Origin of the sequence: Bacillus sp. ISL-35, from assembly GCF_018613355.1 — a bacterium.
In the GTDB taxonomy this organism is placed as follows: domain Bacteria; phylum Bacillota; class Bacilli; order Bacillales; family Cytobacillaceae; genus Mesobacillus.
Genome location: NZ_JAGGQK010000002.1, coordinates 109,175 through 224,517 on the forward strand (window position 1 = coordinate 109,175; position 115,343 = coordinate 224,517).

104 protein-coding genes and 2 pseudogenes (1 of these 106 cut by a window edge) are annotated in these 115,343 nt (G+C 44.6%); 78 read left to right on the forward strand and 28 right to left on the reverse strand.

What is annotated here, in order from left to right; translation table 11 throughout:
* Positions 1 to 240: 240 nt before the first annotated feature.
* A complete protein-coding gene (locus tag J7E38_RS03800; RefSeq protein WP_214704983.1) occupies positions 241 to 1,524 on the forward strand; it encodes a M48 family metallopeptidase in 1,284 nt (427 codons plus the stop codon).
* A 102-nt stretch (positions 1,525 to 1,626) separates the two neighbouring features.
* On the opposite strand, the gene J7E38_RS03805 is transcribed toward J7E38_RS03800, so the two are convergent.
* Positions 1,627 to 1,863, reverse strand: coding sequence for an IDEAL domain-containing protein (locus tag J7E38_RS03805; protein ID WP_214704982.1), 237 nt, complete (start codon positions 1,861 to 1,863; stop codon positions 1,627 to 1,629).
* A 191-nt stretch (positions 1,864 to 2,054) separates the two neighbouring features.
* Between J7E38_RS03805 and J7E38_RS03810 the strand changes: the two genes are divergently transcribed.
* Positions 2,055 to 2,633, forward strand: coding sequence for a competence protein ComK (locus J7E38_RS03810; RefSeq protein WP_214704981.1), 579 nt, complete (start codon positions 2,055 to 2,057; stop codon positions 2,631 to 2,633).
* Positions 2,634 to 2,657: 24 nt separating this feature from the next.
* Here the strand turns inward: J7E38_RS03810 and J7E38_RS03815 are convergent, their stop codons facing one another.
* Complete coding sequence (locus J7E38_RS03815; protein WP_214704980.1) at positions 2,658 to 3,050, reverse strand: YhjD family protein; 393 nt, start codon at positions 3,048 to 3,050, stop codon at positions 2,658 to 2,660.
* A 244-nt stretch (positions 3,051 to 3,294) separates the two neighbouring features.
* On the opposite strand from J7E38_RS03815, the gene J7E38_RS03820 reads away from it, so the two are divergent.
* The 5 genes from J7E38_RS03820 to J7E38_RS03840 all read left to right on the forward strand — a co-directional run bounded on the left by J7E38_RS03820 (position 3,295) and on the right by J7E38_RS03840 (position 11,829).
* The gene (locus tag J7E38_RS03820) at positions 3,295 to 5,277 is read left to right on the forward strand and encodes a S9 family peptidase (protein ID WP_214704979.1); all 1,983 of its coding nucleotides are present in this window, start codon (positions 3,295 to 3,297) and stop codon (positions 5,275 to 5,277) included.
* Positions 5,278 to 6,250: 973 nt separating this feature from the next.
* On the forward strand, positions 6,251 to 7,189 hold the full coding sequence (locus J7E38_RS03825) for an LCP family protein (RefSeq protein WP_214704978.1): 939 nt from the start codon (positions 6,251 to 6,253) through the stop codon (positions 7,187 to 7,189).
* Positions 7,190 to 7,294: 105 nt separating this feature from the next.
* On the forward strand, positions 7,295 to 7,903 hold the full coding sequence (locus J7E38_RS03830) for a TVP38/TMEM64 family protein (protein WP_214704977.1): 609 nt from the start codon (positions 7,295 to 7,297) through the stop codon (positions 7,901 to 7,903).
* Positions 7,904 to 7,943: 40 nt separating this feature from the next.
* The gene (lepB, locus tag J7E38_RS03835; protein WP_214704976.1) at positions 7,944 to 8,498 is read left to right on the forward strand and encodes a signal peptidase I; all 555 of its coding nucleotides are present in this window, start codon (positions 7,944 to 7,946) and stop codon (positions 8,496 to 8,498) included.
* Between the two features lie 100 nt (positions 8,499 to 8,598).
* Positions 8,599 to 11,829 carry a winged helix-turn-helix domain-containing protein gene (locus J7E38_RS03840; protein ID WP_214704975.1) on the forward strand — a complete coding sequence of 1,077 codons (3,231 nt, stop codon included), beginning with the start codon at positions 8,599 to 8,601 and terminating at the stop codon, positions 11,827 to 11,829.
* Between the two features lie 21 nt (positions 11,830 to 11,850).
* On the opposite strand, the gene J7E38_RS03845 is transcribed toward J7E38_RS03840, so the two are convergent.
* Both J7E38_RS03845 and J7E38_RS03850 read right to left on the reverse strand, forming a co-directional pair.
* On the reverse strand, positions 11,851 to 12,168 hold the full coding sequence (locus tag J7E38_RS03845) for a hypothetical protein (RefSeq protein ID WP_214704974.1): 318 nt from the start codon (positions 12,166 to 12,168) through the stop codon (positions 11,851 to 11,853).
* A gap of 98 nt (positions 12,169 to 12,266) precedes the next feature.
* The gene (locus tag J7E38_RS03850) at positions 12,267 to 12,524 is read right to left on the reverse strand and encodes a DUF3949 domain-containing protein (RefSeq protein ID WP_214704973.1); all 258 of its coding nucleotides are present in this window, start codon (positions 12,522 to 12,524) and stop codon (positions 12,267 to 12,269) included.
* A gap of 159 nt (positions 12,525 to 12,683) precedes the next feature.
* Between J7E38_RS03850 and J7E38_RS03855 the strand changes: the two genes are divergently transcribed.
* The 12 genes and pseudogenes from J7E38_RS03855 to J7E38_RS03910 all read left to right on the forward strand — a co-directional run bounded on the left by J7E38_RS03855 (position 12,684) and on the right by J7E38_RS03910 (position 22,963).
* Positions 12,684 to 13,928 carry a substrate-binding domain-containing protein gene (locus J7E38_RS03855; protein ID WP_214704972.1) on the forward strand — a complete coding sequence of 415 codons (1,245 nt, stop codon included), beginning with the start codon at positions 12,684 to 12,686 and terminating at the stop codon, positions 13,926 to 13,928.
* 238 nt (positions 13,929 to 14,166) lie between these two features.
* A complete protein-coding gene (locus J7E38_RS03860; RefSeq protein ID WP_214704971.1) occupies positions 14,167 to 14,940 on the forward strand; it encodes an ABC transporter ATP-binding protein in 774 nt (257 codons plus the stop codon).
* A complete protein-coding gene (locus J7E38_RS03865) occupies positions 14,918 to 15,625 on the forward strand; it encodes an ABC transporter ATP-binding protein (RefSeq protein WP_214704970.1) in 708 nt (235 codons plus the stop codon). The genes J7E38_RS03860 and J7E38_RS03865 overlap by 23 nt, the downstream gene beginning before the upstream one ends.
* Before the next feature lie 17 nt (positions 15,626 to 15,642).
* Positions 15,643 to 16,502 (forward strand): annotated as a pseudogene (locus J7E38_RS03870) (branched-chain amino acid ABC transporter permease).
* A 16-nt stretch (positions 16,503 to 16,518) separates the two neighbouring features.
* Positions 16,519 to 17,520 carry a branched-chain amino acid ABC transporter permease gene (locus J7E38_RS03875; RefSeq protein ID WP_251030209.1) on the forward strand — a complete coding sequence of 334 codons (1,002 nt, stop codon included), beginning with the start codon at positions 16,519 to 16,521 and terminating at the stop codon, positions 17,518 to 17,520.
* On the forward strand, positions 17,520 to 17,699 hold the full coding sequence (locus J7E38_RS03880) for a hypothetical protein (RefSeq protein ID WP_214704966.1): 180 nt from the start codon (positions 17,520 to 17,522) through the stop codon (positions 17,697 to 17,699). The genes J7E38_RS03875 and J7E38_RS03880 overlap by 1 nt, the downstream gene beginning before the upstream one ends.
* Positions 17,700 to 17,744: 45 nt before the next feature.
* Positions 17,745 to 18,761, forward strand: a complete 1,017-nt coding sequence (locus J7E38_RS03885; RefSeq protein WP_214704965.1) for a 3-oxoacyl-ACP synthase — start codon at positions 17,745 to 17,747, stop codon at positions 18,759 to 18,761.
* A complete protein-coding gene (phaZ, locus tag J7E38_RS03890) occupies positions 18,762 to 19,664 on the forward strand; it encodes an intracellular short-chain-length polyhydroxyalkanoate depolymerase (protein WP_214704964.1) in 903 nt (300 codons plus the stop codon). It abuts the gene before it with no gap.
* 12 nt (positions 19,665 to 19,676) lie between these two features.
* Positions 19,677 to 20,417 (forward strand): 3-oxoacyl-ACP reductase FabG, encoded by a 741-nt coding sequence (fabG, locus tag J7E38_RS03895; RefSeq protein WP_214704963.1) that lies wholly within the window; start codon positions 19,677 to 19,679, stop codon positions 20,415 to 20,417.
* Positions 20,417 to 20,653 carry a hypothetical protein gene (locus J7E38_RS03900; RefSeq protein WP_214704962.1) on the forward strand — a complete coding sequence of 79 codons (237 nt, stop codon included), beginning with the start codon at positions 20,417 to 20,419 and terminating at the stop codon, positions 20,651 to 20,653. Before fabG ends, J7E38_RS03900 begins: the two co-directional genes overlap by 1 nt.
* A 349-nt stretch (positions 20,654 to 21,002) precedes the next feature.
* A complete protein-coding gene (locus tag J7E38_RS03905; protein WP_214704961.1) occupies positions 21,003 to 21,335 on the forward strand; it encodes a hypothetical protein in 333 nt (110 codons plus the stop codon).
* Positions 21,336 to 21,451: 116 nt separating this feature from the next.
* Positions 21,452 to 22,963, forward strand: coding sequence for a class I adenylate-forming enzyme family protein (locus tag J7E38_RS03910; protein ID WP_214704960.1), 1,512 nt, complete (start codon positions 21,452 to 21,454; stop codon positions 22,961 to 22,963).
* A gap of 107 nt (positions 22,964 to 23,070) precedes the next feature.
* Here the strand turns inward: J7E38_RS03910 and J7E38_RS03915 are convergent, their stop codons facing one another.
* Positions 23,071 to 24,225 (reverse strand): MFS transporter, encoded by a 1,155-nt coding sequence (locus J7E38_RS03915; RefSeq protein ID WP_214704959.1) that lies wholly within the window; start codon positions 24,223 to 24,225, stop codon positions 23,071 to 23,073.
* Between the two features lie 348 nt (positions 24,226 to 24,573).
* On the opposite strand from J7E38_RS03915, the gene addB reads away from it, so the two are divergent.
* From addB to J7E38_RS03930, 3 genes are all read left to right on the forward strand, one after another.
* A complete protein-coding gene (gene addB, locus J7E38_RS03920) occupies positions 24,574 to 28,149 on the forward strand; it encodes a helicase-exonuclease AddAB subunit AddB (protein WP_214704958.1) in 3,576 nt (1,191 codons plus the stop codon).
* A 1-nt stretch (position 28,150) separates the two neighbouring features.
* A complete protein-coding gene (gene addA, locus J7E38_RS03925; protein ID WP_215038220.1) occupies positions 28,151 to 31,933 on the forward strand; it encodes a helicase-exonuclease AddAB subunit AddA in 3,783 nt (1,260 codons plus the stop codon).
* Between the two features lie 141 nt (positions 31,934 to 32,074).
* Entirely contained in the window at positions 32,075 to 32,383 is a 309-nt protein-coding gene (locus J7E38_RS03930) for an HNH endonuclease (RefSeq protein WP_214704956.1), read from the forward strand.
* On the opposite strand, the gene J7E38_RS03935 is transcribed toward J7E38_RS03930, so the two are convergent.
* The 6 genes from J7E38_RS03935 to J7E38_RS03960 all read right to left on the reverse strand — a co-directional run bounded on the left by J7E38_RS03935 (position 32,380) and on the right by J7E38_RS03960 (position 34,473).
* On the reverse strand, positions 32,380 to 32,598 hold the full coding sequence (locus J7E38_RS03935; RefSeq protein ID WP_023615349.1) for a spore germination protein: 219 nt from the start codon (positions 32,596 to 32,598) through the stop codon (positions 32,380 to 32,382). The genes J7E38_RS03930 and J7E38_RS03935 overlap by 4 nt on opposite strands.
* Positions 32,599 to 32,759: 161 nt before the next feature.
* Positions 32,760 to 33,143: a spore germination protein GerPE gene (locus tag J7E38_RS03940; protein ID WP_214704955.1), complete on the reverse strand. Its 384-nt coding sequence runs from the start codon at positions 33,141 to 33,143 to the stop codon at positions 32,760 to 32,762.
* A gap of 5 nt (positions 33,144 to 33,148) precedes the next feature.
* Positions 33,149 to 33,328 carry a spore gernimation protein GerPD gene (locus J7E38_RS03945; protein WP_214704954.1) on the reverse strand — a complete coding sequence of 60 codons (180 nt, stop codon included), beginning with the start codon at positions 33,326 to 33,328 and terminating at the stop codon, positions 33,149 to 33,151.
* Positions 33,328 to 33,942 (reverse strand): spore germination protein GerPC, encoded by a 615-nt coding sequence (gerPC, locus tag J7E38_RS03950; RefSeq protein ID WP_214704953.1) that lies wholly within the window; start codon positions 33,940 to 33,942, stop codon positions 33,328 to 33,330. Before gerPC ends, J7E38_RS03945 begins: the two co-directional genes overlap by 1 nt.
* Positions 33,943 to 33,976: 34 nt before the next feature.
* Positions 33,977 to 34,237, reverse strand: a complete 261-nt coding sequence (locus J7E38_RS03955) for a spore germination protein GerPB (protein ID WP_214704952.1) — start codon at positions 34,235 to 34,237, stop codon at positions 33,977 to 33,979.
* Between the two features lie 14 nt (positions 34,238 to 34,251).
* Positions 34,252 to 34,473: a spore germination protein gene (locus J7E38_RS03960; RefSeq protein ID WP_214704951.1), complete on the reverse strand. Its 222-nt coding sequence runs from the start codon at positions 34,471 to 34,473 to the stop codon at positions 34,252 to 34,254.
* A 208-nt stretch (positions 34,474 to 34,681) separates the two neighbouring features.
* On the opposite strand from J7E38_RS03960, the gene J7E38_RS03965 reads away from it, so the two are divergent.
* The 7 genes from J7E38_RS03965 to J7E38_RS03995 all read left to right on the forward strand — a co-directional run bounded on the left by J7E38_RS03965 (position 34,682) and on the right by J7E38_RS03995 (position 44,486).
* Positions 34,682 to 36,274 carry a long-chain-fatty-acid--CoA ligase gene (locus tag J7E38_RS03965; protein ID WP_214704950.1) on the forward strand — a complete coding sequence of 531 codons (1,593 nt, stop codon included), beginning with the start codon at positions 34,682 to 34,684 and terminating at the stop codon, positions 36,272 to 36,274.
* Between the two features lie 184 nt (positions 36,275 to 36,458).
* Positions 36,459 to 37,640 (forward strand): DUF418 domain-containing protein, encoded by a 1,182-nt coding sequence (locus J7E38_RS03970; protein ID WP_214704949.1) that lies wholly within the window; start codon positions 36,459 to 36,461, stop codon positions 37,638 to 37,640.
* Entirely contained in the window at positions 37,640 to 38,185 is a 546-nt protein-coding gene (locus J7E38_RS03975; RefSeq protein ID WP_214704948.1) for a DNA topology modulation protein, read from the forward strand. Before J7E38_RS03970 ends, J7E38_RS03975 begins: the two co-directional genes overlap by 1 nt.
* Positions 38,166 to 39,074, forward strand: a complete 909-nt coding sequence (locus J7E38_RS03980) for a fumarylacetoacetate hydrolase family protein (RefSeq protein ID WP_214704947.1) — start codon at positions 38,166 to 38,168, stop codon at positions 39,072 to 39,074. Before J7E38_RS03975 ends, J7E38_RS03980 begins: the two co-directional genes overlap by 20 nt.
* A 195-nt stretch (positions 39,075 to 39,269) precedes the next feature.
* Positions 39,270 to 41,846 carry a YhgE/Pip family protein gene (locus J7E38_RS03985; RefSeq protein ID WP_214704946.1) on the forward strand — a complete coding sequence of 859 codons (2,577 nt, stop codon included), beginning with the start codon at positions 39,270 to 39,272 and terminating at the stop codon, positions 41,844 to 41,846.
* 124 nt (positions 41,847 to 41,970) lie between these two features.
* On the forward strand, positions 41,971 to 42,324 hold the full coding sequence (locus J7E38_RS03990; RefSeq protein ID WP_214704945.1) for a YisL family protein: 354 nt from the start codon (positions 41,971 to 41,973) through the stop codon (positions 42,322 to 42,324).
* Positions 42,325 to 42,452: 128 nt separating this feature from the next.
* Entirely contained in the window at positions 42,453 to 44,486 is a 2,034-nt protein-coding gene (locus J7E38_RS03995) for a putative bifunctional diguanylate cyclase/phosphodiesterase (RefSeq protein ID WP_214704944.1), read from the forward strand.
* A 128-nt stretch (positions 44,487 to 44,614) separates the two neighbouring features.
* Here the strand turns inward: J7E38_RS03995 and J7E38_RS04000 are convergent, their stop codons facing one another.
* Positions 44,615 to 45,175, reverse strand: a complete 561-nt coding sequence (locus J7E38_RS04000; RefSeq protein ID WP_214704943.1) for a DUF2777 domain-containing protein — start codon at positions 45,173 to 45,175, stop codon at positions 44,615 to 44,617.
* Between the two features lie 194 nt (positions 45,176 to 45,369).
* On the opposite strand from J7E38_RS04000, the gene asnB reads away from it, so the two are divergent.
* Entirely contained in the window at positions 45,370 to 47,217 is a 1,848-nt protein-coding gene (asnB, locus tag J7E38_RS04005) for an asparagine synthase (glutamine-hydrolyzing) (protein ID WP_214704942.1), read from the forward strand.
* A gap of 318 nt (positions 47,218 to 47,535) precedes the next feature.
* Here asnB and J7E38_RS04010 read toward each other — a convergent pair whose 3' ends face one another.
* A complete protein-coding gene (locus tag J7E38_RS04010; protein WP_214704941.1) occupies positions 47,536 to 48,879 on the reverse strand; it encodes an MATE family efflux transporter in 1,344 nt (447 codons plus the stop codon).
* Between the two features lie 299 nt (positions 48,880 to 49,178).
* Entirely contained in the window at positions 49,179 to 50,936 is a 1,758-nt protein-coding gene (locus J7E38_RS04015) for an alpha-glycosidase (RefSeq protein WP_214704940.1), read from the reverse strand.
* Positions 50,937 to 51,223: 287 nt separating this feature from the next.
* Between J7E38_RS04015 and J7E38_RS04020 the strand changes: the two genes are divergently transcribed.
* The 6 genes from J7E38_RS04020 to J7E38_RS04045 all read left to right on the forward strand — a co-directional run bounded on the left by J7E38_RS04020 (position 51,224) and on the right by J7E38_RS04045 (position 57,790).
* Positions 51,224 to 52,501 (forward strand): sugar ABC transporter substrate-binding protein, encoded by a 1,278-nt coding sequence (locus J7E38_RS04020; RefSeq protein WP_214704939.1) that lies wholly within the window; start codon positions 51,224 to 51,226, stop codon positions 52,499 to 52,501.
* Positions 52,502 to 52,695: 194 nt separating this feature from the next.
* Positions 52,696 to 52,860, forward strand: a complete 165-nt coding sequence (locus tag J7E38_RS04025; protein ID WP_214704938.1) for a hypothetical protein — start codon at positions 52,696 to 52,698, stop codon at positions 52,858 to 52,860.
* A gap of 59 nt (positions 52,861 to 52,919) precedes the next feature.
* The gene (locus J7E38_RS04030) at positions 52,920 to 54,203 is read left to right on the forward strand and encodes a carbohydrate ABC transporter permease (RefSeq protein WP_214704937.1); all 1,284 of its coding nucleotides are present in this window, start codon (positions 52,920 to 52,922) and stop codon (positions 54,201 to 54,203) included.
* A 1-nt stretch (position 54,204) separates the two neighbouring features.
* Positions 54,205 to 55,047 carry a sugar ABC transporter permease gene (locus tag J7E38_RS04035; protein ID WP_214704936.1) on the forward strand — a complete coding sequence of 281 codons (843 nt, stop codon included), beginning with the start codon at positions 54,205 to 54,207 and terminating at the stop codon, positions 55,045 to 55,047.
* A gap of 71 nt (positions 55,048 to 55,118) precedes the next feature.
* Positions 55,119 to 56,651, forward strand: coding sequence for an alpha-amylase family glycosyl hydrolase (locus tag J7E38_RS04040; RefSeq protein WP_214704935.1), 1,533 nt, complete (start codon positions 55,119 to 55,121; stop codon positions 56,649 to 56,651).
* 104 nt (positions 56,652 to 56,755) lie between these two features.
* On the forward strand, positions 56,756 to 57,790 hold the full coding sequence (locus J7E38_RS04045) for a LacI family DNA-binding transcriptional regulator (RefSeq protein WP_214704934.1): 1,035 nt from the start codon (positions 56,756 to 56,758) through the stop codon (positions 57,788 to 57,790).
* Positions 57,791 to 57,828: 38 nt separating this feature from the next.
* On the opposite strand, the gene J7E38_RS04050 is transcribed toward J7E38_RS04045, so the two are convergent.
* Positions 57,829 to 58,695, reverse strand: a complete 867-nt coding sequence (locus J7E38_RS04050) for an SDR family oxidoreductase (protein WP_214704933.1) — start codon at positions 58,693 to 58,695, stop codon at positions 57,829 to 57,831.
* 188 nt (positions 58,696 to 58,883) lie between these two features.
* Between J7E38_RS04050 and J7E38_RS04055 the strand changes: the two genes are divergently transcribed.
* Positions 58,884 to 59,063, forward strand: a complete 180-nt coding sequence (locus J7E38_RS04055; protein WP_214704932.1) for a hypothetical protein — start codon at positions 58,884 to 58,886, stop codon at positions 59,061 to 59,063.
* A 63-nt stretch (positions 59,064 to 59,126) separates the two neighbouring features.
* Here J7E38_RS04055 and J7E38_RS04060 read toward each other — a convergent pair whose 3' ends face one another.
* Both J7E38_RS04060 and J7E38_RS04065 read right to left on the reverse strand, forming a co-directional pair.
* Positions 59,127 to 60,779 (reverse strand): CoA-disulfide reductase, encoded by a 1,653-nt coding sequence (locus J7E38_RS04060; RefSeq protein ID WP_214704931.1) that lies wholly within the window; start codon positions 60,777 to 60,779, stop codon positions 59,127 to 59,129.
* Between the two features lie 346 nt (positions 60,780 to 61,125).
* Positions 61,126 to 61,617, reverse strand: coding sequence for a YajQ family cyclic di-GMP-binding protein (locus tag J7E38_RS04065; protein ID WP_214704930.1), 492 nt, complete (start codon positions 61,615 to 61,617; stop codon positions 61,126 to 61,128).
* Between the two features lie 153 nt (positions 61,618 to 61,770).
* Between J7E38_RS04065 and J7E38_RS04070 the strand changes: the two genes are divergently transcribed.
* Positions 61,771 to 62,634, forward strand: a complete 864-nt coding sequence (locus J7E38_RS04070) for a CvfB family protein (RefSeq protein ID WP_214704929.1) — start codon at positions 61,771 to 61,773, stop codon at positions 62,632 to 62,634.
* Positions 62,635 to 62,654: 20 nt separating this feature from the next.
* On the opposite strand, the gene J7E38_RS04075 is transcribed toward J7E38_RS04070, so the two are convergent.
* Positions 62,655 to 62,786: a DUF3941 domain-containing protein gene (locus J7E38_RS04075; RefSeq protein ID WP_125478228.1), complete on the reverse strand. Its 132-nt coding sequence runs from the start codon at positions 62,784 to 62,786 to the stop codon at positions 62,655 to 62,657.
* A gap of 63 nt (positions 62,787 to 62,849) precedes the next feature.
* A complete protein-coding gene (locus J7E38_RS04080) occupies positions 62,850 to 63,710 on the reverse strand; it encodes a DegV family protein (RefSeq protein ID WP_214704928.1) in 861 nt (286 codons plus the stop codon).
* A 129-nt stretch (positions 63,711 to 63,839) separates the two neighbouring features.
* On the opposite strand from J7E38_RS04080, the gene J7E38_RS04085 reads away from it, so the two are divergent.
* Positions 63,840 to 64,682: a YitT family protein gene (locus J7E38_RS04085; RefSeq protein ID WP_214704927.1), complete on the forward strand. Its 843-nt coding sequence runs from the start codon at positions 63,840 to 63,842 to the stop codon at positions 64,680 to 64,682.
* Between the two features lie 21 nt (positions 64,683 to 64,703).
* Complete coding sequence (locus J7E38_RS04090) at positions 64,704 to 65,492, forward strand: BsuPI-related putative proteinase inhibitor (protein ID WP_214704926.1); 789 nt, start codon at positions 64,704 to 64,706, stop codon at positions 65,490 to 65,492.
* Positions 65,493 to 65,532: 40 nt separating this feature from the next.
* On the opposite strand, the gene J7E38_RS04095 is transcribed toward J7E38_RS04090, so the two are convergent.
* From J7E38_RS04095 to J7E38_RS04105, 3 genes are all read right to left on the reverse strand, one after another.
* Complete coding sequence (locus J7E38_RS04095; RefSeq protein WP_214704925.1) at positions 65,533 to 65,724, reverse strand: DUF3813 domain-containing protein; 192 nt, start codon at positions 65,722 to 65,724, stop codon at positions 65,533 to 65,535.
* Positions 65,725 to 65,877 carry a hypothetical protein gene (locus J7E38_RS04100; protein ID WP_198528153.1) on the reverse strand — a complete coding sequence of 51 codons (153 nt, stop codon included), beginning with the start codon at positions 65,875 to 65,877 and terminating at the stop codon, positions 65,725 to 65,727. It lies immediately after the preceding gene.
* A 659-nt stretch (positions 65,878 to 66,536) separates the two neighbouring features.
* Positions 66,537 to 67,355: a Cof-type HAD-IIB family hydrolase gene (locus J7E38_RS04105; protein WP_214704924.1), complete on the reverse strand. Its 819-nt coding sequence runs from the start codon at positions 67,353 to 67,355 to the stop codon at positions 66,537 to 66,539.
* A 214-nt stretch (positions 67,356 to 67,569) separates the two neighbouring features.
* On the opposite strand from J7E38_RS04105, the gene yjfP reads away from it, so the two are divergent.
* The 3 genes from yjfP to J7E38_RS04120 all read left to right on the forward strand — a co-directional run bounded on the left by yjfP (position 67,570) and on the right by J7E38_RS04120 (position 70,032).
* Positions 67,570 to 68,337, forward strand: coding sequence for an esterase (gene yjfP / locus J7E38_RS04110; protein ID WP_214704923.1), 768 nt, complete (start codon positions 67,570 to 67,572; stop codon positions 68,335 to 68,337).
* A gap of 76 nt (positions 68,338 to 68,413) precedes the next feature.
* On the forward strand, positions 68,414 to 68,725 hold the full coding sequence (locus J7E38_RS04115; RefSeq protein ID WP_214704922.1) for a metal-sulfur cluster assembly factor: 312 nt from the start codon (positions 68,414 to 68,416) through the stop codon (positions 68,723 to 68,725).
* 182 nt (positions 68,726 to 68,907) lie between these two features.
* A complete protein-coding gene (locus J7E38_RS04120; RefSeq protein ID WP_214704921.1) occupies positions 68,908 to 70,032 on the forward strand; it encodes a TIGR04053 family radical SAM/SPASM domain-containing protein in 1,125 nt (374 codons plus the stop codon).
* An 88-nt stretch (positions 70,033 to 70,120) separates the two neighbouring features.
* On the opposite strand, the gene J7E38_RS04125 is transcribed toward J7E38_RS04120, so the two are convergent.
* On the reverse strand, positions 70,121 to 70,819 hold the full coding sequence (locus J7E38_RS04125; protein ID WP_215038186.1) for a Crp/Fnr family transcriptional regulator: 699 nt from the start codon (positions 70,817 to 70,819) through the stop codon (positions 70,121 to 70,123).
* 331 nt (positions 70,820 to 71,150) lie between these two features.
* Here J7E38_RS04125 and J7E38_RS04130 point away from each other — a divergent pair.
* The 3 genes and pseudogenes from J7E38_RS04130 (at position 71,151) to cls (ending at position 75,766) form a co-directional block, all read left to right on the forward strand.
* Positions 71,151 to 72,650 (forward strand): annotated as a pseudogene (locus tag J7E38_RS04130) (nitrate/nitrite transporter).
* 437 nt (positions 72,651 to 73,087) lie between these two features.
* The gene (gene moaA, locus J7E38_RS04135) at positions 73,088 to 74,104 is read left to right on the forward strand and encodes a GTP 3',8-cyclase MoaA (protein WP_214704918.1); all 1,017 of its coding nucleotides are present in this window, start codon (positions 73,088 to 73,090) and stop codon (positions 74,102 to 74,104) included.
* A gap of 150 nt (positions 74,105 to 74,254) precedes the next feature.
* A complete protein-coding gene (cls, locus tag J7E38_RS04140; RefSeq protein ID WP_214704917.1) occupies positions 74,255 to 75,766 on the forward strand; it encodes a cardiolipin synthase in 1,512 nt (503 codons plus the stop codon).
* Between the two features lie 54 nt (positions 75,767 to 75,820).
* Here cls and ric read toward each other — a convergent pair whose 3' ends face one another.
* Entirely contained in the window at positions 75,821 to 76,519 is a 699-nt protein-coding gene (gene ric / locus J7E38_RS04145; protein WP_214704916.1) for an iron-sulfur cluster repair di-iron protein, read from the reverse strand.
* Between the two features lie 223 nt (positions 76,520 to 76,742).
* On the opposite strand from ric, the gene J7E38_RS04150 reads away from it, so the two are divergent.
* The 4 genes from J7E38_RS04150 (at position 76,743) to J7E38_RS04165 (ending at position 79,991) form a co-directional block, all read left to right on the forward strand.
* Positions 76,743 to 78,008, forward strand: coding sequence for a molybdopterin molybdotransferase MoeA (locus tag J7E38_RS04150; RefSeq protein ID WP_214704915.1), 1,266 nt, complete (start codon positions 76,743 to 76,745; stop codon positions 78,006 to 78,008).
* Complete coding sequence (gene mobB, locus J7E38_RS04155; RefSeq protein ID WP_214704914.1) at positions 78,002 to 78,520, forward strand: molybdopterin-guanine dinucleotide biosynthesis protein B; 519 nt, start codon at positions 78,002 to 78,004, stop codon at positions 78,518 to 78,520. The genes J7E38_RS04150 and mobB overlap by 7 nt, the downstream gene beginning before the upstream one ends.
* A 143-nt stretch (positions 78,521 to 78,663) precedes the next feature.
* Positions 78,664 to 79,086, forward strand: coding sequence for a respiratory nitrate reductase subunit gamma (locus J7E38_RS04160; protein ID WP_214704913.1), 423 nt, complete (start codon positions 78,664 to 78,666; stop codon positions 79,084 to 79,086).
* 188 nt (positions 79,087 to 79,274) lie between these two features.
* Positions 79,275 to 79,991 (forward strand): YwiC-like family protein, encoded by a 717-nt coding sequence (locus J7E38_RS04165; protein WP_214704912.1) that lies wholly within the window; start codon positions 79,275 to 79,277, stop codon positions 79,989 to 79,991.
* A 36-nt stretch (positions 79,992 to 80,027) separates the two neighbouring features.
* Here the strand turns inward: J7E38_RS04165 and J7E38_RS04170 are convergent, their stop codons facing one another.
* On the reverse strand, positions 80,028 to 80,720 hold the full coding sequence (locus J7E38_RS04170) for a Crp/Fnr family transcriptional regulator (protein WP_214704911.1): 693 nt from the start codon (positions 80,718 to 80,720) through the stop codon (positions 80,028 to 80,030).
* 221 nt (positions 80,721 to 80,941) lie between these two features.
* Here J7E38_RS04170 and argC point away from each other — a divergent pair, with 221 nt between their 5' ends.
* The 7 genes from argC (at position 80,942) to argF (ending at position 90,363) form a co-directional block, all read left to right on the forward strand.
* The gene (gene argC, locus J7E38_RS04175; RefSeq protein ID WP_214704910.1) at positions 80,942 to 81,976 is read left to right on the forward strand and encodes an N-acetyl-gamma-glutamyl-phosphate reductase; all 1,035 of its coding nucleotides are present in this window, start codon (positions 80,942 to 80,944) and stop codon (positions 81,974 to 81,976) included.
* 11 nt (positions 81,977 to 81,987) lie between these two features.
* Positions 81,988 to 83,223, forward strand: a complete 1,236-nt coding sequence (gene argJ / locus J7E38_RS04180; RefSeq protein ID WP_214704909.1) for a bifunctional ornithine acetyltransferase/N-acetylglutamate synthase — start codon at positions 81,988 to 81,990, stop codon at positions 83,221 to 83,223.
* Between the two features lie 13 nt (positions 83,224 to 83,236).
* Complete coding sequence (gene argB / locus J7E38_RS04185; protein WP_214704908.1) at positions 83,237 to 84,010, forward strand: acetylglutamate kinase; 774 nt, start codon at positions 83,237 to 83,239, stop codon at positions 84,008 to 84,010.
* Positions 84,007 to 85,161: an acetylornithine transaminase gene (locus J7E38_RS04190; RefSeq protein WP_214704907.1), complete on the forward strand. Its 1,155-nt coding sequence runs from the start codon at positions 84,007 to 84,009 to the stop codon at positions 85,159 to 85,161. The genes argB and J7E38_RS04190 overlap by 4 nt, the downstream gene beginning before the upstream one ends.
* A 75-nt stretch (positions 85,162 to 85,236) precedes the next feature.
* The gene (locus J7E38_RS04195) at positions 85,237 to 86,316 is read left to right on the forward strand and encodes a carbamoyl phosphate synthase small subunit (RefSeq protein ID WP_214704906.1); all 1,080 of its coding nucleotides are present in this window, start codon (positions 85,237 to 85,239) and stop codon (positions 86,314 to 86,316) included.
* Entirely contained in the window at positions 86,309 to 89,410 is a 3,102-nt protein-coding gene (locus tag J7E38_RS04200; protein WP_214704905.1) for a carbamoyl-phosphate synthase (glutamine-hydrolyzing) large subunit, read from the forward strand. Before J7E38_RS04195 ends, J7E38_RS04200 begins: the two co-directional genes overlap by 8 nt.
* Positions 89,407 to 90,363, forward strand: a complete 957-nt coding sequence (argF, locus tag J7E38_RS04205; protein WP_214704904.1) for an ornithine carbamoyltransferase — start codon at positions 89,407 to 89,409, stop codon at positions 90,361 to 90,363. The genes J7E38_RS04200 and argF overlap by 4 nt, the downstream gene beginning before the upstream one ends.
* A 50-nt stretch (positions 90,364 to 90,413) precedes the next feature.
* Here argF and J7E38_RS04210 read toward each other — a convergent pair whose 3' ends face one another.
* A complete protein-coding gene (locus J7E38_RS04210; protein WP_214704903.1) occupies positions 90,414 to 91,226 on the reverse strand; it encodes an undecaprenyl-diphosphate phosphatase in 813 nt (270 codons plus the stop codon).
* A gap of 150 nt (positions 91,227 to 91,376) precedes the next feature.
* On the opposite strand from J7E38_RS04210, the gene J7E38_RS04215 reads away from it, so the two are divergent.
* Both J7E38_RS04215 and clpB read left to right on the forward strand, forming a co-directional pair.
* Positions 91,377 to 91,559, forward strand: a complete 183-nt coding sequence (locus tag J7E38_RS04215; RefSeq protein ID WP_079508079.1) for a YjzC family protein — start codon at positions 91,377 to 91,379, stop codon at positions 91,557 to 91,559.
* Between the two features lie 95 nt (positions 91,560 to 91,654).
* The gene (gene clpB / locus J7E38_RS04220) at positions 91,655 to 94,255 is read left to right on the forward strand and encodes an ATP-dependent chaperone ClpB (protein WP_215038188.1); all 2,601 of its coding nucleotides are present in this window, start codon (positions 91,655 to 91,657) and stop codon (positions 94,253 to 94,255) included.
* Positions 94,256 to 94,297: 42 nt separating this feature from the next.
* Here clpB and J7E38_RS04225 read toward each other — a convergent pair whose 3' ends face one another.
* Positions 94,298 to 94,486: a YjzD family protein gene (locus tag J7E38_RS04225; protein ID WP_214704902.1), complete on the reverse strand. Its 189-nt coding sequence runs from the start codon at positions 94,484 to 94,486 to the stop codon at positions 94,298 to 94,300.
* A 295-nt stretch (positions 94,487 to 94,781) separates the two neighbouring features.
* Between J7E38_RS04225 and J7E38_RS04230 the strand changes: the two genes are divergently transcribed.
* The 4 genes from J7E38_RS04230 to J7E38_RS04245 all read left to right on the forward strand — a co-directional run bounded on the left by J7E38_RS04230 (position 94,782) and on the right by J7E38_RS04245 (position 97,724).
* Positions 94,782 to 95,522 carry a hypothetical protein gene (locus J7E38_RS04230; protein WP_214704901.1) on the forward strand — a complete coding sequence of 247 codons (741 nt, stop codon included), beginning with the start codon at positions 94,782 to 94,784 and terminating at the stop codon, positions 95,520 to 95,522.
* 67 nt (positions 95,523 to 95,589) lie between these two features.
* Positions 95,590 to 96,417, forward strand: coding sequence for an NAD-dependent epimerase/dehydratase family protein (locus tag J7E38_RS04235; RefSeq protein WP_214704900.1), 828 nt, complete (start codon positions 95,590 to 95,592; stop codon positions 96,415 to 96,417).
* 142 nt (positions 96,418 to 96,559) lie between these two features.
* Positions 96,560 to 97,510 (forward strand): BMP family ABC transporter substrate-binding protein, encoded by a 951-nt coding sequence (locus J7E38_RS04240; protein ID WP_214704899.1) that lies wholly within the window; start codon positions 96,560 to 96,562, stop codon positions 97,508 to 97,510.
* 25 nt (positions 97,511 to 97,535) lie between these two features.
* Positions 97,536 to 97,724, forward strand: a complete 189-nt coding sequence (locus J7E38_RS04245; RefSeq protein WP_214704898.1) for a ComZ family protein — start codon at positions 97,536 to 97,538, stop codon at positions 97,722 to 97,724.
* Between the two features lie 25 nt (positions 97,725 to 97,749).
* Here J7E38_RS04245 and J7E38_RS04250 read toward each other — a convergent pair whose 3' ends face one another.
* Positions 97,750 to 98,061, reverse strand: a complete 312-nt coding sequence (locus J7E38_RS04250) for a hypothetical protein (protein WP_214704897.1) — start codon at positions 98,059 to 98,061, stop codon at positions 97,750 to 97,752.
* A gap of 261 nt (positions 98,062 to 98,322) precedes the next feature.
* On the opposite strand from J7E38_RS04250, the gene J7E38_RS04255 reads away from it, so the two are divergent.
* From J7E38_RS04255 to J7E38_RS04320, 15 genes are all read left to right on the forward strand, one after another.
* A complete protein-coding gene (locus J7E38_RS04255; RefSeq protein WP_214704896.1) occupies positions 98,323 to 99,255 on the forward strand; it encodes a beta-ketoacyl-ACP synthase III in 933 nt (310 codons plus the stop codon).
* A gap of 53 nt (positions 99,256 to 99,308) precedes the next feature.
* The gene (gene fabF, locus J7E38_RS04260) at positions 99,309 to 100,550 is read left to right on the forward strand and encodes a beta-ketoacyl-ACP synthase II (protein ID WP_214705019.1); all 1,242 of its coding nucleotides are present in this window, start codon (positions 99,309 to 99,311) and stop codon (positions 100,548 to 100,550) included.
* Between the two features lie 427 nt (positions 100,551 to 100,977).
* Positions 100,978 to 101,961: an ABC transporter ATP-binding protein gene (locus J7E38_RS04265; RefSeq protein ID WP_214704895.1), complete on the forward strand. Its 984-nt coding sequence runs from the start codon at positions 100,978 to 100,980 to the stop codon at positions 101,959 to 101,961.
* Positions 101,958 to 102,980: an ABC transporter ATP-binding protein gene (locus J7E38_RS04270; RefSeq protein ID WP_214704894.1), complete on the forward strand. Its 1,023-nt coding sequence runs from the start codon at positions 101,958 to 101,960 to the stop codon at positions 102,978 to 102,980. The genes J7E38_RS04265 and J7E38_RS04270 overlap by 4 nt, the downstream gene beginning before the upstream one ends.
* 86 nt (positions 102,981 to 103,066) lie before the next feature.
* Positions 103,067 to 104,719, forward strand: coding sequence for a peptide-binding protein (locus tag J7E38_RS04275; protein WP_214704893.1), 1,653 nt, complete (start codon positions 103,067 to 103,069; stop codon positions 104,717 to 104,719).
* Between the two features lie 243 nt (positions 104,720 to 104,962).
* Positions 104,963 to 105,913, forward strand: coding sequence for an ABC transporter permease (locus tag J7E38_RS04280; protein WP_144474548.1), 951 nt, complete (start codon positions 104,963 to 104,965; stop codon positions 105,911 to 105,913).
* 53 nt (positions 105,914 to 105,966) lie between these two features.
* Positions 105,967 to 106,836: an oligopeptide ABC transporter permease gene (gene opp4C / locus J7E38_RS04285; protein WP_251030215.1), complete on the forward strand. Its 870-nt coding sequence runs from the start codon at positions 105,967 to 105,969 to the stop codon at positions 106,834 to 106,836.
* A 301-nt stretch (positions 106,837 to 107,137) separates the two neighbouring features.
* Entirely contained in the window at positions 107,138 to 107,788 is a 651-nt protein-coding gene (locus tag J7E38_RS04290) for a DUF2268 domain-containing putative Zn-dependent protease (protein WP_214704891.1), read from the forward strand.
* Between the two features lie 178 nt (positions 107,789 to 107,966).
* Positions 107,967 to 108,989 carry an ABC transporter ATP-binding protein gene (locus J7E38_RS04295; RefSeq protein ID WP_214704890.1) on the forward strand — a complete coding sequence of 341 codons (1,023 nt, stop codon included), beginning with the start codon at positions 107,967 to 107,969 and terminating at the stop codon, positions 108,987 to 108,989.
* Positions 108,989 to 109,975 (forward strand): ABC transporter ATP-binding protein, encoded by a 987-nt coding sequence (locus tag J7E38_RS04300; RefSeq protein ID WP_214704889.1) that lies wholly within the window; start codon positions 108,989 to 108,991, stop codon positions 109,973 to 109,975. The genes J7E38_RS04295 and J7E38_RS04300 overlap by 1 nt, the downstream gene beginning before the upstream one ends.
* Before the next feature lie 44 nt (positions 109,976 to 110,019).
* Complete coding sequence (gene opp4A, locus J7E38_RS04305) at positions 110,020 to 111,741, forward strand: oligopeptide ABC transporter substrate-binding protein (RefSeq protein WP_214704888.1); 1,722 nt, start codon at positions 110,020 to 110,022, stop codon at positions 111,739 to 111,741.
* A 37-nt stretch (positions 111,742 to 111,778) separates the two neighbouring features.
* On the forward strand, positions 111,779 to 112,744 hold the full coding sequence (gene opp4B, locus J7E38_RS04310; RefSeq protein ID WP_214704887.1) for an oligopeptide ABC transporter permease: 966 nt from the start codon (positions 111,779 to 111,781) through the stop codon (positions 112,742 to 112,744).
* Between the two features lie 11 nt (positions 112,745 to 112,755).
* A complete protein-coding gene (opp4C, locus tag J7E38_RS04315) occupies positions 112,756 to 113,664 on the forward strand; it encodes an oligopeptide ABC transporter permease (RefSeq protein WP_144474554.1) in 909 nt (302 codons plus the stop codon).
* Positions 113,665 to 114,492: 828 nt separating this feature from the next.
* On the forward strand, positions 114,493 to 114,708 hold the full coding sequence (locus J7E38_RS24425; protein WP_251030200.1) for a YuzI family membrane protein: 216 nt from the start codon (positions 114,493 to 114,495) through the stop codon (positions 114,706 to 114,708).
* An 81-nt stretch (positions 114,709 to 114,789) separates the two neighbouring features.
* Positions 114,790 to 115,343 carry the 5' portion of a YjbA family protein gene (locus tag J7E38_RS04320; protein WP_214704886.1) on the forward strand. It continues 193 nt past the right edge of the window, so 554 of the gene's 747 nt are visible here — the first part of the coding sequence; the start codon lies at positions 114,790 to 114,792; the stop codon falls past the right edge of the window.

Sequence of the window (115,343 nt, forward strand, 5' to 3'; positions counted from 1 at the left end):
GAAAGATACCCTTATGCAAGCCAATACAACTCTATAAGGGCATCATTCAGGTGAAAAGATACCCTTATGCGAGGCAACCCACCTCCATAAGGGCACCATTCAAGGGGAAAGAAGCGAATTGGAGGTTACGCCTGCATAAACTTTCTTGCCAATTGTCCCTGTATTCAATAACTTGTTCTATTTTTAGGACAAAGGATTAAAATAGTTATAGACATGGTTGTAGGTAAAGGGGGAGAAGCTATGGCGAGAAAGATGGGTTTTTATGGTGTGATCGCCTATGTGCTCTATGGTTTTGCGGTGTACTGGTATTTATTTTACTTTGCAGATAGTAATCTTCCATTTGAGTTTGAGGGGTCGAGGGCTGACCCGGCAACATTCCTGAACGGGAGAGAACTTATGCTGAGCGAGGAATTCTCGAAGGTCAGGAATTTATTGTTCTTCCTGTCTACGCCCTTTGAGTGGCTGTTTTACTTTTTGATTCTGCTGCTCGGGCTCTCTAAAGCTTTTAAGAAATGGGGAGAAGAGACGTCGAAGAATAAGATTGGCCAGACTGCGATCTATTTAATCTGGCTTTCATTCTTTGCCTATCTGGCGACTTTTCCTCTAAGTTACATCAGTTACACCCTTTCCAAGACTTATAATATATCCACACAGTCCTTTGCCTCCTGGATGAAGGACGAATTGATCGATTTCTGGGTCAATTATGCCATGATGTTTGTGATTGTCATTGTCCTGTACTGGCTGATGAACAAGTTCAAGCGGTTTTGGTGGCTGTTTGCCTGGCTGGTTTCCGTGCCGTTCACTTTGTTTATCATGTTCTTGCAGCCTGTTGTGATCGACCCGCTTTACAATGATTTTTCCCCGCTGAAAAATAAAGAGCTGGAGACAAAAATCCTTGATCTTGCCGGGCAGGCGAAAATCCCTGCTGAGCATGTATTCGAAGTGGATATGGCAGAAAAGACGAATTCCCTTAATGCCTATGTGACGGGAATCGGGTCCAATTCAAGAATTGTTCTCTGGGATACGACATTGAATAAATTGAATGATGATCAAATCTTGTTCATAATGGCCCATGAAATGGCCCATTACGTGGAAAAACATATATACATCGGGATTGCCGGATACCTGTTGATGTCCTTGTTCGGTCTCTACTTTGTCTCGAGATTGATGAATTGGGCAATTGATCGATGGGGCAAGGAATTCAAACTGGAGCATCCTGGTGACTTGAGGTCACTGCCATTGTTCCTGATGTTCCTATCAATGATCATGTTTGCCGCAAGCCCTGTCTCCAACCTTGTGTCACGCTACCAGGAAACTCGTGCAGACCGTTATGCGATTGAAATGACGGAAAACACCGATGCGGCGATTTCTGCTTTCCAGGAACTGACGAAGGCCGGACTCAGTCAGGTTGATCCGCCTTGGCTGGTAAAAATCTTCCGCTACGGCCATCCAACCATGCTGGAGAGAATTTCGAGACTTGAGGAGTATGAAATCCAGAAGAGGAATGAACTGGAAGATGAATAGTGGGACCCTCTAGCCGAGGGTTTCTTTTTTTCGTTTAAAAGGAGTAAAGGCATTTTTATTTCAAGATAATAAAAAACCCCCGATATAGGGGATTTCACTCATTTATGTTCCAAATTGTTTGTTCAGATCCTTCAACTCTTCCGTCAAAGTCAAAAACAGGATTTTGTCACGGTCATCTATCGCTTTGTCGATTCTGGTCATCAATTTTTCTCTTTTGGTATTCAGCTGAATTTCTGAGATTAACATGTCAACATACAGGTCCAGAACAAATGATTCCTTGGCTTTGATGCGTTTCATCACACTGGCCTTCATCGTTTCAGAATACGATTTCTCTTTCATTGACCTCACCTCTTAGACCTTTTTTATATTATATGGAGGATTGAAAAGATAATCAACTAAATTTTTATAATTTTTAGAAAATTTTTATCAGGATATTATTTGTGGCTAAAAACGGAACTTTATTTGTTTTTAAAGAAAATTTTAGCAATTATGTTAAAATAGGGTGTAAGGTATTTTTAGGAGGTGAAGGAATGACAGGGAACTCAAGGAATTTAGTAGATGAATATGAAATAAACCCTTTTACGATGATTATTCTACCTGAAGAATACGGCAGCAGGATTTACTCGAGGGTCATTGAGCTGGAGGAGGAGTATGTTTCCCCTTTCAGGCCGATAGATATTATCAAAAAAAGCTGCAGATATTTTGGAAGCAGTTATGAAGGCAGGAAAGAAGGAACAAAACAGCTTACCGGGATCACCCATAAAACCCCGATCATTATCGACCCTATAAGCTCCATCTATTTCATGCCGACAAGCTCACCAACAAAGCCGGACTGCATTTGGGTATCGCATGAGCATGTGTTGTTCCATAAGAAAGTGGATGCCCAAAGTACACAAGTTACCTTCAGGAACAAGAAGACCATGATTCTGCCGGTATCCCATCATTCATTCGAAAATCAGCTGCTTCGGACATCCATGCTGCGCACTAAATTCATGCAGCGGATGAAAGAAACTGAACGGAAAGCACTGTACCTTCTGCATGGACCTAAATTCAATGACTCGCAAGGCTATCCACATGTTAATCTGGTCAGCGAGGTATATAAAGACTAAAAAAGCTAAAGGGAATCCGGTTGTTCAGCCGGATTCTTTTTCAATTGTTCCCAAATTCGGGTCAAATCGTTTGAAAAGGTAGTGGATCATCAATTCCTGAACTTTGTTGCGGATGCGGGGATTGAAGTAATTATGGTGTTCTTCGTATCCTTTGTAAATGAAGAGAAACATGGTGAAGGCATCATCCCGTTTTACTTCCTCAACCTTCAGCTGATTCTTTTTAAGGTAGGCTTTCACTTGTGCGAGCTCTTTCTGTACGGCTTTCATTGTTTCTTCGATTAGCTCCAAATAAGGCTTCTTTAATTTAAATGGACTATTTTCAACGACAGAAAGATCCCGATTGAGCACGACCAGCACCATCGGCAAATAGATGGCCTGTTCCATCATATCGCGGTCTTTTTCAGGAATCCTTGTCATTTTGCTCTGCCCCTTCGATATATAATAAGAACATCTGTTCGTAATTATCGTAATGGATTTTGAACAGGATTTCAAGAGGATAAAAAATTTTTCTTGTAGTAACATCTTTTCCAAAATGACAATAAACTTACAGAGTTGCTGATTCAGCAGCTAAAAAGTTTCGTTCTGAAGCAGGAAATATATTTCTGTTAACGAAATAATAATGTAGTAGCATCAATTTTACATTGGAAGGATGACTAGCAGGATGGAAAAAAGATTGATCAAGGCAGAAGATTTATTTGAGTTGAAATCCGTTACAGACCCCCAGTTTTCACCGGATGGTAAAAAGTGTGTGTTTGTGCAGACTGAGATGTTGGAGAAGAAGAATGATTATGCCTCCAATCTATACATAACTGATATAGAAAATGGCGGGGAGCCGAAACAATGGACCTATGGGGAAAACCGCAGTCAATCACCACGTTGGTCACCGGACGGGACGAAGCTCGCATTCGTGTCGAACCGCAGCGGGAAGAATCAAATTTTTGTCCTGGATGCAGCTGGCGGAGAGGCAAAGCAGGTGACCGATTTCAAGAATGGTGCCAGTGGCCCAGTGTGGTCTCCAGACGGTAAAAAAATTGCTTGTTCCGTCTCTTTAAAACCAGACGAGGATTTGTTGGAGAAAGCAGACGAGAAGAAGGATGACAAGAAGCTCGAGCCGTTCGTGGCTGAGGAAATGAAATATAAATCAGATGCTGCAGGCTTCTGGGATGGCAAGTACAGACAGATTGTGATCGTGAATGTTGAAGATGGAGCGGCAGAGCTGGCTGTAAAAGGAGAGGCAGATTACCATCTGCAGTGTTGGTCTCCTGATGGCAAAAGCTTTGTTATATCGGCAGATGAGTCTCCGCAACGGGATTTTTCATTCAAAAGTGACCTATTTCTGATGGACATCAAGTCAGGAGATAAAACAAAGATTACGAATGGCAAAGGATACTTTGGCAATGCAGTTTTTTCTCCAGATGGAAAATACATTGGCTATACAGGGCATGAAAGGGAATTTGAGAATGCAACATTAAGCCAGTTATATATTCGGGACATGGAGACTGGCAATGTGCAATGCATCACGGAAAACATGGATATTCTTGTCGGTGACGCTGTTGCGGCGGATTTCCAACAGGGAGCCCACAGCCCGGGATTGATCTGGGGTGAAGACAGTGAAAGCCTTTATTTCCTGGCGACCGACCAGGGCAACACTGTCTTATATTTTGCTAACCTGAATGGAGAAGTGTATCCTGCTCTGCTTGATCAGCAGCATGTATATGGTTATACACTGGACCGGAAAAATCAGAGAATTGTTGCCGCAATCAGCAACCCGGTGATTCCAGGGGAACTGTTCCAATTGGAAGTAACCACTGGTGAAAAGAAGCAGCTGACCTCAATGAACGAAAAATTCCTGGATTCTATTACTTTATCTCAGCCAGAACAGATTTCGTTCCAGGCCAGTGATGGTACGCCGCTCCACGGATGGATCATGAAGCCGGCTGGGTATGAAGAGGGTAAAAAATATCCGCTGATCCTTGAAGTTCACGGCGGCCCGCACGCGATGTATGGAAACTCTTATTTTAACGAGTTCCAGGTCCTTGCGGCAGAAGGATATGGAGTTCTTTATATCAATCCTCGCGGCAGCCACGGCTATGGGCAGCAGTTCGTCAATGCCGTGCGTGGGGATTACGGCGGAGGAGATTACCAGGACGTCATGGATGCCGTCGATTATGCGCTGGAAAACTACGAATTCATTGACAGTGATCGATTGGGAGTGACCGGCGGCAGCTATGGCGGATTCATGACCAACTGGATCGTCGGCCATACAGACAGATTCAAGGCAGCCGTCACCCAGCGCTCGATTTCAAACTGGATCAGCTTCTATGGTGTAAGTGATATCGGCTACTATTTTACCGAGTGGCAGATTCAATCGGACCTCAGTAATCTGGAGACACTGTGGAAGCATTCACCGCTCGCCTATGTGGATAAAGTCAATACACCGCTATTGATTCTTCACAGCGAAAAGGACTACCGCTGCCCGATTGAACAAGCAGAACAGCTTTTCATCGCCTTGAAAAGGCAGGGAAAGGAAACGAAGTTCATCCGCTTCCCTGAATCAAACCACGAGCTATCAAGAAGCGGAAAGCCGAATCTGCGATTAAGTCGCCTGCAGTCCATCGTCGACTGGTTTAATGAATATCTTTAAATAAGGTGCAAGTAGACTAACTAAGTTTACGTTAACTAAGAAAAGAGAGGGAATAAGTCGTATTGACTTATTTTCTCTTTTTTTTGGAAACTATTAGATTATTTGACTAGATAAGTAATATTTAGTAATTTACTAATATTGGAATTTAAAGGAGCGAAGTATCGCAAAACACTGACTAACTTGCATTGTCATTTGGATTGGATAATCTCCAAGTGGAAATATGAAAGAAGATGATTTTCGGATGCATTTTTCAAAAACAAAGGGGGTGGTTTGATTGGAAATAGTAAACCTAGATAAAAATTTTAAAAAATATGTAATGCATATACCATCTGAAAATGAAATATCGAATTTCATGGTGCTAGTTCTTTTTGATAAAAGGCTTATATGGAGTAGTGGCATCTGTTGGTTCTATAGTTATCATGCAAAAATTAGCATATGGGATGTTAGGTATAAGATCTCCGTTATTTTTTATTCTTTCGTTTTTAGGATATGGTATAGTCTTATATTTCTTTTTTAGAGATCAGATTAAAAAGGTTTATGCAGAAAAAAGTAAGAAAAACAAGAAGAAGCGAGGGTCCAAGGTAGTATCAGGTACTGTTTCAACATTTTCATTTCTAGGTTACTTATTGGCGACAATGAGCTTACGTTTTGTTTCTGATAACACTGTAGCTATTGTTTTAATCAGTGGTTATATTATGATTTCATACATTATGATGTACCACATGTTCGAATTACATCGGTATTATTTAATTAGGAGGTTGAAGAAAAATATACAATAAAGTGAGATATAAAATAAATGATAAAGAATCATCTTCACCGTTAGTGTTCTGCTCAAAAAAATTTTAAACCCGCGGCAAACCCATGCCGCGGATTTTTTTTGAAAATTTCACCAGAAAAGTTTAAGGTTATAGTGAAAGAAGGAAAATACTATAAATGACGTTTTTCAATAACTATAATCGGAAGGAACTTTCATATGAGATCTGATAGACACCAGCATAAGAAAAAAAGAAAAAGAATCAGGTGGTCCAGCGTTTTTTTGCTGTTGTTCCTCCTGGCGGGGGCCATGTTGCTCTACTCCTATATGCAGTACCGCTCTGGAGTGAATGATTCGGAAGAGGCTGCGAATCAAAATAAGCAGGAATACCATTTTAATGGCGAGCGTGACCGGAACGGACTGACAAATATTCTGTTGATCGGCAGTGATGCCAGAGGAAAGGAAGCTTCGCGTTCGGATACAATCATGATTGCCAGTTATAATCCGGATACAGAATCTTATAAATTGACCTCGATTATGAGGGACACATATGTGGAAATTCCAGGGCATGGGATGAATAAAATCAATGCGGCCTTTGCGCTTGGCGGGCCGGAATTATTGAGACAGACAATCAAGGACAATTTTGATGTCAGCCTCCAATATTATTCGATCGTTGATTTCGAAGGATTTGTCCGCCTGATTGATGAAGCATTTCCTGAAGGTGTTGAAGTCAATGTGGAAAAGGAAATGTCAAAGGGAATAGGGGTAACCTTGGAGCCTGGTGTGCAAAGGCTGGATGGAAAACATCTGCTTGGATATGTCCGCTTCCGACAGGATGCAGTCGGGGACTTTGGCCGAGTCGAACGTCAGCAAAGTGTCATAAAAGAGGTCGGCAAGGAGTTTGCCAGCATCCAGACGTTGCCAAAGCTGCCTAAACTCGTAGGAGTAGTCACTCCTTTCGTCAATACCAATATGGATACCGGTGATATCTTGTTCATGGGAAAAGGCCTGATTTCAAAAGACAACAGGAATATTGAAACAATGAGAATCCCGGTTGAAGGGTCATTTGAGGATCAGAGGGTGAGCGGTGCCGGAGCCGTGCTGGCGATTGATTTAGAAGCCAACAGACAGGCCCTGGAGGAATTTTTAGCTAAATAACTGTGGGTTTCTGATTAGAGGTGTACAATCGTCTCTATGAGGTAAATAGAAAATAAGGATTAAGATGCATGCCGACCAGAAGGTTGTTTGGACAAGGAGATTTCAATGGACGTTGAATGGATGAAAGAGTGGTTTACAATTGAAAAAGTTATGGAGCTGCTCAGCGAGTACCGTTCCTTTGGGCCGATTCCGGGGATTTTGCTGCCGATGCTTGAAGCATTTTTGCCATTCCTGCCGTTGTTTTTATTTGTCATGGCGAATGCGAATGCATTTGGACTGTGGTTTGGGTTTCTTTTTTCCTGGACTGGTGCGGTACTCGGGGCGTTGCTCGTATTTTGGATTTTTCGCCGATATGGCCAGGGAAGACTTCTCAGGTTTTTACAGCGGCACCAAAAAGTCCAGAAAGGGATGGATTGGATTGAACGCCATGGTTTCGGACCGATTTTCCTGATGCTGTGTTTTCCTTTTACTCCTTCTGCCCTCGTCAATATTGTCGCCGGGCTTTCAAGAATCAGCATGCCCCAGTATATGCTTGCTGTCATCACGGGAAAAATGGTGATGATTTTTACCATCAGCTTCGTTGGCTATGATATTCGCGCTTTAATCACCAATCCGGCACGGACTGCCCTCGTTCTGGTGGTAATTGCCATCCTTTGGTATATCGGCAAAAGAATCGAAGTAAAAATGAATATGAGTGTTCCGAAAAAACGATGAATGAAAACAGGATCAGGTTGACAGGTGGTGGATGCAGAGGATGAGAGAAGCAATGAAAAGAGAAGGTACAGAGTGGATCAAGGCTTTTTCGCTTGGAATCATCTTATTTGTCTTCATAAGAATCTTCTTTTTTTCCAATTACGTGGTTGAAGGGGAGTCGATGCTCCCGACCTTGGAGGATGGAAACAAAGTCGTTGTCAACAAGTTGGGATATGAGACGGAGGATCTTGACCGGTTTGATGTGATCGTCTTCCATGCGAATGAAGACGAAGACTTTGTGAAGCGGGTGATCGGGCTGCCGGGAGACCGGATTGAGTATCGAAAGGACCGGTTATTCATCAATGGAAAGAAAGTGGATGAACCATTTCTGAAGCAGTATCGTGACCAATCACCAGGAGGTTATTTGACCGGTGATTTTACCCTAGAGGATTTGACCGGAGTTGAAACGGTGCCGGAAGGGAAATTATTTGTACTTGGTGATAATCGGCTCGGCAGCTGGGACAGCAGACAATTTGGATTCATTTCGGAAAAGCAGGTGGTGGGCAAGGTAAATCTTCGCTACTGGCCGCTTGAAGAAATGGATATAAAGTTTTGAGATTTGCTTCTATGGGAAAAGACTCGTCAAATTTCGAGTCTTTTTTTATTTTCCGTATGCTAGACTAGCATCATTATAATAAAAACAGGGCGGAGATTATATGCAGGGAACATTGCCATTGATCAAAACAAAGCTGATTGTCCCCAGTTTGCAGGAACAATGGATCAGGCGAGCGGATTTTTCGAAAAAAATGAAAGCGATTACCGAAAAGCGGCTGACCATCATCCAGGCAGGGGCGGGTTATGGGAAGAGTACTGCTCTCGCGATGCATGTCAGGGACCAAAACGAGCAATGCTGCTGGTATACAATCACTTCTTCCGATGACGATATTCTCCCGTTTTTATCCTATTTGACAGCCTCGATCCAAACCTTGTTCCCGGACTTTGGCCTTGAATTAACAGCCTATATGAAAAAGATGGACCGCTATATAAGGGAAGAGGAATTAAGCATGCTCTCTTCGCTTTTCATCAACGAAACCTTGCAAATACCTGCTCCAATTATCGTCATCCTGGATGACTTCCACGCAATAGAACATTCCTACCATATCAATGTCTGGATGGAAAAGCTGCTTGAGCATATGCCAGACCATCTTCATCTCGTCATTTCGACGAGGACGAAACCGGGATGGAAGGTTCTTGCCAAAATGAAGGCAAGGAATGAGCTGAATGAGATTTCGAAAAGCGATTTGATTTTTGGCAAGGAGGAAATCGAATTACTTCTTTCGGATTATTATCAAATGACAATCAGTGATGAACAAATTGACCAGTTGTACAAAATTACTGAAGGCTGGGTCATTGCGGTCGGGATGATAGCCCAGCAGCTGCCTCATCTTCATAGTCTCGATGACCTTTTAACAGAGCCTGCAAAGTCGCTGGAGGATTTGTTTCAATACCTGGTTCATGAAGTATTCTCGAAACAGCCTCCGATGATCCAGCAGTTCCTGGAGCAGACCTGCATTTTCGAGGAAATCAGCTCTGAAGTCTGTGATCACATCCTTGGCATGAATAGTTCAGTCCAGATGCTGCAGCAGTTGGCCGCGAAAAACCTGTTCATTCATCAGGTTGGCGAGAACCAGTTTCGATATCATTCCCTATTCCGTGAGTTTCTCGAGAATCGGCTGCTCACAAACCGGCCAGAGCATTATCAGTATTTAATTTTGAACAGCGGACGTTATTTTGAAAAGAACGGACAGTGGGAAGAAGCCTTATACTGCTACGAAAAGGCCGGCCAATATGATGCAGCAGCAGCGATCATGGATGAACAGGGGTTGGAACTGCTTGAGAGGGGTAAACTCGAGAACCTGCAGGAGCGGCTGGCAAAAATTCCAATGGAAAATAAAAACCGCTATTGTTCCCTCTTATTCCTGGAAGGTGAGGTATATCGCTACCGGTCCATGTATCAGCAGGCGGAAAGATGCTATGAAAAAGCGATCCAGACAGCCGTGAGTACCGGTGATGTGGAGTGGGAGAGCAGGGCGCTTGAAGGAAAAGCAAAAATATATCTTGATACCATTCAGCCTCTGAAGGCGGAACGCATTTTGGCCAGGGCAATCGAACTCAGGGAAACAGCAAGGCTTGAAGACGCAGCGAAGGAAACGGGAAGGCTGTACAGGCTTCTTGCCGAAAACCTGATCAATTCCGGGCAGGCAGTGAAAGCTGAAAAATGGATTGAACGGGCGAGGTCTATGGGGGTGCAGATTGAAGACGGGAACCTGGAGGCTCGTCTGTACCTTAGGACCGGCCGATTCGCTGAGACCCGGAGGATTTTAACGGATTTAAAAGGAGTGGATAAGCTCCATCTGCCTCAATCCCATCGGGAAACAGATTTGCTGCTGGCATTGATTGAAGCTTTTACAGGGAATGGCATGCAGGCGAAGATTCTGTCCCAGTCAGGCATTGAACATGGAATCAACAGCAAAGCGCCATTTGTGGAGGCGTGCGGATGGATCAGGATGGGGCATGCCGTTCAGCTGATTGATCAATACGACCTGGAGCTAGCCGAAAAGTGCTATGAAACTGCACTCGATATTATGGGCCGTCTGAGCATTGAAAGAGGAAAGGCTGAACCGCTGATGGGCCTTTGCATCCTTTATGGGTCAAGAAGGGAATATGAGCGTTCTGCCGAGGCTGGGAGAAAGGCGCTTCTGGAAACGGAACAGGTGAAGGATGTTTGGCTTTCTGCCTTGATCACACTTTGCATGGCCATATCGGCCATTTACAATGACAGGTTCAAGGAGGCGGCTGAGTTCCTGAGAAAAACAGAGGAATTGTTCAATCAGTGCGGTGATGAGTATGGCAAAATGCTGCTGTCATTCTGGGATTCAGTTCTATATTTCAATTTAGGCGATGAAAAAGGCTTCAAAACGGCATTCACCAGCTTTTTAAAACGGATGAAGACCGGTGCATATGAATTTTTCCTCAAAAAGAAGACGACATTTGGCCCACGTGACTTGCAGATCCTCTCCCCGATGCTGATTCATGCAATGAAGCTGTCAATCGTTCCGGCATATACGGAGAAGCTTATGGAGGATTTAAAAATTCCGCGCTTGAATGCCCATCCTGGCTATACATTAAGGGTCCAGACTCTGGGGCAATTCCGTCTCTGGCTTGGGGATAGGGAAGTGGAGGACCGGAGCTGGCAAAGAGGGAAGGCGAAAGAGCTTTTCCAGCTTTTCCTGACAAAGAGGAATCAGTTCCTGATGAAGGAAGATATCTTTCAGATTCTGTGGCCAGCATATGAGGATAAGAATGCAGATAGGGATTTCAAAGTCGCGTTGAATGCTTTGAACAATGTCCTTGAACCTGCACGTAAGGCAAGGGCGGCGCCGTTTTTCATCATCAGGGATGGGACTGGTTATGGCATCAATCCCCATGCAGCGCTAGAGCTGGATTCACGCCTTTTCGAAGAATGGGCAGAAACCGGTCTTGAAGAGAAGAACACGGAAAAATCAATAGAGGAACTAGAGCGCGCATTGCATTTATATAATGGGGATTATCTCCCGGAACGGAGGTATGAAGACTGGTGCATCAATGAGCGGGAAAGGCTGCTGGTCTATTTTTTGCGCAGTGCCGAGAAACTGGCACAGCTGAATGTAAGGCGGGAAAATTATGACTCTGCCATCCACTGGTGCCAAAAAATCCTCCGCAAGGATCGAACATGGGAGGAAGCGTACAGACTTTTGATGTTTTGCTATTATCGAAAAAACAATCGCCCTCAGGCAATCCGCTGGTATAGGAAGTGCTGCGAGGTGCTGGAGGAAGAGCTGGGTGTCACTCCCCTAGAACCGACCAGGCATATGTATGACATGATCATTGAGGGAACGAATGCGTGACCTCATAAGCAGAGGTTCTGATTATACAACTGTTAGGACCCTGTCAAAATAACTTTTCAGCATCAGCCATCTAGCAGGATAGGTTATGGCAAAGTCATTGATTGACTGATCTGAATACATCAGCAGGCAATCAATCTGCCTTTTGTGGAACTGCAAGTCATAGAGCAGGGCATGGGGGATTGTATAATGTTCATACAGCTGAAATGGATTCAGTTTTACCGGCTCTACTCTTTCTTTTTGAATAAAATCAGCCAGGGCATTTTGCTGGATTTCAAAGCTCTCATCCCTGGTACATCCATTTATATGAATCTGTTCATTAATCAAATAGATAGCTTCCATAAAAAATCCCCTCCGTATTTTTAGGCATTTAGTCCAATTATCGCCATAAAAATAGGAGGGGATACTTTTTTATTTGAAACTTCCAATAGATAAATCTTTTATCGGTGCCTGATTTTATAAATGATTCCCGCGATAATATTGGCCGGCAGAAACAACGGATTCGACTGCAGGTTCAGGTGCAGGACTTCTTCCTGGACAGGCATTTCCTCATACATTTCACTCTGGGTTTGCTTTCTCCTTTTCTTTGAATCTTCCATACTTTTTATGTACCTATATTGAATCGGTGTCATGATGCCTGTTGTGATGAGCAATGGCAGACCGAAAAGGATGATAAGAAACCAGAATATAGAATCCATTGAAGTTGTCCCCCTTTAAGTATGTATATTCTTATACGGAAAAATCTCTGGATAGTTTCATATTTTTCAAATCTGCTGTAACTCATTTGTAACTGCAATTTTTTAAGATGATGTCAAAGCTTGCGGCTTTGATGCACCACTTTTAAAGGGGGAGAGGAAATGAAAGCGGGTAAACGGAATTTTGCTTTATCTTTTATGCTGATCTTGGTCCTGTTGTTTACGAGTGCCTGTAGCGGATCGGGAACGGAGAAGTCAAGTGGAACAGATGGAAAAGAAGGGAAGGATGAACCGAAAAACACGGAACCGATCAAAATCGGTGTTCTGGCTTCGCAAACAGGAGGGCTTGAGGCTTATGGCAAGCAGACACTCCGCGGGTTCGAGCTTGGTCTGGAATATGCTACTGACGGAACCAATGAAGTAGCCGGCCGTAAAATTCAATTCATTGTCGAAGATACAGAAACCAAACCAGAGGTAGCTGTCCAGAAAGCGACAAAGCTGCTTGAAGAGGATGAAGTGGATTTCCTTGTCGGTTCATCAAGCTCTGGTGACACACTAGCAGTCCTGCCGTTGGCTGAGGAATATGAAAAGATCATGATTGTAGAACCTGCAGTGGCAGACAGCATTACCGGTTCCGAATTCAATGAATATATTTTCCGTACAGCGCGGAACTCTTCACAGGATGCTGTAGCGGGTGCTGCGGCAATTGCCAAGAAAGGCGTGAAAATCGCCACTCTGGCACCGGATTATTCATTTGGCCGTGATGGCGTCTCGGCTTTCAAGGAAGCAGCAGAAAAACTGGGCGCTGAAATCATCCATGAAGAATATGCAGATCCGGCTGCAACGGACTTTACATCGAACATCCAGAAAATCATCGACCAGAAGCCGGATTACTTATTCGTCGTCTGGGCTGGCGCCAACTCACCGTGGAACCAGATTGCTGACATGAAGGTTCAGGAAAAAGGCATCAAAATTTCCACCGGTGCTCCTGATATCGCTGCCCTTTCAACTATGGAACCACTGATTGGCATGGAAGGCTTCACTGTTTATTATCATGATCTTCCGCAAAATGACATCAATAAATGGCTCGTGGACGAACATAAAAAACGCTTTAATGGCGAACTGCCTGATCTGTTCACTCCAGGAGGCATGACAGCTGCGATGGCAATCGTAGAAGCGTTGAAGAAAACCGAAGGCGACGCGGACTCCAAGAAACTGATCAAAACCATGGAAGGCATGAGTTTTGACACTCCGAAGGGCAAGATGACATTCCGTGAAGAGGACCATCAGGCACTCCAGGCATTATACGCCATCAAGCTGGAGAAAAAGGATGGAGTCAACTATCCAGTTCCAGTCCTGATCCGTGAACTGTCACCGGAAGAAACAGCTCCTCCGGTACGGAACTAATCAGAAAAGCGGAAGCCCCTTGGTCAGCCCCGACAAGCGCTGGAGGGCCGACCGGTGAAGTCGCTTTTTGACTTCATTGGGCGGACCGAAGCGTCTCGAGGGGCTAGGCGCTGGAGCTGGCCAATTCTTGAAGTGAATTTTACACTTTCGATTTTAAAAGTAACATAATGAACTTCGGTAAATCAGCCGGAGTTCATTATGCTTTTACTCCAATATTCTAAGGGTGGTGAACGAAAGCATGGCGGCAATTCTGGAAACAAAAGATCTTAGCATAACATTTGGCGGCCATACCGCGGTGGACTCTGTCAGCATCTCGGTACCCCCTAACCATTTCAAATCGATCATCGGGCCAAACGGCGCGGGAAAGACGACTTTCTTTAACCTGTTGAGCGGCCAGCTCACTCCGACCGAAGGACAGGTCTTCTTTAAGGGCAGTGAGATTACCAGGCTGTCACCGACCAAAAGGACGAGGGCCGGAATCGGGCGCTCCTTCCAGATCACCAATGTCTTTCCAAACCTGACGGTGATGGAAAATGTCCGGCTTGCGGTCCAATCGCATGAGGGAATCCGCTATCAAATGCTTAAACACTTCCGATCCTATCATAAATTCGAGGAGCAGGCAGAGGAGTGGCTAAAGCTTGTGCTGTTGGATGACAGGAAGGATGCACTTGCGAGGAATCTTGCCCATGGGGAAAAAAGAAAGCTTGAGATCGCGATGCTGCTTGCTTTGAACACAGAAGTGCTCTTGCTTGATGAACCTACAGCGGGAATGTCACTTGAAGAGGTGCCGGCCATTCTTGACGTCATCCGTAAAATCAAACAACGGGGCGACAGGACGATTATATTGATCGAGCACAAGATGGATATGATCATGGATCTCTCTGATACGATCATGGTGTTGTTCAACGGCGCCTTGCTTGCTGACGGAACTCCTGAAGAAATCATGAAAAATGAGACAGTCCAGTCTGCATATTTGGGAGGGTTGCATAGTGAGCACGCTGCTAAAGCTTGATCAAATACAAACATTCATCGGCCAGTACCATATCCTTCAAGGAGTATCTTTTGAGGTACCGAAGGGGGAAGTGACAGTACTTCTTGGCCGTAATGGCGCCGGGAAGACAACGACTCTCAGGACCATCATGGGATTGAATCCGGCTGCCAAAGGATCTGTTTTATTTAAAGGTGAGGAAATCAAGAGCCTGCCAACCTACTCAATCGCCAATAAAGGGATCGGATATGTGCCGGAAGACCAGGGGATTTTTGCTGACCTGACCGTCGAAGAGAACATCAAGGTGGCAGTCAAGAAAGAAAATGATGAGACCAGGCAGCGTCTTGACTGGATACTGGATCTGTTCCCTGACTTGAAAAAGTTTTGGAACAAGCCAGGCGGACTGCTGAGCGGAGGGCAAAAACAAATGCTGTCGATCGCTAGGGCCTATGTCAATGACAATGAATTGCTGCTGATTGATGAGCCAAGCAAGGGCCTTGCCCCCATTGTCGTTGAGAAGGTCATGGAATCGATCCAGCAAATGAAAGAAAAAACGACCATCATCCTCGTGGAGCAGAATTTCATGATGGCCAGCACGATCGGAGACAGCTTCTACATCATTGATGATGGCAGGACGGTTTCGAACGGCTCGATGAATGTTCTGCGGGAGGATGAAGAAATGAGAAGGAAGTATCTCGGGATTGCCTGAGAAAGGGGGAAGCAAGTGTGGACGTTTTGATTAACCTGAGCCTTAACGGCCTTGCCACAGGAATGCTGATCTTCCTTCTGGCAGCCGGTCTCACTTTGATTTTTGGCCTGATGGATGTGCTTAACTTTGCCCACGGCGGCTTGTTTGCCTGGGGAGCCTACAGCGGGATTTGGATTTATACCTCGACCGGCAGCTTTTTTGCCGGGATCATCGGTGCCATCCTTACGGGCATGATTCTTGGAATCGTTACGGAGCGGTGGATCATCAAGCCGGTATATGGCAATCACGTACAGCAAATTTTGATCACGCTCGGTTTGATGCTTGTTTTATCCGAAATGTTAAAAGTCGTCTGGGGACCGAACCAGATTTCAGCAGCCACGCCTGATTATCTGTCTGGCAGCTGGGAGTTTGGCGGAATTATCATCATCAAATACCGTGTTTTCATCATTGCCGTCGGGTTCGCTGTTTTCCTTGCCGTCCAATATTTGCTGAAAAAGACAAAGATTGGTCTCGTTGTCGTGCGGGTGTCATGAACAAAGAAATGGTCCAATCGCTGGGAATCAACATTCAGAAGGTCTTTATGTTTGTATTTATGATCGGGGCAGGCATGGCGTCACTCGGCGGAATGCTGCTCGGTCCCTATTCTGGCGTGATTTATGCCGATATGGGCATGGAGTTTGCCATCCTCGCGTTCATCGTTGTCGTCATCGGCGGCATGGGCAGCTTTACTGGCTCGGTGATGGCGGCGATTTTAGTCGGACTGTCGGGTTCTTTCATGGCCTATTATGTACCGGATCTGGCACTGGCTGCGAACATGCTGCTGATGGCAGTCGTGCTGATTTTCAGGCCTCAGGGCTTGTTCGGGGCAAAGGGGTGAAGCGGAAATGACAAAAATGTTTTCAAATCGCATGAACATATTCTATTTACTGGCTGCCGTGTTTTTGGCTGTTCTCCCTTTTGTCTATGACTCAAGGAGCATGCTCATCCTGCTCTCCCAGGTTTTCATTTTTGCCGTGCTTGCGATGAGCTATGACATCCTGCTTGGATACACGGGCATCGTCTCCTTCGGGCATGCAATGTTTTTCGGGATCGGAGCTTACACTGTGGGTGTCTTCATGAAAAGATTCGAACCGGAAACGAGCTATTTTTTGCTGGCGGTACTGGTCACGATTTTACTGACAGCGCTTGTCAGTTATTTTGTCGGCCTGCTAACGCTGAGGCTGAAAAGCCATTTTTACGCCATGCTGACGCTGGCCTTTTCCGGGCTGTTCCTCGTGCTTGCTGAAAAATGGCGGAAAGTCACGTATGGAAATGATGGATTCACCTTCAGGGTACCGGACTTTTTAAAGGACCGGACAGATTTTTACCTGATTTGCCTTGGATCCATGGTGATTGTGTTCATTTTAATGAAAAGGTTCACGAACTCTCCGCTTGGAAAAGTGCTTCAGGCAATCCGGGAAAATGAGCAGAGAACAGAGTCACTGGGATACAGCGTCCTGCAGTATAAGGTCATTGCAAGTGTGGTGTCCGGAGTGATTGCAGGGATTGCAGGAATTTTGTATGCCGTCTCCCTCAGGTTTGTCAATACGAGTGTATTCACGATGGATATCACTCTCGACGCCTTGCTGATGACAATCATCGGCGGAGTCGGAACGCTGGTAGGTGCCATCATAGGAGCCGGGATCATCGAATTCTCCCACCACTGGCTGACAGAGCTGGCAAAGGTTCACTGGATCTTTGAAAGATGGATCATTTTCTTTGGAATCATTTATATTCTGGCCGTCATGTTCTTCCCGATGGGGATTGTCGGTTCCCTAAAGAAATTGAAATTCAGCAGGAAAAAGAAAGAGCCTGCTTCCTTAAATTCGGATGCCGTCAGTCAGGGCGAGTCATGATGGAGATGCAGCAAGTCACCTCTTTTGTACTCCGCTTCCAGCTAGCAGACATTGAAATCGAGAGCGGCAGAAAATATTGGCGGGTCAAGGTCACCCATGTGCAGGATGAAAAAGAAGCCTTGTTTCAATCGATCGATGAGGCAATGGCCTATATCAAGGAAATTGTAGGAGAGTGCTAGTTTTTACAGGGAGAGAATGAGCCATTTGCAAGGAGGGCTGAAAACGTGCAAATCGGGATCGTCAGCACAGGAATCTATCTTCCGGAAACATATATAACAGGAGCGGAAATTGCCCGAGCAGCAGGAATTCCGGAAAGGGTTGTGGAAGAAAAAATGGGAATCAAGAAAAAGCCTGTTCCCGGTCCGGAAGACCATACATGTGAGATGGGAATCAGGGCTGCAAAGACGGCGATTGAAAAAGCGGGGATCGACCCGATGGAGATCGATCTGGTGATCTATATTGGTGAGGAATACAAGGAGTATCCATTATGGACTGCCGGAATCAAGCTTCAGGAAGAAATCGGCGCCCATAATGCCTGGGCATTTGATACAGCAGTGCGTTGCGGTACGACAGTCATGGCAATGAAACTTGCCAGGGGCATGATGCTGTCAGACCCTGATATCCAAACGGTTCTGCTGGCTGGCGGCTACCGGAACGGGGATTTCATCGATTACCAGAATCCGAGGACCCGGTTCATGTACAATCTCGGGGCAGGCGGCGGGGCGATTTTACTGAAAAAGGGCCATCAGGAAAACCTGCTGTTCGAAACAGAAATGATCACTGATGGGTCTTTTTCCGAGGATGTCGTCGTGGTTGCCGGGGGAACAAAAAATCCGCTTTCAGCAGAGAATCTGGAACAGGGTCATTACCAGCTTGATGTGCTTGATCCTCAGGGAATGAAAGAAAGGCTGGAGAAAAAGTCGATGGCCAACTTCCTGAAGGTCATCCGCCGGTCTGTGGAAAAAAGCGGTTTTTCAGAAAAAGATATTTCATACATTGCGATGCTGCATATGAAGCGTTCCGCGCACCAGTTTGTTTTACAGGAATTAGGACTAGGTGAATCAAATTCTATTTATCTCGAAAACTATGGACATATCGGCCAGATTGACCAGATCCTGTCGCTGGAACTGGCTGAAAAGGCAGGAAAGCTGAAGGACGGGGATATTGTAGTCCTTGTAAGTGCAGGAATAGGCTATGCATGGGGAGCAACGACTATACGCTGGGGGAAGGGTGAAGCTTGAATGGAGAGAACGGCTGTCGAATTGAAAAAGGTTGATTTGCCAAACGGCGAAAGCATTACTTATCGGGAACGGAACGGCGGCGTGAAAAACGTGCTGCTGATCCATGGAAACATGACATCGTCGAAGCATTGGGATGTGCTGATTGATCAGATGGATCCTGAGTATAAAATTTATGCGATGGACCTGAGGGGATTCGGAGGCTCGAGTTATTATAAGCCCATCATGTCGATCAAGGATTTTTCCGATGATGTAAAGCTGTTTGTCGACGAAATTGGCTTAAAGGATTTTGCACTCGTTGGCTGGTCGACCGGTGGTGCGGTAGGAATGCAGTTTGCTGCTGATTATCCTGGCTATTGCGAGAAACTTGTGCTGCTGGCATCTGCGTCAACGAGAGGCTACCCGTTCTTCGGCACAAGTCCGGAAGGCTTGCCTGATCTGGACAATCGACTTATGACGTATGAGGATGTTAAGGCGGATACTGGAAAAACGATTGCTGTCCAGACAGCCTACGACGAGCAGAATAGAGGATTTTTAAAGGCAATGTGGAATATGTTGATTTATACCGAGCGTCAGCCGGAAGCGGCACATTATGAAGAGTATGTCGATGATATGCTGACACAGCGAAATCTGGCTGAGGTCTATCATTCTCTCAACAGTTTCAATATCAGTGGTGTCGATAACGGTCTGGGGATGGGAACAGATCAGGTGAAGGATATCCAGATTCCGGTCCTTGTCCTCCGCGGCGACCGCGACCTCGTTGTCACAAGCAAGATGGCTGACGAAATTGTCGAGGACTTTGCAGGTCGTGCAAGATTTGCAGAGTTGAAAAATTGCGGCCACTCTCCACTTGTGGATGATCTGGACCAGCTGTTAAAGCATATCGAGGGATTTTTAGCAGAATAGGAAGGTGTTTTTATGAGATTGCAGGATAAAGTAGCGATCATTACCGGAGCGGCAAATGGAATTGGCCTTGCCGCAGCGAAAACTTTTGCCCGTGAAGGCGCACGGGTGGCAATGGCAGATTTTGATGAGGAAACAGGATCACAGCGCGCAGCCGAGCTTAAAGCAGAAGGCTATGATGCAGCCTTTTTCCAGGTGAACGTCGCTGATAAGGATAGCGTGGATGACATGGTAAAGGAAGTTCTCAGTCATTTTGGCAAGATTGATATTCTTGTAAATAATGCAGGGATCACAAGGGACGGAATGCTGCACAAGCTTGCTGCCGAGGATTTCCAGAAGGTTGTTGATGTCAACCTGACAGGTGTTTTCCATTGCGCCCAGGCCGTTGTCCCGGCGATGGTCCAGCAGGGATCAGGAAGAATCATCAATACATCTTCCGTTTCCGGCATATACGGCAATGTCGGCCAGACCAACTACGCAGCAACAAAAGCAGGTGTCGTCGGAATGACGAAAACCTGGGCAAAAGAGCTCGGCCGCAAAGGAATCAATGTCAATGCCGTCGCTCCAGGATTCATAGAGACCGGCATGACAGCCAAAGTACCGGATAAAGTGATCGAGCAAATGAAAATGCTCGTGCCGCTCGGCAGACTGGGCTTGCCAGAAGATATCGCAAATGCCTACCTCTTCCTGGCCTCAGATGAATCGAAATATGTGAATGGCACCACCCTCCATGTAGATGGCGGAATCATGATGTAATGCTTGAAAAAGCGCACTTGCTGCGCTTTTTTATTTTGGGGTTAGGGGCAACGGGGATTAAATCTGTTCTAACGGGGATTAAAACTAATCCAACGAGGAATAAACCTTTTTCAACGAGGAATAAAACGCCTGTAACGGGGATTAAATCTTTTTTAACCATGAAAATGCAGCCAACAGGGGAGTATGATTTACAGACCTGGATTGATTTTGAGCCACCGGATATAAATCTAAACTAACCGGAGATAAAATTAAGCCAACTGGAGATAAATCTCTTCCAACCGGAGATAAAATTAAGCCAACTGGAGATAAAATCAAGCTAGCCGGGAATAAATTCAAATCAGCCGAAAAAAATCAGTTAAAAAACTTCTCCAACCGGCAGAACGTCACCCAACCGGCATTTAAATCAATCCAATTAGTATTAAAATCAAACCAACTGCTATGAAAACATCCATAGCCCTCTAAAATGAGCCAAAATTATCTTAGGAAATTTGTTATAGTGGCTTTTACATGCACCCCACCTATAATTAATGGTTAACTTCCCTCCAAAAGTGGTAAATGGTATAAAAAAAGATTGAGGTGCTGTACATGGAAGAGCAAAAACAGAAGTATTACTTTAATATAGAAAGCGGCGAGGTGCTGGATACTCCAGCAGATCAGGAGGGCCATTTCTTCACGTTGATCGCGACAGGAGAGGAAATCAAGGACATGCGTGAGTATCTGGAAGCGAACTATAAAGCGGACTGGGCGACTTACGGGAACTCCCATCTGCACCCTTTCCAGGATCCGGATCGGGAACATGCGGAATATGACATGGCCTTGAAGGAGATTTACGCAATGGTGTACAGACTTGGCGATGCCGAGGCAAAGAATCATGTGAGAAATATGGGCATCTTATCAGAAGAAGAGTTAATTAAATAGACGAACCGAACACCATGGCCATCCAGGCTGTGGTGTTTTTTTGCATTGAATGTAACTATCCTGTAACTCCCAATCTTTAAAATAAACCCATCACGTCGAGAGAGGGAGAGATTGCGGTGAGGTGGGAGCTCGATTGGCTTGAATCAAGAGCGAGATTGACACCGGACGCTGCTGCGATTGCTGATGCCGGTACAGGTCAGGAATGGTCGTTCGGAGAAGTCAATGAACGAGCCAAGGCGATCGCGGTATGGCTGCAGGAAAAGGGTGTCAAAAAAGGATACAGGATTGCATTGCTTGCGCCGAATGGAGTAAGTTATTTCGATTTATTGTTCGCCTGTGGGAAGATTGGAGCTATATTTGTGCCGTTGAACTGGAGGCTATCTGTGGATGAATTGGCCTTTATCATACAAGACAGTGAGCCCGCGCTGCTGGCGTTCCATTCAAAATTCACAAAAGAAGTGACGATGGTCTGGGATCAAGCCGGCGAGTGCATCCAGATCGATGGTTCACACTATCAGGATTTGATTACTGGTCAGAAGCAAATCCAGCCTGTCGATCTGAATGAGGAAGACCCGCTGGCGATGATTTATACCGGGGGGACGACCGGAAAGCCAAAAGGTGCTGTTCTGTCACATCGAGCGATCATCTGGAACAGCATTTCGACCATCGCGAGCTGGAATCTGACTGAAGAGGACAAGACGATTACCTACTTGCCTTTGTTTCATACAGGCGGTCTGAATGCATTGTCGATCCCGATCCTGATGGCAGGTGGGACGGTCGTGCTGGCGGATGATTTTACTCCTGAAAAAGCGGTGGGACATTTGAACAGGCATAAGTGCACGATCGTCTTGTTTGTGCCGACGATGCACCACATGCTGGTAAAGTCAGAAGAGTTCCAGCATGCGGAATTCACGGATATGAAATTATTTTTATCCGGAGGGGCTCCGTGCCCGCTGGATATCTATGAAGCTTATAAACAGAAAGGCCTGGCCTTCAAAGAGGGATACGGCCTGACGGAGGCTGGTCCGAATAATTTTTTCATCAATCCTTCAGATGCGGATGTGAAAAGAGGTTCGGTCGGCAAACCGATGTTATTCACCTCGATCAAGGTCATCAGAGACGACGGCACCGAAGCGCCAGCAGGAGAGATCGGCGAACTGGCGATCCGGGGCAAGCATGCCTTCTCGTATTATTGGAAAAATGACAGCGCGACCGAAAATGCCTGGAAGGACGGGTGGCTTCACACCGGCGACCTTGCCAGACAGGATGAAGAAGGCTATTTCTATATCGTCGGCAGGAAAAAGGAAATGATCATCACAGGCGGAGAAAATGTCTATCCCCTTGAAATCGAGCACTGGCTGAGTTCACATCCTTCCATCCGGGAAGCAGCGGTGGTCGGTGTTCACGATGAAAAATGGGGTGAAGCAGTGACGGCATTCATTGTCCTTGAAAAAGAAGCAGTGTTAAGCGGAGATGAAGTAAAGGAATATTGCCGAAAAAAGCTGGCTGGCTATAAAGTACCGAAACAGATCCACTTTATCACCCAGATGCCTAAAACGCATGTCGGAAAAATCGACAAAAAGCAGTTAAAGGAAATGGCCAGTAAAAATCAGAAGCCAGTCAGCTGAAAAAGGCATTTTATTTTATTTGAAAGAAAGACTTTCCGAGTTAACAGCAAAGGAATCTACCGGAATAAACCACACTTTCTGCGATCAGATCACCAATCAAAAGCATTTCAGCCGGCATTCGCTGACTGGAATGCTTTTTCTTTTACAAAAACACATAAAATAATATTGAAAAGGAACAAGAGCGATAGTAACAGCATGACTCCGTGAAACGGTAAAAGAGCTGCGATTGGGGGAGCAAGGCTTGCACCGGTCAGGAGGATGAACGAATAAAGCGACAGTGCCTTTGCCCGTTGACTGCTGCCGTAGAATCCAATCAGTGTAATGACCGTAGGGATGACTAGTGAGATGGATGAAACAAAAAAGATGGAAAGAATGATCAGGGAACTGGTTGTGTGCAGGAATAGCAGGGTGAACGCGCTTGTGGAGCCAATTGCCAGCCCGAACATCAGCGTCTTTAGCGCGCCCCACCTGTCCATCAATGTTCCGGTGAAAAGTGAAAGGATAGCACCGATCAATCCTACGAGGCGGATCAGCAAAAGATCAGATGCTGGTCCGGAAAAGAAACGGCCAATCGCATCATAGAAGGCGATGATCGCAAACAGGAGCGAAAAGGTGATGGTATAACACTTCATCAGCACCGGCTCTTTTAATAATTGAAAAAAAATCGTCCCCAGCGGTTTTCGTTCGACAGGCTGTAACGGCGATTCTTTCAGCAGGAAAAACGCGAAAGTAAACAGAATTAAATAAACGGCAGCAAAGAAATAGAAGACGGCATTCCAGGAGAAACTTTCAGCCAGAAAGGCGCTGGCGACCTGGCCGAAGATGCCGGCAATCAAAAAGCCAGTGTTGATCAGGACCACAAGGATGGTTCTCTGCCGGGTGGTGAACAGATCGTATGAATAGGCAAAGGCAACGGAAGCAAAAGTAGCCAGAGTCAATCCCTGCAGAGAGCGAGTGATCCACAGACTGATGGAGCCGGCAGAAAAGCCGACAGCACATGTGGCAATAGCCGAGGCCAGCAAACCGAACACCAGGATTCTCCTTCGGCCAGTATAATCCGATACCGGACCGAACGAGAGCAGGCCACAGGCATAAAGAAAGGTGAACAGCCCGCCCGCGAGGACAACATGCGATTCAGGTATTCCAAGACTATTCGATAGCACCGAATAAACGGGGATCAGTGTATAAATATTGCTGGCGACCATGATGGCGCACAGCATCAGTAGGATGGAAGCCTTTTGAAAAAAGCTTAACGATTTCATTTTTATCACCTGCCACCTACAATATATGCAGCTGCCCAGTCCGATGAAGGTTGTTCATTTGCACCTGGGAAGTGGGAAAAATTAACGGGCTCTTTGCTTCCAAATCAGCCAGTAAAAAAGGTATAATGATATACATACAGAACAATTGTTTGGCAGACAAAAGGCGCATGGGAGAGAAGCGCCTTTTTCGATTTTAGCAGGTGGCAGATTTGCTTTTTTGAACATCGTACTCGGATAAACGAAAGTGCCTGCGGCCTTACGAATAAGAAGCAGGTACCGCGCACGTCGTGAAAACAATGAAGTTAAGCCTGGAAGATTGTTATTTTACTAGAAGAAAGGGGAAGTCAGATGTCTGTACGTTTAGTACTGGGGCGCTCGGGGAGCGGGAAAACCGAGCTGATCATGAAGGAAATGAAGGACAGGCTTGTTTCCGAACCTCAGGGGGATCCGGTTGTCTATCTTGTTCCGGAACAAATGTCTTTCCTGTCAGAATACAGATTATCCACAGACCCAGACCTTGGGGGAATGATCAGGGCGCAGGTATTCAGCTTTCCGCGCCTGGCATGGAGAGTGCTTCAGGAAACGGGAGGATTCACACGCCAGCATTTGGACAGCGTCGGGGTCAGTATGATGATCCGCAAAATCATTGAAGACAAAAAAGAGGACCTAAAAATCTTCCAGAAAGCTGCGGAGAAAAATGGTTTTATCCAGCAGATGGAACAAATGCTGATCGAGTTCAAACGCTATGCCATCAATCCGGATGAACTTGCCGGGAAAATGGCTGAAGGCTCCGGAGGAAACAAGGCATTACAAGATAAGATCCATGACCTGGAGCTCGTATATCGCGAATTCGAGGATGAATTGTTTGGTAAATATATAGATTCCGAGGATTATTTCAAGCTGCTTGCCGAGAAAATCCCGGCTTCTGACTATCTGAAAAATGCGGAAGTATATATTGACGGTTTTTACAGCTTCACACCGCTTGAACTGATGATCATTGACCAGCTGATTGCCTCCTCTAAAAGAGTGACGATTGCTCTGCCGGTTGACAGGGATTTCAAGCATGAACAGCCTGACGAACTTCATTTATTCAGGCAGACAGGTGAGACCTGCCAAACACTTTACGAAATGATCCGGTCAAAAGGCTATGTGCTTGAAGATAATGTCGTGCTGTCTGAACAGCGGCGCTGGCAGGATGAATCCCTGATGCATCTTGAAAGGGAATTCGATTCAAGGCCGGCTGTTCCGTATTCAGGCGAGACGTCGATCCATATCGCACAGGCAGCCAACAGACGTGCCGAGCTTGAAGGGGTTGCCAGAAAGATCATTGGTCTGGTACGGAATGATGGATACCACTATCGCGATATTGCTGTCTTAATGAGGGGAAGCGAATACCGAGAAGTTCTGGAAACCATTTTTGAAGACTACGGACTTCCATTCTTTATCGACCAGAAACGGAATATGCTCCACCATCCATTGATTGAGCTTGTCCGTTCAAGCCTGGAGACGGTCCTGGGGAACTGGCGGTATGAGCCGATTTTCCGGGCTGTAAAGACAGACCTGCTGTTCCCAGAGGGTGCTGACCTGAACAGGATGCGCGAACAGATGGATGTCCTGGAGAATTATGTGCTTGCATATGGGATCCAGGGAGATAAATGGACAAAAAAAGACCGCTGGAAATACCGGAGAATCCGCGGGCTCGAGTATGACAGTGTGGCCCAGACGGATGCTGAGAAGAAGACCGAACAGGAACTGAATGACCTGAAGCAGTTAATTGCTGCTCCGCTTCTGCGAATGGCACGCCGCCTGAAACGAGCGGACACAGGAAGAAAGCTTTCTGAAGCGGTCTATCTTTTCCTGGAGGAGCTGGATATTCCGGCGAAACTCGAAGCATGGAGAATATATGCCGAGCAGGAAGGAAGGCTGATCGAGGCAAGGGAGCATGAACAAGCCTGGAATGCCGTGATCAATCTCCTTGACCAGTTCGTCGAAATGCTGGGTGACAGCAAGGTAGCACCGAAGCAATTCGTTTCGGTCCTCGATACTGGTTTTGAGTCACTCAGGTTTTCGCTGATTCCTCCGGCGATTGACCAGGTACTGATTGCCGACATCGAAAAAACAAGGCTTGCTGATGTGAAGGTTGCTTTTGTCATTGGCGTGAACGAAGGAATTCTTCCTGCCAAGATGACCGAGGAAGGAATATTTGCGGATGACGACCGCGAGCTTTTGCAATCGAAAGGCCTGAAACTTGCTCCGAGCAGCCGTACAAAGCTGCTGGATGAGAGTTTTACGGCTTATAAGGCTTTTGTGACGCCTTCGGAACAGCTTTATATCAGCTATCCGATTGCCAATGAAGAGGGGAAAGCCTTGATGCCTTCTTCCTTCATCAAGCGGATTTCAGATTTGTTTCCAGGACATCAGACGCATTTCTTCCTGCCAGATCCTTCGGAATTGCCGGAAGCAGAGCAGCTTGAATATGCTGCTGGTGAAAACATTGCACTGTCCTATCTGACATCTCAGCTTCAGCTGAAGAAGCGGAATTATCCTGTCTATGATTTCTGGTGGGATGTGTACGATTATTATATGAAAAATCATCGCTGGGCAGATACAGCCCGGAAAGTTCTTTCCAGCCTGTTTTATGAAAACAGGACGAAACAGCTGCCGGAATCTGTCACGAAGGAATTGTATGGCGAAGAAATCCAGGCTAGTGTGTCCAGGATGGAACTATTCAACAGCTGTCCATTCTCACATTATGTCCAGCATGGCTTGAAGCTTCGCGACCGCCAGATATTCCGGCTTGAGGCTCCGGATATCGGCGATCTTTTCCACGCGGCACTGAAGGAAATCGCTGAGACGGTGATGGAGCAGAACCTTAGCTGGGCACAGCTTACAAGGGCACAGGCTGAAGAATTGGCAAGGGATGCTGTGCAAAAGCTTGCTCCAAAACTGCAGAATGAAATCTTGCTGAGCTCGAACAGGCATCATTATATCAGGCAAAAACTCCAGAACATCATCAGCCGCGCATCTCTCGTGTTGAGTGAGCATGCAAAAGTCAGCGGATTCTCGCCAGTCGGTCTGGAACTTGGCTTCGGCCGGCAGGGGAAACTGCCTCCGCTCGGCTTCTCACTAAAAAATGGCACGAAGATGGAGCTGATGGGCCGGATCGACCGTGTCGATAAAGCGGAGGACGACCAGGGTGTATACCTGAGAGTGATTGATTACAAATCAAGCGTGAAGGATGTCAATCTGACAGAGGTTTATTACGGTGTGGCGCTTCAGATGCTCACCTACCTGGATATCATTATCACCCATTCACCGCTGCTTGTCGGTAAACAGGCGGACCCTGCAGGTGTGCTCTATTTCCATGTGCACAACCCGATCGTCAATGCTTCGAAAATGCTGACGCTCGATGAAATTGAAGAGGAAATCCTCAAACGTTTTAAAATGAACGGATTGCTGCTCAGTGATGAAAATGTCATCCGGATGATGGACAAGGGACTCGATACGGGCAGTTCACAGATCATCTCTGCAGGTTTCAAAAAGGACGGAAGTCTGCTGAAGAGCTCGAAGGTTGCCAGCCGCGAGGATTTTGACCACTTACGGCAATTTGTGCGCCATAAGTATGTGGAGACAGGGAACAGGATTGTCAGCGGGATCGTTGATGTTGCTCCGTACAAACTCAAAGACCGGGCACCATGTACCTTCTGCTCGTTCAAGCCAGTATGCCAATTTGACCAGGCTGTTGAATCAAATGACTTCAGGAAGCTTCCTATCATTAAAAAGGAAGACCTGCTGCAGTCACTGAGAGAAGACGAAAGCCTGAAAGTCAATGATGCGCTGGCAATCGATTCTTCCAGACTTGAGGAGATCAAGAAGCTGGACATTCTGTCATCAATTGGAGAGGAGGAAGAGGACCTTGGCTAAAATGAATATACCGCCTGTACCGGAAGGGGCGACCTGGACGGAAGATCAGTGGAAGGCAATTATGGCTTCCGGACAGGATATCCTTGTCGCTGCTGCGGCTGGATCCGGAAAAACGGCTGTCCTTGTCGAGCGGATCATCAGGAAAATCACTTCGGAGAACAATCCGATTGACGTCGATGAGCTGCTCGTCGTAACATTCACGAATGCTTCTGCGGCTGAAATGCGTCACAGAATTGGTGAAGCACTTGAAAAAGCCATCGACAGCAACCCTGATTCGACACATTTGAAAAAGCAGCTAAGCCTGTTGAATCGAGCGTCGATTTCAACGCTTCATTCTTTTTGCCTTGAAGTCATCAGGAAATATTATTATCTGATCGATGTCGATCCTGGCTTCAGGATCGCGGATGAAACCGAGGGTCAGCTTTTGCGGGACGAAGTGATTGAGGATCTTTTTGAAGAAGAATACGGCAAAGCAGATAATCAGCCATTTTTCAATCTGGTGGATGCATTCACGAATGACCGCAGTGATGAAGGGTTGAAGGATATCATCGCTGACCTGTTTGATTTTGCCAGATCCAATCCTTCTCCTGATGATTATCTTGATTCCATTGTGTCCATGTACGAAGCAGCAGGCAGTACTGCAATAGAGCACCTGCCGTTCATGAAAGTGCTTATCTCAGATATCGAGCTGCAGCTCCAGGGAGCGAAACAGCTTCTTGAAAAAGCGCTCGACATCTCCAGGATGCCGGGCGGACCTGCACCAAGGGCTGTCAATTTTACAGAAGATCTTCATGTGATCGATACATTGCTGGCTGCCGGTGAACAATCCTGGGGAGAGCTGTTTGAAGCGATCCAGCTTGCCAATTTCGGCAGGGCAAAGACATGCCGAGGCGATGATTACAACAAGGATCTCGTCGATAAGGCGGCCAAGCTCCGGGACCGGGCAAAGAAAATTGTCCAGGATTTAAGAAGCGAACTCTTTTCCAGGAAGCCAGAAAGCTTCCTGAAGGATATGCAGGAAATGCAGCCGTTGATCGCGGTGCTGATCGACCTCGTGAAAGAATTCTCGCGCAGGTTTGGAGAAGTGAAGCAGGAACGTGGTCTAGTGGATTTTTCAGACCTCGAACATTACACACTAGAGATACTGACTGTAAAAAGCGATGAGGAAAGTGGTCCACTTGCATCGCCTTCCGAAGCTGCACTGGCCTACCGCAATAAATTCAAGGAAGTGCTGGTAGATGAATACCAGGACACGAATATGGTCCAGGAAGCCATTCTCCAGCTGGTGACGGCAGAAGGAGAAGCAGCCGGGAACCTGTTCATGGTTGGGGACGTTAAACAATCAATCTACAAATTCCGTCTTGCTGAGCCAAACCTTTTCCTCGGAAAATACAACAGGTTCACAGCTGAGGGTGAAGGAACTGGCTTGAAAATTGATCTCGCCAGGAATTTCAGGAGCCGAAGCGAAGTACTGGACGGCACCAATTATTTATTCAAGCAGATCATGGGCGTGAAAGTCGGTGAAATCCATTACGATGATAATGCTGAGTTGAAAAAAGGGGCTCCTTATCCGGAGGATGATTCCTTCCCAGTCGAGCTGCTGTTGATTGATAGGGGAGAAGGCGCTTCATCAGACTCTGATTCCTCAGAAGAGAATGAGGCTGCTGATAATGAATTCGACGCTGAAGACCTAGAACAATCACAGCTCGAGGCAAGACTGATGGCCAAGCATATCAAGGATATGGTAGAGGAACGCAGGGGTGTGTATAATCCAAAAACGAAAACATCCAAGCCAGTCAATTATCGCGATATTGTCATCCTTCTTCGCTCCATGACGTGGGCTCCTCAAATCATGGAGGAATTCAAGCAGCAGGGGATCCCGATTTACGCGAATCTGTCGACAGGCTATTTCCAGGCGACAGAGGTAGCGGTCATGCTTTCTTTGCTGAAAGTGATCGACAACCCTTATCAAGATATTCCGCTTGCTGCCGTACTGAGGTCACCGATTGTCGGCTTGGATGAAGAAGAACTGGCCATCATCAGGATCAGCCAAAAAAGAGGCTCGTTCTATGAGGCGTTGACGGCATTTTGCCTCCAGAAGCCGACAACGGAAAATGAAGCCCTCCATGAAAAGACGAGTCGTTTCTTTGAAGACTTGAAAAAATGGAGAACGACCGCAAGGCAAGGATCTGTTTCGGATTTGATCTGGCAATTATACAGGGAGACAAGGTTCTTTGATTTTGCAGGGGGGATGCCAGGCGGAAAACAACGCCAGGCTAATCTCAGAGCGCTTTATGATCGAGCGAGACAATATGAAGCAACGAGTTTCCGCGGGTTGTTCCGCTTTTTGCGCTTCATTGAACGGATGAGAGAGCGCGGCGATGATCTTGGCGCGGCAAGGGCATTGGGAGAACAGGAGGATGTTGTCAGGATCATGACCATCCACAGCAGCAAGGGACTGGAATTCCCAGTCGTTTTCGTCGCGGGACTTGCCCGTAATTTCAATACGATGGACTTGAAGAAATTCTACATGCTTGATAAAGAATTTGGTTTTGCCGCAAAGTACATCAATCCAGAGAAGCGAATTTCATTTCCCTCTTTGCCGCAGCTGGCGTTCAAACGCAAGCATAAGATGGAAATGCTTGCCGAAGAGATGCGCGTCCTCTATGTTGCTTTGACTCGGGCAAAAGAAAAGCTTTACCTGATTGGCTCTGTGAAGGACGCAGACAAAACGATCAGCAAGTGGCAAGACGAAGCAAGCCATCCGGACTGGCTCCTTGATGAATATTTAAGGGCATCGGCATCAGGCTATATCGACTGGATAGGGCCAGCTGTGATCCGTCATAAAGATTGTGAATCAATCAGGGGAAGCCAGGCAAGCCTGCATCCTGCACTCGACGAAGAGATTAACTGTCATCCATCCCGATGGAAAATTGAAACGATTAACGCAGAGGAAATCGTTTCATATGCCGATGAGAAAGACGAAGAGCGCGAGAGCCTGATGGATCTTGTCGCTGCTGGAAAGGCTGTAAATCAGGTTTCGGAACTGGCTGAAAAGGTCAATGAACAGCTTTCATGGAATTATCACTATAAGGAAGCGGCCAATCACCGTTCGAAACAGTCTGTAACCGAGCTGAAGCGAAACCATGAAACAAGGGATGAGGAGAGCGGAACACAGATCGTCCGCCGGTTCACGAAGCCGATCCTCAACAGGCCAAGGTTCATGCAGGAAAAAATGCTCACACCGGCAGAACGGGGAACCGCGATGCATATGGTCATGCAGCATATCGATCTTTCCAGGCCGATTACAGAAGCCAGCCTTGAATTACAGCTGGTTCAAATGGTCGAGAAGGAGCTGCTGTTCCCAGAACAGAAGGAAGCAGTCGATCGAAAATGGATTCTTGCCTTTTTTGATACCGCAATCGGTCAGCGGCTCCTTGGAGCAAACAAGGTCAGACGCGAGGTGCCATTTTATCTCTCATTGCCGGCAAAAGAGGTTTACCCTGATTGGCAGGGAGAAAATGAGCCGGTTTTTATCCAGGGGGTCATCGACTGTATTTTCGAGGATGAGAAAGGGACAGTCCTGCTCGACTTCAAGACAGATGGCATCCATGACCGCTATAAAGGCGGTTTCGAACAGGCAAAACCGATTCTGGAAGAACGGTATCGAATCCAGATCAGCCTTTATGCAAAGGCGATTCAACAAGTATGGAAAAAGCAGGTTGAAGAGAAGTATTTATACTTCTTTGATGGCGGCCATCTTCTGGAAATGGAACAGCTCTAAATGAAAGGAACCGGTTGATTGTTTACACAATCCTTACCGGTTCCTTTTTTTTGCAGCGTATGGAGTAGATACGCACCGGTTAAGAAAATCCATGAAGGGGAAATTACCAACAGGGTTAGTTGAAAGAGGAGGAATTGTTCAATGGCAAAGAAAAGCCATATCAGCACTTGTGAATTATGCGGCAGGAGTGAGGTCGAGGTCACGGTCCATCATCTGACACCAAGGGAAATGGGAGGAGTGCTCATGCCAACAGCCAGCCTATGCATTCCTTGCCACAAACAGATACATGCTTTATTCACAAATGAGGAGCTGGCCGCGGGGTTGAATAGTATTGAATTGCTCCGCTCACATCCTGAACTGCAAAAATTCCTGAAATGGATAAAAAAGCAGCCCTCTACAAGGCTGCCGAGAATTTCGAAGTCAAATGCTCGAAAACGGAAAAAGCGCTAGTTATTTCCTACAGTCGGCTGATCAATCAGGTTGGCATCCAGAACATTGCTGGCGCTAAGTCCATTATTTGTGACAATGAAACCGCCAGTGTTGAACCCACCCTGTCCAGCGACTGTTTTTGAATTACTTTTTGGCGAGATGAACAGTGTGTCGCCAAACTGTACCGTCCCGCCGCCGACATTCAAGATTTGGACTGGACCTATGATTGCTGGCATTGAAAACATCCTTTTCTGCTATTCTATTGGGCGATATACACAACAAGTTGCGGCTATGAAGCCAAATTCAGAGTCATAAAAAAATGCGCTGCCCAAAAGTCAATATACGAAGGGAGAATGGCCTAAGAGTCCATCAGCCTTGATAAAACAATATGCATGCATCATTCATTTTGTTCGGGGCGCGGCAGGAGTTGCCGGATGTGCTTGACCCTCGCTTCCATCGAAATATTGCAGCTATTCCCAAGATGCACCACTGCAGAAGAAGATACACCCAGTATATTGATACTTCTGACCTTTAAAACAGGGTTGATATTGTGCGTAGAACTAATAATGGTTTCAACATCCGGTTGAAATGTGATGGGCTCAGAAAAAATGGGGAAGGCACTAAATTCACCTTCATTATCATAAAATTCTTCCTTCTCTCTTTGAACTGCCAGGGCTCTGGAAAATGCCTGGATTTGCTGAGAGTCTCCAATCTGGAACACCGAAGAAAAGATAACGGAGTCAATCTTTATTTGATCAACGATTGCGATTCTCTTTGGCATCATCATCAAACTTCTGGCGAAAGTGGGACAAACGGCCCGATAATGAGTGACTCAGCCGGAGTATCGAATGTAGCTGCCAAATTAATGTTTTCTGCATCCCCGACCATTAACAACGAGGAGCTTGAAACACCGATGATTCTGATGTCTCCAACACAAATATCCCGGTTATAGACTTGAAAATTCATTATGCATTACCTTCCTTTACGTTATCCGGCAGATTCTTAAGGAAAAGGAACACTCCATTCTGGATCTCCTGCTTGAGAAGATCAATCACCTGTTCCGTCACCTCAGAGCCGTTTACAGTACCATTTTGATTGGAGGATCTCTCTTGTAAATGGGAGGAAACTCTGCCAGATATCTGTTTTTTGATATCTTCTTTTATAAAGGTGAAATAGGAATCATCGACATTGATTCCCAGCTTCTCTTGTGCCTCGCGATAAATGCTTTCTAAATCGGTTTCGAGATATTGGTGAAGTGCCGTTTCAATTTCGATGGTTCTTTTAAATAGCTGCTTGCCGGGATTTGGTACATTGACCGCTTTTTGATCAACGGAAAAATCATCAATTCCTTCCAAGTCAGTCGGGTTCAGGCCAATATTCAATGTCCCTTCGAGGGTTTCAACTTTCAACTGGTCGAATTTGTACTCGATATTTCCAACTTGAACCGGGGGACGTTCTTTCAATACCGCAATTTCATGCTTCATATCCAGAACCATCTTCTCCAGTTTGGCAATCTTTTTGCTCTGGTGCTCTACATATAAATGCATCTTTTTAACATATTCATAAAATTCAGCATTCAAATGAATCACCTCAATTCAAACCAGTTTTTTAATGTCATGAACGAGAAACACCTGAAGTTAAAGGGACGGCAGGTGCCTCAAGCAAGTTTTGTGTATAGGTTGGACCAGCCATTCCTGTATAGATTTGCGAGGGATGAAGAGCTTCTGGAGCCGGTTCTTTAAAGCCGCCGCTATTATACAGATTGGAAACCGGCTTGATCATTCCCGCACTGCCAATTTGCAGAACAGAAGAGTTCGTGATGCCCTCTACTTTTAAAAAATTGATATTGATTGATTGTTGTATATAAAAATTCATCCGAATCACCCGCATCATACGTTAAAATAGTTTCCTTGATCAACTCCGTCTTGATCGTAGGTATTTGTTGAGCTTTGATTATTGTAAACAGTCAACCCGTCACCGGTATTGAATGAGCCAGCTCCGGAAAAGGTTTTTGCATTGGAAACCGGGCTAATACTGTAAACATCTCCAATATGGAAGACAGCGCTGTTTCCGAGTGAGATGACCTGTGCGACACCTACAATTGCTGGCATTAAGCAACACCCTTTATTTAGATTTCTTTATTATCCTATGTGCCCAGATGAAGAATGTGATTAAAATGCCTATAAGTTTCAATAAGGAGAAAGATTCTTTTCTAAAATTTGTTATATAACAGGAGTTATCCTATATAACAGAATGAATAATATGTTAATATATTTATATATTTAGAATTTTTAATTTTATTGTATGAGGAGGCAGATTATGAACGTTCCGTTGCTGTTGAACCAGTTTCTAGATCGAGCAGTCTCGCTTTATGGAGACAAGCAAGCCATTTTTTCAGAAGACAGGGCACTTACATATTCCCAGCTGAATGACAGGGTAAATCGGCTCTCGGATGGACTGAGGAAGCTTGGTGTGGGCAAAGGTGACCGGATTGCCTATCTTGCGCCAAATTCAATTGAAATGCTTGAAGGTTTCTACGGCGTCTTCCAGGTCGGAGGTGTGATGGTGCCCTTGAACATTCGCCTGAAACCGGAGGATTATCTATTCATCCTTAACCACAGTGAATCCAAAGTGTTATTTGTCGATCAGGATTTATACCATCTAATCCAGCCGATCAAGGATCAGCTGGAAACGGTAAAGGAAATCATTGTCCACTACAAGGAAGACAGCACGGAGGAAACCGGGTACGATGATTGGCTTTTACAGCATTCTCCTGAACCGTTCAAACGCGAAGAACTGGATGAAAATGATGTCTGCAGTCTCCTCTACACAAGTGGAACGACCGGTAATCCCAAAGGAGTCATGCTTACGCACAGGAACAATTATCTGCACGCACTAAGCACGATGCATCATTTGCGGGTAAGCGACGAAGACGTCCTGCTGCATGTCCTGCCGATGTTCCATGTGAATGGCTGGGGTTCGCCATTTTATTACACAGCAAACGGCGCTTCCCAGGTCTGCTTCCGCAAAACGACCCCTGAGGCGATTTTCAGCGCATTGGAAAAGCATAAAGTCACCGTGATGCATATGGCACCGACAGTTTTGAATGCCCTGCTCCAGTATTATGAAAAAAATGTCCCGACCGTTGAACAGCAGGTGCGTGTAGTCATCGCTGGTTCCGCACCGCCGCCGGCATTCGTTACTCGTGTCGAAAAAGAACTTGGCTGGGAGTTCATCCAGGTGTACGGCATGACGGAATCTTCCCCTTTAAGTACGATTTCAACAGTCAGGTCGCACTTGAAGGAGCTGCCATTGAATGAACAATATCGGATGAAAGCGAAGGCAGGCATCTCGATGATCGGCTGTCAGGTCAAGGTTGTCAACGACCTTGGCGAAGAGGTTGCACATAATGGCAAGGAAATCGGCGAAGTAATCACGAGAAGCAATGGAGTCATGAAAGGCTACTGGAAAAATGAAGAGGCAACCATGGAAACAATCCGCAATGGCTGGCTCCATACAGGTGATATGGCGACAGTAGACGAATACGGAAATATCGACATTGTCGACCGTAAAAAAGATGTCATCATCAGTGGCGGGGAGAATATTTCGTCCATTGAGGTCGAGGGGGCTTTGTATGACCATCCGGCTGTCCTCGAAGCTGCAGTCATCGCCGTCCCGCATGAAAAATGGGGAGAGACCCCGCACGCATACGTCGTTTTACGTGAAAGTGAGCAGATTACGGAAAAGGATCTTATTGCATTTTCCAGGGAGAAACTGGCCCATTTCAAAGCCATTACTGGCGTAACTTTTGTAGAAGAACTGCCGAAGACTGCTTCCGGCAAAATCCAAAAGGTTCATTTGAGGAATGAGTATTGGGAAACGAAGGGCAAGGCCGGAAGATTTGTGAATTAATAGATTGCGGGGGATGCCGTTATGTGGTGTCTCCTTTTCTATCAAAACATATGCGCGTTATTCAATTTGTATAAAGCTCGGGCAGCGGCTTTCAAAGCTTGATCCTCCGTTCCTTTTGGCATGTTCGCTGATAGTGTGATATACATAGAATATATGTTAAACATTGGATGGAAAGAGGGGGAAAATGGAGATTAAAGGAAGGGTATCGGGGAGGATCGTTTCGATTGACCGGATGCGGGGATTTTCACTGTTGGGGATTTTTCTTGTCAACATGATTTCATTCCACTCACCGTATTTTTATATCGATCCTGAAACCTGGTGGGATAGAAATATCAATTTATTTACATACAGATTCATCGATGTGTTGATCCAGGCCAGTTTTTATCCGTTGTTTGCGATGTTGTTCGGATATGGGCTGGTAATCTTAAGAGAGCGTATCCTCGATAAAGGCCTGAAGTTCACTCCTCTTGCCTTAAGAAGGCTTTCCCTGCTGCTGCTGATTGGATGCATCCATGCTTTCTTGATCTGGGAAGGGGATATCCTTATAACCTATGCAGTCTGCGGGTTTGCCTTTCTTTTCTTTTTGGGATGGAGCGCTAAAAGATTGATGATTGCAGGTCTGGCCATCTATATTGTTCCAAATGTCCTTCTCGTGTTGATGCTCGGTGCCGCCTCGGCGGTGGAAGGAGGGGCAGAGTTTTCGATGTATGATGGACAGGCTGCAGAACAGGCAATGACCGTCTATCAAACTGGCAGCTTTGCTGAAGTGACAGAACAAAGAATGGCAGAGTGGTATAAAAATAATAATCTCATCGGTTTGCTCTTCTATTTGATCACGATTCTGCCTTTGTTCATGGTTGGGGCAGGTGCGGCCAAGATAAGACTGTTCGACCAAGTACACAGGAACAAGAAAAAAATTGGCACATATGCAGCTGTACTTGCCATCCTCGGTCTTCTGATCAAGTCAGTTCCGTACCTTTATGGAAGAACATTGATGACTGATTATGCCCAGGATATTTTTGGTGGTGCGATGCTGGCGATGGCATATGCACTGATCATTGCCCTTCTCTCCGAGAACAGGAAAATGGACAGGATCCTTTACCCGCTCGAAGCTGCCGGCAGGCTGTCAATCAGCAATTACTTATTCCAGTCCATCTTTTCAACGATGATTTTTTACAGTTACGGACTCGGTTACTATGGAGATGTTTCTATATTCACTGGAACATTGCTCGCTATTGCCATCTATGCAAGTCAATTAGCTGTCAGCAGCTGGTGGATCAAAAGGTTTTATTATGGCCCAGTCGAATGGCTGTGGCGAAGCGGTACATATCTAAAGAAGCAGCGTTTTAAAAAGGGTGCAGCCTGATGGAAAAGATCATGATCATAGGCAACGGGGGTGCGGGAAAATCAACACTCACCCGAAAGCTTGGAGTGGCTCTTGCTAAAGAGGTACACCATCTTGACGCATTGTATTGGAAACCTGGCTGGGAAATGACAGCAAGGGATGAGTGGAAGGCTATTTTAACAGAGATCATGGCAAAAGATTCGTGGATCATGGATGGAAACTATGGAAGCACAATCGAGATGAGAGCGAGGGCAGCGGACACGATCATCTTCCTCGATTATTCTACTGCAAGATGCTTCTATGGAATTTTCAAAAGGCGTGTCATGTATCATGGGAAGTCCAGGCCTGATATGAATGAAGGCTGTGAAGAAAAGCTTGATTGGACCTTCATAAAGTGGGTGGCACAATACAAGCGTAAAAAAGCACCTGGAATCATTGCATTTCTCGATGAGATGAAAACATCAGGTAAAAAAGTTTATCATTTTACAAATCCTCGGGATACAGAGCATTTCATAAACGAAACATTGATTAAAGGGGGAAGTTTAAATGAAATTCGTAACGATTAAAAATGAAAAAGGCCAATGGATCGGAATCGTAAATGATGAAGGAAGTCATGCTTTGCCACTGCAGGAAGTTTATGAAAAAATGAGTGGCCAAAAGTTCTTTCCTTCTGACATGGTTGAAGCCCTTTTGCTAGGTGACCAATTTTTTCAGGAAGCTGAAAAGACAGTCCAATGGGTGAAGGATAACAAGCTTGAAAGCGAATTTTACCTTCCGCTTTCAACTGTTGAATTGCTGGCGCCAATTCCCCGTCCGGCTAAAAATATTTTCTGTGTCGGGAAAAATTACGCGGAGCATGCAATTGAAATGGGCAGCAAGGAAGATATTCCCGAGCATGTGATGGTATTTACCAAAGCACCTACGACTGTTACCGCCCATGAACAAAAGATTTTAACCCATAGTGAATTGACGGAGCAATTGGACTATGAAGGTGAACTGGCAGTTGTCATCGGCAGGAAGGGGAAAGGGATTAAAAGGGAAGAAGCGCTGGACTACGTTTTTGGCTACACAATTATAAACGATGTTACAGCCCGTGATCTCCAGGCAAAGCATAAACAGTTTTTCATCGGCAAAAGCCTTGACACGACATGCCCGATGGGACCATGGATTGTCCATAAATCAGCAATCGCCAATCCGAATGGACTGGATATAAAGACAACCGTTAATGATGAAGTAAGACAGGACTCCAATACAGAAAACTTCATTTTCCCGGTAGAAGAAGTCATTGCCGTACTTTCACAAGGAATGACGCTTGAGCCTGGTGATATTATTGCGACCGGGACACCGGCAGGAGTAGGGAAAGGCTTTAAGCCGCCAAGGTTCCTGAAAGCAGGGGATACAGTTGAGATAACTGTTGAAGGGATTGGGACGTTAAGGAATAAAGTGACAGATTAATAGAGAAATATACTAATTCTCCTTATAAATTATAGGGAGAATTTTTTATTATTTTATTATAATTTTAAAAATATTTTTTATTTTCAGTATTCTTAGCAGGAGAATTTACCTATATATGAGAATATATTTGTGGCAGTGATTGAATACTCATTCAGTCGCTTTAATATATATATAAAATCTCATGGGGGAGTAAGAATGAATTGGTTTAGCTTGTTTTTGGCCCAAATGTCCCAGCTGGCATCTAGTAAAGGGGTACTCTATTCCGTTATAGCAGCTTTATTGGTGCCAATCGTTTATGGCGGTATACTGCTGTCTCCAGATTGGGAGCCGTATGATAATCTCTCCAATCTGCCAGTTGCTGTTGTCAATAATGACAAAGGAGCCATGTCCGGGAACGAGCCCCTTAATGTCGGGGAAGACCTTGTGGCAGACTTGAAGAAAAGCAATGACTTAGGCTGGAAGTTTGTAGATTCACAGGAAGCAGAAAAAGGGTTGGAAAGCTTTAAATATTACATGGTGATTGAAATTCCAGAAGACTTCTCTGAAAGAGTGACGACGGTCCTAGAACCTGATCCGAAAAAGTTGGAACTCAAGTATATCCAGAATGAAGGCCTGAATTTCATGGCTGCGCAGGTCACAAAAAGTGCTACTGAAAAGTTAAGGGAGAAGCTGGCGAACAAGATAACGGAAAAATATGCGAATAATATTTTCGCGAATCTTGGTGAAGTATCAGATGGATTTAAGACAGCTGCTGATGGATCTGCGCAATTGCATGATGGAACAGCTGACCTTCAAGATGGAACTGGGCTTTTATTAACTTCTCTTAATGAGAAGTCAGCTGATATTTCCAAGCTTGCGGCCGGAACTCTGGAACTCAAAAGCGGTACAGGACAATTGGCCGGCACATTAGCCGGAAAACAAGGAAGTATTTCCGAGCTGGCTAACGGTTCAAAGGAGCTCGCAGCCGGTACTGCTCAATTGGCAGGAAGCTTGAAATCTAAACAAAGCGATATTACAAAACTTGCAAACGGGTCAAAAGACCTGAAAGATGGGACTGGTCTGCTGTTAAGCTCTCTAAATGAAAAATCCTCAGACATAACCAAGCTGGCGGACGGATCAGCAGATGTAAATGCAGGGACTGGATTGCTTCTGCAAAAGCTGAAAGACGGACAGCCGGGTATCACTCAACTGGCTGCAGGAGGTAAGCAGTTAGAAGAAAAAATGCCCGAACTTAAGGCTGGTACAGAAAGGGTTTTAGCTGGACTGCAAGGGGCACAACAGGCTGTTAAGACCCAAATTGAACCAGGTGCTAGAGGTGTAGTTAATGGAGTCAATGTAGCTACAATTAAGACTGGCGAACTTAAAGAACTTTTACAGCAATTAATACAAAATCATTCAGAGTTAGAAGGTGATCCAAAGATTGTTGATATTATAACAAAAGTTGAAGAAATTAATGGGACTCTAGGACAGGTAAATGGCACCGCTCAGCTAGTGGCTGGCGCATTAAAAGAAAATAATCCTCCTGTTGACGGCTCGCTTGCCGATGGAATCAATAAAATGGTGGTTGGGCAGACATTGCTCAACTCTGGGGTAGCTGATTTAGCAGCAAAAGCCCCGGTCCTGGCTGCCGGAACTGCAAGTGTCGCGGCAGGCTGGGATGAAATGATCACTAAGGTCGGGTTGCTTCATGATGGAACATCTCAATTAGCTGCAGGAAACAAGTCCGTAAATGCAGGATGGGGAACCATTACAGCGGGAGTCAAAGAGCTTGATGGCGGTGCAGCCCTAATATCGGCAGGAAATCAAACTGTAGATAAAGGCTGGAAGGAGCTAACTGCAGGTGCATCTAAAATCAATTCAGGAGCAACTCAGGTCAGCGATGGAAATGCTACCGTAGATAAGGGATGGCGAGAGCTGACAGCTGGAGCTTCCAAGATTCATTCAGGAGTGGTCCAAGTCAGCGACGGGAATGCCAGCGTGGAAAAAGGCTGGGGAGATCTAACTGATGGAGTAACAAAACTGAATGAAGGAGCAGGGAAACTTTATTATGGCAGTGGTGAATTGGCTGCCGGATTAAAGGATGGAGCTGAGGAAACCGGTAAGATTAAAGCTAATGAAAAAAATATCGGCATGTTCGCTTCACCAGTTGAACTAATTAGTAACAAAGTCAACGGTTATTCTCTTTACAGAGATTCTACTGCGCCATATGTGATGACACTTGCATTATTCGTGGGGATTTTAATCATGTCAATGTTCATCAATTTCAACAAGCCTCAGGAACCAAATGTATCCAAGGTGAGCTGGTTCTTAGTTAAATTTTTGAATCTCGCGTCCCTTGCCGTGGTACAGGCAATCCTTCTATCCATTGTAGTCCTCGCATTCCTGGGATTGCAGGTTACAAACCCAGTTGGATTCATAATGTTCGCTATACTGGTTAGTATTGTTTTTGCGGCAATCGTTATGTTCTTTGCTTTGTTTGGTAATATCGGCCGTTTCATTTTACTGGCATTGGTTGTCATGCAGCTTTCGACAACTGGAGCAAATCTTCCAATTGATATGCTGCCAGAGAACCTACGAAATTTAAGTGCTTACCTGCCATTTACTTATTCGATTGCAGGATTTAAAGCTCTGATTTCACTAAATGATTTTTCAATGGCCTTGACGAACCTGGGTATTCTTCTTGGTTTTCTGATCCTGTTTGCTTTGATGTCTGTAACTGTCTATTTATTTAAGACAAAAGAAGAACCGCAACAAACCGATTTGGCCATGTAATGGCTGGGGGACATCCTGAATAGGGTGTCTCTTTTTTTAATGAGTTCAAAACTACCTTATACTTATGAAATTCGGATTGAATATGATATGATATTTTAGACTTTACTATTAGGAGGACGGGTACATGATACATGCCCATATGACAGCCTGGTTTTTGGCTTTGGTTTTATTCTTCGTAGCACTGGGACTACATAAAAGCGGTAAAGAAAAGGGCGCGAAAATTGTCCAGATGGTCCTTAGATTATTTTACGTGCTGATTCTATTGACTGGCTTCTGGCTTCTTTTCAGCATCAATATCAACATTATGTATGTGCTGAAAGCAGCGGTTGGCCTGTGGGTCATCTCTATGCTTGAAATGATCTTGATCCGTACAAGAAAGAACGAAAAGGCTTCTATTTTGTGGGTTCAATTCATCGTAGCAATCCTGCTTGTACTTTATTTGGGTTTCTCACTGCCACTCGGAACAGATTTGTTCTAAATACGATTTGTCGAAAAAAAGCTGTCCAGAAATGGACAGCTTTTCTATTTTTGTCATATCTTCGCCCAGTTAGTTATGGTAATTTAAGAGGTAGGGATATTGGAGAAATATAGAATATGGAGAATGCAATGGCTACGACAAAAAGCTGCGTTTACGAAAGTGACAGACAACTTAATAGCTTTATAGAGAGCAATTCATTCAAAGAGCATGCCAATCTATTAGTGCAAATTTTTTATACAGAAGCAGGGAAGCTTAAACACCTTCAGCAATTCCTTAAAAAGCAGCTTCCTGTATCTGCTGTTCTTTGTTGTGAAGCAAAAGGGAATCTTCACGATGAGCATCCATATCTTATCTCTTTTACTGCTTTCAACAAACAAGAGCTCAATCCAGGGCGCCACGACCAGCACACCATCAACACATTGACCCACTTGCTGGCAACTACGCAACAAGACATCCTTCACCTTAATGAAAGCCTTGAGGTTTCCGAACAATATTATCGGTCCCTATTTGACAATAATGGAGATTTTGTCTATTCGACAGATTTGAACGGGAATTTCACAAGTGTTAACCGGGCGTTCATGAAAACCTTCGGCTATGATGAAAGCGAACTTATTGGCAGGTCTGCGCTGAATTTTATCAATCCAGAAGACGTTCATCGTGCAAAATTGCATTTTATTCAGGCGTTAAAAGGAAAAGATCAGACCTATACCATCGAGATCCAGATCAAGAGCGGTGAGTCCCAGATTTTCCAGATGAAAAACATCCCAATCACGGTCAATGGATCGTGTGTAGGAACATATGGAATCGGCAGGAATATCACCCATCAAAAAAAGACAGAGGAAAGAATCATCCAGCTTGCCTATTATGACCAGGATACTGGTTTGCCCAACAGGATGAGATTCACGGAACAGCTGGAGGAAATGATCCACCGCGCTAAGCATAAAAAAGAACTGCTGGCGGTCCTTGTTATTGATATTGACCGCTTCAAAATCATTAATGACAGTCTTGGACATTATGCGGGTGACATTGTTTTGAAGCAGCTGGCTGACAGAATCCAGAATCAGATACCAAAAGGTGCCTATCTTGGCAGATTCAGTGGCGATAAATTCACGATGCTCCTGACAGAGGATGTCAGGATCGATCAGACGACCAGGATGGCAAGAGAATTGCAAAAGCTTATCTCAATGCCTTTATATCACCAGAATCAGGAATTTATTGTCACGGCCAGCATTGGGATCAGCTCATTTCCGGGGGATGGCCTCGATGAGCATACCCTGCTGAAAAATGCTGATATCGCGATGAACCGTTCAAAAAATCAGGGCGGGAATAAGATCACTTATTTTTCAACCGGGATGAATGACCAGGCAATGGTGCGCCTGGAGCTGGAAAGCTACTTAAGGAAAGCATTGCAAAAAAATGAATTTCATCTCTGCTACCAGCCGTTGATGGACTTGAAATCAGGGGAAATCACCTGTACAGAAGCCCTCATCCGCTGGCAGCACCCGCATCTTGGACTTGTGTCACCGGCGCAGTTTATTCCACTCGCCGAGGAGACAGGGTTGATTGAGGAGATTGGCGCCTGGGTACTGACAACAGCATGTGTTCAGACAAAGTACTGGCAGCAAAATGGATTCCCGAATCTCGGGATTTCTGTTAATGTCTCAGCCTATCAATTTCAGCAGCATGCTTTTATCGGCCAGGTGATTGAGGCTCTGAAATTTTCCGGGCTTAACCCTGGATACCTCTCTCTGGAATTGACAGAAAGCGCGATGCTGAAGGATATTGTTTACAGCATTTCCGTCATGAAGTCATTACAGGAGCTCGGTGTGAAGGTATCAATCGATGATTTTGGGACAGGTTATTCGTCATTAAGCTATTTACGCAATTTGCCGATCGATACGTTAAAAATCGACCAGTCCTTCATCAATAATCTGCATGACGATCCTTCTGATATTGCCATCGTCAAGGCAATCATCACCATGGGGCAGGGACTAGCAGTGAAGATTGTTGCTGAGGGCGTAGAAACACATGAACAGATGAACATCTTGAGAGACCTGGACTGCCATTATGCGCAGGGTTACTATATCCAGAAACCGCTCGACACGGATGCCTTCGAAAAAGGTTTCAGGACAATTGAAAACATTGCCTACACGGTAAAATAAGAAGGCTCAATAAGTAAAATTGAATTCTGTCTTTACGAATATTTTGCCATGCCCGTTTTGGAAGCATTCCTGAAAAGAGCCAATACAGAAAAGCCTGCATTCACATCGAATGCAGGCTTTTTCGCAGTTTAGGAAATCCTTTCGATCACGGTCCGCTTCCCGTTGTTCAAGGTCAGTTCAAACCGGTCATTCTGTATTTCAAAATAATCAAAGTGATGCTGTACGCTGCAGATGTATTCTTCGTTGTCGAAAATCAAAAAATTCACTCCGGATCTTCCTGTTTCATGATCAAGGAATGTCAGATGGTTATAACAATAGATGCAATCATAGATGGAGAAATTTAACGAATTCAATGTATGGATGAATTGGACAAATGCCTCATCATTCAATTCATCCAGCAGACGCTCGAAAGAATAGATCAGCTGTTTCCTGATCCTGATCATTTCCTGGTCTATCAAAGAAATGGTTTCATTGCCAGTCTGAATGCTTCCGTTATCGAGCAAAAATCCCTTGCACCATTTGCTGTTTCGCTGGACTTCAACTTCCTGGTGGATAAACTCCTCAACAAGTGCGGCTTCATCCGTTTCTTCATCAAAGAAAACCCATTGTGAATTAATATATTCTACGGTCCCGGAATTGAAAGACCGGGGCTGGAATTCAATTAAATTGCTTCGTTGTTGTCGATTCATTTGGATCCTCCATTAATTGTCGCTCACCTTCTTTGTAGACAGATTTTGGCGAATTTATAACATGATTTAAAAGTTAGGCGATTAACCAGTTTGGATCTTACTGCATAAGATGAGTAATGCTTAAGCGATTATCGCGTTTGAGAACGTATTTTTTTGATTGGCACAAAAGTTCCGCTTAGAAGGGATGATCATAAATGTGTGGAATAACTGGCTGGGTAGACTATCGGAAAAATCTGGACAATGAGCATAAGACGATTGCAAAAATGGCGGAAACTTTAAGTAAAAGAGGTCCTGATGATACCAATGTATGGACTTCACAACATGCTGCGCTGGGCCATAAAAGGCTGGTGGTTGTCGACCCCGAGGGAGGCAAGCAGCCAATGACCAGGGCACAGGGAGACAGCCGTTATACCATTTGTTATAACGGAGAACTGTATAATACTGAAGACCTCAGAAAAGCACTGCTATTAAAAGGATATTCTTTTAACGGCCATTCTGATACAGAGGTTTTGCTCAATTCTTTCATGGAATGGAAGGAAAATTGCCTCGATCATTTAAATGGGATTTTTGCCTTTGCCGTTTGGGATCATCAGGAGGAAAAGCTGTTCATCGGGCGTGACCGCCTTGGTGTAAAGCCGCTCTTTTTTATTGAAACAGTATCAGGTCTTATGTTTGCTTCTGAACAAAAGGCGCTGCTGGCTCATCCTGAGGTGAAGCCGGAAGTAGACAGGGAAGGACTTTGCGAGGTTTTTGGGCTCGGGCCATCCCGTTCGCCAGGAGCTGGTATTTTTAAAAATATGAAGGAACTGCGTCCAGGACATGGACTCATTTTTTCAAAAAATGGGCTGAAGGTGTGGAGATACTGGAACGTTAAAAGTGAAGAGCACAAAGACAGTCTGGAAGAAACGTCTGAGAAGGTACGTGAACTGTTCACAGACGCCGTAACCAGGCAGCTTGTTTCCGATGTTCCGCTATGTACATTCCTTTCCGGCGGCCTGGATTCAAGCGCCATCACGGCGATCGCCGCGAACCATTATAAGGCGGAGGGCAAGGGGAGCCTGCACACTTACTCGATCGATTATGAAGGCAATGATCAGTTTTTTAAGGAAAATGAGTTCCAGCCTAATGCCGATGCCTACTGGATCAATAAGATGACGGAAACATTCGGGACCGTTCATCATAATAGCGTCATTTCACAGCACGATCTGGCAGACTATCTGACAGAAGCCGTGCATGTCCGGGACCTGCCGGGAATGGCAGACATCGATTCATCCTTGCTCTGGTTCTGCCGTGAAATCAAACAGGATTTTACCGTAGGACTTTCAGGTGAATGTGCAGATGAGATCTTTGGAGGATATCCTTGGTTTCACCGCGAAGATGACCTGAACCGGCAAGGATTCCCGTGGATGAGGTCGATTAATGAACGGCAGAATATGCTGAGAGACCACTGGCGGAAAAAATTGAGTCTGGAAGATTACATGATGGCGAAATTCAATGAGACGATAGCAGAGGTGCCCGTACTTGACGGGGAGAACCAGATCGATGCAAAGCGGAGACAATTATTCTATTTAAATATCATCTGGTTCATGACGACCCTCCTCGACAGGAAAGACCGAATGAGCATGGGGGCGAGCCTTGAAGTAAGGGTTCCGTTTGCCGACCATCGCCTTGTCGAATATGTCTGGAATATCCCATGGGAGATGAAGATGCACGGCAACCGGGAAAAAGGAATCTTGCGCAAGGCATTGGAAGGCACCTTGCCTGATGAAGTATTATACCGGAAAAAGAGTCCTTATCCGAAGACACACCATCCTGCCTATACTCAGGCAGTACAGGGAATGCTGTCAGACTTCATGGCCGATTCGAACAGTGCGCTGCATGAATTCTTCGACAGAGCCACACTGCAAAAAATGATCGAAACCGAGGGCGCTTCCTTCAAAGTGCCATGGTTCGGCCAGCTGATGACCGGCCCGCAGCTGCTGGCACAGCTAGCCCAGATTCATATCTGGTTCAGGGACTATAATATTAATATTGCAGATTAAAAAAGCAAGCCCTGGGATAGGGCTTGCATCGGACTTCAGGCAAATGTTGAATTGCCTGAAGTTTTTTATGTAACTGGTAAAAATCGATGATAATTACCAATTCGCTATAAAAATTCAATTTTCGCTATATAAATCATAAAATCGCTATAAAAATTTGCTTTTCGCTATATTAATAAAAAAGTCGCTATAAAATCATGATTTTCGCTATATAAATAAATTTTTTACTATAAAACTGTGAAAATGACTTTCCAAGTCGACATTTATTTTGTAAAAAGTGCGTTTAAGTACTCCTTTGGTTACCGAAACGCCTAATTTAATCTATTTTGCAGCTACAAACGACTTTTTCACCCAAACCCTCGATCTCCAGCGCCACAGCATCAGCAGTCCGCGCAGCCATTCGTCGGCGATGAAGGCGATCCAGATGCCGACGAGTCCCATTTCCAGATAGATTCCGAGGAAATAGGAGAGCGTCACGCTGACTCCCCACATTGACAGAATTCCCATATAGACGGGGAATTTCACATCGCCAGCAGCCCTTAATGAACTGATCAGGACTAAATTGAAAGATCTGCCTGGCTCAAGGATGATGGTAAGCAGGATCAATGTGGTGCCAAGTTCGATGATGCTCATATTGTCAGTGAAGATTCCCAGCAGGTTTTTTGAAAAGAAAGAAACGGCCACTGCCGCGAAGATCGAAATCAATATCGCAAGTTTTAAACTTTTTAATGCTCGTTTATAAGCGTTCTCAACTTCTTTTGCCCCGACCATATGGCCAATTAAAATCTGTGTTCCCTGACTGATCGCAATACTGAAAAGGAAGATGAACATCATGACATTTTGTGTATAAACCTTTGCGGTCAGTGCCTGGGTTCCAAGGGTGGCGATAAAATAAGTGATCACCATCTGCGAGCCATTATAGCTTAGGTGCTCGCCGGCTGAAGGAATCCCGATATTGAGCAGGTTCTTTAGATGTTTCTTTGGAAAACTAAACAGCATCGACAATGGCAGCGATCCAGGAACCCGTTTTGTCATGACAAAAATTGCAGCGAGCAATCCGATGATTCGGCTGACAGTGGTGGATATCGCTACACCTTCAACCCCAAGTACGGGAAAACCGAAGGGACCGAAGATGAAGAAATAGTTGCCGATGACGTTCAGCACGTTCATGCCGATGGTGACATACATGATATCACGCGTGAAGCCATAGCTGCGGATGATGCTGCTGACGGTCATGATCAGCGACTGGATGAATGAAAATCCGCCGACAATCCTCAAGTAGGAGTTGGCCTCTTCAAACAATTCAGGAGGAAGATCCATCAGGTTAAGCAATTGCTCGCTAAAAATGAACACAGCCCCACTCAGGATCAATCCAAAGACAAGGTTCGCCCCGATTGAGACAGAGGAAATTTCCCGCGCGTCATTGTCCCGTTCCGCCCCTAAATTCTGTGCAACCAGGATGGCCGTACCGGTGGCGATGAAGCCGAACATGACGATGACCATGGAAAGGATTTGATTGGAAACCCCTACAGCTGCGACAGAGTTATCCGAATACTGGGACAGCATCAGCGTGTCCGCATTCCCCATCAGCATATATAGCATAATTTCAATAAATAGAGGCCATGTAATGGCAAATAACGATAGTTTAGCAGTTTTTTTCTTCATGTTACACATCTCCAAGTTGTAATTCTTTTATTATACAGACTCTGGAAGGGATTTGAAGTGAAAAACCTTCGTTTTTCGAAAAAAATTTGTAGATCAGGATATTTTGAGGAGAATAAAATCCGCTAACTTTTAGAAGAAATTCACTGCAATCCTACCTTAATTATGTGAAAAACAAAAAAGATTCCGCGAAACCCTGCACTAATTCCGATAATAGTTAAAATCTATACTAAATATGAAAAGAATAACGAAGCATAAAAAAGAGTAAACCCCTTCCCACAACTGGAAAGGGGCCCACTATCTTAAAATTGGAACAATGCGAATCCATTTGCGGCAATCGTGGCTGTCAAATCATCGCTTTCAGCAGCATATTCTTCGCCAGTATAGATATTGGTGATTTTTTTGCCATTTAAATTGAATGGCAGGTGATAATTGGCTTCTTGATCGCTCATATTCACGACGACCAAAATAGTCGTCTGGCCATTTGATTTTGTATAGGCGAAGCAGCTTTCATGGTAATCGGATGGAATGAAGTGCAGCTCACCTTCATTCGCCAGAAGAGGATATTCCTTGCGGAGACGAATCATCTTCTGGACATGTTCGAACATATCCTTGTTCTGATCTTCTTCATTCCACTTCATGCATTCGCGGCAGCCTGGATCCTGCGGGCCGCTCATGCCGATTTCATCTCCATAATAGATACACGGAGTACCAATATAGGATAGTAATACAGTGAAGATTTGTTTTACTTTGTCTTCGTCACCGCCGCATTCGGTCAGGATCCTTGGTGTATCATGACTGCCGATCAAGTTGAACGCAACCTCGTTGACGTTCTTCGGGTACATATGGTTGACTGTCGTCATGTTTTCAATGAATTCTTTTACGGTAATCGAACCTCGGGCAAACAGGTTCAGGATATTGGTCGTGAATGGATAGTTCATGACCGCGTCGAACTGGTCGCCTCGCAGCCAAGGCATCGAGTCGTGCCAGATTTCGCCAAGGATGTAGAGGTCAGGTTTGATGGCTTTCACTTCAGAACGGAATTTTCTCCAGAACGAGTGGTCGACTTCATTTGCAACATCCAGTCTCCAGCCATCAATATCGAATTCACGCACCCAGTAGCGCCCGACTTCGAGCAGGTATTGAATCACTTCAGGATTTTCTGTATTCAGCTTCGGCATCGCTTTTTCAAAAGCGAATGTGTCATACTTTGGCTTCGGCTCTGTTACGACTGGGAACTCCCAAATATGGAACCAATCCTTATATGGAGATTCTTCACCCTTCTCCAATACATCCTGGAACTGTGGGAAATAGAATCCGCTATGGTTGAACACCGCATCGAGCATGACCTTGATTCCTTTTTCATGGCAAACCTGGATTAAACGCTTTAGCGTATCATTATCACCGAATTGTGGGTCTAGCTCCATGTAATCGATGGTATCGTATTTATGGTTCGAATAGGCTTTGAAAATCGGCGTAAAATAGATACCGGATATGCCTAGATCCGCCAGATAGTCGATATTCTGGATGACGCCTTCGAGGTCGCCGCCGAAAAAGTTATCTCGTTCAGGCGCTGCACTGCCCCATGGCAAAGCGCCTTCGGGATCATTTGATGAATCGCCATTGCCGAATCTTTCAGGGAAGATTTGATACCAGACCGTATCTTTCACCCATGAAGGAGCACGGAAGACATCAATATTATTCAAGTATGGAAAAGCATAATAGAAGCCAGTATCCTCAGGCGGTTCTGAATAAAAACCCTTTTCGGTCAGATAAACGGTTTCAGTGCCATCGTTCAATTCAAATCCATAGCGCATCCTTCTATAAGGCGGTTTTATCGAGACAAACCAATAATCGAATAACTGATCGGAACCACTTTTAATCATCGGAACGGTGTTCGAGTTCCAACTTCCATCGGACCAATCATAAGGATCGCCATTTAATAGGGAAACTTCTTTCATGTCATCCTTTTTCGTTCGGATGCGGATATGTAATTCTTCATTAGTGCAAGCGTATGCATAATTATCTTTAGGACGGTGATAAATCGCTTCTTTTAACAAGAACAAACCATTCCTTTCATTATTAATTCAAGATTAAAACAAGGGTAGAACACCTCTTTTAAAATGTCAATTATAAAAAGTCTGATTCACAAAAAATTAACGAATTCTGTATTTCGGTAAAAAAAATAAAAAAAACTAGTTGTCAAAATGATTTAAGTCTTTATAATAAGAGGTAGGTTGTGCAATCGTTTTCATAGACTTGCAAACAACATTACAAACGTTTGCACAGATTGGGAGACAATCTGCACAATAAAAAGTAACTACACATTTTTAGGAGGGGTATACACATGAAAAAGGCATTGTCAATTTTCATGATGCTGATCTTAATGGTCGGTGCTCTTGCTGCTTGTGGACCTAAAGAAGAAGAAAACACAGGTTCAGAAGGCAAAGGCGAAAAAACAGAAGATGCTTCTAAACCAGAGAAGCTGGTAGTTTGGGAAGACAAAGATAAGTCTGGCTGGCTTGAAAAAGTAGCTGCTGACTTCGAAAAAGAAAACGGTATCAAAATCGAGTTCAAAGAAGTAGAAATGGCTACAAAGATGAAAGAGCAATTACGTCTTGACGGTCCTGCTGGAACTGGCCCGGACATCATCACTCTTCCACATGACCAGATCGGTGAACTTGCTGTTCAAGGTCACATTGCTGAACTAAATGTTAGCGATGATGTGAAGAAAACTTTCTCTGAGTCTTCAATAGCTGCACAAACTTTCGATGGTAAATTATACGGACTTCCAAAGTCTGCTGAAACTCCAGTTTTCATTTACAACAAAGCTCTTATGACTGAAGTTCCTGCTACAATGGAAGACCTTTATGAATTCGCAAAAGCTAACACTAAAGATGGCAAGTATGGTTTCCTTGCACTATGGGATAACTTCTACTTTGCACATGCTCCAATCGCTGGCAACGGCGGATATGTATTCGGGGAAAAAGACGGAGCTCTTGACCCTCAAGATCTTGGCTTGAACAACGAAGGTGCTGTAAAAGGTACTGAGTACATCCAGAAGTGGTACGCTGAAAAGCTATTCCCTAACGGAATCATCGGTGAAAACGGCGGATCTGCTATGGACGGTCTTTTCAACGAAGGTAATGTTGCTTCTGTCATGAACGGACCTTGGGCATTCGGCGGCATGAAAGATGCTGGCATCGATTTCGGTGTTGCTCCATTCCCTAAATTCGCTGATGGCACTCCAATGAAGACTTTCATGGGTGTTAAAGGCTGGCACGTTTCTTCTTACTCTAAGAACCAGGAATGGGCTACTAAGTTCCTTGAGTTCATCACGAACGACGAGAACGCTAAGTATCGTTTCGAGCAAACTGCTGAAGTTCCAACAAACGTAGCACTTGTTGACGATCCTGCAATCGCTGAAAACGAAGGCGCTAAGGCTGTTGCACTTCAGACTCAAGACGCAGTTCCAATGCCAAACATTCCTGAAATGGGTGAAGTTTGGGCACCAATGGCTAGCGCATTGCAAACAGTTGTAACAGGCAAAGCAGAGCCAAAGGCAGCACTTGATTCAGCTGTGAAGCAAATCGAACAGAACATCAAGCAAAACCATTCAAAATAATAGCATCAATAGATATAGCAGTACCTCCCATGGGGGTACTGTTGTATTTTCCAAAGGTATATTCCAATTTTTGTGTTTTTTTGTAAAAGGTATTTGGAAAGTCACAAAGTTTACGAAAACTGCAGTAAAAAAGTCTTTCATTGAGCAAACGGTTGCGCTAGAATAGAGATAAGTCAATCAGGTGCTTCATGAGAGTGAAAACAATAGATTTCAGTGAAATACAGAAACGAACGATTTTCTGTATGAAAGATAATGTATTCGTTCTCATAAAGCATCTGATGCTTTTAACAAGGCGGATTATCGCAGCGGTTGTTGCCTTCACAGACCTGGTTGTTCAAAGTGAGCCAGCTGAAATGTGAACCAGCAATGTTTACGAAAATAGCCTTATCAATTATAGAAAGAGAAAGGGGAATATAGGATGAAAGAGAAGTCCTATCAAACCAACCACCGCAGAATAGCAACAGCCCTTTCGATCATTCCTGGGCTAGGACAGCTATACAACAAACAATACTTAAAGGGAATTGCTTTCCTGATCCTGACTGGCGCATTCTTCGGAGTGTTCTCAGATCTGCTTAACATGGGGCTATGGGGTCTGTTTACACTGGGAGAGCAGACACCAAGAGACCACTCGATCTTCTTGCTGGTAAAAGGAATCCTGGCAGTCATCGTTCTGCTTTTTGGAATCGGTTTCTATCTCTTTAACCTGAATGACGCATACAAAGTCGGCTTGATAAGAGACTCAGGAGAACGCATCACTACTGTTAAAGAGCAATACAATAATCTGATCGACAATGGTTTCCCATATCTGATCATGTCACCGGGTTTCCTGCTCTTGATTTTCGTTGTTGTTTTCCCAATCATTTTCGTAGTCTTGCTCGCATTTACAAACTATGATCTGTACCATTCACCGCCTGCCAAATTGGTTGACTGGGTCGGACTTAAAAACTTCTTTGATTTGTTCCAATTGGAATCCTGGCGCCAGACATTCTTCTCTGTTCTTTCATGGACAATCATTTGGACATTTGTCGCAACAACATTCCAGGTGGCTTTGGGAATGTTCCTGGCCATTCTTGTTAACCAGAAGGATGTTAAAGGGAAGGCGATTATCCGTACAGTCTTCATCCTTCCTTGGGCAGTGCCGGCATTCGTTTCAATCCTAGTATTCGCCGGTATGTTCAACGAATCATTCGGTGCCATCAACCGCGACATCCTCGGAATGTTCGGTATTGACCCGATTCCATGGATGACTGAAGCAGTGTATACAAAAATTGCTTTGATCTTGATTCAGACATGGCTTGGATTCCCGTTCATTTTCGCAATGACAACAGGGGTACTTCAATCCATTCCGGAAGAATTGTATGAAGCAGCCACAGTGGACGGCGCGACAAACTTCCAGAAGTTCAAAAATATCACATTGCCATTGGTGCTTTTCGCAACTGCGCCAATCTTGATCACACAGTACACATTCAACTTCAATAATTTTAATATCATTTATCTCTTTAACGGCGGTGGACCTGCAGTGCCAGGCGCAAATGCCGGCGGAACAGACATCCTGATTTCGTGGATTTACAGCCTGACCATGACATCTGCACAGTATTCAAAAGCTGCTGCCATCACTATGCTGCTTTCCTTGATCGTTATCGGTGTAGCTTTGTGGCAGTTCAAGAGAACGAAATCATTCCAGGAAGAGGATATGATGTAATATGAGTATCAAACGACAGAAATATATCAGACTGACACTAACGTATCTTGTGATTTTGGCCATGTTTGCCATCATTATTTATCCACTCCTCTGGATTGTCGGCTCTTCCTTCAATCCGGGGCAAAGTTTATCCGGTTCGAATATCATCCCGAAAAATGCAACTCTTGCACATTATAAGGAGCTTTTCGATACGAGCAAAAGTGCTTACCTTTACTGGTACTGGAATTCACTGAAGGTAAGTGTCCTGACGATGCTGTTTACTGTCATCCTTGTCAGTTTGACAGCCTATTCATTCTCTCGTTACCGTTTTATCGGACGTAAAAACAGCTTGATGACATTCCTGATCCTGCAAATGATTCCAAACTTTGCAGCATTGATTGCGATTTTCATCCTTGCTTTATTGACTGGCTTGCTTGACACACACTTAGGGTTGATCCTTGTATACGTCGGCGGAGCAATCCCGATGAACACATGGCTCATGAAGGGCTATCTTGACACAATTCCTAAAGAGCTGGATGAATCAGCTAAGATGGACGGTGCTGGACACCTGCGCATCTTTTTCCAGATTGTCATGCCGCTCGCAACTCCAATCATCGCAGTAGTTGCATTGTTCGCGTTCATCGCTCCATTCGGGGATTTCATCCTTGCACGGATTCTGCTAAGAACCGAAGAAAAGTACACACTTGCTGTTGGACTTTATGACATGGTAGCCAAACAGTTCGGTGCAGAATTCACGACCTTCGCGGCTGGTGCTGTTCTGATTGCCGTTCCAATCGCTATCCTGTTCCTGTCATTCCAGAAATACTTTGTATCAGGATTGACGGCTGGCGGAACAAAAGGATAATCTATTAGGGCAGACAAATTTTAAGCAAAGGCCGTGTTCGGCCTTTGCTTAAATTATGAGGAGGAGCGGAGATGAAAAAAAAGTTCATCTTCATCTTGATTCCGTTTCTTCTTTTTTACGCCCTCCCAGCAGGTGCAGTTGAAAAAGAAGGACGCAAATGGCAGGATGAAACAATTTATTTTCTAATGGTTGACCGTTTTAATAACGGTGACAATAGCAATGATTTCAAGGTCGATGCAAATGACCCGAAGGCCTATCACGGAGGCGACTTCCAGGGAGTCATCAACGAGCTGGACTATATTAAGGACATGGGATTCACCGCCATCTGGCTAACGCCTGTATTTGATAATGCCGATAAAGGCTACCATGGGTATTGGACCAAAGATTTCTATAATACAGAAGAGCACTTTGGAAGCGTTGACAAATTCAAAGAGCTTGTTCAAGAAGCGCATAAAAGGGATATAAAAATCATCCTTGATTTTGTCGTTAATCATGTTGCTCCTGATCATGAGTGGGTGAATGATCAGGCCAAGCAGGACTGGTTCCATGAAAAGCAGGATATCATCGACTGGAACAACCAGGATGAGCTTGAGAATAACTGGCTGTACGGGCTTCCGGATTTAGCACAGGAAAATCCAGAAACAAGGAAGTATCTGCTGGATGCGGCTAAATGGTGGATTGAAGAAACGGATATCGATGGATACAGACTTGATACTGTCCGCCACGTACCGGTTGATTTCTGGGAAGACTTTTCAAAAGAAGTGAAGAGCGTCAAAGATGATTTTTACCTGATCGGCGAGGTCTGGTCTGAGGATCCGAATTATATTGCCAAGTATGATAAAGCCGGAATTGATGGCTTTGTAGATTTTCCGTTGAATGAACAGCTGCGGACGGCTTTTGAAAAAACAGATCAGACATTGGACTGGCTATTGACCACGGCGAAAAGAAATAAGACAATCTATGAAAATCCTGAGCTGATGGGGAACTTCATCGATAACCATGATATGGTCCGATTCACAAGGAAAGCTGTCCAGAACAGGCAGCATCCAGGAACGAGATGGAAAATGGCGCTTACTTACATGTATACAGCTCCGGGAATTCCGATTGTTTATTATGGAAGTGAAATTGCGCTTGATGGCGGAGAAGATCCGGATAACCGCAGGCAAATGAGCTTCAGGGCTGATAAGGAATTGATTGATTATGTCACGAAAATTGGTGAGCTTCGGAACGATCTGCCTTCATTGAGAAGAGGTGATCTTGAGGTTTTTTATGAAAAGAAAGGAATGGCTGTTTTCAAGCGGACCTATCAGGATGAAACAGCAGTCATTGCCATCAATAATACATCAAATACGCAGCAAGTCACTTTGACAGCCGATCAGCTGGAGGATGACAAGGAATTGCGCGGTTTGCTGGCGAATGACCTTGTCAGGAGCAAGGATGGGGAATATAATCTGGCGCTCGAGCGGGAGAAAGCTGAAATCTATGTACTCGCCGAGAAAACAGGATTGAACATTCCTTATATAGCCGCAATGGGTGCTGTATATGTGGCCTTCTTCGGCTTCATTTTCCTCCTTTTTAAAAGAAGGAAGAGGAGTAAAGAATAGGGAAATTCAATCCAAAACTTGGCTTGAAAAAATAAACAAAAAAACTGGACAATTCATTTATAATAAAGATAAGGAATTTTTCTGGCAAAAGGGAGGGGAACTTAATGGCTGTTACTATAAAAGATGTTGCGAAGGTTGCAAATGTCGCGCCTTCAACTGTCTCTCGTGTTATCGCCAATAGTCCCAGGATCAGCGAAAAAACGAAGGAAAGAGTCAGGGAGGTTATGGACCAGCTTGGGTATCACCCAAACTTTATCGCCAGAAGCCTTGCTAGCCAATCAACCAGGGCAATAGGGCTTGTCATGCCAAGCTCGACTGATGTTGTCTTTCAGAACCCATTCTTTCCCACTGTCCTGACCGGATTAAGTGAGGGGGCACATGCCAAACAATATGCTCTCCACATGACAACAGGGAAGACAGATGATGAAATCTTCGACGGTGTTGTCGCAATGGTCCAGGGTGGCAGAGTGGATGGTGTGGTTCTTTTATACTCTAAGGTAGAAGACAGGGTCATATCATATTTGAAGGAACGGGATTTTCCATTTGTCGTAATCGGCAAGCCTTTTAAAGATGACGAAAATACAAGTTATGTTGATAATGATAATTTCAAAGCTGGAAAAGAAGTGACCGAGCATCTGATTCAGCTGGGTCATGACCGCATTGCCTTCATCGGGGGGAATCTCGATCTTGTTGTGACGGTGGAGCGCCTGCTCGGCTATGAAAAAGCTTTGAGAAACTCAGGAATCAAGTTAGTAGACGATTACATCATTAATGATGAATTCCTCCGCGAGAGCGGGCAGGATGCCGTTGAAATGCTGCTTTCTCTTGACCATCCGCCAACCGCGATGGTCGTTGCCGATGACCTTATGGCATTGGGAGTTTTGAATAAGCTTGATGAAATTGGAATTGTGGTCCCAAAAGACATTTCAATTGTGAGTTTCAATAATGTATTGATTGCCGAGATGGCAAGGCCGCCACTGACATCTGTCGATATTAACATTTTTGATCTTGGGTTCCAGGCAGCCAAGAGCCTGATTCAAAGAATTGAAAACCCGGATGAGCCAATTAAACGGATTATTGTTCCATTCAAAATTGTTACAAGATTTTCATGCGATCGTCCTAAAGAGTCGCTTGTATAATTAGGGAAAGAGGCAAAGCATCGCTTTGCCTCTTTCTTTTACCCATTAACAATCGTTCCGCCATTGACATGGATTGTCTGTCCGCTTACATAGGTGGAGTCATCGCTTGCGAGATAGACATAGGCCGGTGCTAGTTCAAACGGCTGGCCAGCTCGTCCCATCGGCGCATTCGTGCCAAATTTGGCGACCTCCTCAGCCGTGAATGTGGATGGGATAAGCGGAGTCCAGATCGGTCCTGGCGCTACGCTGTTTACACGTATGCCCTGAGACGCAAGGGACATGGCAAGGGAACGCGTAAAAGAAACAATCGCCCCTTTTGTTGACGAGTAATCAATCAGCTTCTCATTGCCCTTATAGGCTGTTATTGAGGAAGTGTTAATGATTGTGCTTCCTTTTTTAAGGTGAGGAAGAACCGCCTTCGTCAAATGGAAAATCGAGAATACATTCGTGCGGAACGTCTTCTCCAGCTGCTGTGCAGAGATATCAAGCAGGCTCTTTTGCGGATGCTGCTCAGCTGCGTTATTGACAAGGATGTCAATTTTGCCGAACTCATCAAGTGTTTTCTTGGCAGCATCTTCACAGAACTGCTCGCTCCCTACGTCACCGGACAGCAGCAGGCATTTCCTGCCCTCAGCCTCAACAAGCTCCTTCGTCGTTTTGGCGTCATTGCTTTCCTCAAGATAGACAATTGCTACATCAGCACCTTCTTTCGCATAATAGATGGCCACTGATTTGCCAATGCCACTATCCCCTCCAGTGATCAAAGCAACCTTGCCAGATAATTTCCCGGACCCTTTATAATTTTCATCTACAGATTTCGGTTCAGGATGCATCTCCGGCTCCGTACCAGGCTGATGATCCTGATGCTGAGGCGGAAACCCCTGTTTATTCTTTTCGTTAGCCATAGAACACGTCACTCCTTCGATTTGATTCAACACTTATTAAATTCCTTTAAAACCCAGAGAAAAAACATGGAAATTCCTTCTTTAAAATTCGTGTGACTTAAAATGACGGATAAAAAAGGAGGAAAAGAGGTGATTTCTGTCCGTCATGAAGGCGATGACGGACAAAAAAGGAGGGCCGTGGCGGATTTATGTCCGTCATGAAGGCGATGACGGACAAAAAAGGAGAGCCGGGCGGGATTTCTGTCCGTCATGAAGGCGATGATGGACAAAAAAAGGAGAGCGAGGCCGAAATTCTGTCCGTCATTAAGGGGATGATGGACAAAAAAAGGAGAGCCAGGGCAAATTTTTGTACGTCAGAGAGGCAATGATGAGCTAAAAGGGAGATTCTCTCCATCAAAAAAACGGCCCCTCTAAGGGAGCCGCTTTAATCATTACTTAAGTTTATTTTTAAAGATAGAGTAAGTCTTGTAACCGCCAGTCAGGTTCTTGACTTTGAATCCATTCTGCTGAAGGATTCGGGAAGCAAGGTAGCCTCTTAAGCCAACCTGGCAAGTGATCAGGATTGTTTCGTCTTTTGGAAGCTCGTCAAGACGGCTGCGAAGGTCATCGAGCGGGATGTTCTTTGTACCTTCGATTTTGCCTTGGGCATGTTCCTTTTCGGTACGAACGTCGATCATGAACGCACCTTCCTTGACCAGGGCATCCACCTCATAGTGCTGGACAGTTTCAATTGTACCATCAACAATATTGGATGCTACGTAACCAGCCATGTTCACTGGATCTTTAGCAGAAGAGAATGGTGGTGCGTAAGCAAGTTCAAGCTCCTGAAGGTCATAGACACTCAAGCCGCCTTTGATTGCAGTTGCAATGACATCAATTCGCTTGTCGACACCATCTTTACCGACTGCCTGTGCACCGAAAATCTTGCCTGTTTCTCTGTCGAAGATGACTTTAAGCGAGATTTGCTCTGCACCAGGATAATAGCCAGCATGTGACAGCGGGTGAATATGGACCACTTCATATGGAATTCCAAGTCTGCGCAATAGCTTTTCACTGTTACCAGTAGTAGCTGCTGTCAATTCGAAGACTTTAACGATGGAAGTACCAAGTGTACCAGGGTATGCGATTTTACGTCCATTGATATGATGTCCAACAATATGTGCCTGGCGGTTGGCAGGCCATGCGAGCGGAATCATCGTTGGCTGACCATTGATGTAATCAGTCACTTCGATTGCGTCTCCCATTGCATAGATGGATTCATCAGAAGTCTGCAGATATTCATTTACCTTAATCCCGCCGCGTTCTCCAAGGTCAAGGCCAGCATCTGCTGCTAGTTTGTTTTCCGGACGTACACCGATTGACAGGATGATCAATTCTGCATCAAGGGTGTTTCCGCTTTCGAGGACCACCTTTGTGCCATTTTCCTGTACATCTGTGATTCCATCGCCAAGAATCAGCTCAATGCCATTCTTTCTCAACTCATCTTCAACAATTGCCGCCATTTCTGGATCGACTGGACCCATTACCTGTGGCAATTTCTCTACTAAAGTGACATTCACTCCGGCGTGGACAAGGTTTTCTGCCATTTCAAGGCCGATGAAGCCGCCGCCGATCACAACGGCATTCTTTGGTTTGTTGTCTTCAAGATAGGCTTTGATCTTATCCATATCAGGAATATTTCTAAGCGTGAATACATTTGCGCTCTTCAGTCCTTCGATTGGAGGGACGATTGGCTTTGCTCCCGGTGATAAAACAAGAACATCATAGCTTTCAGTGTATTCTTCACCTGTCTGGACATGTTTAATAGAAACTGTTTTTTCTTCACGGTTGACTGCAGTCACTTCTGAGAAATTGCGGATATCAAGGTTGTAGCGTGCATTCATGCCTTCAACAGTTTGAAGAAGCAATTTTTTGCGGTCTTCAATTACCCCGCTGATATGATATGGCAATCCGCAGTTTGCGAAAGAAATAAATTCTCCTCTTTCAAAAAGTACGATTTCAGCTTTTTCATCAAGTCTTCTAAGTTTGGTTGCAGTAGTTGCTCCACCTGCTACGCCGCCTACGATTACGATTTTTTTACCCATTGTATGATCATCCTTTCGGTCGAAAAAAATAATGTTTTTATACCCCTACTGGTATATTAACTCGAAAATAGGGGGAATCCAATAGAACTTTGTGAAGGATTTGTGAAAGTTATTTCAAATTCCCTATTCCAAACAGATAAATATCACACCGGATTAATACATACATTTTAACGTGTAAATAGGAGAATACCGTAGGTGGTTTGTGAACCATTCATGAACAATTAGAAATAAGGCATCACTTTTCGTTTTTCTGGGGACAGAACTGTATAAATTAATTTATATAAAACAAAAACGGACGATGTTCTCCAAAGTCCGTTTTCTTGCCATATATAGTATTGCCTTGCTTTTAACGATAATTCACGAATTGAACATCAACGGTCAGATCAGCTTCCTTGACGGCGGCAATGATCTTTTGCAGGTCATCGCGATTCTTCCCTGTCACGCGCACCTGGTCATCCTGGACCTGGCTCTTGACCTTTAGGCCGCTGTTTTTTATGACTGTGTTGATTTTTTTTGCATTTTCCTTGTCAATGCCCTGCACCAGCTTTGCCCTTTGGCGCACAGTACCGCCTGAAGCACGTTCTATTTTTCCATAATCCAGATTTTTTATCGGGATTCCGCGTTTGATCATTTTGCTGAATAGAACATCCTTCAACTGGTCAAGCTTAAATTCATCATCGGAAACCAGGACGAGTTCTTCCTTATCTAGTGAAATATCACTTTTGCTTCCTTTAAAGTCGTAACGGTTCTGGATTTCCTTCATCGCTATGCTGATCGCATTGGTGACTTCGGACATCTCTACTTTGGATACAATATCAAATGAGCTCTCTTTGGACATGTGGCTACCTCCGGGTTATGTAATTTAGGCAGCGCCATAGACATTGATTGTCGAGGCGCTTTCGCTTTTGCTTACATTATAGTAAAATATAGCAGTTCAAACAACTTTGCGTAATTCAGGAAAGATGTTAATAACAAGGCAGGAGGGAATTTTATGTCCTTGAATGAATATACAGGTCAGACTATGGAATTGACCGTAGCACGAATAGTGGATTTCGGCTACTTTTTATCGGATGGAGAAGAAGATGTTCTGCTCCACTCCAATGATACCGACCGTACCTTTGAAGAAGGGGAAAAGGTCGAGGTGTTCCTGTTTGTGGAATCGAGAGGCAGGCTGGCTGCGACGACCACGATTCCTAAGGTCCAAGTGGGACAATATGAATGGGTACCGGTTGTCGATGTAAAGGAAGGGCTCGGAGTATTTCTGGATATTGGCATCAGTAAGGATATTCTGCTGGGTGAGGAAGATTTGCCGGTTGTCCAGTCGGTTTGGCCTCAAAAAGGGGACTTGCTTTATATTACGCTCAGGGTGAATCGCAATAATATGATTTACGCTCGTATGGCTACGGATCCTGTCATCCAGGAAATCTCTGTTGCAGCGGACAGGAGTGCTTTCAATAAGAATGTACACGGCTATGTGTACCGCACGGCAAGGGTTGGCAGCTGGATGATCACTGCTGAAGGATACAAAGGTTTTATCCATGAATCACAGCGCCGTACAGAGCCGCGGATTGGCGAAAAAGTCGAAGGACGAATTATCGATGTGAAGCCAGACGGTTCCGTCAATATCTCCCTGCTGCCACGCAAGCAGGAGGCACTAGATGAGGATGCTGAGAAAATCATGGCATATCTTGACCAGCGGAATGGAGCAATGCCTTACCATGACAAGAGCATGGCTGAGGATATCCAGGAACGCTTTGGCATGAGCAAAGGCTCTTTCAAACGCGCACTGGGAAGGCTGATGAAAGAAGGCAAAGTGTATCAGGAAGAAAATTGGACATATAAAAAAGAAAAATAGAGCCGGTGGGCTCTATTTTTTTACAGGTGATCTGTCTTCTTGGAATATTCGTTCTTGCCAGCCTTCCTGTTCTTTTCACGCATCATATTTTTTTCATGGCGAAGGGCATTATTGTCCTTTGCTTTTTTATCGTTATCAGATGTATGCGGCATAATAAAAACTCCTTTCAGGTTAGGTACATTTTATTTTTCCTAAAACCTGAAAGGAGTATGTAGTTATGATGGCTGTTTATTTAAAAAGAAGATGGCGATTGTGCCTGGGCCGGTATGGGAGCCAACCGCGGCACCGATCGAAGTAATATAGACATCCTTTGCATGAAGCTCTTCAAGGATCATATTTTTCATCTCATCCGCTGTCTCGAGGTCATCTGCATGGCTAATGCCGACTACCTGTTCCTCAAAAGCCACTCCACGTTCCTTCATTACTTCGATGATCCTTCGCAACAGCTTCTTCTTACCGCGGATTTTTTCCAGCGGAACTAATTTGCCGTCTTCAACATTGAGCAATGGCTTGATATTCAAAAGCCCGCCAACAAAGGCAGAAGCTTTTGACACTCGTCCGCCCTTTGCAAGGTGGTCAAGATCATCGACAGAAAATAAATGCTCCATATGCTCGCTATGGAATTGCACGGCTTTAACGATTTCCTCTTTAGAAAAGTTTTGCTTTGCCATGCGGACTGCTTCCATGACAACAAGTCCTTGTCCTAGTGAAGCACATTTTGTATCGATTATCGACAAGTTGAAATCAGGATAATCTTCTTTAACCTGTCCGGCAATCATTACTGCTGTTTGGTACGTACCAGATAACTCAGAGGAGAATGCTATGTATATACCTTCTTGTTTATTTTCAGCCATTTCTGTAAAAACTTCTTTAAAACCAGCAGGGGAGGCCTGTGAGGTTTTAGGAAGATTGCCAGCACGTATTGCGTCATATACCTCTTTAGGCTGGATTGTTCTTAAATCTTCATATTCTGTCCCATCAATATGGACTTTTAACGGGAATAAAATAGCGCCATTTTCTTCATAAAAATCCAATGGCAAATCACATGCACTGTCAGCCAAGATTTTCACTGACATCACTTTCACCTGCTTTCAACCTTTATATGTTAATAGTTTATCGGGAATATGGGAAAAAGACAATTAAATGTAGTGATTTTCGGCAAAATAGGGGTACAGGAAGAATAGAAAAGAATAAGGGGGATTTAAATGGTCTGGTTGGAAACAAAAAAAGTCATCATCGTGGTGATCGGTGCATTTTTGAATGCTTTGTCACTGAATTTCTTCTTAATCCCGGCAAATGTCTATGCAAGCGGCTTTACCGGTATTGCACAGCTCGTTTCGAGCATACTTGGTGAATTTGCGCCATTTAATATATCTACAGGAATCCTTCTTTTACTGCTGAATATTCCGGTGACAATCCTTGGCTGGATGAAGGTAGGGAAATCATTTACCTTTTATAGCTTCATTTCAGTATTGCTTTCATCATTCTTTCTTGAAATCCTTCCGGTAAAAGAAGTATCGAGTGATATCCTGCTGAATGCCGTGTTTGGAGGAGTCATTGCTGCGCTGGGTGTTGGGCTGACTTTAAAATGGGGGGCTTCAACTGGAGGCATGGATATTATCGCAATGGTACTTTCCCGCATGAAGGATCGCCCGGTTGGTACATATTTCTTTACATTGAATGGCATCATTATAATGACTGCTGGTTACATCTTTGGCTGGGAAAATGCGCTTTACACTCTTGTCGCTCTCTATGTGTCGACCCGGGTGATCGATGCGATCCATACCCGTCATGAAAAATTGACAGCGATGATCGTCACCAAGAAATCGGATGAATTAAAGAAAGCGATCCATGACAAGCTTGTCCGCGGCATTACATTGCTCCCTGCAAAAGGGGCTTTCTCCGGGGAAGAGAAAGAAATGCTGATCATTGTTGTTACAAGGTATGAATTGTATGACCTTGAACATATCATCAAGGAAGTCGATCCACATGCTTTCACCAATATTGTGGAGACAGCCGGGATCTTTGGATTTTTCAGGCGTGAATAAAAGTTGGAACGGGGGTTTGAAATGAAGAAATTCAGCTTGTTAATCATTTTGCTTTTGATGGCCGTTGCACCGGCACTGGCGATCGGGCAGGAAAAGCAGACACCAGAAAAATCGGAGTTCAGTTTTTACATTGACCCTATAGCTGGTCCCGAACATGCTGAGTTTGAGCTGACTTTGCAAAACCATGGGGATGGAGAATTGGTATTTGAATTTCCTACCTCCCAGAAGTATGAAATCATCGTAATGGATGGCCAAAAGAATAAGGTTTATCAATTTTCCGAGGGCAAGGCATTTACCCAGGCGTTTGAAAAACTGGCGCTAAAACCGCACGAGACGATCAAATGGCGGGAAAGCTGGGATTATAAAAAGGATGGAACAAGGGTCAAAGAAGGAGAATATGGTGTTACTGTACAATTGAAAGCAATAACCGTTAACGGAAAAACAATCACAGACAAACAGCAGTTGACCGATCAAAAGCAAATATACATTCCAGGCGAAAATCCCGTCTTTAAAGGCATTCTGTCTGAGGGAGGCAACGGCTCGTACAAGATATCAGGGGAAGCGAGACCAATCGGCGGGAAATTCTTCTATACTGTCGAGGATGGACATAACCAGTTGATTGCTGAAACAGAAGTTGTCCAACAATCAAAATACCCGAAATGGCACCCTTTTTCGATTGAGGTTGCAATTCCTGAAAATAAGCTGCCGCAAAACGGATCGCTCATTCTCAATCTTTACGAACGCAGTAAGGAGGGCGAAATCATCCACACCTATCCGGTATTGCTCGAAAGGTTCAATCCAAATAAATAAGGCAAAGCAAAAGCTGGCGGGATTCCCGCCAGCTTTGCTGTTACTGGTTTTCAATTGAATTCAGCTCGTCCTGGAATGACCTTAGCTGCTCTTTTTCCGCCATCGTTGTATTGGCATATGCGGAAGAAAGAGCATTTTTCGCTGTGCTGATGGCTGCAGCTTGTTCCGCAGGCTCTGCAGTTTGAGCTAATTGGACAGCCTTCCTAGCTTCCTGAAAAAGCCTGTTTCCCATTTAAATCCCCCCTAAAGAGGACTCTCTGACATTCGCCATCTTTTGAGCTTCAGCCTCGGCATACGTGGTGTGGTAAGGGATTCTTTGAGAATGCTTGGAGACAGTATCTACCCCTTGCTGTACAAAACGCTTGGATTTATTGCTTTTACCCATCGTTTTACCCCTCCATCTACGAGCGAATTTTGAAACAGTCAATCTGGCTGCTTCAATCATAGTATGCTCTTTTAGTGGAAAAACAATCGGGATCGAACCAGGTTCGAGTTGGCAGGTTCAGACATTTTTTAACCTGGAAAATGAGTGGAGACTTCTGAATCCAGACCTTCTATCGGACAACCAGGAGCGAGAGATGTCCGAAAGAGCTCTCCTATCGGACGAACGGAAGCAGGTGGAGAGGAAAAGTGTCCGATAGAGCCCTCCTATCGGACAAATGGAAGCGGATGTGCAGGAAAAGTGTCCGATAGAGCCCTCCTATCGGACAAACAGAAGAGGTGGGAGAGGAAAAGTGTCCGATAGGGCCTACCTATCGGACAAACGGAAGCGGATGTGCAGGAAAAGTGTCCGATAGAGCCCTCCTATCGGACAAACAGAAGCGGATGGGCATGAAAAGTGTCCGATAGGGCCTTCTTATCGGACAAACAGAAGAGGTGGGAGATAAAAAGTGTACAATAGAGCCCTTCTATCGGACAAACGTAAGCGGGTGGAGGAGGGAAAGTGTCCGATATAGTCCTTTTATCGGACAAACCAAAACAAGAAGAAATACAAAAATGTCCGATAGAACTCTTTTCTATCGGACAAATCACTTCTCATTAATTCTATAGTGCTTTCAGATTCAGCAGATCGTTCAAATACACACCAATTCCGTCTTCTTCATTGGTCAGGGTCATGTCGTTGGCGATATTTTTCACATCGGCCACGGCATTGCCCATCGCGATTCCCCGGCCTGCATATTCCAGCATCTCTAAATCATTGTCTTCATCGCCAAATGCAATAATCCGCTCAGCAGGAATTTGGAAATAATCAGAGGCCTTCTTTAGCCCAACAGCTTTATTCAAGCCGTTTTTGACGATTTCGACGACATGGAAGGGTGCTGCCCAGCTTCTATGGTCGATCACTTCTGCATGGACTTCAGAAAGGTGAGCGCGGATCTTGCGGACATGCTCCTCATCTGAATGGATCAGCATACTAGTCGGTGATGCCTTAAGATAGCGCCTTAAATCACCAGTTGTAATATTTGGGTTTCCCATGTTGAAAATGTCCATCAATTTTTCATCATGATAATGGACATAAACATCATCGATCACTTCGGCGATGATATTGTAGAATTTAAAATCATCGAGTGCTTCGACAATGTCCTTGGCAACATCGATTGATAGAGGGGAATGGTGGACACCCCAGCTGCTGTCAAGCGGATGGTGGATGAACGCTCCATTGAAATTGACAATCGGTGTGTCAAGCTGCAGCTCATGGTAATACATTTCACTCGAACGGAATGGTCTTCCTGTAGCGATCATCACTACATGCCCTTCTTCACGCGCTTTTTTGATGACGCGTTTGTTCCGTTCAGAGATCTTTTTATCATCTGTAAGTAATGTGCCGTCCAGGTCTAAAGCGATTAAATGTTTTTCAGCCATAAATACTCCTTCTTCTCTCTGTTTTTTAAATCCTATGCGTATGATTGGCTCTTTTTTCATAAGAGTTCTACAATACCTATATTGGATGGTGGTTTATTTCTTCTTATAACCACTATGGTAACCATTTTACATTTAAATTGTAAAAAAATCATATTCCATACTTTAAAGCACGGTAAAATTTAAGGTCCGTTCGCACAATTTGGAGGGTTATTCAGTGATTTTAGTCGAAAAGAAACGCATTCAAGATATTCCCGTTCTCCATATCGTAAAACAAAATCAATTTTCAGATAGAATGCCACTGATTGTTTTTCTGCATGGTTTTACAAGCACAAAGGAACGAAACATGCATTATGCCTATCTTTATGCCGAAAAAGGGTTCAGGGTCATCATGCCTGAGGCGAAATATCATGGAACCCGCAGTGAGGGATTGTCTGAAACAGAGCTTGGCTTCCGTTTCTGGGAAATCGTCATTACCTCCATCGAAGAGCTTTCATTGATTAAAGCAGAGTTGGTTGAAGAAGGACTCGTAGACCCTTCGAGAATTGGTGTAGCTGGAACGTCAATGGGCGGCATCACCACGCTTGGCGCGATGGCTAAATATGACTGGATCAAGGCCGGCGTAAGTCTGATGGGCAATCCTTCATATGAACAGTTTGCTTTGTGGCAGCTGAATGAAATGGAAAAACGGAATGTGAAAATCAATATATCAAAGAAAGAAATTTCAGATTTGCTCAATCAGCTGAAACAGTACGACCTCAGCCAGCAGCCTGAAAAACTAAATAAACGTCCGCTGTTGTTCTGGCATGGCAGGATGGATCCAGTAGTACCGTATCAATCCGCCTATCATTTTTATGAGCAAAACAGGAAAAACTATGAGGGAACAGAAGGAATGTTTGAGTTCATTACAGATGAACATGCCGGGCATAATGTTTCAAACGCTGGTGTAGAGGCTTCGGCAGAGTGGTTTGCTAAGCATATCTGATGCCTCCCGCTTTTAATGGGAATGAATCATTGTTATGATAGAAACAGGTAAAGCATTAATAAAGGAGTGTTCACCGATGGATGAAGAATTAAAAGAGAGCATTATGGGTGCGCTTGAGATGGTCGTTGACCCTGAACTTGGCGTCGATATCGTGAATTTAGGGCTTGTATATGATGTTGATTTGAATGAGGAAGGGCTTGCAACGGTAACGATGACCCTGACCTCAATGGGCTGCCCGCTTGCCGGCACAATTGTTGAACAGGTAAAACTAGCACTTGCCGACCTCCCAGAAATCAAAGATACAGAAGTGAACATTGTCTTCAACCCGCCGTGGTCAAAAGACATGATGTCACGTTACGCGAAAATTGCCCTCGGTGTAAGGGATTAATCAGCCTTTTGAAACAGCAGGAAATCTCCTGCTGTTTTTTATTTATTGTTTCAGAATCGCAGGTCACAAAATTGTCATAGAAAAAGAGCAATAGGCGATCATTTATGTGAGTTAGTTCACTTAAACATGTTGGAAACACTTATATACTTTTTATATAGAGAAGTACTTAAGGAGGCGCCAATATGTTTGAAAGAGATTTTAACAAAGACCCATTCATTGTGATTTGGGAACTTACGAGAGCCTGCCAGTTGAAATGCCTGCATTGCCGTGCGGAGGCACAATATAGAAGAGACCCGCGTGAACTGTCTTTCGAAGAGGGAAAAGCGCTGATCGATCAAATATACGAAATGAATAATCCGATGCTTGTGTTCACAGGTGGAGACCCATTAATGAGGGAGGACGTTTTTGATATCGCTGAGTACGCTGTGAAAAAAGGTGTACGTGTATCTATGACACCAAGTGCAACACCGAATGTCACCAAGGAAGCAATCGAGAAGGCAAAAGCGGTCGGTCTATCAAGATGGGCATTCAGCATCGACGGGCCCACAGCAGAAATCCACGACCACTTCAGGGGAACAGCCGGTTCCTTTGATTTAACGATGGAAAGGATCAAGTATTTGCACGAGCTGGAAATTCTAATACAAATCAATACGGTCATTTCACGATATAATATAGATTATTTAGATGAAATGGCAAAAATGGTTGAAGATCTGGATTGTGTCCTTTGGAGCGTATTTTTCCTTGTCCCGACAGGACGCGGCCAGGAAAAGGACATGATTTCTCCAGTAGAGCATGAAAAAGTGTTCCAGTGGCTATATGATTTGAGCAAACGAGTAAAGTTTGACATAAAAACAACAGCTGCGCAGCACTACCGCCGGGTTGTTATCCAGCAAAAGATGCGCGAGGCCAGGGACCATACAGACGAAATCAACTACTTGACGGCGCTGACAAATGAAGGATTGACCGGATCCATCGATGGTCTTGGCCGGGCTCCAAAAGGGGTGAACGATGGAAATGGGTTTGTATTCATATCCCATACAGGAGACGTCTTCCCGAGCGGATTGCTTCCGGTTAAAGCAGGGAATGTCCGGGAACAGCCTCTTGCTGAAATCTACAGGGAATCTCCTATATTCAAGTCATTGAGGAATCCTGATGAATACAAAGGGAAATGCGGTGTTTGCGAGTTCAGGCATGTATGCGGAGGGTCTCGTTCGCGGGCATATGCCATGACAGGAGATTACCTGGAGAGTGAACCGTTCTGCGTGTACATTCCGAAAGCGCTGAGAAAACAAAAGCAGGAAAGCTAACAAAAGGAATGAAAAAAGCAGCTCCGTGTCAAACGGGCTGCCTCATCATAGAAAAGCGAGTGGAGCTCAGCTCCACTCGCTTTTTATATTAGTCGATTGAACAGAAAACCGCCGGACAATTTTCACAGCCGATTTCCTGGCGTAAATAATCTACATCATGGATCAGGATTTTTCCTTTTTTAATGGAGATGATCCCTTCACGCTTCAAGTCATTCAGAATCCTGTTTGTACTTTCACGTGATGTGCCGCAAAAATTGGCCAGTTCCTGATTTGTTAACGGCAGGTCAATCAGAATGCCGGTATCTTTATGGATCCCATAGCTGTTTGTCATCCTGATCAATGTGGAGAAAAGTGCTCCTTTTTTCCCGTTAAGGACTAAATCACGGAATTTAGTCTGTGTTTTGCGGAAATGGTCGCTCATCCATTTCATGAATTCGAATGCGAGCGATGGGTTTTGGAAAATCTCCTTTTCGATCACATCTTTCCTGATTGCGGAAATGGTTGCATCCTCCAGGATCAATGCGCTAAGCAAATATTTTGGTGCTTCGGTAAACAGGGTCAATTCCCCGCATAGATCATTTTCCCCGCAAATCCTTAACGCCAGTTCACGGCCATCCTGGGTGACCTTGCTAATCTGCACCTTGCCGCCAAGAATCAAATAAAGCTCCTCTGCCTCCATGCCTTCCTGGAACAAGTATGTGCCCTTCTTAACCTTGAATGTCCGGTCTGCAAACTGGAGCAATTCTTTAATTTCTATTGAATGAGTCACTTTCGTTGTGTTTGGCATGGTCATCACCCTTTTTTAGATTTTAAGCTTCCGTGGCTTTTCGTTATTGAGACAATAATAACACCTGGATAGTGTTAACTAAATGACGCATGAGGAATTGTCAAAATCTCGTCACATTATCTCTTCGTTTTGTTCACATTTTAGAAACAAGTTGCTCTAGATATATTATATCGATAAAAAAAGTCAGTTGATTCCGATGTTTGAAGACAACTGTGACAGTTTATTGAACAAAGAAATAGGAGTGAAGTTCTTCACATCAAAAGGCCCGGTATTTTTCTACGCTTTATTTATCAAGCATCAATCTTTAAATAAACTAGAAAGGGGAAGAATCATGCGAACACAAAAAAATCAACTGCCGCTTCAAACGCTCAGCCTGGTTGCGGGTTTTATGGTGTGGGTTATCTTATCCGCATTAATGCCGTTCATTAAAGAGGATATAAAACTGACAGCAAATCAAATCGCGATGGCGACTGCCATTCCTGTTGTCCTGGGTTCCGTTATGAGGATCCCAATTGGATACTGGACAAACAAATACGGAGCACGAAAACTGTTTTTTATCAGCTTCGCATTTTTGCTGTTTCCTGTGTATTTCATCAGTTTGGCAGATTCATTTATTGACCTGTTGATCGGCGGCTTGCTGGTCGGTATAGGTGGTGCGATTTTTTCTGTCGGTGTCACCTCACTCCCGAAGTATTATCCAAAAGAACGCCATGGTTTTGTGAACGGCATTTATGGGGCAGGCAATCTCGGAACTGCGGTCACGACTTTTTCGGCACCTGTCATTGCGTCGCAGCTTGGATGGCAATCAACGGTCCAACTTTACCTTGTGCTTTTGCTGGCATTTGCGTTGCTTAACTTTTTCCTTGGTGACAAAAATGAACCTAAAGTTGCCACTCCCCTGGGGGAGCAAATCAAAAGTGTATACAAGAACCAGAAGCTCTGGGCATTGAGCCTGTTTTACTTTTTAACATTTGGATCATTTGTTGCCTTTACGATTTACCTGCCGAACTTCCTCGTGTCACATTTTGAGCTTGATAAAGTAGATGCCGGAATCAGGACAGCTGGATTCATTGCCCTTGCTACCTTCTTCAGGCCGATTGGCGGCTGGCTTGGAGATAAATTCAACTCATTCATCATCTTGATGCTGGTTTTTGCCGGCATGACCATTTCAGGAATATTGCTGTCTTTCACACCTTCCCTGACTCTTTATACGATTGGCTGTCTTACAGTGGCAATCAGCGCGGGGATCGGCAATGGGACTGTCTTCAAACTGGTTCCGCTGTATTTTTCAAAACAGGCGGGAATCGTCAATGGGATCGTCTCAGCGATGGGTGGATTGGGAGGCTTCTTCCCGCCGCTCATGCTGGCCATCCTGTTCAATTTGACAGGGCATTATGCCATTGGTTTCATGGCTTTGTCGCAGGTTGCACTTGCGAGCCTGATCATCGTCATCTGGATGTACTATCAAGATAAATTGAGCCTTGCTAAAAATATCATCGACCATACAGCAGAGGGAATCATGATCACGGATGTGAAAGGCATGATTGAAAAAGTAAACCAGTCTTTCACGAATGTAACGGGATATAAAGCTGAGGAAGTGATTGGGAGAAACCCCAGAGTCCTGAGGTCGGGAAAGCATGGGGAGGCCTTTTACAAGGGGATGTGGAAATCCATTGAGGAGAATTGATTCTGGCAGGGAGAAATATGGAACAAAAAGAAGAACGGAAACATCTATCCTGAATGGCTTACAATCAGTCCCTTAAAAAATGAAGCCGGGGAAATCAAAAACTATGTCGGCATATTCAGTGAGCTTCCTGTAAAAAACAAATAAACCTCAGAAGGCTGCATCAAATCCTTGATGCAGCCTTCTATTTTAGATAATATGACAACATAATGACATTTCTTGATAAAAACACTATCCTGGCAGTTTTTATGTTGTAATATAGACATAAGGGTAAAATCTATTATTTTGGCTCTGTTAAAGTCCAATGTTGTTTTTACACCTGTTGATTGTAGTGGAAGGCGCGTAGACTCCTGCGGGCGCAGCTGGTCAGGTGAGACCCCGCAGGAGCAAAGCGACGAGGAGGCTCAGCGCCAGCCCCGCGGAAAGCGAAGCGCCTGGAACGAAAATCAACAGTCTTCATTTAACAGAGCAATTATTTTAAAATAGAGGACTATTGATGTTACTGTGAGAATATTAACAGTGAACCATATTTTTAACTGTTACAATGTCAATAATCAAAACTTCTATAATTGGAGTTGACACATATGGTAAAAAGCATAATTAAAGACCAATTAAATAGACCGCTCCGCGATTTGCGTATTTCTGTTATAGATCGCTGTAATTTCCGCTGTCAGTATTGCATGCCTGCCGAGATTTTTGGACCAGACTTTGCATTCCTGCCTAAGAGTGAGCTGTTGTCATATGAAGAAATCGAACGTGTGGCAAAATTGTTCATTGAACTGGGTGTTGAAAAAATCAGGCTCACTGGCGGCGAGCCATTGATGCGGAAAGACTTGCCAATCCTGGTCAAGAAACTCAATCAGATTGAAGGACTTAAGGATATCGCATTGACTACGAATGGCGTCATGCTTCCTAAATATGCAGAAGAGCTGCATGCTGCAGGATTGAAGCGCGTGAATATCAGTCTGGATAGCTTAAAGGATGAACTGTTCGGCGAAATCAATGGCCGCAATGTAGGGGTAGGGCCAGTACTCAAGGGAATCGAAGCGGCGAAAAAGGCCGGGTTGGGCGTAAAAATCAACATGGTCGTCAAGAAAGGCCTGAATGATTCCGAGATTCTTCCTATGGCAGAATTCTGCAAAAAGGAAGGACTGGAGCTCCGTTATATTGAATACATGGATGTGGGCAGCACAAATGGCTGGAAGATGGATGATGTCATCACGAAAAAGCAAATCCATGACATGCTGAGCCAGCACCATGAACTGGAACCGGTAGATCCCGATTATTATGGCGAGGTCGCTAAAAAATACCGTTACAAAGGTACGGATATCAACGTTGGCTTCATCTCTTCGGTTTCGGAGTCCTTCTGCTCCAGCTGTACTAGATCACGTTTATCGGCAAATGGCCAGGTGTTCACCTGCCTTTTCAATGGCAATGGCCATGATATCCGCGACTTCATGCGTGCCGGTGCAACCGATGAAGAACTTCGTCAACGAGTCACAAATATCTGGAATCATAGAACCGACCGTTATTCGGATGAACGTACAGCCGAAACAGTCGCAAACAGAAAGAAAATCGAAATGTCCTATATTGGCGGCTAAAGACTCCTTCGGGGTCTTTTTTCGTTTCGCTGCAGTTTTTTATTCAAAAGGAAAAGCAGAGGTATCTTCATTTTGGGCATACTATGTTTCCAACCAAAAGGTTTATGGGTATACATGAATCTACGATAAAATTTGTTGGAGACTGCCGGAATGCTAAAAAGAAGAATTGAATTTTTATTTGTATTTATTTTAATGGTGTGTTTTTATATCGTCTTTTTTACTGATTACAGCCAGGCAATTAAAATGGCAGCGATCGCCGTTTACTCCCTGTTCCTGTTTGTCAGCATGTTTTCATTGATGCTCGAGAACCGTTCAGCACAGCACACGCTGATGTGGATGTATGTAATGCTATTATTTCCTGTCGCCGGGTACTTCTTTTATTTATTTTCAGGACAGCTGTATTTAAAAGGGTACCTATATAAAAGCAAGCGTACCAGGGACCGAGACCAATGGGAAAAGCTGATGAGAAATGAAGAGTCTAGGGATCTCTCCTTCTTGATTGAAAATCAGTTTTGCTTTGCAAAGTATGCAAAGAATTCAGCTTTGACTCCGATTACGACCGATTCAAGGGCAAAAATCCTCAAGAATGGGGAAGAGACATTTTCAGAAATAAAAAAGAAATTGCAGGAAGCGGAAAAGTTCATCCATATGGAATACTATATTTTCAGGTCTGACCGGCTTGGAAGGGAAATCATCGACATCCTGAAAGAAAAAGCAAGGCAGGGTGTTGAGGTTTTATTCATGTTCGATGCTGCCGGCAGCATGAAGATTGCGGCGACAGACCTTAAGGACATGCAGGAAGCAGGCATTAAAGCTGCACCATTCTCTCCGCTAAAGTACGGGTTCTTCAATCAGAAATTCAATTTCCGGAACCACAGGAAGATTGTCATCATTGATGGCGAAATTGGATTTGTCGGCGGATTGAATGTAGGCGTGGAATATCTCGGTGAAGATGAAAAGATCGGATTTTGGCGTGATACCCATATGATGCTGACTGGAGAGGCTGTCTATACTCTTCACAATGTTTTCCTGCTTGATTGGGAATATGTCAGCGGTGAAAGGGTCCTTGAGAACCATATAGCCGAGAAAAAGCCACATGAAAGCGATGAATTGGATGGTGCGATCCAGGTAGTGCCAAGCGGGCCGGATACACAGCAAGGAATCATGAGTGATTTTTACTACACGATGATGTCCTGTGCAACGAAGTCGATTTGGATTGCCACTCCTTATTTTGTTCCTGATGAAGCGATACGGACGGCATTAAGAGTGGCTGCAGCCAAAGGAATAGAAGTAAGGATCATGGTGCCGGAAATCAATGATAGCTATCTTACCCAGTATGCCAGCCGCTCATACTTCTCGGAACTGCTGCGTAATGGAGCTGAGATTTATTCCTATAAAAAGGGGTTCTTGCACCAGAAGGTTATCATTGTCGATGGGAATATCGCTTCGATTGGGACGGCCAATATGGACATGAGGAGTTTTCATCTTAATTTTGAAGTGAACGTCTTCCTGTTTGGAACGAGTTCAATCAGGGATCTTGTAGCACATTATGAGGCGGACCTCGAAGATTCAGAGAAAATCAATGCTGTCCAATATCATAAGCGGGGACTTTGGGAAAGGACGAAGGAATCCTTCGCCAGGCTGTTTTCAGGTGCATTATAGATTGACCAAAAAAATGACCCCATCAGGAGAAAAGGGGTCATTTTTTTAATCTTATTAGGCAATAAATCTCGGGAACAGGATATTATTTTCAAGATGTACATGCATGAATGTGTGTGATTCCAGAGCTTCAAGCCGCTTGTAGACTAAACGGTATGTTCCGCATGCATCGATCGGCGGATTGAAATCCTCTGTGATATCGCGTAATTGTTTCAGTATGGAGCCTGCATGATCATGTTCTTTCTCCAATTCCTTGATTTCGGAAATGATCCCTTCTCGCTTTTCAACGTCAGCACTTTCAAGTTCCAGAAGCAACGGGAATACTGTGGCTTCTTCTTTTGCTGTGTGCTCTAGTAGCTCTCTTTTTAATTCATAGAAAAGTTCATATACTTTCAGCAGTTCATCATGGCGTTCACCATGGACTTTCGCAACTTTGGTTACATATGGGCTTAGCATTTTAAGTTCTTCCTCAAGCTCACGGTGGTATTTATTCTTAATATGCTCAATCAAATCTTCAGAGCTTGTCTCAGTCCATACCTCCATGTTTTCGGCGGTGCCATTATGTTTTTTGTACAGATCTTCAAGCTGAAGCATTATTCCAGGGACATCAAGTTCCTGTTCCAGTGCAGCTTCTGATAGAGGGCGATTGCCGCCACAGCAAAAGTCTAGTCTGTTTTTCTTGAATAAATCACTGGATTGAGGGAATATATTGACAATATCTTTAACTAGTGAATGTTGATCAAAAGGCATTTTCATTTTAAAAGACCTCCAATAAAAAATGTATACTGTTTACATACTCAGCATAAAGGAAAAGTAGTTACTACTTGGTGATGTGTATCACACTTCACAAAAAATCTACATATTTTTAAAAGTTTTTATGAGAGAATACTGTGAGGTTTGTTATGTATTCATTTTTACATTACTCTTATAATGAAAAGGGTAATCAATTAAAGTTAAGCCTGCAATAGGAGCTGATTATATGTTAGAAAAAAGGAACCCTATCCCAATCGGAGAGGCAGTCAAGAGAGTAATGGAGCACAAGAAGAGTGGCTCCACTGAATATGTTTCAATCAATGAGAGTTACGGACGCTATTTATCAGAGGATCTGAAAGCGACTAGTGATGTTCCGCATTTTGACAGAGCACCGTATGATGGCTATGCAATCAGGTCAGTCGATTCAGCGGAAGCTTCCCAAAACCAGCCAGTCGAATTTGAAGTGGTGGACCATATCGGAGCAGGAATGCTTACGGATAAAGAACTTGGACCTTTCCAGGCTGTCAGGATCATGACTGGGGCCCAGATGCCAGTTGGCGCCGATGCTGTGGTCATGCTTGAACTGGTAAAGGAAGTCGAGCGTGATGGTAAAAAATATATGGAGACGAAACGCAAGCATAATAAAGGAGACAATGTTTCCTATCGCGGTGAGGATGCAAAGGAAGGGGAAGTGCTGGTCAAAAAAGGTACGTTCATCAATCCTGGAATCCAGGCGATGCTCGCGACTTTTGGCTATGCTCAGGTCCCCGTTGCGAAAAAACCGGTGATTGGCCTTTATGCAACCGGCACGGAACTGCTTGATGTCCATGAGCCGCTTGAACCGGGAAAAATCCGCAACAGCAATTCATATATGATTTCCACACAGATCCTCAGGGCAGGAGCTGAAGTTAGATATTTCGGCCAGCTGCCTGATGACTTTGATACCTGCTTTGATGCAGTAAGCAAAGCGATTGAGGAAGTGGATTTGTTTATTACGACCGGGGGAGTTTCCGTAGGGGATTATGACTATCTGCCGGAAATTTATGCAAAGCTTGGAGCGGAAGTCCTGTTCAATAAGGTAGCGATGCGTCCCGGTAGCGTGACGACGGTTGCCCAGATGGATGGCAAGCTGTTGTTTGGCCTGTCTGGAAACCCTTCTGCCTGTTATGTAGGATTTGAGCTGTTCGCCCGGCCGATCATCAGGACGATGCTGTTTACCGATAAACCGCATCTTAGGAAGGAAATGGCGATTCTGGATGCCAATTTCCCTAAGGCAAATCCATTCACAAGATTTGTCAGGAGTGCCCTGACAATCGAAAATGGCAAGCTGGTAGTAACACCGAGCGGTCTTGATAAATCGAATATCATCATGAGCTTAGCGGGTGCTAATTCACTTATGATTCTTCCGGGTGGAACAAGAGGTTTCGAAGAAGGAACTGAAGTCGAGGTCCTGATGCTCGAGGACCATGTTGGCAGTGACTGGCCTTGGTAAAACCGGTGCTGTTCCAGGTGGCAGGATATCAGAACAGCGGGAAGACGACACTCAGCCTCAGCCTGATCCAGCAGCTATCTGCAGCTGGCCTGAAGGTTGCCACCATCAAACACCATGGACATGGAGGTAAACCGGATATAGCAGAAGAGAAGGATTCCGGATGCCATGTGAGCGCAGGAGCAGCCGTCTCCCTTATTGAAGGCGGAGGCAGGCTCGTCCTTCAAGCGGAAAATGGGCAATGGTCCCTGTCTGAAGAAATAGACGTTTTATCCTGTTTCAAGACAGACGTCATCCTGATAGAAGGTTACAAAAAAGAGGCTTATCCAAAAGCAGTCTTCCTGAGGGACGAAGCAGATTTAGAGTTATTGAATGTCCTTGCCAATATCAAGGTGGTTTTTTATCATGATCCGAATCTGGCCAATTTATTGAAAGATTGTGCCTATCCTGTCTTTCAAAGGGAAGATGACAGGGGAGTGACTTGGGTTCTTGATTATATACTTAATCATGTTTAGGTGGAAAGTTCGTCTTTCCACCTATTTTTATGTCAAATTTGACTGGTTGGGCGACTTTTATCACTGTCACTTCACAGTTGCACAGTTAGAATGTTAATGGGGTTCGATGATTGTGTAATTTTTGTGAGGTGAGAGCAGTGGAAATGCTGCAGATTTTTTTATGGATTGTCTACCCATATACGGTAGTTGCCATAGTTGGGATGGGCATAGTCTGGCGATATGATGCATCAAGGGATGAGGAGGCACGCTCAACAGCAGGGAGGCTTTTGCTGATGGTGGTAAAAATCATGATGGCTGCGAGTACAGCGACCGGGATTGCCATCATGCTTTCGAGCAGCATGGCAGATGAACCGGTCCTCCTGTTAAGGTGGCTGATCAGTCTCGCACAGCTGCAGCCAGACATGAGCTTGATCCTGGAAATTTCCATTCTCTCAAAGATCCATTTTGTCGTTGTGTTTTTATTCCTGTTAAGTCTGGCGTTCACAAAGGAAATTTATTATCTTTTGAAGCCGCATCTATATTTGAAGAAAATCTATCTCAAGCTTCAGGTTGAGAAAAGAGGATGAACTCTTGAACTGCACGCCATTGGTTATTGAATTTAACCTATGGTGTGCAGCTTATTTATTTTTAGTGCCTCTTTTTTGACAGTTCGGTGTCAGTTGAAAAAGGGGCCGCCAAAATGTGATGTGTTTCACTTATAATATCTTCCGGCTGTTTTATAGTTAAGGCAGGAACCAAAAGGGAGTGTTCATTCATGAAATTATTTATGCCAAAACAGCATGGAGCCTGGGCGATGTTGATCATCCCTTTCTGGCTCGGAGCAGCGGCAAGTGAAATCGTCTGGCAGCATATCCCGTTTTTTATTGGGTGGCTATTACTATACTTGGGAACATATCCGCTTCTGTTGATGTTCAAGAAAAAGAAAATCCCGTTTTATCGCAAATGGGCACTGATTTATATCCTCCCATCCTTAGTATTCTTGATGGTCCCATTATTCACGACACCATCGATTGTGTTCTTTGGGTTTGCGATGATTCCATTTTTCATCCTTAACGCCTATTTCTCGGCCAAAAATAAAGACAGGGCATTGATGAATGATCTCAGTGCAATCATTGTTTTTTCCATCGCTGGCCTGGCAAGCAGTTATCTGCCTGGTGCAGAAATCAATCAGCAGGGTATTCTCGTCTTTGCATCATGCATTCTGTTTTTCACAGGAAGCACTTTCTATGTGAAAACGATGATCCGGGAAAAGAAAAACAGTCAATTCAAGTGGATCTCCTGGACCTATCATCTTCTCGTCCCGGTTTTGTGGCTGGCAGCAGGAGAAGCAATTGTCGCCGTTGCGGCAATACCAAGCCTGATCAGAGCCATCGTATTTTACGGCAGGCCGCTTAGCGTCATGAAGGTGGGAATATATGAAATCATAAACGCAGCACTGTTTTTTATCATTATGCTTTTCGCAATCCTATAAAAGAAAGGAAAGCCGCCAGAGTTCTGGCGGCTTTCTCTATTCGATATTACATATTTCAATCGGGCAATTCTCGCAGTCGATTTCCCGTTTTAGCCGATTGAGCGCATGTATGGTTATATAGCCTTTGTCGATGGAGATGATATCCTGTTTCCTGAGCTCGCTCAATAAGCGGTTTACGACTTCTCGTGAGGTGCCGCAGAAGTTTGCGAGTTCCTGGTTTGTCAAAGATACATCTATTTTCATGCCGTCTTCGGTTTTTACGCCAAAACTGTTCACCAGGCGGATCAGAGTAGAATATAATGCACCTTTCTTTCCGTGAAGGACCAAATCCCTGAACCTTGTTTGGGATTTGCGGTGCTGCAGGGAAAGCCATTTAACGAGTTCCAGTGCCAATCCGCTATCCTTTCCGATTTCGTCCTCGAGCCGGTCTTTTTGAATGACCGCAACGCTCCCGCTTTCAGAAGCCCTGGCGTTCAAAATATGCTGCGACGCCGGACTGAACAATGTCAATTCTCCAACCAGCTCACCAGCAGAGCACATTCTGATTGTCAGCTCACGCCCATCTGGGATCATTTTGCTGACCTGAAATTTACCGCTCTGGATAATGTACAACTCATTCGCAGTATTTCCCTCTTCAAAAAGGAAGCTTCCTTTATCAATATTTTTGATTCTATGGACTTTTTCAAACAGCTTATTCATATTTGGTGACAAGGTTGCAGCCGTCAACATGTGATTACCACCTTATTAAGGGATCTATACACCCGTCCGTATCTGATATTAATATAATTATATTGTAAAGCATACAAAATCATCAATCTAATTGTGAAATGTTCACATATTGTTAATAATTTAGTTGCCTTTTTATAATTTAGTTTTTATAATAAGAAGAACTTTACTAATAATTATAAAAAAAGATGTTTATTTATGCATATTGTGAAAGGAGGAAAAACGTGAAGGCAGCTATAATCGGAACGACAGGTTATGGGGGCGGGGAGCTGATCCGTATACTTAACAATCATCCATCTTTCAGCATTCAGTCAGTACATACAACACGGGATGAAAAGCCTGTTTCTGCAGAGTATCCCCATTTGTCAGGCATTTTTGACAAAGTCCTTACCAGCATCGATCCAGATAAAATCGTTGAGGAAGCAGACATTGTCTTCCTGGCAACACCATCGAAAGTTTCCGGAGAACTTGTCGAAAGCTTTTTTAACAAAGATATTAAAGTCATTGACCTGTCCGGAGACCTGAGATTAAAAGACTCTGATACTTATAGGAATTGGTATAAGCATGAACCGGTTGACGATTCGATTCTGTCCGAATCTGTGTATGGCCTCAGCGAATGGAACAAAGAGCAAATTGCCCATGCAAGCATTCTCGCCAACCCAGGCTGCTATCCAACAGCAGCGCTTCTTGGGCTCGCGCCGGTCTTGAAGGAAAAAGTGATCGATCCAAAAAGTATGATCATTGATGCAAAATCCGGCGTATCAGGGGCTGGTAGGTCGCCTTCATTGGGCACTTTGTATGCTGAGTTGAATGAAAATTTCAAAATTTACAAAGTGAACGAACATCAGCATATCCCGGAAATTGAACAACAGCTAAGTCTTTGGAATGGTGAAGAGGTGAAAATAACCTTCAGCACCCATCTGATTCCGGTTACGAGAGGGATCATGACCACTATGTATATGAACCTTAAGGAAGATTGGAATACTTCGAGATTACTGGATTTATATGAGGAAACCTACTCTCGCCACCCTTTTGTAAGAGTCAGGAAGGAAGGAATCTTTCCGGCCGTTAAAGAAGTGAAAGGCTCGAATTACTGCGATATCGGCTTGCATGCTGACAGCAGGACTGGAAGGCTGACGATTGTTTCGGTTATTGATAATTTAATGAAAGGTGCTGCAGGGCAGGCTGTCCAGAACGCTAATATTATGTTTGGATTGGATGAAACGGCGGGTCTTAATCTGATGCCCCTGTATCCATAAAGGAGGATTATATGTACCAGGCTTTGACAGACCAGAAGTTAATCAAAGAAATTCCGGAAGGCGGGATCTTGACTCCAAAGGGATTCAAGTGCGGCGGAATTCATGCGGGATTGCGCTATAACAAGCTTGATTTAGGACTGATTGTCAGTGAGGCACCGGCAAGCTGTGCTGCGGTGTACACGACAAGCCATTTCCAGGCTGCTCCTCTGGCCGTGACTCAGGAGAGCATTGCCAGCGAAGGAGTTCTTCAGGCCGTTGTCGTCAACAGTGCATGTGCGAATGCCTGCACAGGCGAACAGGGATATAGTGATGCACTGAAGATGAGGGCACTGGCAGCCGCAAAATTAGCGATTCCTGAACATCATGTAGCTGTAGCCTCCACGGGAGTCATCGGTGAATTCATGCAAATGGAAAAAATTGAAGCGGGAATCGCACAGCTTGCTGTCGGAAAAGATTCCGAAGATGCAAAAGATTTCCAGACGGCGATTCTGACAACCGATCTAGTCATGAAACACGCCTGTTATTCAGCCGAGATTAACGGAATGACAGTGTCGGTCGGAGGAGCAGCCAAGGGTTCCGGCATGATTCATCCGAATATGGCTACGATGCTCGGGTTTTTAACGACAGATGCGAATATATCAAGTGCAGATCTGACTTACGCACTAAAAGAAGTAACGAATACAACCTTTAACCAGATCACTGTCGATGGCGATACATCGACAAATGATATGGTCCTTGTAATGGCAAACGGAGCTGCCGGGAATCAACCGCTGAATCCTGAGCATCCTGAATGGCCCCTATTTGTTGAACTGTTAAAAGAAAGCTGTGCCAGCCTTGCAAAACAAATCGCCAGGGATGGGGAAGGAGCGACAAAACTGATCGAAATATCCGTATCCGGTGCATTGTCTGATGAAGAGGCAAGGATCATTGGCAAGCAAATCGCCGGTTCTAACCTTGTCAAGACCGCGGTTTATGGTGCAGATGCCAACTGGGGAAGGATTATTGGAGCAATCGGCCAGAGCCAGGCAAGCGTAAATTCGGATACCGTGGACATTTCGCTTGGTGACATCATAATGCTGAAGGGAAGTACACCGATTGCTTTCGACGAAGAAGTCGCTAGAGAGTACTTGATGAATGACAAGGTGGAAATTTTCGTGGATCTCCATCTTGGTGAAGGCAAAGGAATGGCATGGGGCTGTGACCTTTCATATGATTATGTGAAAATCAACGCAAGCTATCGGACTTAAAGGGGCGGATTCTTTGGAAACTGTAGTCATAAAATGCGGCGGAAGTGTGCTGGGCGAACTTGATGAACCATTCTTTACGAGTCTTAAAGAATTGATGAAAGACGGATATTATCCGGTCATCGTCCATGGTGGCGGGCCAGCGATCAATTCAATGCTTGATTTATATAACATCAATGCGAATTTCAAGGATGGACTTAGAGTAACGTGCGAAAAAACGATGGGAATCGTTGAAATGGTCCTGTCAGGCCAGACGAACAGGCAGCTGTGCGGCATCTTGATGAAGCAAGGATTCAAGGTTCTTGGTATTAATGGGAGCGACGGGTCCTGCCTGCAGGCCGACTATATCGATAAACAAGGGCTGGGTTATGTAGGGAAGGTCAACAAGGTAAATACTGACCTGATCAAGATGGCAGTTGAGTCGGGTTATATTCCCGTTATTACTCCGATCGGAATTTCGGAGGATGGCTGCAAGCTGAATATCAATGGTGATTACGCTGCTGCATCCATCGCAAAAGCTCTGAATGCCGAGCGCTGTGCCTTTGTGACCAATGTCGATGGAATCTTGATCAACGGCGAGCTGATCTCCGAAATAACCGATCTTGAGATAGAAAACTATATTGCTGATGGAAGCATTTATGGCGGGATGGTACCAAAGGTGAATTCAGCATTATCAGCCACAGCTGCCGGTGTAGAGAAAGCGATGATCATTTCTGGCAAAAAGCCATTCTATAAAAATAACTGCTGGCATGGAACCGCGATTGCCGCACAGGAAGGAGTGTTAAAATGAGTCATTTATTCCCCACTTACCAGAGATGGGAGATTGAGCCAGAGAAAGCAAGCGGGTCGGTCATTCATGGGAAAGATGGACGTGAATATCTTGATTTCACTTCAGGAATCGGTGTATGCAATCTGGGCCATCGCCCTGAAGCTGTTGAACACGCTATCAAAGAACAGCTGGAATTATTCTGGCATGTATCAAATCTTTTTCCACAAAGCATCCAGGAGGAAGCGGCCAGGAAACTTGTGAAAGCCTCCGGTTTGGATTGTGTGTTTTTTGCCAACAGCGGTGCCGAGGCCAATGAAGCAGCAATAAAACTGGCGAGAAAAGCCACTGGAAGGAAGAAGATTATTACGTTCCTGCAATCCTTCCATGGGCGTACGTTTGCTGGCATGGCGGCGACAGGGCAGGAAAAAATCAAGCATGGATTCGGGAATATGCTCGAAACCTTTGTTCACTTGCCATTCAATGACCTGGAAGCTCTAAAAAATGAAATTGATTCCGATACAGCAGCCGTCATGATTGAGATTGTCCAGGGTGAAGGTGGAATTCACGTCGTTCATGAGGAGTTTATTAAAGAAACTGGCAAACTCTGTACAGAAAACGGAATACTGCTTATTGTCGATGAAATCCAGACGGGGATCGGGCGTACAGGAAAGCCCTTTGCCTTTCAGCATTTTGGGATTTCACCCGATATCATAACGGTTGCAAAAGGGCTTGGTAATGGATTGCCGATTGGTGCAGCCGTCGGTAAAGCGGAACTTGCAGAACATTTTGGCCCGGGAAGCCATGGTTCAACATTCGGAGGGAATCCGATCAGTACCGCTGCTGCTTGCGCTGTGATGGATATAATCTTTGAGAATGAATTCCTTAAAGAAGTATCTGCCAAAGGGGAAACTTTGTTTCAGCTGCTTGATCATGAACTTGGGTGTTTGGAAGTGGTAAAGGAAATCAGGGGCATCGGCTTGATGGCCGGTATTGAATTGACTGTTGCAGCCCAGCCTTATCTCATGCAGCTAAGGAAATCGGGATTGATTGTTTTGCCGGCAGGGGAAAAGGTAATCAGGCTTCTTCCGCCGCTGAATGTTAGTGCTGAAGAGCTGGAAAAAGCAGTATCTCTAATAAAGGAAATCCTAATAAACCAAACTGTAACAGCGTAAGAGCTGTATATTTTTTAAAAATAAATGAATAAAAATTTAAAGTAATAAATAAATATTCAACTGGAGAGGTGACGAATGAAAGGATATTTGCATCTGGCTGACGGAAAGACATATAAGGGATCCCTGCTTGGTTCGCTTCCTGAAGAGGGAATCGCCGGTGAAATTGTCTTTTTCACAGGAATGACAGGATATCAGGAGGTATTGACCGATCCTTCCTATAAGAATCAAATCATTGTGTTCACTTATCCGCTGATTGGCAATTACGGCATAAATAATGAGGATTTTGAAAGCAAGAAGCCCCATGTTGCAGCGGTGATTGTCAGTGAAGCTGCCAAAGAGGCTTACCATTATGAGGCACAGCATTCTTTTACCGAGTATCTTGAGAAATGGAATATTCCAATCCTTGAACATATTGACACCCGTGAGCTGGTGAAAAGCATCCGGGCAAACGGCACGATGCCGGCAGTTTTGGCAGCCGGTCCTGAAAATGATGTATGCTGCGACACCATAGACAGCCTGAAAGTAAAAGAGGTTTCGGTCCAGTCACCGGTGACGATTGGAAGGGGCAATACTCACATTGTATTGGTCGATTATGGATTCAAAAAGTCGATTGCCGACTATCTTGTTGAACAAAAATGCCTTGTTACAATCGTTCCCTACGATTATAGCGCTGAACAAATTTCGGCGCTGAAGCCTGATGGCGTGCTTTTATCAAATGGACCAGGAGATCCGAAAGAGTTGATTGATCAGCTCCCTGAGATCAGGAAAGTGGCCGAATATTTTCCGGTGTTGGGAATCTGTCTCGGCCATCAGCTGGCGGCCCTTGCTTTCGGAGGGGATACGAAGAAAATGCTGTTTGGGCATCGGGGAGCAAATCAGCCTGTATTCGATGTGACAGGAAACCGAGTATTCATGTCATCCCAAAATCACAGTTATACCGTCGATCAAGATAGTATCGTGCATACAGGTCTGAAAATACGTTTCCTTAATAAAAATGACCAGTCCATCGAGGGGCTTTATCATGAGAAACTGCCTCTGATGACCGTTCAATTTCATCCGGAAGCAAGTCCAGGACCTGAAGACAGCATCTTCATATTCGAGGAATTCATCAATACAGTCAAATACAGAAAGCGGAGAGAAGTCAGCTATGCCTAAGGATACAAGTATTAAATCAATATTGGTCATTGGATCTGGCCCTATCATCATCGGCCAGGCCGCAGAATTTGATTATGCAGGAACACAGGCCTGCATCGCCCTGAAGGAGGAAGGCTACCGCGTCATCCTTGCCAACAATAACCCGGCCACCGTCATGACTGACCATGTGTTTGCCGATGCAGTCTATTTTGAGCCAATGACAGTGGAAAGTGTAGAAAATATCATCAAAAAAGAAAGGCCTGATGGCATTCTCGGCACACTTGGAGGCCAGGCAGGACTGAATCTGGTATTCAAGCTGAGTGAAGAAGGAATCCTTGAAAAATACCGCGTGAAAGTACTTGGCACTTCAGTGTCGAGCATCAAGCAGGGTGAGGACAGGGAAGCATTCCGCAGCCTGATGCACAAGCTGAATGAGCCTGTGCCTGAAAGCGAAATCGTACAAAAGGTGGAAGAAGCCGCTGCTTTTGCAGAAAGAATCGGTTTTCCGCTGATTGTACGCCCAGCCTACACACTTGGCGGCACCGGGGGCGGAATCGCCGATAACATGGATGAATTAATGGCGCTTGTGTCGGGGGGATTGAATGAGAGCCCGATCAACCAATGTCTGGTGGAAAGAAGCATTGCCGGCTTCAAAGAAATTGAATATGAAATGATGCGTGACTCTGCGGGAACATGTATTGCCATTTGCAATATGGAAAATATTGATCCGGTCGGGATCCATACTGGTGACTCGATCGTCGTTGCACCTTCCCAAACGCTGACTGACCGGGAATATCAAATGCTCAGGACTTCCGCCGTTAAAATTATTTCTGCTTTGGGTATTGTCGGTGGCTGCAATATCCAGTTCGCCCTTGATCCTGAAAGCAAGAAGTACTACTTGATTGAAGTGAATCCGCGGGTCAGCCGGTCATCAGCACTCGCATCCAAAGCGACAGGTTACCCGATTGCCCGTATGGCAGCAAAGCTGGCTGTTGGATATAACCTCGCAGAGATCAAGAACCCGGTAACGGGCAATACATTTGCCAGCTATGAGCCGGCGCTCGATTATGTAGTAGTGAAAATCCCTAAATGGCCATTCGAACAATTTCCGCAAATTGAACGGACCCTGGGGACCCAAATGAAGGCAACAGGGGAAGCGATGGCGATTGACAGAAGCTTTGAGCGTGCCTTCATCAAAGCAATCAGGTCCCTTAACATCAAAACCCTGGACTTAAAGCTGCCTGCTATTGCCGATTATTCCGTTGAAGAGTTGTACACACTTGCAGACAATCAGACAGACCAGCGGATATTTGCTTTGCTGGAACTGCTGCGCAAAGGTGAGGGGATGATGGCTCTCCATAAAAGAACCAGAATTGATCTGTTCTTCCTGTCGAAATTCAAATCATTGATTGAGATGGAGAAGAAGATTTCAGAGCATGACCTTGAAGGCATTAAAGCTTCAGAGCTTAGAACTTTTAAAGAAAAAGGATTCAGCGATGCCTTCCTTGCAAAAGAATGGAAAGTATCGGAGAAAGCTGTACGGGAACTCCGTAAACAACATGATATAATCCCAGCTTACAAAATGGTCGATACATGCGCTGCTGAATTTGAATCGGCTTCCAATTATTTTTACTCCAGCTACCTCGGAGAAAATGAAGCGCAGGTCTCGGGCGGAAAGCGGAAGGTCCTCGTCATCGGAAGCGGCCCGATCAGCATCGGACAGGGAATTGAGTTTGATTATTGCTCGGTTCACGGTGTCTTTGCACTTAAGGAAGAAGACATTGAAACGATCATGATCAATAACAATCCGGAAACAGTCAGCACAGATTTTGCGATTTCCGACAGGCTGTATTTCGAGCCATTAGCATTGGAAGATATCTTGAATGTAATTGAGCTCGAAGGAATTGATGAAGTCATCGTACAGCTCGGCGGGCAGACGGCTTTAAATCTTGCCAAAGGGCTTGAAGAAGAAGGAGTACAGCTGCTGGGAACAACCTCCGGGACAATAGATGTTTTTGAGGACAGAGATGAATTTTACAAACTGCTTGATAAATTGGAGATTCCGCGTGTAAAAGGCGAGACAGCTGCGGACGAAGAAGAATTGCGGAATGCAGTCGAGCGTCTGGGATACCCTGTACTGATCAGGCCATCGTATGTCATTGGCGGGCTGAATATGGTCGTGATTCATAACCACCAGAAGCTTAGTAATGTTTTGGAAGCAGGAAATATACAGTATCCGATACTGGTTGATCAGTATCTTGAAGCCAGTGAGGCAGAGCTTGACCTCGCAGCGGATGGTGAGCATATCCTGATTCCGGCGATCATCGAGCATATCGAGAAAACAGGTGTCCATTCAGGGGACAGTTTTTGTATGATTCCGGCCCAAAGCTTCCCGCCGGAGACGAAACAACGAATGGCAGATTATGCCAAGAGAATCGTCAGCAGTTTGAAATATAAGGGGTTAATGAATATCCAGTTCATTGTGAAAGGTGATGACGTTTATTTACTGGAAGTCAACCCACGTTCAAGCAGGACCATGCCAATAGTTAGCAAGGTTGCCGGAGTGGATTTAGTGAAAAAAGCGACAAAAATATTGCTTGGGAAATACTTTTTGTCGAAAGACGAACTCAAACTTGATTCGGATGCATCTTTCATCTGTGTCAAACATCCAGTATTTTCGAACTTCGCCTTAAAAGGGTTAGATAGCAAAACAGGTCCGCAAATGATATCGACTGGAGAAGGAATCAGTGTAGGATCTTCTTTTCAAGAAGCCATCAATAAAAGTTTTCATTCGCTAAATGGAAAGAGTGTCCAGGGTACCATTGCCATTACTGATAAAAGGATTTTATCTGAAGTGGAAAAAGATTACCCTGCCGCACAGTTTGTGGATATCGACCATGTAGCTGATGAAACCTTAATCGCTGCCTTGTATTGTCCCGGGACTTTGAAAGAGGATATCGCTCTAAGGGAGTGGGCAGTAAAGAACCGGAAGATCGTCTTGACCCAAAAGGAAACCTTATATGCTTTGTTAAAAAGCCAATCCGTGCAAACCTGGAATGTAAAATCCCTGGGGGAATGGCTGATAGAAAAAGATGAGGAAGTGATTGTAAAATGACAACATTGCAGAAGCTTGATACCAATTTAAAAGGCAAGGATTTATTAACTCTTGCTCATCTAGAAAAATATGAGATTCTGTCATTGATGGAAAAGGCGGTGACCCTCAAAGAGAAGACGCTCAAAAAACAATTTGACCATCCTTTAAAAGGGAAAATCCTCGGAATGATTTTTGATAAATCGTCGACTCGAACCCGGGTCTCCTTCGAAGTAGGCATGATCCAGCTTGGAGGCAGCGCTCTATATTTAAATGGCAATGACCTTCAACTGGGGAGAGGTGAATCGCTAAGCGATACAGCCCAGGTTCTTTCACAATACCTGGATGGCATCATGATACGGACCTTTTCGCATAAATCCGTAGAAGAACTGGCACAGCATGCCGATATACCGGTCATTAACGGATTGACCGATTTATATCATCCATGCCAGGCGCTGGCCGATCTAATGACGATATACGAAAAGAAGGGGAAGCTGGAAGGACTCAAGCTCGCATATATCGGGGATGGCAACAATGTCGCCCATTCCTTGATGATTGCCTGCACAAAAGTGGGTATCGACATATCGCTTGCATGTCCAAACGGGTATTACCCAGATTCGCAAATAACATCCCTTTGTGAAAGCTTTGCTGCAGAGAGTGGTGCAAAACTCGTCATTACTGAATCGCCAGCGGAAGCCGTAGCTGCAGCAGATGTCATCTATACAGATGTCTGGACCAGCATGGGACAGGAAGACGAAAACGAAAAAAGAATGAAGGATTTTCAAGATTTCCAGGTGAATGCTGAATTGCTGACGGCAGCAAATGAAGATTACCTTTTCATGCACTGCCTTCCCGCGCATCGAGGCGAAGAAGTAGCTGCAGATGTCATTGACGGAAAGAACTCCGTGGTCTTTGAGCAGGCAGGAAATAGGCTTCACGCCCAAAAAGCATTGCTGGTGGAGATCTTGAAGGACTAGAAGAAGATACAAATAAAGCCGGCTAAAAAGTAGCCGGCTTTTTACATTCATTAAGAGAAAAGGATAACAGCTGTGCCAACAACAAAGCAATAAATCGCAAAATACTTCAGGTTTCCTCGGGCCATGATATTCATGAACCATTTTAGAGAAAAGTAAGAGGCGATCAGTGAAGCGATAAATGCAAACACATACGGTAATGCCAGGTCCTTAAGATAAGGGTCTTGTAAAATGTCCGAAAATCCAAGGATCATGCCACCGACACTGACAGGAATATATAACAGGAAGGAATATCGTAATGCTGTTTCCTGTTTCATTCCAAGAGCCATAGCGGCAACAATTGTAGCACCCGATCGGCTGATTCCTGGTATCAGGGCGACAGCCTGGGCAAGACCGACAATGATCGCATCCTTAAAACTTAAATCACCGTCACTTTTGCGTCCGCGCAAATTTCGGATCATCCAAAGTGCAAAGCCCGTCACCAATAACGTAATGCCGACAGTTTTTATTGAAGCCAAATTTTCCTCGATGAAATCGCCAAAAAGGACACCAATCACTCCTGCAGGAATCGTTCCGACAATCAGGTAGATAATAAACATAAAATCAGATTTCGCTTCGGGATTTTTATCCTTAAGATATGCAAGTCCATTGACAATTAATCGCCAGATATCTTCACGATAAATGAATAATACCGCAAATAATGAAGCCGTGTTCACCAAAAGGGCAAAGCTCATGCCCCTGATTTCAAGCCCGAAAAAATGCTCGGCAATTTCAAGGTGGCCGCTTGAAGACACGGGTATTGGCTCTGTAATTCCCTGGAATAAACCTAAAAGTATGTATTTGAGCAAATCAAAAAAATTCTCCATAATAATTTCAGATCCTCCATGTATTTTTTTACCCATACAAACTAATGTACAGCATATCCCTTTTTTTTAAAAGGATAAAATAAACATTAATACTTTGTTTGAGTATGCAAATAATATAAAAGCCGGAATACTTATGAAGGAGGAAGGCAAATGGGTCAGAGTCATCAGTTCCGTGCCGGTCAAAAGGCACCTAATAATGGTATTTACATTGAAATCGGTGAAACAGGGAGCAATGTCAACAACCCGCAAAAAATCAAGCTGAAAGCCGGGGATCGCTTTCCTGAAAACTCAAACCATAATCGCCACTGGACATACATGCCGAAATTCAAATAAAAGCAATAAAGCCATCCAGTGCGGATGGCTTTACTTTTTGGAAAATTTTATTATAATTAAATTAAAGGTCAAAAAAGGTCAAAGGAGTGGTTGGGTTGGATTTGAATAGAATGACGGAAAGCTTGCAGCAGGCATTTGTATCAGCCCAAACCCTGGCTGTTCAACATAATCACCAGGAAGTGGACGATACCCATCTTTTGCTCTCCATACTAGAACAAGAGGGCAACCTGGCTGCCACCCTATTGACGGGTTTGGAAATGAATCTGGAGAAATATAAAGTAGACTTAAATACTTTCCTTGCAAAAAAACCACAAGTTTCAGGAAGTGGAGTCGAGCAGGGGAAATTATATATTACCTCGACACTGCAAAAGGTTTTGGCTCAAGGTGAAAAGGAAATGAAACAGTTTGAAGACGAATATCTGTCGGTAGAACATGTATTGCTTGCAGCACTCGAAACTGCTGGTTCTGAGGCAGGCTCTGCCTTGAGGAACTCAGGCTTAACCAGAGCGAAACTGCTGGCAAGAATTAAAGAGGTTAGGGGGAATCAGAGAGTGACTTCACAAAACCCAGAGGCGACTTATGAAGTGTTGAAGAAATATGGGCGTGACCTTGTTGAGGAAGTCCGTTCGGGAAAGGTTGACCCGGTAATCGGCAGGGACAGTGAAATACGCAATGTCATACGTATCCTGTCCAGGAAAACGAAAAACAATCCAGTCCTGATCGGGGAACCTGGCGTCGGCAAGACTGCGATCGTGGAAGGACTGGCACAGAGGATCGTCCGTAAAGATGTTCCTGAGGGCTTGAAGGATAAGACGGTATTCGCACTGGACTTGAGCGCGCTGATTGCAGGTGCCAAGTTCCGGGGGGAATTTGAAGAGAGATTGAAAGCCGTTCTAAATGAAGTGAAAAAGAGTGAAGGAAAAATCCTGCTGTTCATCGATGAACTCCATACCATCGTAGGGGCTGGGAAGACAGAAGGCGCAATGGATGCGGGGAATATGCTGAAGCCTATGCTTGCCCGTGGAGAGCTTCACTGCATTGGCGCAACTACACTCGATGAGCATCGTAAATACATTGAAAAAGACCCCGCCTTGGAACGAAGATTCCAGCAGGTACTGGTACAAGAACCGGACGTAGAGGACACCGTTTCAATTTTAAGGGGATTGAAGGAAAGATTCGAAATCCACCATGGAGTGAACATCCATGACCGTGCACTGGTTGCTGCTGCCACATTATCTGACCGGTATATCACGGACAGGTTCTTGCCTGACAAGGCGATTGACCTTGTTGATGAGGCATGCGCGCTGATCCGTACGGAAATTGATTCCATGCCTTCCGAACTTGATGAAGTGACCAGAAGGGTCATGCAGCTGGAAATCGAAGAAGCTGCATTGACAAAGGAAAAAGATGATGCCAGCCGGGAACGCCTTGAAATTCTCCGCGAGGAACTCGCTAACTTGAGGGAAAAAGCGAATGGAATGAAGGCAAGATGGCAGCAGGAAAAAGAGGGAATCCAAAAGGTCCAGGAAAAACGTGAAATGCTTGAAAAACTGCGCCGTGAATTGGAAAAGGCTGAAAATGATTATGATTTGAACAAGGCAGCTGAATTAAGGCATGGCCGTATTCCTTCGCTGGAAAAAGAGCTGAAGGAGCTTGAATTGGAAGTTAGCAAAAACCAGGATGACAGGCTTCTTCGTGAGGAAGTAACCGAAGAAGAAATTGCCGGAATTGTTTCGCGATGGACGGGCATCCCCGTCATGAAACTTGTTGAAGGAGAACGTGAGAAGCTCCTTAAGCTTGAGAGCATCCTGCATGAACGTGTTGTCGGACAGGATGAAGCGGTATCTCTAGTTGCCGATGCAGTCCTGCGGGCAAGGGCGGGCATCAAGGATCCTAACAGGCCTATTGGCTCATTCATTTTCCTCGGCCCTACCGGGGTCGGAAAAACGGAGTTGGCGAAGACGCTGGCACAATCACTGTTCGATAGCGAAGAGCATATCATCCGAATCGATATGTCCGAGTATATGGAAAAACATGCAGTTTCAAGATTAATCGGAGCTCCTCCAGGATATGTCGGGTATGAAGAGGGAGGACAGCTGACAGAAGCTGTCAGAAGGAATCCATACTCTGTCATCCTTCTCGATGAAGTGGAAAAGGCACATCCTGAAGTATTCAATATCCTTCTGCAAATGCTGGATGATGGCAGGGTAACCGATTCGCAGGGAAGAACAGTCGACTTTAAGAACACAGTGATCATCATGACATCCAATATCGGATCGCACTATTTGCTTGAGCGGCAGGACGGCGCTGAAGATATCACTTCGGAAACAAGGGACCTGGTCATGTCCCAGCTGCGCAGCCATTTCCGTCCTGAATTCCTGAATCGTGTCGATGAAATCATTTTGTTCAAGCCGCTTGCATTGAGTGAAATCAAAATGATCGTCGGAAAGTTGGTTTCGACGCTGCAGGGAAGACTGGCAGACCAGCAAATACAGCTAAATATTACCGATGAAGCCAAAGAGTTTTTAGCTGAACATGGTTTCGATCCTGTTTATGGTGCCAGACCGTTGAAGCGATTCATCCAGCGAAGCGTGGAAACAAAGCTTGCAAAAGAAATTATCGCTGGCAGGATCAAAGAAAAAAGCAAGGTGGAAATTGGAATTGAAAATGGGGATATTGAGTTGGAAGTAGAATAACAATGAAAAAAGTCATCCAGCAGGATGACTTTTTTATGTACTTTAATGACCGTGCTTCTCTTCGGAACCGCCAGGAAGGACTGCAGGAATCACCAGGATGATAATGGTTGCCACAACAGCCAGGATCGTGCTTTGAGCCAGGTCCAATCCAACGCCAATCATTGCGCCGGCTACATAATTCAGCATTAGAACAAGAAGGAATGTCCAGAATAAAGTCCAGAAATATTTCACGATTTTCACCTCTTACATTATTAAATCTTTTCTCATCTTACCACAAGCCATTCAAATTATAAATAATATTTAAATAAAATGAAAAGCGTTTTCATGTAATCAATCGATTTTCCCGCCTGTAGGAATTATTATATAGATGTAGCTGGAATTCAGGCTTATTTGATATTTTTGCTTAATGATAAAAGCCTATTGTGACGATTTTAAGGTTTAATGAGAAAAATGGGCAAACTCCCGTTCATTTCCTGTTAAATAACATACAGTAATATGAATAATCTATAGGGAAGGGGTTGGTAGTGTGGAGAGCCGGAACTTTAAACTGGATACCGAATGGAATGTAATCCATTATCCTGAACGACCCAATGGTTTCGGTATCCTGGCAATTGGAGATGAAAGACATTTTGTGAATGGCAGCAGCAGTTTTTGGACACAGAATGAAGGTAAACGTTCAATGCTGAACATTTGGAAAAATGACGGATATACTGTGTTTTACTCAAATCTATACGGCAGGCATTGGGGAAGTGAGAAGGCTGTCGATTTGGCGATGAGATTGTGCACTCATATTGTCCGCAACGAAATTTTGAACCCATCCTTCCATATCGTAGCAGAGGGAATGGGGGCACTCGTGGCAATGAAAATTCTAGCCAACAGTGATAATAAGATCAGGTCTCTGGTACTGATCAATCCAATCCTTTCATTAAGTGCCCACCTGGAACAGGAAAAAGAGAACAAGTTTTTTTATAAAAAGCTTATTGCAGAACTAGAAGCCGCATACGAAACGGATATCGAGAATCTTCTTCAGCGACTTCATGATGAAGAGTCAGGTTCCGAAGGATTTAATAAAGAAACACCGGTGAAGATCATCCATGTTTTGTCTGGTAACAGAGCATATAAACAATCGAATGTCATTAAGGATTTATCCGTTGATTGGGAAAAAGACAGTTTGCCTATTACCATAAGTTACGTTCTGCCAGAAAAAAAACTGCAGTTAGGATTCCAAATCGTCCAATTTCTGTCCAAACATGAGCACGTCCTATAACTCCTTGCAAATATTTTCAATATTAGATTCATAGGATACAAGAGAGTATTTGCAAGGAGGAATCAACATGGAAAGGGCAACTATTGTTGGTGTATATGATTTTGTAGGGTATAGTCTTTGTCGGCATTTGCTCGATATGGGCATTGAAGTGGCAGGAATCCATCCGGCGGGTGAAAAAGAGGATGATTATACAGAAGAAAAGCGTTTGGAAATTGGCAGGAATGCCAACTTCTCAGAAATCAATCTAGTGGAGTGGCAGGGTGAAGAAGGAGTTGATTCCTTGTTTGTCACTTTGTTTGAAGCGTTCCTCCATCAGGATCGCACAGCAGAGGATCTAGAGATGATTTTATCTAAACTTGAGGCTCGGCATTGTAAGAAACTGCGGACAGTTTTGCTCCTACCTGCATATTTGGCGCAGGAAAATGTGAAGATGGAAAAAACGGAGTCTGGATTGGACCAGTTTCTCAACAGGGCTAAGTCTTCTGTTCTGGTCATTTATTTGCCGACTATTTATGGGCCATGGCAGCCTGAAAAGTGTTTTTTCCAAAAAGCGATGAATCATACATCAAGAGAAAGAGGAGAAATTCCCGAAATCGATCCTTGGGAATGGACGAAGGATTGTTTGTATATTGATGATGCAGTGAACTGCATTAGAAAAATGGCTGAATCGGGCGAACAAGGGCAGTATATATTGACGAGCGGACAACCTGACAGTTGGAAAGAATGTGCCAGGGAACTGCTTGGCCAGGACTTCGCAGTGCCTGAAAGCCGGTTTGTAAAATCAAAGGTAAAAGAGTCCATTAAGGTCAAAAAAGTGGGGAAAAACGAGCAAGTCAGAAGAGGGTTGGGCAAACAAAGGGAGCAGTATTCCCGGATACAGGACAGCAGAGTCTAAAGGGATTTTCTATAAATCACTTTTCAAACGATACGCCACAGAGTAAAATGGTAAAAGATTCTTTTATCGGTTCCATTTTAATAAGCGAACACTGCAGGATCATATAGAATAAGAACAGTGGCGCATAAAGGAGATGCATCGGATGCTGAAACGTTTCGGGCTGATATTGTTAAGCCTTCTTTTGCTTGGAGGATGCGGACAACCTCTTGCATCCGGGAAGGTGGAGAAAGTCGGTCTGCTGGTGCCTGAAACTATTGATGATCAGGTGTGGGGGACGAAGGGATATCGAGGTCTTCTGCAAATCCAGACCCGTCTGGGGGTTGATGTTTTTTTTAAGGAAGGTATGAATTCCCAAGAAGCCGTAGAAGAAGCTGTCAAGGAGTTCGACCGTAAAGGTGTGAACCTGATCTATGGCCATGGGAATGAGTACGCTGCCTTTTTCAATAAGATATCTGAGAAATATCCTGAAATCCATTTCATCAGTTTCAATGGCGATTCCCGGAAGAAGAATACGACCAGCCTGAACTTTGAGGGATATGCCATGGGATTCTTTGGGGGGATGGTCGCGAGCCATATGTCTGAAACCGGCAAGGTCGGTATTATTGCGGCGTATGAATGGCAGCCTGAAGTCGAAGGTTTTTATGATGGGGCCATTTTTGAGAAAAAGGATATGAAGGTCGACATCCGCTTTGTTGGTCACTGGGATGATCAAGAGAAAGCGCTGGAAGTTCTCGATGAAGTTTTGAGCGATGGCGCGGATGTCATTTATCCTGCCGGGGACGGGTATAATGTTCCCGTTATCGAAAAAGTGAAGGACAGCGGCAATTATGTAATTGGCTATATTTCCGACCAGTCCGATTTCGGTGAGTCGACCGTTCTGACAAGCACTGTCCAGCATGTTGACGATTTGTATGAATTAACGGCTGAGAAGTACAATAACGGCAATCTTGAATCTGGCAATTTATCATTCGATTTTCAGGACGGGGTGATTACCCTTGGCAAATTCAGCCCTGATGTCGATTCAGAATACCGTAAAAAGTTGAATACTTATATCAATACTTATAAAAACACAGGCAAATTACCTAACCAATGATTCAAGACTATAGGAGGCAAAGAACATGCAAAATAATGACAAAACAATGGAATTCATGCAAATCGCCATGAAGTATCTGCCGGAAGCCCAGCAGAAACTGCAAGAAGCAGGCATCGAGATGACAATGGACAATCTCCAGCCGTTTTTCACCTTGTTCACAAATGTAATGAACGAAGCATATGAACTGGGGAAAGCAGACGCTGCAAAGGAATAGATCACAACAAAAGCTGAGGCATGCCTCAGCTTTTATTTTTATCAATAATCTGGTCAAAAAAAGGCTTTACTTTGCCCAAAAGGGGCTTGAGCTCTCTGGCTGATGTGATCAGTGTATCAACATGGTACATCACTTCATCTAAATCAATATGATCAAGGTACTTGCTTAAAGGGGAAAAAGGCTCGGCTGGATGGTCATTACTTTCGTCTATGTTCTTCTGACCTCCAAACATGAAGTGGTCAAAATGATCGAAATCATGTCCGGTCTCAGCGCTGACGTCTTGTTCACTTGTTCTGAGCTTGAAACCAAACAGGTCTCTAGCTCTTTCATCCTCCATTTTCATTCCCACCTTTCTCTATCTCTTTATACATGAATATAGTGCAAACTGGCGGCTGGCACTTGGCTATTTTGAGACATAATGTCTTCACTGTCAGTCTATGAAGAATCTGGTCATATGGACTGGGTCAAAAGTGGAATTCTTATTTTTCAGTTGCAGTAGGAGAGCATTATCTGCTAAAATTAGTACCAAGTCATAATAATTGATAATAATTAATTGCTCTTAATAGACAGAATCCAAAGGATAAAGGAGATGGATCCCATGAATGCAGGGATAACTGGGGTTGGGCGGTACTTGCCTGAAAATGTAGTAACAAACCTTGATTTGGAAAAGAAAATGGACACTTCGGATGAGTGGATTCGCTCAAGGACGGGGATTGAAGAAAGAAGAATTGCAAATGATGATATGGATACTTCTCATTTAGCCTATCGTGCTGCAGCAGAGGCCATCAAAAATGCTGGGATCTCTGCTGAAGAACTTGACCTTATCCTGGTGGCTACAGTTACGCCGGATCAGCCTTTCCCAACGGTATCATGCATGCTCCAGGAGCAGCTTGGTGCAAAGAAGGCTGCAGCAATGGACTTGAGTGCCGCATGTGCCGGATTCATGTATGGGATGGTAACCGCGAAGCAATTTATCGAAGCGGGCACTTATAAGTATGTGTTAATAGTAGGGGTTGAGAAACTTTCCAAAATCACGGACTGGAATGACCGGAATACAGCTGTACTTTTTGGTGATGGTGCCGGAGCCGTAGTGATGGGGCCAGTTTCAGACGGTAAAGGAGTACTCTCGTTTGAATTGGGTTCTGACGGAACCGGTGGAAAGTATCTATATCAGGACGACTATATTGTCATGAATGGCCGGGAAGTCTTCAAGTTTGCGGTAAGGCAAATGGGTGAGAGCAGCATCAATGTACTTGAAAAAGCCGGGCTTTCAAAAGAAGATGTCGATTTCCTGATTCCCCACCAGGCAAATATCAGGATCATGGAGTCTGCGCGCCAGCGACTTGAGCTTCCTATCGAGAAAATGTCAAAAACAGTCCATAAGTACGGTAATACATCTGCCGCTTCCATTCCAATTTCGCTTTTTGAAGAACTTGAAGCTGGTAAAATCAAGGATGGCGATGTAGTGGTAATGGTTGGCTTTGGCGGGGGCCTGACCTGGGGCGCGATTGCCATGCGATGGGGTAAATAATTCAAACAACTACAATCAAAATAAGAGATCAGATAAAGGAGATGCAATAAATGATGGAGAAACGCAGAGTCGTAGTTACTGGAATCGGGGCTGTCACGCCCCTCGGAAATGATGCAGAAACTACCTGGAAAAATATCGTGGAAGGTGTTTCGGGAATCGGCCCGGTCACCAGACTTAATGCCGATGATTTCCCGGCAAAGGTCGCAGCGGAAGTAAAAGAATTCAATGTTGAAAACTTTATAGACCGCAAGGATGCCAGGAAGATGGATCGCTTCACACATTATGCTGTTGCCGCATCCTTGATGGCTGTAAAAGATGCCGAGCTGGAAATTACCGATGAGAATGCTCCGCGAGTCGGTGTATGGATCGGATCGGGAATCGGCGGGATGGAAACATTTGAGCAGCAGCATGAAACATTCATGAATAGAGGATACCGCAGGGTCAGCCCATTTTTCGTGCCAATGATGATTCCTGACATGGCAACAGGGCAGGTATCGATCACTCTGGGTGCAAGAGGCTTTAACTCATGTACAGTCACAGCGTGTGCGACTGGGACAAACTCAATCGGTGATGCTTTCAAGGTTATCCAGCGCGGTGACGCTGATGTGATGGTAACCGGCGGAGCAGAAGCACCAATAACAAAAATGTCTTTTGCTGGATTCTGTGCAAATACCGCCTTATCGACAAATCATGACCCACAGAAAGCAAGCAGGCCGTTCGATAAAAACCGTGATGGGTTCGTCATGGGTGAAGGAGCGGGGATTGTCGTTCTGGAGGATTTGGAACACGCACTGGCCCGTGGAGCAAAAATCTATGCAGAAATCGTCGGCTATGGGGCAACCGGAGATGCATACCATATCACCGCACCGGCTCCAGAAGGTGAAGGCGGGGCAAGAGCGATGAAAATGGCCCTTGATGATGCTGGTCTTGCACCAGAAGAAGTTGGTTATATCAATGCACATGGAACAAGCACCGAGTATAATGATAAATACGAAACAATGGCCATCAAGTCTGTCTTTGGCGAACAGGCATACAAGCTGGCAGTCAGTTCAACCAAGTCGATGACAGGCCATTTACTGGGAGCTGCTGGAGGGATCGAAGCCATTTTCACCGTCCTGGCTTTAAAAGAAGGAATTCTCCCGCCGACAATTAATTTAGAGACACCAGACCCGGAATGTGATCTTGATTATGTGCCAAATACAGCACGCAGCCAGCAAGTAAACGCAGCGATCAGCAATTCACTCGGTTTTGGCGGTCACAACGCAACAATCGCATTCAGAAAATACGATGCTTAATAATATCGGAGGAAATCCCTCCTAACAGAAGCAGAAACCCTTTTTAGCTAGTGGGTTTCTGTTTTTTTTTGCCCAGAAATCCTCCTTTGCCCATAAGAATCCCGTTAAGGGTTTTATCAGGCTATTCATTCCTTCTCTCGCGGTTATGAGAGTGTCCAACCTCCCACTTAAGCAGCATTTTTACTGCTGATCAGATTCCAATGACACCTTTATGAAAACCTCTCCCGTCATACTAGAATTAGCCTCAATGCTCGTTAATTTCATTGAGAAAGCAACATAGCTACCAAAACATCCTTTTAAAAAAAGTAATGAAAGTGTAATAAAAGTACCATCTTCCTAATAATTAATAATTATCAGAATGTTTTATCCAGGCAGATAGTCAATTCTTTTACTACTAATTACTTGGGATGGGCGGTGTACAAGAAACGTGACAGCCTTATTGGAGCTAAAGAACCTAAAAACCTATTTTAAAAGAAAAAAGACCGTGATTCCTGCAGTGGACGGAGTGGACCTTGTCATCAATAAAGGGGAAACTGTCGCTTTGGTGGGAGAATCGGGATCCGGCAAAAGCATTACGTCTCTATCAATCATGCGATTGATTCCTAGCCCGCCCGGGGAAATTGTGGACGGGCAGATCCATTTTGATGGGCAGGATCTTGTGAAGGCCACTGAGGATGAAATGTGCAAAATCAGGGGCAATGACATTTCGATGATTTTCCAGGAACCGATGACTTCATTGAATCCTGTGCTTACCATTGGAGAACAAATAACGGAAGTCCTCACATACCATCAGGGATTGAATCAGGTGATGGCGAAGCAAAAAGCCATTGAGATGCTGGAACTCGTGGGGTTTTCACGGGCGAAGGAAATTATCAATGATTATCCCCATCGGCTTTCGGGAGGAATGCGCCAGCGGGTGATGATTGCGATGGCCATGAGCTGCAACCCAAAGCTATTGATTGCGGATGAGCCGACTACAGCATTAGACGTGACGATCCAGGCGCAAATCCTCGACTTGATGAAGGATTTGAGTACAAAGTTCAATACCTCAATCCTGATCATTACCCATGATCTCGGAGTGGTTTCCGAAGTAGCAGATCGGGTGGTTGTCATGTATGCAGGCCAGGTTGTCGAAGAAGCAATTGTCGAGGACCTGTTTGAAAATCCACTGCATCCATACACTGAGGGGTTGATGGGTTCCATCCCGTCTGTAGATGAGGACCATGAACGGCTTGCGTCAATAGAAGGAAATGTGCCTTCACCCGAGAATCTGCCAAAAGGCTGCCGTTTTGCGCCGCGATGCCCACATGCTTTTGACCGCTGTTTCAGTGAAATGCCAAACCTTGTCAGGAAATATGGCACACGCTCTGTAAGGTGCTTTTTACATGAAAGCAAGGAGGTGGAGAAATGATCTCAACAAATGACTCAGTGGAAAACAAAACGATTCAAGATAGCTCTGAAACCTTGCTTGAATTACAAGATTTAAAGAAGCACTTTCCTATTAAAGCAGGACTATTGCAAAAGACAGTTGGTCATATAAAAGCGGTTGACGGAATAAATTTGAAGGTGAATAAAGGAGAGACTCTAGGAATCGTCGGTGAATCAGGCTGCGGCAAATCGACTGTCGGCAGGACGATTATCCGGCTCTATGAACCTACCGATGGAAAAATCATTTTCAACGGCAAGGATATCTCCCATCTTTCAGAGAGTGAACTGAGAAGGGATGTGCGCAAAAATATCCAAATGATCTTCCAGGATCCATTCGCTTCGCTCAATCCGAGAAAAACATTGAGATCAATCATCAGGGAGCCTCTTGATACCCATCAATTATATAAGAGTAGAGAGAGGGACACCCATGTGGAGAACTTATTGGAAAAGGTAGGACTCAATGCTTCCTTTATCAATCGTTATCCACATGAATTTTCCGGTGGACAGCGCCAGAGAATTGGAATAGCCCGAACACTGGCATTGAACCCGGAATTGATTATAGCCGATGAAGCAGTTTCGGCACTGGATGTTTCCATACAGGCCCAGATCATTAATCTAATGGAAGATCTCCAGGAGGAGTTTGGACTTACTTATATTTTTATCTCCCATGACCTGAGCGTTGTCAGACATATAAGTGACAGGGTTGGTGTCATGTATTTAGGGAAAATGATGGAACTCGCTTCCAAAAAAGACCTGTATTCAGAACCGCTCCATCCATATACACAGGCACTGCTGTCAGCTGTTCCGGTTCCAAGAAAGAAAGGCGTCATGAAGCGTGAGCGCATCATCTTGAAAGGCGAGCTCCCCAGTCCGTCGAATCCGCCCAAAGGGTGTGTATTCCATACAAGGTGTCCAGCTGCATTTGACCTGTGCAGACAGATGGATCCCGAAGTCAAAGAAGTCAATAAAAATCATTATGTTGCCTGCCATCTATATACATAGGGCAGGGGCAGGATTTGAAGGGGGGAGATAGGAACACCTTTCTGCATGTCTAGAAAACCAGTAAAAAAATTTAAGGGGGAAAAAATGTGAAATTAAGAAAAGCTTCCTGGTTATTAATCAGCCTTACCCTGATCCTGTCGATCTTCCTGACAGCTTGTACAGGAAATCAAGCGGAGGATCCGAAAGAAACGCCTGGAGATGATGGCAAAAAAGAAGAAGAGCTGGCATCAGGTCCGCAGCAGGGCGGGGATTTAATCATTGGTTCCACTGGTGCGCCTACCGTCTTCAACCCGCTATATTCAACTGATACATCAAGCTCTGACATTGAAGGCTTCATTTATGACAGCCTAGTATCTTCTGATACGGAATTCAATCCGACCATGAGCATGGCGGAGTCAATTGATATTTCTGAAGATGGGCTGACATTCACCGCCAAATTGAAAAAGGGAATCAAATGGCATGACGGAGAAGAGTTCACAGCGGATGATGTCGTGTTCACCTTCAGCATACCGAAAGACCCGGATTATAATGGTGAGCGCGGATCAGCTTTCGAATCAATGGAATCTGTCAAAAAAATTGATGATTATACTGTCGAGTTCAAGCTGAGCAAGAAGGATGCTTCTTTCTATCCGGTTTCACTGAGCTACTATATCCTGCCAGAACACATCCTTAAAGATGTACCTGTTGCCGAGCTTGGTGAGCATGAATTCAATACGAAAAAGCCAATTGGTACTGGTCCATTCAAATTCGTTGAATGGAAAGACGGAGAGTACGTAAAGGTTGAAGCCTTCGATGATTACTTCAAAGGCCGTCCATATCTTGATACGCTCACCTATAAAATCGTTCCAGATATGGATGCCATGATCGCGCAAATCCAGGCTGGAGATATTCATTTTGCCGCTGGTGTCCCTGGAACTGACATTGAAACAGTCAAGTCATTCCCTGGTGTGAAGGTTGAGTCAGGTCTTGCTCTTTCTTACACCTATCTGGGATACAACCAGAAGAATGATCTGTTCAAAGATAAGAAAGTCCGTCAGGCAATTACACACGCGATCGACAGGGAAGCAATCGTTGAATCTGTCATGAACGGTGATGGTAAAGTCGCTGATGTTCCAGAAAGCCCACTTTCATTTGCTTACAATGACGATGTACCGAAATTTGGATATGATGTCGAGAAAGCAAAATCACTGCTTGCTGAAGCTGGCTGGAAGGATACAGACGGTGATGGAATCCTCGATAAGGACGGCAAGAAATTCTCTTTCACGGTAAAAACAAACCAGGGTAATAAAGTTAGGGAAGACATTGTCGTTGTTCTTCAAGAGCAGCTGAAGGAAGTCGGAATCGAAGCTAAGCCGGAAATTGTTGAATGGAGCGCGTTCATCGAGCAAATCTCTGCGCCAAACTGGAATTACGACGCCCTTGTACTAGGATGGAGCCTGTCAACATTCCCGGATCAGTATGACATTTTCCACTCTAGCCAGATGAAAGAAGGCTTGAACTTCGTCTGGTACTCAAATCCTGAGGCAGATAAGCTGATGGAAGAAGCGAAGCAGATCCTTGACCAGGATGAGTACAAAGCAGCGTATGCTGAAATTTATAAGATGCTGGCAGAAGACCAGCCATACACATTCCTGTACTATCCAAATGTCCACAGGGTCATGCCGGCAAATCTGGAAGGCTATGTATTCCACGCGAAGGATGATTTTTATGAAATCTCCAAATGGTGGCTGAAAAAATAGGATCAGGATGGGGGGAAGGGAGCATCCCTTCCCTTTCAGATTTTCAGTAACAACGGCCAGCCACAGGAAAAAGAGTTCTTAGAGCAATTCATCGCTCGAACGAAAGCAATAGCTTTTGGGAGGACGTGCTTCTTAAGGCGGGCAGAGTTTGCGCTAGTCTTTGTCCAGCTGCAGCGCTTGTCGGGGCAGACCAAGGCGCTTGCGCTTTTCTTATAATCTCTTAATTTTAAAAGGAGAATTGCCATGCTATCTTATATCATTCGCCGAATATTGATGGCCATTCCTTTGCTGCTGGGCATTACGATTGTCTCTTTTGCCATCATGAAGCTGGCCCCCGGGGATCCTGCCAGCTTGATGATGGATCCGACGATCAGCCCTGAGGACAAGGCAAGGTTCATGGAAAGATACGGTCTTAATGACCCTATCCATATCCAGTATTTGAAGTGGCTGGGAGCCATGCTTCAAGGGGACTTTGGCACTTCACTGATCCGCAAAGGTGTCCCTGTAATAGAAATGATTATGAATAGGATGCCGAATACCATTTTATTAATGGTCGTTTCCACCTTGCTGGCATTGTTGATTTCGATTCCCTTTGGAGTCATATCGGCAACCAGACCGTATTCGAAGCTCGACTATTCAGTGACTATCACATCATTCCTCGGTGTCGCAACACCAAACTTTTTCCTCGGCTTGATCCTGATCATGGTTTTTGCCGTCCAGAATAATTGGTTCCCGACAGGAGGGGTCGCAACCCTGAATGCTCCATTCAGTCTCTGGGACAGGATTCACCACTTGATCATGCCGGCATTTGTTCTTGCCGCCGCAGACATGGCGGGACTGACACGTTATACGAGGTCGAGCATGATGGAAGTGATCAAGCAGGATTATATGAGGACTGCGAGAGCAAAGGGCTTCAAGGAAAACAAAGTCATCTATAAACACGGGCTTCGAAATGGACTCATCCCGGTCATCACCATTTTTGGCCTGATGATTCCTTCCTTCATTGGGGGAGCGGTCATTGTTGAAAAAATCTTTACCTGGCCAGGGATTGGCTTGTTGTTCGTGGACTCTGCGTTCCAGCGGGATTATCCGGTAATCATGGGGCTGACCGTCATCTCGGCAGTGTTTGTCGTCATCGGAAACTTGATCGCCGATATCCTGTACGCAATTTTTGATCCGAGGATCGAGTATTAAGGGAGGTAAACATGGCAAAAACAAATCTAGCTGGACAATCTGGCAGTCTGGAAATGCACGGTGTCAACACCTCGCATGATACAATGCTTGGCATCATTGTCAGGAAGTTCATGAAAAACAAACTAGCCATTTTCGGCGGCATTTTCCTGATCATCATCATAACTGCTGCACTGTTAGCGCCAGTGATCGCCCCGTATTCACCTTCCAAACAAAACCTGCTAATAAAACTGCAGGCGCCGAACAGTGAACACTGGCTGGGGACAGACAGGTTTGGCAGAGATGTTTTATCAAGACTATTATATGGAGCCCGAATCTCTTTATTGGTCGGTTTCGCCTCCGTGCTTGGGTCGATTACGATTGGCACCTTCCTTGGAGCAGTAGCCGGCTATGTAGGCGGGATTGTTGATGCGATGATCATGAGATTCGTCGATATCATCCTTTCGATTCCATCCATATTCTTATTGATTACATTGGTTACGATTTTCAAGCCGGGCGTGGATAAACTTATTTTGATCTTCGCGCTATTGGGGTGGACAACTACTGCCCGATTGGTCAGAGGTGAATTCCTTTCGTTAAGGTCAAGAGAGTTTGTCCTTGCATCCAAAACGATTGGGACAAAAACGCCATCAATCATTTTCTCTCATATCCTGCCGAATGCCATGGGACCAATCATCGTCTCGGCTACACTTGCAGTAGGTTATGTAATCCTGGCGGAATCGGGATTGAGCTATTTAGGGCTGGGCATTCAGCCGCCGCATGCAAGCTGGGGGAATATGCTGCAGGACGCACAGAACTTCACCATACTTTTAAAATCATGGTGGTACCCGCTGGCCCCGGGATTAATGATTCTTTTAACTGTCATTTGCTTTAATTTTGTCGGGGATGGGCTGAGGGATGCGCTAGACCCGAAGATTAACGAGTAATTCCAGAAAATAAATAGACTTTCATTCATTTGTGTATGTGTTAGCAGAGCCAGGATTCCCCTGGTTTTTTTGTTGGGAAAATTTTAGGTGCAAAATAGGCGAATTCTAGAACGGCTGGCTGTGGCTTTCATAGAATAGCTGTAAAGTTGAATTCTGGAGGGAGTAAGATGGGGTAGTCAGGACAGATGAATGGCTGGAAACAGATTTCAACAGGCCTCTGGTTATATGTGAAAAACTGCTTGCTTTTTTTGCTGGTGATGCTGAAGCCAAAAAAGTATACAGTTATTTAAAGAACTTTGGCATGTACAAGCCGGAGCGAAGAAGCAAAAAGATTTTTGAGGAACTAAAATCAGAAAAATTCTGGTCAGCAACTGAAAAGATCTTTCGTAAATACCAACGGAAATGGAAAGGGCCGGATATTCCGATTTTCATTTTCCCCATGGATGTAACCAATTCAAGGTTGATGAAAGAAGGCAACGAAAAGTCAGGCTTGTCTTTTATTGATAAAATGTTTATTTTCCTGACTCCGCTTGAAGACATAAAAGAATTGGAAGCATTATTTGTCCATGAATACCATCATGTATGCAGGATGCAGGCACAAAAGAAAAGTCCTGCTGATTATACACTGCTTGATTCAATCATTCTGGAAGGTCTGGCAGAGCATGCTGTCGCCACCCAATGCGGTGTGGAATATACTGGCGAATGGAGCAGGCGATATTCGACAAAAACATTGGCCGGCTTTTGGGAGGAAGAGCTTAAAAATAAGCTGTCACTAACACGGAATGATCGGGAGCATGACCAAATTTTATTCGGGTTGGGAAGCAAGCCAAGGCACCTTGGTTATGCCATGGGCTATGAAATTATAAAACAATATAAGCAACATGGAAATTTTTCTGAAAAAGCATCATTCTATTATCCTGCCAATGAATTTACAAAGTTGCTAAAATTTTAATATTTTAATTATTTTAAAAAAACCCTGATATTGCAGGGTTTTTTATTAATTTAGAAAAATATTAAATTTCCCAATTGAAAAATAAGTATTGCAAATGTAACAAATCTGTAATAACATTTTATTAAAATATATCGAATATGCAGAATATTTTATTATTTAAATGTGAGAAGGTGTCCTAATGAGCAACTATTCAATACATAACGAAGCACCTTTGCTAGAGGTCAAGAACCTTGAAACAGCATTTAATATTGATGGTGAATTTTATAACGCTGTAGACAAGGTTAGTTTTGCTGTCAAACCAAGACAGATTGTCGGGGTTGTTGGCGAATCAGGGTGCGGGAAATCAGTAATGAGTCTTTCGGTCATGCAGCTTCTTCCAAAAGGAGTAGGCAAGATTCGCGGTGGAGAAATCGTATTTGAAGGCGTTCATCTTGAAAAGATGTCAGAAAAAGAAATGAATAAAATCCGCGGCCGCGATATCTCGATGATCTTCCAGGAACCAATGACATCGATGAATCCAGTTTTCACGATAGGATTCCAGCTGCAGGAAGTTTTGTTCAACCATACGAAAATTTCAAAAGCAGAAGCAAGGCAGAAGAGCGTAGCTTTATTGAAGAGCGTCGGCATTTCACGTCCAGAAAAGATAGTTGATGAGTATCCGCACCAGTTGTCCGGTGGTATGAGACAAAGGGTCATGATCGCCATGGCGATTGCGAACCAGCCAAAGCTTCTAATTGCGGACGAGCCTACTACAGCATTGGATGTTACTGTCCAGGCGCAGATTCTTGAATTGCTCAAAAGCATCCAGGAAGTAAATGATATGTCCGTCATCATGATCACGCACGATCTTGGCGTCGTCGCAGAAATGTGTGATGAGGTTATCGTAATGTATGCCGGCAGGATCGTTGAGCGGGCAGATGTTGACACACTTTTCTATAACCCTAAGCATCCATACACTGAACTGATGATGGGCGCTATTCCGAAAATGGATGAGGATAAAGAAGAATTAAGCTCAATCAAAGGAATTGTTCCATCACTTAAGAATATGCCGGCAACCGGTTGCCGATTCGCGAACCGCTGCCCGAAAGCAATGCCAGAGTGTACAAGCATCACTCCACAGCTTGGAGAGGTTGAACAAGGTCATGAAGTGGCGTGCATTCTATATGAAGCAAGTATGCCAAAAGAAGGAGTCAAGGCATAATGAGCAATACAACTTTAGTAGAAAAAGAGAATTTGCTGGAAATCAAGAATCTTAAAACCTACTATCCTGTAAAAGGCGGTTTCTTCAGACGTACAATCGGAAACGTCAAGGCAGTCGATGATGTATCCTTCGAAATCAAGAAGGGTGAAACACTTGGACTTGTAGGAGAATCAGGCTGCGGCAAATCAACAACGGGAAGGACAATCATCCGCCTGTTGAATGCTACTGATGGAGAGATCCTTTTTGAAGGAAAGGATATCACCAAACTGAGAGGCAAAACACTCCAGGCAATCCGCCAGGATATCCAAATGGTTTTCCAGGATCCATATGCTTCGCTGAATCCGATGCAAATGGTTGGCGACATCGTTTCCGAACCAATCAGGAACTTCAAGAATGTCAGCATGAAGGACTTGAAGGATGAGGTAATGGATTTATTGAACAAAGTAGGTCTTCCTGAAGATGCTTATTATAAATACGCCCATGAATTTTCCGGCGGACAAAGACAAAGGATCGGCATTGCCAGAGCGCTAGCGTTGAGACCAAAACTCATCATTGCGGATGAGCCGGTATCTGCACTTGACGTTTCTGTACAATCCCAGGTTCTCAATCTTTTAAAAGAACTTCAGAAGGAATTTGATCTTACTTTTTTATTCATCGCTCATGACCTTAGTGTCGTTAAACATATGAGTGACCGGATCGGTGTAATGTACCTCGGCAATATGGTTGAAATTGCCGACCGCAACAGCATGTATGCTGAGCCGCTCCACCCATATACCCAGGCTTTGATCTCAGCCATTCCAATGCCAGACCCGCGCAGGAAAAAAGAAAGGATCGTTCTCGAGGGAGATGTGCCAAGTCCACTGAACCCGCCGACAGGATGTCCATTCCACCCACGCTGCCCGGCTGCGATGGCAGAGTGTTCCCAAGTGAAGCCAGCTTTAAAGGAGGTGAAGCCAGGACATCAGGTTGCTTGCCACCTTTACTAGGGCATAATTTTTACAAAAAATAAAAGAAAAACGGGGGGAAAACCATGAAGAAACCATTGCTTTGGCTAGCGATGCTAGTATTGGTTTTATCGACATTCCTTGCTGCGTGCAGCGGAGGAGACAAAGAAAAAGCATCAAACGAACCGAAAGACGGCGACAAAGACAACGCTGCAGAAGAATCAGGACCGCAGGATGGCGGTACATTGACTTACGCTTTAAGCTCTGAGTTCAAAGGCCTTTTGAACTGGAACTTCTACGATGCTGACGGAGACGATGACATCATCGCATTCTTCGACGATGCATTGATCGACTATGATGAAAACCTTAAGGCTGAGCCAAACATCGCCAGCTGGAAGACTGATGATAACAAAGTTTTCACTTTCACATTTGAAAAAGGCGTAAAATGGCACAATGGCGAAGAATTGACAGTTAATGACTGGGTATTCGCTCTTGAAACTATTGCTAAACTTGGTGGAGAACACCAGCGCTGGTCTAACGTTAACACAATCGAAGGTGCTAAGGAATTCAACGAAGGAAAGGCTGACAAAATCTCAGGTCTTGAAGTAGTTGATGACTATACTTTGAAAATCACTTTTGACAAAGCTCGCGTAAACAACCTTGAGAATGTTTGGGCTTACCCGCTTTCTCGCAAGGAATTCGAAGGAATCGACCCTAAAGACATGGCTGCTTCTGAGCAGGTTCGTACTAAGCCTGTAGGAACTGGCCCTTACAAGGTAACGAAGGTTATCCCTGGTGAATCAGTAGAGCTTACTCGTAATGAAGACTACTGGAAAGGCAAGCCGCATATTGAAAAGATCATTGTTAAAGTTATCGATACTTCACTTACAACTGGTGAACTTAAGAATGGAACACTTGACATGACTCCATTCCACCCAACAGTTCTTCCTGAAATTGAAGCGCTTGACAATGTTGAAGTAGTAAAATATCCTGGCTTATCTTACTACTATATCGGTTTCAAACTTGGTAAATACGATGGCAAGAAAAACGTAATGGACAAAGATAAGTACGCAAGCAAAGAATTGCGCCAAGCTATGCTGTTCGCAATCGACCGCCAAGCGTGGACAGATGCATTCTTCAGCGGATTAGGCAAACCGCTTAACCGTCCAATCCCATCTTCACACTGGATTGCAGCACCTAACGAAGATATGCCGATCCAATACGAATACAACCCAGAAAAAGCGAAAGAAATTCTTGATAAAGCTGGTTATGTTGATAAGGACGGAGACGGCTTCCGTGAAGATCCAAAAGGCGAGAAGTTCACTGTTAAGTTCTCTCACTACGCAACTGGCAACCCAACTTTCGAAGCACGTGCTAAAGCTATGACTCAGTACTGGGAAGAAGTTGGCTTGAAATCTGAGCTTCAAATGACTGATGTTAACCTTTACTACGATCAACTTGAAAAAGATGACCCAGCTCTAGAAGTATTCTACGGCGGATGGGGAACTGGCGCTGATCCAGATCCACTACCACTTTGGGGCATTGAATCTGTATGGAACTACCCTCGTTGGGTAAATGACGACGCTCAAAAGCTTCTTGAAGATGCTGTTGACCTTGAAGTTGTAGGAACTGACACTGAGAAGCGTGCACAATTGTATGCTGACTGGCAGAAGATCTTCAACGAAGAAGTACCAGCACTTCCAATTCTTGAACTAGAAGAAGTTATGGCTGTTGCTAAGCGCGTTCAAGGCGTTAAGTTCGACGTTTCTGGTTCTAACTCACCTCATGAATGGTGGATCAAGCAATAATTGCTAAGTACCACCTATTCAGTTAAGGAGAATGCATATGCTTAAGTACAGTTTACGACGCATACTCGGAATGATTCCTATGCTTTTCCTTATCTCCATCGTAGTGTTTTCCCTGGCGAAACTTATGCCAGGGGACTCACTCAGTGGGGAGATCGATCCGAATAATACGGATCCGGCATACATAGAAGAGATGCGCGAGAAGCTTGGTTACAATGACCCAATCCACATTCAATATTTCACATGGATTTCAAACTTCATGCAGGGAGATTTCGGGAAATCGACCCGTTATAAAATCCCAGCGAGTGAAATCATTGGTGAACGTTTGCCTAATACTATTTTTCTTGGTTTCTCCAGTATTTTAATCACTTATATTCTAGCGTTTATCATGGGAATTTATGCCGGCAGAAAGCCGTATACAATTGGCGACAACGTCATAGGCACCGCGAACTATATAGGATTGGCACTGCCTTCATTCGTTGCGGGTGTGTTTGCCATCTATTTCTTTTCATTCAATTTAGGCTGGTTCCCTTCAAACGGATCGGTTGATATATCCACGACAGAAGGAACAGCTGCATACTGGTTAAGCAGAGTACACCATGTATTCTTACCAGCACTTGTTTTAGGTCTATTGAGTACTGCAAGCTATACGCAATTCCTGCGTAATGACATTATAGAAAACAGCCGTAAGGACTTTGTAAGAACGGCAAGAGCTAAAGGAACACCTGAAAAGAAAATTTACAATCAGCATATTTTGCGTAATTCAATCATTCCGCTGATTACCTTCCTTGGATTTGATATCGTAGCACTCGTTGGTGGAGCAATCATCACCGAAACGATTTTCACTTATCCTGGAATCGGTCAATTATTCTTGAACTCTGTCAGTCAAAGAGACTATCCGGTTCTTATGACATTGACGATGATGTTCTCATTCTTGACTTTGTTTGGAAACCTGGTTGCAGATATACTATATGGAATTGTTGATCCAAGGATCAGGCTGGATTAAGGAGGATGGCTATGGAAGTTTCTACAGCAAAAAATACACAGATTAACCTGAAGCCGGAAAAAGGCTTGTCTCCTTGGGCCATTGCTCGCAAGAAGTTCATTAAGAACAAGCTTGCGATGACAAGTCTGATCTTTTTGATTATCGTTACCGTTGTCTCTTTCCTGGCTCCATACATCACTACAATCGATATTACGAAAATCAATATCAGTCAAATGTCCTTGAAGCCATCCGCAGAGCACTGGCTGGGAACGGATAAAAATGGCCGGGATGTTTTCACGAGATTATTGTATGGCGGAAGGGTATCCCTTCTAGTCGGAATTAGCTGTACACTATTCGTTATCATTTTTGGAACAATTGTAGGTTCAATCGCTGGATACTTCGGCGGAATCGTGGACAGTATGCTGATGCGTTTTACTGACTTCGTCCTGAACTTCCCATTCCTGGTATTCGTTATCGTATTGGCTACAATTTTCTATGGTAAAATCAATGGTCTTGTTATCCTGATCATGGTTATCAGTTTGCTGAGCTGGGGCGGGGTAGCACGTATTGTCCGAAGCAAGATCTTGGCGGAAAAAGAGAATGAATACATTCTTGCTGCCATTTCCATCGGATGTTCACCATTCAAAGTAATCACAAAGCATTTGCTTCCAAACGTCCTTTCTACCATTATCGTACAAGCAACAATTTTGTTTGCTTCCATGATTGTCGCAGAAACAGGACTAAGCTTCCTTGGTTTTGGTGTACCATCTGAAATCCCAAGCTGGGGCAACATGCTTGCATTCGCAAATGAACCAGACGTATTACAAGGAAAGCCGTGGATCTGGATTCCACCAGCCCTTGCCATCACACTGACGATTTTGTCCATCAACTTCGTAGGTGAAGGCCTGAAAGACGCATTGAACCCAAGATCACGCCGTTAAAAAATCTACCATACACAGGTAGATTTTTTATTTTGGCTATTTTTCTAGGTTTAGCGCGCGGAACGTGTTTTAAGTTCGGATAAAACAGCAAGCGCGGGCGCTCGAAATGTCTGAAGTGGTGCCGGGTTCGGACAAAACAGGATGAGTTGGTACTCGAAATGTCCGAAGTGATGCCGGGTTCGGACAAAACAGCAAGCGTGGGGCGCTCAAAATGTCCGAAGTCGCGCCAGGTTCGGACAAAACAGCAAGCGTGGGCGCTTAAAATGTCCGAAGTCTCCCCAGGTTCGGACAAAATAACAAGCATTTGGGGAACAAAATGTCTGAAGTCACCCAAGGTTCGGACAAATCAGTAAACGTGGGCGCTCAAAATGTCTGAAGTCCCGCCAGGTTCGGACAAAACAGCAAGCGCGGGCGCTCAAAATGTCTGAAGTGACCCAAGGTTCGGACAAAACAACAAGCGAGGGCGTTCAAAATGTCCGAAGTCGCGCCAGGTTCGGACAAAACAGCAAGCGTGGGTGCTTAAAATGTCCGAAGTCTCCCCAGGTTCGGACAATACAGCAAGCCAGACTGCTTAAAATGTCTGAAGTCACCTCAGTTCGGACAAAACAGCAAGCGTAGGCGCTCAAAATATCCGAAGTGACCCAGGTGCGTTCTACTCTGTCAAAAGTAGCCCGGACAATTAGTATACTTTCCTACCCAACTGCATGTACAATTAATTCTGCTTCCTGTACTGTCTTACCCACTTCCTTCATATGTATATATAAAATGGACAGGCCGGGGTGAGTAGGTTGTATGATGTAAATGTCAATTGTGAAAAGAGCCAATTTGATGATTTTTAGGTTGTTTGTTTTGACGATTGGTTTTGGTTTAGCTGTTTCGGGGGGAATCAGCACGATCGCTTATTTGAATATGATTACGGCTGGGCACGGAGTTGATGAGTATTTAGCCTTTATATCTCGGAGGGTGGAGTGTTATCTTCTTCCAGCGGGAATTAGCGTCATCTGGTTAAGTATATACTGGCCACATAATCATGAGGAAAATTGATCTTCCTTTTAAGGAATAATTTTACTTGGTGCTGCCCATACTGATGGACAAACAGTTTCTTGAAGTGAGGGGTTATAAATCATGTTGTATCTTCATGATGTCTGGGTAAACTGGTTCGAAGGGGAAGAGAACGGCTATAATGTCTGCCACTTTCATGAGTGGCGCAAGGATGATGGAGTTGAGCTCCTTGACCAGGTGCCGCTGCTGAAAATTGACCATCTATTATTTAATTACATTGAGAACGATTTATCAGAGTTGCCTCAACAGCTTCTGGATGACATTTACCGCAAGGCATACTTGAGGAAAAATCATGAACGCACACAGCTTGATTATTGTTTCGTTGTTTCTGATGGAACAGGAATTCTTGCTGTAGATACCATCGGTTACAATATCCCAATACGCAAAAGCCGGCTGATTCCAAGACAGGAACAGCTAGTTTATGAAATGATTGAAAATCAGGATACGATTCAGTATGGGTTCAATGACCAAACTGCTCTGAAGGATTTCCATATCTTATCGCCTTCCCCAGATTTAATGAGGGGATTGACCCGGAAAGAAAGACAATTGAAGCAGTTGTTGTTTATGGCGATGGACCAGTTGAACTCTTCTAAAAACGTAGCTGAAGTTCGCTACTG

Bases quoted from the DNA above. Each gene is read 5' to 3' on its own strand.
- J7E38_RS04250 (WP_214704897.1), bottom strand. From the start codon at position 98,061: ATGGAGGATGAAAGAGCTAGAGACCTGTTTGGTTTCAAGCTCAGAACA.
- J7E38_RS03985 (WP_214704946.1), top strand. From the start codon at position 39,270: ATGAATTGGTTTAGCTTGTTTTTGGCCCAAATGTCCCAGCTGGCATCT.
- addA (WP_215038220.1), top strand. From the start codon at position 28,151: ATGAATATACCGCCTGTACCGGAAGGGGCGACCTGGACGGAAGATCAG.
- J7E38_RS04020 (WP_214704939.1), top strand. From the start codon at position 51,224: ATGAAAAAGGCATTGTCAATTTTCATGATGCTGATCTTAATGGTCGGT.
- J7E38_RS04165 (WP_214704912.1), top strand. From the start codon at position 79,275: ATGAAATTATTTATGCCAAAACAGCATGGAGCCTGGGCGATGTTGATC.
- lepB (WP_214704976.1), top strand. From the start codon at position 7,944: ATGAGAGAAGCAATGAAAAGAGAAGGTACAGAGTGGATCAAGGCTTTT.
- J7E38_RS03970 (WP_214704949.1), top strand. From the start codon at position 36,459: ATGGAGATTAAAGGAAGGGTATCGGGGAGGATCGTTTCGATTGACCGG.
- J7E38_RS03900 (WP_214704962.1), top strand. From the start codon at position 20,417: ATGCTTGAAAAAGCGCACTTGCTGCGCTTTTTTATTTTGGGGTTAGGG.
- J7E38_RS04085 (WP_214704927.1), top strand. From the start codon at position 63,840: ATGGTCTGGTTGGAAACAAAAAAAGTCATCATCGTGGTGATCGGTGCA.
- J7E38_RS04065 (WP_214704930.1), bottom strand. From the start codon at position 61,617: ATGTCCAAAGAGAGCTCATTTGATATTGTATCCAAAGTAGAGATGTCC.
- J7E38_RS04235 (WP_214704900.1), top strand. From the start codon at position 95,590: ATGGAAAGGGCAACTATTGTTGGTGTATATGATTTTGTAGGGTATAGT.
- opp4C (WP_251030215.1), top strand. From the start codon at position 105,967: ATGCACGGTGTCAACACCTCGCATGATACAATGCTTGGCATCATTGTC.
- J7E38_RS03810 (WP_214704981.1), top strand. From the start codon at position 2,055: ATGACAGGGAACTCAAGGAATTTAGTAGATGAATATGAAATAAACCCT.
- J7E38_RS03830 (WP_214704977.1), top strand. From the start codon at position 7,295: ATGGACGTTGAATGGATGAAAGAGTGGTTTACAATTGAAAAAGTTATG.
- asnB (WP_214704942.1), top strand. From the start codon at position 45,370: ATGTGTGGAATAACTGGCTGGGTAGACTATCGGAAAAATCTGGACAAT.
- J7E38_RS04300 (WP_214704889.1), top strand. From the start codon at position 108,989: ATGAGCAATACAACTTTAGTAGAAAAAGAGAATTTGCTGGAAATCAAG.
- J7E38_RS04215 (WP_079508079.1), top strand. From the start codon at position 91,377: ATGGGTCAGAGTCATCAGTTCCGTGCCGGTCAAAAGGCACCTAATAAT.
- J7E38_RS04050 (WP_214704933.1), bottom strand. From the start codon at position 58,695: ATGGCTAACGAAAAGAATAAACAGGGGTTTCCGCCTCAGCATCAGGAT.
- opp4C (WP_144474554.1), top strand. From the start codon at position 112,756: ATGGAAGTTTCTACAGCAAAAAATACACAGATTAACCTGAAGCCGGAA.
- J7E38_RS04245 (WP_214704898.1), top strand. From the start codon at position 97,536: ATGCAAAATAATGACAAAACAATGGAATTCATGCAAATCGCCATGAAG.
- J7E38_RS04080 (WP_214704928.1), bottom strand. From the start codon at position 63,710: ATGTCAGTGAAAATCTTGGCTGACAGTGCATGTGATTTGCCATTGGAT.
- J7E38_RS04095 (WP_214704925.1), bottom strand. From the start codon at position 65,724: ATGGGAAACAGGCTTTTTCAGGAAGCTAGGAAGGCTGTCCAATTAGCT.
- J7E38_RS03880 (WP_214704966.1), top strand. From the start codon at position 17,520: ATGGAGATGCAGCAAGTCACCTCTTTTGTACTCCGCTTCCAGCTAGCA.
- J7E38_RS03960 (WP_214704951.1), bottom strand. From the start codon at position 34,473: ATGCCAGCAATTGTAGGTGTCGCACAGGTCATCTCACTCGGAAACAGC.
- J7E38_RS03980 (WP_214704947.1), top strand. From the start codon at position 38,166: ATGAAATTCGTAACGATTAAAAATGAAAAAGGCCAATGGATCGGAATC.
- J7E38_RS03860 (WP_214704971.1), top strand. From the start codon at position 14,167: ATGGCGGCAATTCTGGAAACAAAAGATCTTAGCATAACATTTGGCGGC.
- J7E38_RS03815 (WP_214704980.1), bottom strand. From the start codon at position 3,050: ATGACAAGGATTCCTGAAAAAGACCGCGATATGATGGAACAGGCCATC.
- J7E38_RS04290 (WP_214704891.1), top strand. From the start codon at position 107,138: ATGTACAAGCCGGAGCGAAGAAGCAAAAAGATTTTTGAGGAACTAAAA.
- J7E38_RS03955 (WP_214704952.1), bottom strand. From the start codon at position 34,237: ATGAATTTTTATATACAACAATCAATCAATATCAATTTTTTAAAAGTA.
- addB (WP_214704958.1), top strand. From the start codon at position 24,574: ATGTCTGTACGTTTAGTACTGGGGCGCTCGGGGAGCGGGAAAACCGAG.
- J7E38_RS04125 (WP_215038186.1), bottom strand. From the start codon at position 70,819: ATGCCAAACACAACGAAAGTGACTCATTCAATAGAAATTAAAGAATTG.
- opp4A (WP_214704888.1), top strand. From the start codon at position 110,020: ATGAAGAAACCATTGCTTTGGCTAGCGATGCTAGTATTGGTTTTATCG.
- J7E38_RS03840 (WP_214704975.1), top strand. From the start codon at position 8,599: ATGCAGGGAACATTGCCATTGATCAAAACAAAGCTGATTGTCCCCAGT.
- J7E38_RS03975 (WP_214704948.1), top strand. From the start codon at position 37,640: ATGGAAAAGATCATGATCATAGGCAACGGGGGTGCGGGAAAATCAACA.
- J7E38_RS03820 (WP_214704979.1), top strand. From the start codon at position 3,295: ATGGAAAAAAGATTGATCAAGGCAGAAGATTTATTTGAGTTGAAATCC.
- J7E38_RS03945 (WP_214704954.1), bottom strand. From the start codon at position 33,328: ATGAATTTTCAAGTCTATAACCGGGATATTTGTGTTGGAGACATCAGA.
- J7E38_RS04030 (WP_214704937.1), top strand. From the start codon at position 52,920: ATGAAAGAGAAGTCCTATCAAACCAACCACCGCAGAATAGCAACAGCC.
- J7E38_RS03930 (WP_214704956.1), top strand. From the start codon at position 32,075: ATGGCAAAGAAAAGCCATATCAGCACTTGTGAATTATGCGGCAGGAGT.
- argJ (WP_214704909.1), top strand. From the start codon at position 81,988: ATGTACCAGGCTTTGACAGACCAGAAGTTAATCAAAGAAATTCCGGAA.
- J7E38_RS04150 (WP_214704915.1), top strand. From the start codon at position 76,743: ATGTTAGAAAAAAGGAACCCTATCCCAATCGGAGAGGCAGTCAAGAGA.
- J7E38_RS04075 (WP_125478228.1), bottom strand. From the start codon at position 62,786: ATGCCGCATACATCTGATAACGATAAAAAAGCAAAGGACAATAATGCC.
- J7E38_RS04270 (WP_214704894.1), top strand. From the start codon at position 101,958: ATGATCTCAACAAATGACTCAGTGGAAAACAAAACGATTCAAGATAGC.
- J7E38_RS04195 (WP_214704906.1), top strand. From the start codon at position 85,237: ATGAAAGGATATTTGCATCTGGCTGACGGAAAGACATATAAGGGATCC.
- J7E38_RS04170 (WP_214704911.1), bottom strand. From the start codon at position 80,720: ATGTTGACGGCTGCAACCTTGTCACCAAATATGAATAAGCTGTTTGAA.
- fabG (WP_214704963.1), top strand. From the start codon at position 19,677: ATGAGATTGCAGGATAAAGTAGCGATCATTACCGGAGCGGCAAATGGA.
- J7E38_RS03800 (WP_214704983.1), top strand. From the start codon at position 241: ATGGCGAGAAAGATGGGTTTTTATGGTGTGATCGCCTATGTGCTCTAT.
- cls (WP_214704917.1), top strand. From the start codon at position 74,255: ATGCTAAAAAGAAGAATTGAATTTTTATTTGTATTTATTTTAATGGTG.
- J7E38_RS03850 (WP_214704973.1), bottom strand. From the start codon at position 12,524: ATGGATTCTATATTCTGGTTTCTTATCATCCTTTTCGGTCTGCCATTG.
- J7E38_RS03825 (WP_214704978.1), top strand. From the start codon at position 6,251: ATGAGATCTGATAGACACCAGCATAAGAAAAAAAGAAAAAGAATCAGG.
- argF (WP_214704904.1), top strand. From the start codon at position 89,407: ATGACAACATTGCAGAAGCTTGATACCAATTTAAAAGGCAAGGATTTA.
- J7E38_RS04090 (WP_214704926.1), top strand. From the start codon at position 64,704: ATGAAGAAATTCAGCTTGTTAATCATTTTGCTTTTGATGGCCGTTGCA.
- J7E38_RS03965 (WP_214704950.1), top strand. From the start codon at position 34,682: ATGAACGTTCCGTTGCTGTTGAACCAGTTTCTAGATCGAGCAGTCTCG.
- J7E38_RS04200 (WP_214704905.1), top strand. From the start codon at position 86,309: ATGCCTAAGGATACAAGTATTAAATCAATATTGGTCATTGGATCTGGC.
- J7E38_RS04295 (WP_214704890.1), top strand. From the start codon at position 107,967: ATGAGCAACTATTCAATACATAACGAAGCACCTTTGCTAGAGGTCAAG.
- J7E38_RS04240 (WP_214704899.1), top strand. From the start codon at position 96,560: ATGCTGAAACGTTTCGGGCTGATATTGTTAAGCCTTCTTTTGCTTGGA.
- J7E38_RS04070 (WP_214704929.1), top strand. From the start codon at position 61,771: ATGTCCTTGAATGAATATACAGGTCAGACTATGGAATTGACCGTAGCA.
- J7E38_RS04045 (WP_214704934.1), top strand. From the start codon at position 56,756: ATGGCTGTTACTATAAAAGATGTTGCGAAGGTTGCAAATGTCGCGCCT.
- opp4B (WP_214704887.1), top strand. From the start codon at position 111,779: ATGCTTAAGTACAGTTTACGACGCATACTCGGAATGATTCCTATGCTT.
- J7E38_RS03935 (WP_023615349.1), bottom strand. From the start codon at position 32,598: ATGCCAGCAATCATAGGTCCAGTCCAAATCTTGAATGTCGGCGGCGGG.
- J7E38_RS04160 (WP_214704913.1), top strand. From the start codon at position 78,664: ATGCTGCAGATTTTTTTATGGATTGTCTACCCATATACGGTAGTTGCC.
- J7E38_RS03905 (WP_214704961.1), top strand. From the start codon at position 21,003: ATGGAAGAGCAAAAACAGAAGTATTACTTTAATATAGAAAGCGGCGAG.
- J7E38_RS03995 (WP_214704944.1), top strand. From the start codon at position 42,453: ATGGCTACGACAAAAAGCTGCGTTTACGAAAGTGACAGACAACTTAAT.
- fabF (WP_214705019.1), top strand. From the start codon at position 99,309: ATGGAGAAACGCAGAGTCGTAGTTACTGGAATCGGGGCTGTCACGCCC.
- moaA (WP_214704918.1), top strand. From the start codon at position 73,088: ATGGTAAAAAGCATAATTAAAGACCAATTAAATAGACCGCTCCGCGAT.
- J7E38_RS03855 (WP_214704972.1), top strand. From the start codon at position 12,684: ATGAAAGCGGGTAAACGGAATTTTGCTTTATCTTTTATGCTGATCTTG.
- J7E38_RS04100 (WP_198528153.1), bottom strand. From the start codon at position 65,877: ATGGGTAAAAGCAATAAATCCAAGCGTTTTGTACAGCAAGGGGTAGAT.
- J7E38_RS03875 (WP_251030209.1), top strand. From the start codon at position 16,519: ATGTTTTCAAATCGCATGAACATATTCTATTTACTGGCTGCCGTGTTT.
- J7E38_RS04190 (WP_214704907.1), top strand. From the start codon at position 84,007: ATGAGTCATTTATTCCCCACTTACCAGAGATGGGAGATTGAGCCAGAG.
- J7E38_RS24425 (WP_251030200.1), top strand. From the start codon at position 114,493: ATGATTTTTAGGTTGTTTGTTTTGACGATTGGTTTTGGTTTAGCTGTT.
- J7E38_RS04255 (WP_214704896.1), top strand. From the start codon at position 98,323: ATGAATGCAGGGATAACTGGGGTTGGGCGGTACTTGCCTGAAAATGTA.
- J7E38_RS03805 (WP_214704982.1), bottom strand. From the start codon at position 1,863: ATGAAAGAGAAATCGTATTCTGAAACGATGAAGGCCAGTGTGATGAAA.
- J7E38_RS04105 (WP_214704924.1), bottom strand. From the start codon at position 67,355: ATGGCTGAAAAACATTTAATCGCTTTAGACCTGGACGGCACATTACTT.
- J7E38_RS04035 (WP_214704936.1), top strand. From the start codon at position 54,205: ATGAGTATCAAACGACAGAAATATATCAGACTGACACTAACGTATCTT.
- J7E38_RS04000 (WP_214704943.1), bottom strand. From the start codon at position 45,175: ATGAATCGACAACAACGAAGCAATTTAATTGAATTCCAGCCCCGGTCT.
- J7E38_RS04210 (WP_214704903.1), bottom strand. From the start codon at position 91,226: ATGGAGAATTTTTTTGATTTGCTCAAATACATACTTTTAGGTTTATTC.
- J7E38_RS04010 (WP_214704941.1), bottom strand. From the start codon at position 48,879: ATGAAGAAAAAAACTGCTAAACTATCGTTATTTGCCATTACATGGCCT.
- J7E38_RS04055 (WP_214704932.1), top strand. From the start codon at position 58,884: ATGTCCGTCATGAAGGCGATGACGGACAAAAAAGGAGAGCCGGGCGGG.
- J7E38_RS04120 (WP_214704921.1), top strand. From the start codon at position 68,908: ATGTTTGAAAGAGATTTTAACAAAGACCCATTCATTGTGATTTGGGAA.
- J7E38_RS03940 (WP_214704955.1), bottom strand. From the start codon at position 33,143: ATGCCAAAGAGAATCGCAATCGTTGATCAAATAAAGATTGACTCCGTT.
- J7E38_RS04280 (WP_144474548.1), top strand. From the start codon at position 104,963: ATGCTATCTTATATCATTCGCCGAATATTGATGGCCATTCCTTTGCTG.
- ric (WP_214704916.1), bottom strand. From the start codon at position 76,519: ATGAAAATGCCTTTTGATCAACATTCACTAGTTAAAGATATTGTCAAT.
- J7E38_RS03915 (WP_214704959.1), bottom strand. From the start codon at position 24,225: ATGAAATCGTTAAGCTTTTTTCAAAAGGCTTCCATCCTACTGATGCTG.
- J7E38_RS04060 (WP_214704931.1), bottom strand. From the start codon at position 60,779: ATGGGTAAAAAAATCGTAATCGTAGGCGGCGTAGCAGGTGGAGCAACT.
- J7E38_RS03990 (WP_214704945.1), top strand. From the start codon at position 41,971: ATGATACATGCCCATATGACAGCCTGGTTTTTGGCTTTGGTTTTATTC.
- J7E38_RS04115 (WP_214704922.1), top strand. From the start codon at position 68,414: ATGGATGAAGAATTAAAAGAGAGCATTATGGGTGCGCTTGAGATGGTC.
- J7E38_RS03845 (WP_214704974.1), bottom strand. From the start codon at position 12,168: ATGGAAGCTATCTATTTGATTAATGAACAGATTCATATAAATGGATGT.
- phaZ (WP_214704964.1), top strand. From the start codon at position 18,762: ATGGAGAGAACGGCTGTCGAATTGAAAAAGGTTGATTTGCCAAACGGC.
- J7E38_RS04040 (WP_214704935.1), top strand. From the start codon at position 55,119: ATGAAAAAAAAGTTCATCTTCATCTTGATTCCGTTTCTTCTTTTTTAC.